109 protein-coding genes, 1 tRNA gene and 1 pseudogene are annotated in these 113,495 nt (G+C 68.2%); 71 read left to right on the top strand and 40 right to left on the bottom strand.

All coding sequences use genetic code 11. The features are described 5' to 3' along the window. The first annotated feature begins 82 nt into the window (after positions 1-82). The 5 genes from AB0I19_RS24445 to trpA all read left to right on the top strand — a co-directional run bounded on the left by AB0I19_RS24445 (position 83) and on the right by trpA (position 5,459). Complete coding sequence (locus AB0I19_RS24445) at positions 83-1,621, top strand: anthranilate synthase component I (protein ID WP_357151458.1); 1,539 nt, start codon at positions 83-85, stop codon at positions 1,619-1,621. A 122-nt stretch (positions 1,622-1,743) separates the two neighbouring features. Next, on the top strand, positions 1,744-2,421 hold the full coding sequence (locus AB0I19_RS24440; protein WP_357151567.1) for a TIGR02234 family membrane protein: 678 nt from the start codon (positions 1,744-1,746) through the stop codon (positions 2,419-2,421). Positions 2,422-2,557: 136 nt separating this feature from the next. Then, on the top strand, positions 2,558-3,379 hold the full coding sequence (trpC, locus tag AB0I19_RS24435; protein ID WP_357151456.1) for an indole-3-glycerol phosphate synthase TrpC: 822 nt from the start codon (positions 2,558-2,560) through the stop codon (positions 3,377-3,379). After that, complete coding sequence (gene trpB, locus AB0I19_RS24430; RefSeq protein WP_357151454.1) at positions 3,376-4,635, top strand: tryptophan synthase subunit beta; 1,260 nt, start codon at positions 3,376-3,378, stop codon at positions 4,633-4,635. Before trpC ends, trpB begins: the two co-directional genes overlap by 4 nt. Continuing rightward, positions 4,632-5,459, top strand: a complete 828-nt coding sequence (gene trpA, locus AB0I19_RS24425; protein WP_357151452.1) for a tryptophan synthase subunit alpha — start codon at positions 4,632-4,634, stop codon at positions 5,457-5,459. The genes trpB and trpA overlap by 4 nt, the downstream gene beginning before the upstream one ends. Before the next feature lie 494 nt (positions 5,460-5,953). On the opposite strand, the gene AB0I19_RS24420 is transcribed toward trpA, so the two are convergent. The 3 genes from AB0I19_RS24420 to AB0I19_RS24410 are packed head-to-tail and all read right to left on the bottom strand — an operon-like array spanning position 5,954 to position 7,928. Further along, complete coding sequence (locus AB0I19_RS24420; protein WP_357151450.1) at positions 5,954-7,282, bottom strand: hypothetical protein; 1,329 nt, start codon at positions 7,280-7,282, stop codon at positions 5,954-5,956. Positions 7,283-7,287: 5 nt separating this feature from the next. Next, positions 7,288-7,590 carry a WXG100 family type VII secretion target gene (locus tag AB0I19_RS24415; protein WP_357151565.1) on the bottom strand — a complete coding sequence of 101 codons (303 nt, stop codon included), beginning with the start codon at positions 7,588-7,590 and terminating at the stop codon, positions 7,288-7,290. Further along, complete coding sequence (locus AB0I19_RS24410; RefSeq protein ID WP_357151448.1) at positions 7,590-7,928, bottom strand: WXG100 family type VII secretion target; 339 nt, start codon at positions 7,926-7,928, stop codon at positions 7,590-7,592. The genes AB0I19_RS24415 and AB0I19_RS24410 overlap by 1 nt, the downstream gene beginning before the upstream one ends. Before the next feature lie 158 nt (positions 7,929-8,086). Here AB0I19_RS24410 and lgt point away from each other — a divergent pair, with 158 nt between their 5' ends. The 6 genes from lgt (at position 8,087) to AB0I19_RS24380 (ending at position 14,000) form a co-directional block, all read left to right on the top strand. Further along, positions 8,087-9,244: a prolipoprotein diacylglyceryl transferase gene (gene lgt / locus AB0I19_RS24405; RefSeq protein WP_357151446.1), complete on the top strand. Its 1,158-nt coding sequence runs from the start codon at positions 8,087-8,089 to the stop codon at positions 9,242-9,244. Positions 9,245-9,470: 226 nt separating this feature from the next. Beyond that, positions 9,471-9,992, top strand: a complete 522-nt coding sequence (locus AB0I19_RS24400; RefSeq protein ID WP_357151444.1) for an NINE protein — start codon at positions 9,471-9,473, stop codon at positions 9,990-9,992. A 159-nt stretch (positions 9,993-10,151) separates the two neighbouring features. Further along, entirely contained in the window at positions 10,152-10,910 is a 759-nt protein-coding gene (locus tag AB0I19_RS24395) for an amino acid ABC transporter substrate-binding protein (protein WP_357151442.1), read from the top strand. A 3-nt stretch (positions 10,911-10,913) separates the two neighbouring features. Continuing rightward, entirely contained in the window at positions 10,914-11,585 is a 672-nt protein-coding gene (locus AB0I19_RS24390) for an amino acid ABC transporter permease (RefSeq protein WP_067498099.1), read from the top strand. Between the two features lie 91 nt (positions 11,586-11,676). Then, positions 11,677-13,095 (top strand): pyruvate kinase, encoded by a 1,419-nt coding sequence (gene pyk, locus AB0I19_RS24385; RefSeq protein ID WP_357151440.1) that lies wholly within the window; start codon positions 11,677-11,679, stop codon positions 13,093-13,095. A gap of 23 nt (positions 13,096-13,118) precedes the next feature. Then, complete coding sequence (locus AB0I19_RS24380; RefSeq protein WP_067498093.1) at positions 13,119-14,000, top strand: acyl-CoA thioesterase II; 882 nt, start codon at positions 13,119-13,121, stop codon at positions 13,998-14,000. Positions 14,001-14,010: 10 nt separating this feature from the next. On the opposite strand, the gene AB0I19_RS24375 is transcribed toward AB0I19_RS24380, so the two are convergent. Both AB0I19_RS24375 and AB0I19_RS24370 read right to left on the bottom strand, forming a co-directional pair. Then, positions 14,011-14,415 carry a hypothetical protein gene (locus AB0I19_RS24375; protein ID WP_357151438.1) on the bottom strand — a complete coding sequence of 135 codons (405 nt, stop codon included), beginning with the start codon at positions 14,413-14,415 and terminating at the stop codon, positions 14,011-14,013. An 89-nt stretch (positions 14,416-14,504) separates the two neighbouring features. After that, on the bottom strand, positions 14,505-15,122 hold the full coding sequence (locus tag AB0I19_RS24370; RefSeq protein ID WP_067498086.1) for a protein tyrosine phosphatase: 618 nt from the start codon (positions 15,120-15,122) through the stop codon (positions 14,505-14,507). 334 nt (positions 15,123-15,456) lie between these two features. Between AB0I19_RS24370 and AB0I19_RS24365 the strand changes: the two genes are divergently transcribed. The 10 genes and pseudogenes from AB0I19_RS24365 (at position 15,457) to AB0I19_RS24320 (ending at position 26,381) form a co-directional block, all read left to right on the top strand. Continuing rightward, positions 15,457-15,543, top strand: a tRNA-Leu gene (locus AB0I19_RS24365). A 166-nt stretch (positions 15,544-15,709) separates the two neighbouring features. After that, a complete protein-coding gene (locus tag AB0I19_RS24360; protein WP_067498083.1) occupies positions 15,710-16,327 on the top strand; it encodes an ANTAR domain-containing response regulator in 618 nt (205 codons plus the stop codon). A gap of 275 nt (positions 16,328-16,602) precedes the next feature. Beyond that, complete coding sequence (locus tag AB0I19_RS24355) at positions 16,603-17,760, top strand: branched-chain amino acid ABC transporter substrate-binding protein (RefSeq protein WP_067498080.1); 1,158 nt, start codon at positions 16,603-16,605, stop codon at positions 17,758-17,760. A gap of 73 nt (positions 17,761-17,833) precedes the next feature. Then, positions 17,834-18,871 carry a branched-chain amino acid ABC transporter permease gene (locus AB0I19_RS24350; RefSeq protein ID WP_357151436.1) on the top strand — a complete coding sequence of 346 codons (1,038 nt, stop codon included), beginning with the start codon at positions 17,834-17,836 and terminating at the stop codon, positions 18,869-18,871. Further along, positions 18,868-20,277, top strand: a complete 1,410-nt coding sequence (locus AB0I19_RS24345) for a branched-chain amino acid ABC transporter permease (protein WP_357151434.1) — start codon at positions 18,868-18,870, stop codon at positions 20,275-20,277. The genes AB0I19_RS24350 and AB0I19_RS24345 overlap by 4 nt, the downstream gene beginning before the upstream one ends. A 41-nt stretch (positions 20,278-20,318) precedes the next feature. Further along, a pseudogene (locus tag AB0I19_RS24340) lies at positions 20,319-21,227 on the top strand (ABC transporter ATP-binding protein); the annotation flags it as partial. Positions 21,228-21,374: 147 nt separating this feature from the next. Continuing rightward, positions 21,375-22,070: an ABC transporter ATP-binding protein gene (locus tag AB0I19_RS24335; protein WP_245655548.1), complete on the top strand. Its 696-nt coding sequence runs from the start codon at positions 21,375-21,377 to the stop codon at positions 22,068-22,070. Between the two features lie 110 nt (positions 22,071-22,180). Next, positions 22,181-24,913, top strand: a complete 2,733-nt coding sequence (gene polA / locus AB0I19_RS24330) for a DNA polymerase I (protein WP_357151432.1) — start codon at positions 22,181-22,183, stop codon at positions 24,911-24,913. Between the two features lie 91 nt (positions 24,914-25,004). Next, positions 25,005-25,430, top strand: coding sequence for an SRPBCC domain-containing protein (locus tag AB0I19_RS24325; protein ID WP_357151430.1), 426 nt, complete (start codon positions 25,005-25,007; stop codon positions 25,428-25,430). 177 nt (positions 25,431-25,607) lie between these two features. Beyond that, entirely contained in the window at positions 25,608-26,381 is a 774-nt protein-coding gene (locus AB0I19_RS24320) for an acyl-ACP thioesterase domain-containing protein (protein WP_357151428.1), read from the top strand. Positions 26,382-26,415: 34 nt separating this feature from the next. Here the strand turns inward: AB0I19_RS24320 and AB0I19_RS24315 are convergent, their stop codons facing one another. Then, positions 26,416-26,727 carry a DUF6191 domain-containing protein gene (locus tag AB0I19_RS24315; RefSeq protein ID WP_357151426.1) on the bottom strand — a complete coding sequence of 104 codons (312 nt, stop codon included), beginning with the start codon at positions 26,725-26,727 and terminating at the stop codon, positions 26,416-26,418. A gap of 347 nt (positions 26,728-27,074) precedes the next feature. Here AB0I19_RS24315 and AB0I19_RS24310 point away from each other — a divergent pair, with 347 nt between their 5' ends. Beyond that, complete coding sequence (locus AB0I19_RS24310) at positions 27,075-27,497, top strand: 2-keto-3-deoxygluconate kinase (RefSeq protein ID WP_357151424.1); 423 nt, start codon at positions 27,075-27,077, stop codon at positions 27,495-27,497. A 73-nt stretch (positions 27,498-27,570) separates the two neighbouring features. Here the strand turns inward: AB0I19_RS24310 and trxA are convergent, their stop codons facing one another. Further along, positions 27,571-27,945, bottom strand: coding sequence for a thioredoxin (trxA, locus tag AB0I19_RS24305; RefSeq protein ID WP_067644661.1), 375 nt, complete (start codon positions 27,943-27,945; stop codon positions 27,571-27,573). Positions 27,946-27,994: 49 nt separating this feature from the next. Continuing rightward, the gene (locus AB0I19_RS24300; RefSeq protein WP_357151422.1) at positions 27,995-28,495 is read right to left on the bottom strand and encodes a 2'-5' RNA ligase family protein; all 501 of its coding nucleotides are present in this window, start codon (positions 28,493-28,495) and stop codon (positions 27,995-27,997) included. A gap of 84 nt (positions 28,496-28,579) precedes the next feature. On the opposite strand from AB0I19_RS24300, the gene AB0I19_RS24295 reads away from it, so the two are divergent. The 4 genes from AB0I19_RS24295 to AB0I19_RS24280 all read left to right on the top strand — a co-directional run bounded on the left by AB0I19_RS24295 (position 28,580) and on the right by AB0I19_RS24280 (position 32,407). After that, the gene (locus AB0I19_RS24295) at positions 28,580-29,659 is read left to right on the top strand and encodes an isocitrate/isopropylmalate dehydrogenase family protein (protein ID WP_357151420.1); all 1,080 of its coding nucleotides are present in this window, start codon (positions 28,580-28,582) and stop codon (positions 29,657-29,659) included. 192 nt (positions 29,660-29,851) lie between these two features. Then, complete coding sequence (locus tag AB0I19_RS24290) at positions 29,852-30,691, top strand: ABC transporter substrate-binding protein (protein WP_243750133.1); 840 nt, start codon at positions 29,852-29,854, stop codon at positions 30,689-30,691. 1 nt (position 30,692) lies between these two features. Beyond that, positions 30,693-31,631, top strand: coding sequence for an amino acid ABC transporter permease (locus AB0I19_RS24285; RefSeq protein ID WP_357151418.1), 939 nt, complete (start codon positions 30,693-30,695; stop codon positions 31,629-31,631). A gap of 23 nt (positions 31,632-31,654) precedes the next feature. Next, positions 31,655-32,407, top strand: a complete 753-nt coding sequence (locus AB0I19_RS24280; protein ID WP_133734253.1) for an amino acid ABC transporter ATP-binding protein — start codon at positions 31,655-31,657, stop codon at positions 32,405-32,407. A 119-nt stretch (positions 32,408-32,526) separates the two neighbouring features. Here AB0I19_RS24280 and AB0I19_RS24275 read toward each other — a convergent pair whose 3' ends face one another. Then, positions 32,527-33,174, bottom strand: a complete 648-nt coding sequence (locus AB0I19_RS24275; protein WP_357151416.1) for a MerR family transcriptional regulator — start codon at positions 33,172-33,174, stop codon at positions 32,527-32,529. Positions 33,175-33,277: 103 nt separating this feature from the next. Here AB0I19_RS24275 and AB0I19_RS24270 point away from each other — a divergent pair, with 103 nt between their 5' ends. Both AB0I19_RS24270 and AB0I19_RS24265 read left to right on the top strand, forming a co-directional pair. Further along, positions 33,278-34,225, top strand: a complete 948-nt coding sequence (locus tag AB0I19_RS24270; RefSeq protein ID WP_357151414.1) for a hypothetical protein — start codon at positions 33,278-33,280, stop codon at positions 34,223-34,225. Then, complete coding sequence (locus AB0I19_RS24265; protein WP_067644643.1) at positions 34,222-34,677, top strand: ABA4-like family protein; 456 nt, start codon at positions 34,222-34,224, stop codon at positions 34,675-34,677. Before AB0I19_RS24270 ends, AB0I19_RS24265 begins: the two co-directional genes overlap by 4 nt. A gap of 23 nt (positions 34,678-34,700) precedes the next feature. Here AB0I19_RS24265 and AB0I19_RS24260 read toward each other — a convergent pair whose 3' ends face one another. Together AB0I19_RS24260 and AB0I19_RS24255 are read right to left on the bottom strand one after the other, a co-directional pair. Further along, the gene (locus tag AB0I19_RS24260) at positions 34,701-35,330 is read right to left on the bottom strand and encodes a DUF1579 family protein (protein ID WP_357151412.1); all 630 of its coding nucleotides are present in this window, start codon (positions 35,328-35,330) and stop codon (positions 34,701-34,703) included. A gap of 6 nt (positions 35,331-35,336) precedes the next feature. Continuing rightward, positions 35,337-36,179: an oxidoreductase gene (locus AB0I19_RS24255; protein WP_357151410.1), complete on the bottom strand. Its 843-nt coding sequence runs from the start codon at positions 36,177-36,179 to the stop codon at positions 35,337-35,339. 88 nt (positions 36,180-36,267) lie between these two features. On the opposite strand from AB0I19_RS24255, the gene AB0I19_RS24250 reads away from it, so the two are divergent. Then, positions 36,268-37,185, top strand: a complete 918-nt coding sequence (locus AB0I19_RS24250) for a LysR substrate-binding domain-containing protein (protein WP_357151408.1) — start codon at positions 36,268-36,270, stop codon at positions 37,183-37,185. On the opposite strand, the gene AB0I19_RS24245 is transcribed toward AB0I19_RS24250, so the two are convergent. Together AB0I19_RS24245 and AB0I19_RS24240 are read right to left on the bottom strand one after the other, a co-directional pair. After that, positions 37,172-38,716: an acyl-CoA carboxylase subunit beta gene (locus AB0I19_RS24245; protein WP_357151406.1), complete on the bottom strand. Its 1,545-nt coding sequence runs from the start codon at positions 38,714-38,716 to the stop codon at positions 37,172-37,174. The genes AB0I19_RS24250 and AB0I19_RS24245 overlap by 14 nt on opposite strands. Positions 38,717-38,803: 87 nt before the next feature. Beyond that, positions 38,804-39,703, bottom strand: a complete 900-nt coding sequence (locus AB0I19_RS24240; RefSeq protein ID WP_357151404.1) for a LysR family transcriptional regulator — start codon at positions 39,701-39,703, stop codon at positions 38,804-38,806. A 70-nt stretch (positions 39,704-39,773) separates the two neighbouring features. Between AB0I19_RS24240 and AB0I19_RS24235 the strand changes: the two genes are divergently transcribed. From AB0I19_RS24235 to AB0I19_RS24220, 4 genes are all read left to right on the top strand, one after another. Next, the gene (locus AB0I19_RS24235) at positions 39,774-41,108 is read left to right on the top strand and encodes an FAD-binding oxidoreductase (protein ID WP_357151402.1); all 1,335 of its coding nucleotides are present in this window, start codon (positions 39,774-39,776) and stop codon (positions 41,106-41,108) included. A gap of 65 nt (positions 41,109-41,173) precedes the next feature. Then, positions 41,174-42,058, top strand: a complete 885-nt coding sequence (locus AB0I19_RS24230; RefSeq protein WP_357151400.1) for an SPFH domain-containing protein — start codon at positions 41,174-41,176, stop codon at positions 42,056-42,058. 8 nt (positions 42,059-42,066) lie between these two features. Then, complete coding sequence (locus tag AB0I19_RS24225) at positions 42,067-42,237, top strand: hypothetical protein (protein WP_357151398.1); 171 nt, start codon at positions 42,067-42,069, stop codon at positions 42,235-42,237. A 179-nt stretch (positions 42,238-42,416) separates the two neighbouring features. After that, a complete protein-coding gene (locus tag AB0I19_RS24220; RefSeq protein ID WP_225282525.1) occupies positions 42,417-42,971 on the top strand; it encodes a hypothetical protein in 555 nt (184 codons plus the stop codon). Here the strand turns inward: AB0I19_RS24220 and AB0I19_RS24215 are convergent. Beyond that, a complete protein-coding gene (locus AB0I19_RS24215; RefSeq protein WP_357151396.1) occupies positions 42,968-43,840 on the bottom strand; it encodes a class I SAM-dependent methyltransferase in 873 nt (290 codons plus the stop codon). The genes AB0I19_RS24220 and AB0I19_RS24215 overlap by 4 nt on opposite strands. Before the next feature lie 295 nt (positions 43,841-44,135). Here AB0I19_RS24215 and rpsA point away from each other — a divergent pair, with 295 nt between their 5' ends. After that, a complete protein-coding gene (gene rpsA / locus AB0I19_RS24210) occupies positions 44,136-45,611 on the top strand; it encodes a 30S ribosomal protein S1 (protein ID WP_067498011.1) in 1,476 nt (491 codons plus the stop codon). A 140-nt stretch (positions 45,612-45,751) separates the two neighbouring features. Here the strand turns inward: rpsA and AB0I19_RS24205 are convergent, their stop codons facing one another. Further along, positions 45,752-45,964, bottom strand: coding sequence for a hypothetical protein (locus AB0I19_RS24205; protein WP_357151394.1), 213 nt, complete (start codon positions 45,962-45,964; stop codon positions 45,752-45,754). 149 nt (positions 45,965-46,113) lie between these two features. Here AB0I19_RS24205 and coaE point away from each other — a divergent pair, with 149 nt between their 5' ends. After that, complete coding sequence (gene coaE, locus AB0I19_RS24200) at positions 46,114-47,319, top strand: dephospho-CoA kinase (protein WP_357151392.1); 1,206 nt, start codon at positions 46,114-46,116, stop codon at positions 47,317-47,319. Positions 47,320-47,439: 120 nt separating this feature from the next. Next, the gene (locus tag AB0I19_RS24195) at positions 47,440-47,862 is read left to right on the top strand and encodes a hypothetical protein (protein ID WP_357151390.1); all 423 of its coding nucleotides are present in this window, start codon (positions 47,440-47,442) and stop codon (positions 47,860-47,862) included. Positions 47,863-47,913: 51 nt separating this feature from the next. Here AB0I19_RS24195 and AB0I19_RS24190 read toward each other — a convergent pair whose 3' ends face one another. Then, complete coding sequence (locus AB0I19_RS24190; protein ID WP_357151388.1) at positions 47,914-48,438, bottom strand: DUF402 domain-containing protein; 525 nt, start codon at positions 48,436-48,438, stop codon at positions 47,914-47,916. 90 nt (positions 48,439-48,528) lie between these two features. On the opposite strand from AB0I19_RS24190, the gene uvrB reads away from it, so the two are divergent. After that, a complete protein-coding gene (gene uvrB, locus AB0I19_RS24185) occupies positions 48,529-50,709 on the top strand; it encodes an excinuclease ABC subunit UvrB (RefSeq protein ID WP_067497998.1) in 2,181 nt (726 codons plus the stop codon). 128 nt (positions 50,710-50,837) lie between these two features. Here the strand turns inward: uvrB and AB0I19_RS24180 are convergent, their stop codons facing one another. Beyond that, positions 50,838-51,299, bottom strand: coding sequence for a VOC family protein (locus tag AB0I19_RS24180; RefSeq protein WP_357151386.1), 462 nt, complete (start codon positions 51,297-51,299; stop codon positions 50,838-50,840). A gap of 56 nt (positions 51,300-51,355) precedes the next feature. On the opposite strand from AB0I19_RS24180, the gene AB0I19_RS24175 reads away from it, so the two are divergent. Further along, entirely contained in the window at positions 51,356-52,192 is an 837-nt protein-coding gene (locus AB0I19_RS24175) for an AraC family transcriptional regulator (RefSeq protein WP_357151384.1), read from the top strand. Between the two features lie 290 nt (positions 52,193-52,482). Further along, positions 52,483-52,935 (top strand): universal stress protein, encoded by a 453-nt coding sequence (locus AB0I19_RS24170; protein ID WP_067498187.1) that lies wholly within the window; start codon positions 52,483-52,485, stop codon positions 52,933-52,935. Between the two features lie 54 nt (positions 52,936-52,989). On the opposite strand, the gene AB0I19_RS24165 is transcribed toward AB0I19_RS24170, so the two are convergent. Beyond that, positions 52,990-53,316 (bottom strand): cupin domain-containing protein, encoded by a 327-nt coding sequence (locus AB0I19_RS24165; protein WP_357151381.1) that lies wholly within the window; start codon positions 53,314-53,316, stop codon positions 52,990-52,992. Further along, positions 53,313-54,734: an MFS transporter gene (locus tag AB0I19_RS24160; protein ID WP_357151379.1), complete on the bottom strand. Its 1,422-nt coding sequence runs from the start codon at positions 54,732-54,734 to the stop codon at positions 53,313-53,315. The genes AB0I19_RS24165 and AB0I19_RS24160 overlap by 4 nt, the downstream gene beginning before the upstream one ends. 115 nt (positions 54,735-54,849) lie before the next feature. On the opposite strand from AB0I19_RS24160, the gene AB0I19_RS24155 reads away from it, so the two are divergent. After that, complete coding sequence (locus AB0I19_RS24155) at positions 54,850-55,500, top strand: TetR/AcrR family transcriptional regulator C-terminal domain-containing protein (protein ID WP_357151377.1); 651 nt, start codon at positions 54,850-54,852, stop codon at positions 55,498-55,500. 13 nt (positions 55,501-55,513) lie between these two features. On the opposite strand, the gene AB0I19_RS24150 is transcribed toward AB0I19_RS24155, so the two are convergent. From AB0I19_RS24150 to AB0I19_RS24140, 3 genes are read right to left on the bottom strand one after another with little or no spacing between them, the layout of a single operon-like run. Then, positions 55,514-57,811: a 3'-5' exonuclease gene (locus tag AB0I19_RS24150; RefSeq protein WP_357151375.1), complete on the bottom strand. Its 2,298-nt coding sequence runs from the start codon at positions 57,809-57,811 to the stop codon at positions 55,514-55,516. A gap of 44 nt (positions 57,812-57,855) precedes the next feature. Beyond that, positions 57,856-58,194: an antibiotic biosynthesis monooxygenase gene (locus AB0I19_RS24145; RefSeq protein ID WP_357151373.1), complete on the bottom strand. Its 339-nt coding sequence runs from the start codon at positions 58,192-58,194 to the stop codon at positions 57,856-57,858. 13 nt (positions 58,195-58,207) lie between these two features. Further along, positions 58,208-59,518: a diguanylate cyclase gene (locus AB0I19_RS24140; RefSeq protein WP_357151371.1), complete on the bottom strand. Its 1,311-nt coding sequence runs from the start codon at positions 59,516-59,518 to the stop codon at positions 58,208-58,210. 132 nt (positions 59,519-59,650) lie between these two features. On the opposite strand from AB0I19_RS24140, the gene AB0I19_RS24135 reads away from it, so the two are divergent. After that, positions 59,651-60,796, top strand: coding sequence for a beta-ketoacyl synthase N-terminal-like domain-containing protein (locus AB0I19_RS24135; protein WP_357151369.1), 1,146 nt, complete (start codon positions 59,651-59,653; stop codon positions 60,794-60,796). A gap of 3 nt (positions 60,797-60,799) precedes the next feature. Here AB0I19_RS24135 and AB0I19_RS24130 read toward each other — a convergent pair whose 3' ends face one another. After that, a complete protein-coding gene (locus AB0I19_RS24130) occupies positions 60,800-62,623 on the bottom strand; it encodes a GAF domain-containing sensor histidine kinase (protein ID WP_181697703.1) in 1,824 nt (607 codons plus the stop codon). Between the two features lie 146 nt (positions 62,624-62,769). Between AB0I19_RS24130 and AB0I19_RS24125 the strand changes: the two genes are divergently transcribed. Further along, a complete protein-coding gene (locus tag AB0I19_RS24125) occupies positions 62,770-63,549 on the top strand; it encodes a sigma 54 modulation/S30EA ribosomal C-terminal domain-containing protein (RefSeq protein ID WP_067498565.1) in 780 nt (259 codons plus the stop codon). Positions 63,550-63,553: 4 nt separating this feature from the next. Here AB0I19_RS24125 and AB0I19_RS24120 read toward each other — a convergent pair whose 3' ends face one another. Next, positions 63,554-64,186, bottom strand: a complete 633-nt coding sequence (locus AB0I19_RS24120) for a response regulator transcription factor (RefSeq protein WP_067498562.1) — start codon at positions 64,184-64,186, stop codon at positions 63,554-63,556. Positions 64,187-64,615: 429 nt separating this feature from the next. Between AB0I19_RS24120 and uvrA the strand changes: the two genes are divergently transcribed. After that, positions 64,616-67,582 (top strand): excinuclease ABC subunit UvrA, encoded by a 2,967-nt coding sequence (gene uvrA, locus AB0I19_RS24115; RefSeq protein ID WP_357151366.1) that lies wholly within the window; start codon positions 64,616-64,618, stop codon positions 67,580-67,582. Positions 67,583-68,096: 514 nt separating this feature from the next. Here uvrA and AB0I19_RS24110 read toward each other — a convergent pair. Then, the gene (locus tag AB0I19_RS24110) at positions 68,097-68,438 is read right to left on the bottom strand and encodes a DUF1844 domain-containing protein (RefSeq protein ID WP_067498543.1); all 342 of its coding nucleotides are present in this window, start codon (positions 68,436-68,438) and stop codon (positions 68,097-68,099) included. A 331-nt stretch (positions 68,439-68,769) separates the two neighbouring features. On the opposite strand from AB0I19_RS24110, the gene infC reads away from it, so the two are divergent. The 4 genes from infC to AB0I19_RS24090 all read left to right on the top strand — a co-directional run bounded on the left by infC (position 68,770) and on the right by AB0I19_RS24090 (position 71,032). Further along, complete coding sequence (gene infC, locus AB0I19_RS24105; protein WP_357151364.1) at positions 68,770-69,474, top strand: translation initiation factor IF-3; 705 nt, start codon at positions 68,770-68,772, stop codon at positions 69,472-69,474. A 31-nt stretch (positions 69,475-69,505) separates the two neighbouring features. Next, positions 69,506-69,703: a 50S ribosomal protein L35 gene (rpmI, locus tag AB0I19_RS24100; RefSeq protein WP_067498539.1), complete on the top strand. Its 198-nt coding sequence runs from the start codon at positions 69,506-69,508 to the stop codon at positions 69,701-69,703. Positions 69,704-69,812: 109 nt separating this feature from the next. Continuing rightward, positions 69,813-70,199, top strand: coding sequence for a 50S ribosomal protein L20 (rplT, locus tag AB0I19_RS24095; protein WP_067498536.1), 387 nt, complete (start codon positions 69,813-69,815; stop codon positions 70,197-70,199). A gap of 35 nt (positions 70,200-70,234) precedes the next feature. Next, positions 70,235-71,032 (top strand): RNA methyltransferase, encoded by a 798-nt coding sequence (locus tag AB0I19_RS24090; protein ID WP_067644845.1) that lies wholly within the window; start codon positions 70,235-70,237, stop codon positions 71,030-71,032. A 4-nt stretch (positions 71,033-71,036) separates the two neighbouring features. Here AB0I19_RS24090 and AB0I19_RS24085 read toward each other — a convergent pair whose 3' ends face one another. Beyond that, positions 71,037-71,612: a TetR/AcrR family transcriptional regulator gene (locus AB0I19_RS24085; RefSeq protein WP_357151362.1), complete on the bottom strand. Its 576-nt coding sequence runs from the start codon at positions 71,610-71,612 to the stop codon at positions 71,037-71,039. A gap of 101 nt (positions 71,613-71,713) precedes the next feature. Between AB0I19_RS24085 and AB0I19_RS24080 the strand changes: the two genes are divergently transcribed. Then, positions 71,714-73,144, top strand: coding sequence for an MFS transporter (locus AB0I19_RS24080; RefSeq protein ID WP_357151360.1), 1,431 nt, complete (start codon positions 71,714-71,716; stop codon positions 73,142-73,144). Positions 73,145-73,204: 60 nt separating this feature from the next. Here the strand turns inward: AB0I19_RS24080 and AB0I19_RS24075 are convergent, their stop codons facing one another. Then, positions 73,205-74,134 carry a LysR family transcriptional regulator gene (locus AB0I19_RS24075; protein WP_357151358.1) on the bottom strand — a complete coding sequence of 310 codons (930 nt, stop codon included), beginning with the start codon at positions 74,132-74,134 and terminating at the stop codon, positions 73,205-73,207. Positions 74,135-74,220: 86 nt separating this feature from the next. Here AB0I19_RS24075 and AB0I19_RS24070 point away from each other — a divergent pair, with 86 nt between their 5' ends. From AB0I19_RS24070 to pheT, 3 genes are all read left to right on the top strand, one after another. Then, the gene (locus tag AB0I19_RS24070) at positions 74,221-74,772 is read left to right on the top strand and encodes a sugar O-acetyltransferase (RefSeq protein WP_357151356.1); all 552 of its coding nucleotides are present in this window, start codon (positions 74,221-74,223) and stop codon (positions 74,770-74,772) included. A 555-nt stretch (positions 74,773-75,327) separates the two neighbouring features. After that, complete coding sequence (pheS, locus tag AB0I19_RS24065) at positions 75,328-76,404, top strand: phenylalanine--tRNA ligase subunit alpha (RefSeq protein WP_067498526.1); 1,077 nt, start codon at positions 75,328-75,330, stop codon at positions 76,402-76,404. Between the two features lie 15 nt (positions 76,405-76,419). Continuing rightward, positions 76,420-78,921 carry a phenylalanine--tRNA ligase subunit beta gene (gene pheT / locus AB0I19_RS24060; RefSeq protein WP_357151353.1) on the top strand — a complete coding sequence of 834 codons (2,502 nt, stop codon included), beginning with the start codon at positions 76,420-76,422 and terminating at the stop codon, positions 78,919-78,921. 91 nt (positions 78,922-79,012) lie between these two features. Here pheT and AB0I19_RS24055 read toward each other — a convergent pair whose 3' ends face one another. Beyond that, positions 79,013-79,414 (bottom strand): MerR family transcriptional regulator, encoded by a 402-nt coding sequence (locus AB0I19_RS24055; protein ID WP_357151351.1) that lies wholly within the window; start codon positions 79,412-79,414, stop codon positions 79,013-79,015. Between the two features lie 49 nt (positions 79,415-79,463). Between AB0I19_RS24055 and AB0I19_RS24050 the strand changes: the two genes are divergently transcribed. The 9 genes from AB0I19_RS24050 (at position 79,464) to AB0I19_RS24010 (ending at position 88,996) form a co-directional block, all read left to right on the top strand. Continuing rightward, positions 79,464-80,330 (top strand): NAD(P)-binding domain-containing protein, encoded by an 867-nt coding sequence (locus AB0I19_RS24050; RefSeq protein ID WP_357151349.1) that lies wholly within the window; start codon positions 79,464-79,466, stop codon positions 80,328-80,330. A 51-nt stretch (positions 80,331-80,381) separates the two neighbouring features. Then, complete coding sequence (locus tag AB0I19_RS24045) at positions 80,382-81,755, top strand: TerD family protein (RefSeq protein WP_357151563.1); 1,374 nt, start codon at positions 80,382-80,384, stop codon at positions 81,753-81,755. Further along, positions 81,755-82,519, top strand: coding sequence for an alpha/beta hydrolase (locus AB0I19_RS24040; protein WP_357151347.1), 765 nt, complete (start codon positions 81,755-81,757; stop codon positions 82,517-82,519). The genes AB0I19_RS24045 and AB0I19_RS24040 overlap by 1 nt, the downstream gene beginning before the upstream one ends. A 23-nt stretch (positions 82,520-82,542) precedes the next feature. After that, positions 82,543-83,040, top strand: a complete 498-nt coding sequence (locus AB0I19_RS24035; protein ID WP_357151345.1) for a hypothetical protein — start codon at positions 82,543-82,545, stop codon at positions 83,038-83,040. Positions 83,041-83,087: 47 nt separating this feature from the next. Then, positions 83,088-84,113, top strand: coding sequence for a hypothetical protein (locus AB0I19_RS24030; protein ID WP_067644546.1), 1,026 nt, complete (start codon positions 83,088-83,090; stop codon positions 84,111-84,113). 449 nt (positions 84,114-84,562) lie between these two features. Continuing rightward, on the top strand, positions 84,563-87,538 hold the full coding sequence (locus tag AB0I19_RS24025) for a nitrate- and nitrite sensing domain-containing protein (protein ID WP_357151343.1): 2,976 nt from the start codon (positions 84,563-84,565) through the stop codon (positions 87,536-87,538). Between the two features lie 15 nt (positions 87,539-87,553). Beyond that, positions 87,554-87,982 carry a roadblock/LC7 domain-containing protein gene (locus AB0I19_RS24020; protein ID WP_181697719.1) on the top strand — a complete coding sequence of 143 codons (429 nt, stop codon included), beginning with the start codon at positions 87,554-87,556 and terminating at the stop codon, positions 87,980-87,982. Then, a complete protein-coding gene (locus AB0I19_RS24015) occupies positions 87,979-88,410 on the top strand; it encodes a DUF742 domain-containing protein (RefSeq protein ID WP_357151341.1) in 432 nt (143 codons plus the stop codon). The genes AB0I19_RS24020 and AB0I19_RS24015 overlap by 4 nt, the downstream gene beginning before the upstream one ends. 19 nt (positions 88,411-88,429) lie before the next feature. Beyond that, complete coding sequence (locus tag AB0I19_RS24010; RefSeq protein ID WP_357151561.1) at positions 88,430-88,996, top strand: ATP/GTP-binding protein; 567 nt, start codon at positions 88,430-88,432, stop codon at positions 88,994-88,996. Between the two features lie 73 nt (positions 88,997-89,069). On the opposite strand, the gene AB0I19_RS24005 is transcribed toward AB0I19_RS24010, so the two are convergent. The 5 genes from AB0I19_RS24005 to AB0I19_RS23985 all read right to left on the bottom strand — a co-directional run bounded on the left by AB0I19_RS24005 (position 89,070) and on the right by AB0I19_RS23985 (position 94,095). Further along, complete coding sequence (locus AB0I19_RS24005; protein ID WP_357151559.1) at positions 89,070-90,389, bottom strand: lipase family protein; 1,320 nt, start codon at positions 90,387-90,389, stop codon at positions 89,070-89,072. A 156-nt stretch (positions 90,390-90,545) separates the two neighbouring features. Then, the gene (locus AB0I19_RS24000; RefSeq protein ID WP_357151339.1) at positions 90,546-91,175 is read right to left on the bottom strand and encodes a TetR/AcrR family transcriptional regulator; all 630 of its coding nucleotides are present in this window, start codon (positions 91,173-91,175) and stop codon (positions 90,546-90,548) included. A gap of 9 nt (positions 91,176-91,184) precedes the next feature. After that, on the bottom strand, positions 91,185-91,985 hold the full coding sequence (locus AB0I19_RS23995) for an ABC transporter ATP-binding protein (protein WP_357151337.1): 801 nt from the start codon (positions 91,983-91,985) through the stop codon (positions 91,185-91,187). Beyond that, complete coding sequence (locus AB0I19_RS23990; protein WP_357151335.1) at positions 91,985-93,067, bottom strand: iron chelate uptake ABC transporter family permease subunit; 1,083 nt, start codon at positions 93,065-93,067, stop codon at positions 91,985-91,987. The genes AB0I19_RS23995 and AB0I19_RS23990 overlap by 1 nt, the downstream gene beginning before the upstream one ends. Continuing rightward, positions 93,064-94,095 carry an iron ABC transporter permease gene (locus tag AB0I19_RS23985; protein ID WP_357151333.1) on the bottom strand — a complete coding sequence of 344 codons (1,032 nt, stop codon included), beginning with the start codon at positions 94,093-94,095 and terminating at the stop codon, positions 93,064-93,066. The genes AB0I19_RS23990 and AB0I19_RS23985 overlap by 4 nt, the downstream gene beginning before the upstream one ends. 83 nt (positions 94,096-94,178) lie before the next feature. Between AB0I19_RS23985 and AB0I19_RS23980 the strand changes: the two genes are divergently transcribed. From AB0I19_RS23980 to ppc, 3 genes are read left to right on the top strand one after another with little or no spacing between them, the layout of a single operon-like run. Beyond that, entirely contained in the window at positions 94,179-95,246 is a 1,068-nt protein-coding gene (locus AB0I19_RS23980) for an ABC transporter substrate-binding protein (RefSeq protein ID WP_357151331.1), read from the top strand. Positions 95,247-95,286: 40 nt separating this feature from the next. Beyond that, positions 95,287-95,844, top strand: a complete 558-nt coding sequence (locus AB0I19_RS23975) for a sugar O-acetyltransferase (protein WP_357151329.1) — start codon at positions 95,287-95,289, stop codon at positions 95,842-95,844. A gap of 58 nt (positions 95,845-95,902) precedes the next feature. Next, positions 95,903-98,674 carry a phosphoenolpyruvate carboxylase gene (gene ppc / locus AB0I19_RS23970; RefSeq protein WP_357151327.1) on the top strand — a complete coding sequence of 924 codons (2,772 nt, stop codon included), beginning with the start codon at positions 95,903-95,905 and terminating at the stop codon, positions 98,672-98,674. Positions 98,675-98,677: 3 nt separating this feature from the next. Here the strand turns inward: ppc and AB0I19_RS23965 are convergent, their stop codons facing one another. Beyond that, a complete protein-coding gene (locus AB0I19_RS23965) occupies positions 98,678-100,177 on the bottom strand; it encodes an alpha/beta hydrolase (protein WP_357151325.1) in 1,500 nt (499 codons plus the stop codon). 227 nt (positions 100,178-100,404) lie between these two features. Here AB0I19_RS23965 and AB0I19_RS23960 point away from each other — a divergent pair, with 227 nt between their 5' ends. Both AB0I19_RS23960 and AB0I19_RS23955 read left to right on the top strand, forming a co-directional pair. Next, positions 100,405-101,589 (top strand): histidine kinase, encoded by a 1,185-nt coding sequence (locus tag AB0I19_RS23960; RefSeq protein ID WP_357151323.1) that lies wholly within the window; start codon positions 100,405-100,407, stop codon positions 101,587-101,589. Continuing rightward, positions 101,590-102,267, top strand: a complete 678-nt coding sequence (locus tag AB0I19_RS23955; RefSeq protein ID WP_357151321.1) for a response regulator transcription factor — start codon at positions 101,590-101,592, stop codon at positions 102,265-102,267. It begins immediately after the preceding gene. Positions 102,268-102,336: 69 nt separating this feature from the next. On the opposite strand, the gene AB0I19_RS23950 is transcribed toward AB0I19_RS23955, so the two are convergent. From AB0I19_RS23950 to AB0I19_RS23935, 4 genes are all read right to left on the bottom strand, one after another. After that, positions 102,337-102,504, bottom strand: coding sequence for a hypothetical protein (locus AB0I19_RS23950; protein ID WP_357151319.1), 168 nt, complete (start codon positions 102,502-102,504; stop codon positions 102,337-102,339). A 107-nt stretch (positions 102,505-102,611) separates the two neighbouring features. After that, complete coding sequence (locus AB0I19_RS23945; RefSeq protein ID WP_067644498.1) at positions 102,612-103,019, bottom strand: RidA family protein; 408 nt, start codon at positions 103,017-103,019, stop codon at positions 102,612-102,614. 4 nt (positions 103,020-103,023) lie between these two features. Beyond that, positions 103,024-103,794 carry an IclR family transcriptional regulator gene (locus tag AB0I19_RS23940; protein ID WP_357151317.1) on the bottom strand — a complete coding sequence of 257 codons (771 nt, stop codon included), beginning with the start codon at positions 103,792-103,794 and terminating at the stop codon, positions 103,024-103,026. After that, positions 103,791-104,822, bottom strand: a complete 1,032-nt coding sequence (locus AB0I19_RS23935; RefSeq protein WP_357151315.1) for a sugar kinase — start codon at positions 104,820-104,822, stop codon at positions 103,791-103,793. The genes AB0I19_RS23940 and AB0I19_RS23935 overlap by 4 nt, the downstream gene beginning before the upstream one ends. Positions 104,823-104,967: 145 nt before the next feature. Here AB0I19_RS23935 and AB0I19_RS23930 point away from each other — a divergent pair, with 145 nt between their 5' ends. From AB0I19_RS23930 to AB0I19_RS23915, 4 genes are read left to right on the top strand one after another with little or no spacing between them, the layout of a single operon-like run. Continuing rightward, the gene (locus AB0I19_RS23930) at positions 104,968-106,263 is read left to right on the top strand and encodes an amino acid deaminase (RefSeq protein WP_357151313.1); all 1,296 of its coding nucleotides are present in this window, start codon (positions 104,968-104,970) and stop codon (positions 106,261-106,263) included. Between the two features lie 9 nt (positions 106,264-106,272). Further along, positions 106,273-107,880, top strand: a complete 1,608-nt coding sequence (locus AB0I19_RS23925) for a D-aminoacylase (RefSeq protein WP_357151311.1) — start codon at positions 106,273-106,275, stop codon at positions 107,878-107,880. Beyond that, positions 107,877-108,518, top strand: a complete 642-nt coding sequence (gene eda, locus AB0I19_RS23920) for a bifunctional 4-hydroxy-2-oxoglutarate aldolase/2-dehydro-3-deoxy-phosphogluconate aldolase (RefSeq protein WP_357151309.1) — start codon at positions 107,877-107,879, stop codon at positions 108,516-108,518. Before AB0I19_RS23925 ends, eda begins: the two co-directional genes overlap by 4 nt. An 11-nt stretch (positions 108,519-108,529) precedes the next feature. Continuing rightward, positions 108,530-109,960: a gluconate:H+ symporter gene (locus AB0I19_RS23915; RefSeq protein WP_067644481.1), complete on the top strand. Its 1,431-nt coding sequence runs from the start codon at positions 108,530-108,532 to the stop codon at positions 109,958-109,960. Here AB0I19_RS23915 and AB0I19_RS23910 read toward each other — a convergent pair. After that, complete coding sequence (locus AB0I19_RS23910; protein WP_357151307.1) at positions 109,913-110,965, bottom strand: MBL fold metallo-hydrolase; 1,053 nt, start codon at positions 110,963-110,965, stop codon at positions 109,913-109,915. The genes AB0I19_RS23915 and AB0I19_RS23910 overlap by 48 nt on opposite strands. A 46-nt stretch (positions 110,966-111,011) precedes the next feature. Here AB0I19_RS23910 and AB0I19_RS23905 point away from each other — a divergent pair, with 46 nt between their 5' ends. After that, on the top strand, positions 111,012-111,434 hold the full coding sequence (locus AB0I19_RS23905) for a MerR family transcriptional regulator (protein ID WP_357151305.1): 423 nt from the start codon (positions 111,012-111,014) through the stop codon (positions 111,432-111,434). Positions 111,435-111,450: 16 nt separating this feature from the next. Here AB0I19_RS23905 and AB0I19_RS23900 read toward each other — a convergent pair whose 3' ends face one another. After that, the gene (locus AB0I19_RS23900; protein WP_357151303.1) at positions 111,451-112,017 is read right to left on the bottom strand and encodes a TetR family transcriptional regulator; all 567 of its coding nucleotides are present in this window, start codon (positions 112,015-112,017) and stop codon (positions 111,451-111,453) included. Between the two features lie 160 nt (positions 112,018-112,177). Between AB0I19_RS23900 and AB0I19_RS23895 the strand changes: the two genes are divergently transcribed. Continuing rightward, complete coding sequence (locus tag AB0I19_RS23895) at positions 112,178-113,299, top strand: FAD-dependent monooxygenase (protein ID WP_357151557.1); 1,122 nt, start codon at positions 112,178-112,180, stop codon at positions 113,297-113,299. Positions 113,300-113,495 lie beyond the last annotated feature (196 nt).

Raw genomic sequence — 113,495 nt, 5'->3', positions numbered from 1 at the left:
TTCGGCGGCCGGTCGTGACCGCCTTCGGCGGGGTGGTCGGGGCAGGATGCGGCCACGTCACGGCGCCTGGGATGATGGCCGAATGCAGGGCGCGCCGACACCGACCACCACCACCCGCGAGCAGTTCCGGTTGCTCGCCGCCGAGCACCGGGTGGTCCCGGTGACCCGAAAGGTGCTGGCCGACTCCGAGACTCCGCTCTCGGCCTACCGCAAACTGGCCGACGACCGGCCGGGCACCTTCCTGTTCGAGTCCGCCGAGAACGGGCGCTCCTGGTCGCGCTGGTCGTTCATCGGCGCGGGCAGCCCGTCGGCGCTGACGGTCGTCGACGGTGCGGCCGCCTGGCTCGGCACCGTCCCCGCCGACGCGCCCTCGGGCGGCGACCCGCTGCGCGTGCTGCACGAAACCCTCGAACTACTGCGCACCGAACGCCTGCCCGGCCTGCCCCCGCTCACCGGCGGCATGGTCGGCTATCTCGGCTACGACGCGGTCCGCCGCATCGAGCGCCTGCCCGAGCTGGCCGAGGACGATCTGCAGCTACCCGAGCTGGTCCTGATGCTGGCCACCGACCTGGCCGCCTTCGACCACCACGAGGGCGCGATCACGCTGATCGCCAACGCGGTGAACTGGAACGGCACCGACGAACACGTCGACGCCGCCTACGACGACGCCGTGGCCCGGCTCGACCGGATGACCGCCGCGCTGGCCACCCCGGCGTCGTCGACGGTGTCGGTCTTCGACCAGCCCGAACCCGACTACCTGCGCAGGCGAACCACCGAGGAATTCTGCTCGGGTGTGCGTCGGCTCATCAAGGAGATCGAGGCGGGCGAGGCGTTCCAGGTGGTGCTCTCGCAGCGCTTCGAAATGGAGTACACCGGCTCCCCGCTCGCGGTCTACCGGATGCTGCGGGCCTCGAACCCGAGCCCGTACATGTACCTGATGCACATCCCCGACGGCGACGGCGGCACCGCGTTCTCCATCGTCGGCTCCAGCCCGGAATCGCTGGTGACCGTGAAAGACGGTGTCGCAACGACACATCCGATCGCGGGCACCCGCTGGCGCGGAGCGAGCGCCGAGGACGACATCCTGCTCGAGAAGGACCTGCTCGCCGACGACAAGGAGAACGCCGAGCACCTCATGCTCGTCGACCTCGGCCGCAACGATCTGGGCCGGGTGTGCCGTCCCGGCACGGTGCGCGTCACCCAGTACCGACACGTGGAGCGCTACAGCCACGTGATGCACCTGGTGTCGACGGTGTCGGGTCAGCTGGCCGAGGGCAAGATCGCCCTCGACGCCGTGCGCGCGTGTTTCCCGGCGGGCACCCTGTCCGGTGCGCCGAAGGTGCGGGCGATGGAGTTGATCGAGGAACTCGAACCGACCAGGCGCGGGATCTACGGCGGCGTGGTCGGCTACCTCGATTTCGCCGGTGACGCCGACACCGCCATCGCCATCCGCACCGCCCTCCTCAAGGACGGCACCGCCTACGTCCAGGCGGGCGCCGGCGTGGTCGCCGACTCCGACCCCGTCGCCGAGGACACCGAGGCCCGCAACAAGGCCATGGCGGTCCTCAAGGCGATCGCGGCCGCCAAGACCCTGCGCACCTATGAGGGCGGCGCCGAGTGAGTGCGCGGGACGCCGGCACACCGAACGGCAGCGACTCGGCGCGTGACAGCGACGCGGTGAGCGATAGCGGCCCGGCGCGTGACGGCGGCTCGGTGGGCGACAGCGGCGTGAACGGCGACGGCCTGCAAGCAGGCGCGCGAGTGGCCGCACCTGCCGCCAAACCGGTGGTTCCAGTGATCTTGCTGGCCGTGGCGGCGGCCGGACTGTGGGCGTCGTCCCGGATGACATGGGTGACGGTGCAGTCGGCCGACGGCCTCACCGAACCGCGCACCGACAACCTCGACGGCGGCACCTGGTTCGGGGCGCTCACTCCGCTCGCGCTGGTGCTCGTCGCCGCGATCGCCGCCGTGTTCGCGGTGAAGGGCGTTCTGCGTCAGCTGCTCGGTGTGGTGGTCGCGGTGGTCGCCGCGGTGGCGGCCGTTCCCGGTTTCGCCCTGACCATCGGGGCGGGCAGAACGGCCGAACGGGCGGGCACGCTCGCCGAGCTGCCCGGCCGGGCGACGGTCACCGGCGCCGAAGCCCACGTCTTCCCGGCCGTGCTGTCGGTGCTGGCGGCGGCGTGCGCTCTGGCCGCGGGCGTATTGCTGACCAGGCGGGCCGAAACCACCGCCCAGTTGTCCGGCAAGTACGACAACCCCGTCTTCCGCCGGGCCGACGCCAGCGCCCAGGTGAACAAGTCCGACGGTGCCGCGCCGCTGTCGGACCGGGTGCTGTGGGATGCCCTCGACGCGGGCACCGACCCCACCGACACCGCCGACACCCCGGACGACGACGACCGCCCGGGCCGGCGCGAGCCGTGACCGGGCACGTGACCCCCGGCACCCCCGCCGCAGTGACACGCGCGGCGGCCATTTATTCTTGTCAGGCATCGGTGAGACAGCGCCCGGGGGGACTCTCGGGTGAGAAGTTCGTCTCCCCAGAAAGGATTCGAGCCAGATGACGGTACTCGACTCGATTCTCGACGGGGTTCGGGCGGATGTTGCCGCTCGCGAAGCCCTCCTCGATTTTCAGGCGATCAAAGCTGCCGCGGCCGCCGCGAAGGCACCGCTTGACGCGCGCGCCGCGCTGCACGAGGACGGGATCGGTGTCATCGCCGAGGTGAAGCGGTCCAGCCCCTCCAAGGGCGCGCTGGCCGACATTCCCGATCCGGCCGTCCTGGCCAAGGCCTACGAAGACGGTGGCGCCCGCATCATCAGCGTGCTCACCGAGCAGCGCCGCTTCGGCGGGTCGCTCGACGATCTCGACGCCGTGCGCGCCGCGGTGAACATCCCGGTGCTGCGCAAGGACTTCGTCGTCGGGCCGTACCAGATCCACGAGGCCCGCGCCCACGGCGCCGACGTGATCCTGCTGATCGTGGCCGCACTCGAACAAGACGTGCTGTCCTCGCTGATCGACCGCACCGAATCACTCGGTATGACCGCTCTGGTGGAAGTACACACCGAAGAGGAAGCCGATCGTGCCCTGGAAGCGGGCGCCTCGGTGATCGGTGTGAACGCGCGCAATCTCAAGACCCTCGAGGTCGACCGCGATGTGTTCGCCCGGATCGCGCCCGGTCTGCCCTCGGAGGTCATCCGGGTGGCCGAGTCCGGCATCCGTGGCACCGCCGACCTGCTGGCCTACGCCGGTGCGGGCGCCGACGCGGTGCTCGTCGGTGAAGGCCTGGTGACCAGCGGAAACCCGCGCGCCGCCGTCTCCGACCTGGTGACCGCCGGCGCCCACCCCTCCTGCCCGAAGCCCGCACGGCGGAGCATCCGATGAGCGCCCTGCCCCAGGCCAGCGCGGGGGTGGCCCAGCACAGCGACTACGAGCCCGACGCGGGCGGGCACTTCGGTGTCTATGGCGGACGGCACGTTCCCGAGGCGTTGATGGCCGTGATCGAGGAGGTCACCGCCGAATACGACAAGGTGCGTTCCGATCACACCTTCCTCGACGAGCTCGACCGGCTGCAGCGCGACTACACCGGTCGTCCCTCGCCGGTGTTCGAATGCACCCGGCTGGCCGAACATGCCGGTGGCGCGAGGATTTTCCTCAAGCGTGAGGACCTGAACCACACCGGTTCGCACAAGATCAACAATGTGCTCGGTCAGGCCCTGCTCGCCAAGCGGATGGGCAAGACCCGCGTCATCGCCGAGACCGGTGCCGGTCAGCACGGTGTTGCCACCGCCACCGCCTGCGCGCTGCTCGGCCTGGACTGCGTGATCTACATGGGTGCGGTCGACACGGCCCGCCAGGCGCTCAATGTGGCCCGGATGCGCCTGCTCGGCGCCGAGGTGATCTCGGTGACCAGTGGTTCGCAGACCCTCAAGGACGCCATCAACGAGGCGCTGCGCGACTGGGTCACCCACGCCGACGACACCTACTACTGCTTCGGCACCGCCGCGGGCCCGCACCCGTTCCCGCTGATGGTGCGTGATTTCCAGCGCGTGGTCGGCATGGAGGCGCGCGAGCAGATGCTCGAGCGCGCCGGTCGCCTGCCCGACGCCGTGGTGGCGTGTGTGGGTGGCGGCTCCAACGCCATCGGCATCTTCCACGCCTTCATCCCCGACGCGGGCGTGCGGCTCGTCGGTTACGAAGCGGCCGGCGACGGCGTCGAAACCGGAAGGCACGCAGCTACTTTCACCGGCGGTACGCCCGGTGCGTTCCAGGGCGCCTACTCGTACCTGCTGCAGGACGAGGACGGCCAGACCATCGAATCGCATTCGATCTCGGCCGGTCTGGACTACCCGGGTGTCGGTCCCGAGCACGCCCACCTCAAGGACATCGGCCGCGCCGAGTACGCGCCGATCACCGACACCGAGGCGATGGACGCGCTGCTGCTGCTCTCCCGTTCGGAGGGCATCATCCCGGCGATCGAGTCCGCCCATGCCGTGGCCGGTGCGCTGAAGCTCGGCAAGGAACTCGGCGAGGGCGCCATCATCCTGGTCAACCTGTCCGGTCGTGGCGACAAGGACATGGACACCGCGGGCCGCTGGTTCGGTCTGTTCGACGACAACGCCGAGGAGAACGCTCAGTGAGTCAGCAGTCGCGCCTGGCCAATACGTTCGCGGCCGCGCGCAGCGAGGGACGGGCGGCGCTCATCGGGTATCTGCCCGCGGGCTACCCCGATCTGGCCGGTTCCATCGAGGTGTGCCGGGCGATGGTCGAATCCGGTTGCGACATCGTGGAAGTCGGCGTCGCCTACTCCGACCCCGTGATGGACGGCCCGGTCATCCAGGCCGCCGCCGAGCAGGCGCTGCGCAGCGGCGTGCGCGTGCGCGACGTGTTCTCCGTCGTCGAGGCGATCACCGACGCCGGCGGTCAGGCCGTGGTGATGAGCTACTGGAACCCGGTCCTCAAGTACGGCGTCGACAACTTCGCCCGCGATCTGGCCGCTGCGGGCGGCGCGGGCATCATCACCCCCAACCTGATCCCCGACGAGGCCGACGACTGGTTCGTCGCGTCGTCCACCCACAACCTGGACCGCATCTTCCTCGTCGCCCCGTCCTCCACGGAGGAACGCTTGGTCAAGACCCTGGAAGCCTCCCGCGGTTTCATCTACGCCGCCTCCACCATGGGCGTCACCGGCGCCCGCGACGCCGTCTCCTCCGCCGCCCCCGCCCTCTGCTCCCGCATCCGCGCCCACTCCGACATCCCGATCGGCGTCGGCCTCGGCGTCCGCTCCGGCGCCCAGGCCGCCGAGATCGCCGCCTACGCCGACGGCGTCATCGTCGGCTCGGCGTTGGTATCAGCCGCCGCCCAGGGTCTGGACGCAGTACGCGCTCTGACCGCCGAACTCGCCGACGGCGTTCGCTCCCGGGTTCCCGGCCGAGTTCAAGATGCGTCGTCGGCACACCGCTGACGCGTAGGCCGAACGTCGCTGATCAACGGCATCAGCCTTTCAGGGCCGAATTGATCCGATCGGTGAGGACCGCTAGTGAGCCGGTTATCTGTGGTTCCTGGTAGCCGGTGCGGTACCGAGCCTCCAGTGGTCCCAAGCCTGTCCAAACTACGTCGAGGAGGCGTGGCCACAGTTCGCAGATGTGCCTAGGAACGTATCGCACTGCCTCCTCGTCTGCCTTTAGTCGCTGTTCGGGCCTGGGCGGCAATTCCGGCAGGATTCCTGTGTCGTCCACGATCGAAAATCTCACCCTTGAAGCCGGGTCGAGATCTCTCGGCAGAGATCGAACCAAGCCGCAAAGAAATCGATCGATTTCGTATGTCCAACCTTGCTCGGACATCAGCGGTCCGCGGAAGTTGGGAATTTCTTTCGTAACTTGTCGGATGATCTTGAATGTAGGCGCATCGATAACGAATCCCGGACTGGCGTGCAACTGACTGATGTCCTCTCTGACTTCATTCGAGATCCTCGAACGTTTCTTTGCCGTTCGCCGGCGTGAACACCGTACCGGCGGGCGGGTCCTCGATCACCAATGCCTTTTTGCTATCGTCCCAATAGGCGGTCCGGCCATTGCTGAGATATCTCTGCTCGGTCGCAATTTCGCCGTCGAGAACCTTGCGTACGTACTCCGCCAAGCTCGTAGCTGGAACGCCCGCGACGTAATGAGTACCGTCGCCTTGTTGTGCGCGCCCGTTCGCGTGTTCGGCGATCTTTGTTGCGATTTCCTTGGTGACAGGGTCGTCCCCGCCGAGTGCGCCGTCATCGGAGGTTAGCAGAATCTCCAGCCCGACGATGGTCAGCAGATCACCATTTGTCACCTCAGCCGTGGTGAAGGTGAGGGTGCTGAGTGTGGTGAGGAAGAAGTTGGCGGGATCGGCAATGGCTCTCGCGGCGTCGTCCAGGAAGTCGATCTCGACCTGAACCTTGTCGTCGCCGGGTGACTGCTGTTTGCTCGGTGTCTTCCCCTTCGTCGCTGGCTCATTGACATTCACAGTCGACCGCCCGATCGATATGGCGGCGACGGTGACAACCGCCGCGAACTGGGTGTTCATGTCCGCGCGCATTTTCGTCAGGGCCACGTTGTGGGCCTCGACCGCGTTCGCGATGTCGCGGGCGGCGGTGCGGATCTCGCGGAGGCTGTGCGCGAGTTTTCGAAGGTTTGCTGTGTGGTTCGGGATGTCCTTAGGAACCTTGTCGCCGAAGCCTTGGTCCAGTCCGTCGGCGACGGTCAGCAGTTGTCCCACGCCGTATTCGAGAGGATCCGAGTTGGCGAAGGTCTTCCACATTTTTGCGACACGGGCGAGTTTGTCGGTGTCTCCGTCGGGAACCTGGCCGCCCGTGACGAGGGTGGTCACCTTCTCCTGTAGTTCGGTCCAGTTTGTCTGAAGTCCGTTGGTGTAGGCCCCAGAGGAGGCGATGCCGATTACCGCGCCTGTGCCGTAGGGTAGCTCGGACGGGATGCCCGTGGGCTTGGACGGTGGGTCGCCTTTGTTGGGGTCGCGGTTGGCGGTGTGTTCCCCGGTCTTCCAGTTGTAGCTGGACGCGGTCAGTACATCCCCGAAGCGTTGTAGAGCCCGCGCGAAGTTTGTCGCGACCATTGTCAACGCGGCGGCACGGGAGTCGTACGCTTGTGACCAGGTCTTGACCGCGTCGTAGCCGCCGGCCATCGCGCTTGTTTCCAACAGTACGGTCTGCGGCGTTTCGTAGACAGTTTGGAATTTTGTCGACAGGTCGTAGCACGCTTTGGCTGCGCTGTCATAGGTCTGTGGCGAGATTGCAGCCAAGGAAGTCAGCCACCGCTCATTCTCAGATTGATTTCTTGTGCTGCGCTGTAGGCGTCGCGGGCTGTGACGGCGGCGTTGTGCATCTGAGTGAGTCCTTCGATTACCGTGGCAGCCCCGGTAGCCCATTCTCGGTAGGCTTCCTCTTGAGCGTCGGCAGCCGCTCCCTGCCAGTTCTGCTGGATGGCGGCGACTCGGTTGTTGATGCCGTCGAGGCTATCGGTGAGGAAGCCGATGAATCCATTGGCGCGGCTGATGAGCTGGTCCAACTCATCGATATCGAATGTGAAGTCGCGGGAATCGTCGGCCATCACATGTTCAATTGTGGTAAGTCGAGCGAACTCAGAGCGCTGGAGTTGGAGACGTCCTGGTTGACAACGGCTTTGCTGACAACGCCCAGCAGTTCGCCCATGGTCGCGAGGGCATTCAGTACGTCTGCGGCGCCCTTCTTGGTTTCAGTCCAGCCGTCGCCGAATGCGTCTGCCGCCGCACCGCTCCAATTGTCCAGGGCAGTCGATACCTCGCGGTCAAGCGTGCCGAGTCCGTTGATCAGGGACTCCGCGACCTGCTGGATATAGACACCGGCATCGGTAACCTCGGCTGGAACCATCGCGAAAACCGTTCCAGGCATGTCGTTTTCACCCGCCACGGGTCCCCCATTCTCGAGCCGACGGCGCCAGCCTAGACACGGCAGTGCGTGGCTGCAACAGGCGGCTTCAACCCAGATCGGATGGCGGGATCCGCCGTCCGAGGTCTTCGACAGGATGCCCGAGAAGGGCGGGTGTCCGGGGACCATCTGAGTTGCGGATGCGCTGTAACGTGGTGGCCGTGAACTCAGTCCTGGCCTATATTCCGAGTCCGCCGCAGGGTGTGTGGCAGCTCGGACCATTCCCGTTGCGGGCTTACGCGCTGTGCATCATCCTCGGCATCATCGTGGCCATCTGGTGGGGTGAACGCCGGTGGCAGCAGCGTGGTGGGCAGGCCGGGGCGGTGCTCGATGTGGCCATGTTCGCGGTGCCGTTCGGGCTGGTCGGCGGCCGGATCTATCACGTGGCCACCGACTGGCACAAATACTTCGGTCCGGACAAGAACCCTGTCGAGGCGCTCTACATCTGGCAGGGCGGGCTCGGCATCTGGGGTGCGGTGTTCTTCGGTGGCATCGGTGCCTGGATCGCCTGCCGCATCTACAAGATCCCGCTGCCGGCGCTCGGTGACGCCATCGCCCCGGCGGTGCTGCTCGCCCAGGCGATCGGCCGGCTCGGCAACTACTTCAACCAGGAGCTCTACGGTCGCACCACCGAGGTGCCGTGGGGTCTCGAGATCTACGCCCGCTACGACACCGAGACGGGCGCGCGCGACATGATGAACGGGGTGTCCACCGGGCAGGTGCTCGAGGTGGTCCACCCGACGTTCCTCTACGAGATGATCTGGAACGTGCTCGTCGTAGTGCTGCTCGTGCAGATCGACAAGCGGTACCGGATCGGGCACGGCCGCCTGTTCGCGCTCTACGTCGCCGGATACAGCTTCGGCCGGTTCTTCGTCGAGCTGATGCGCAGCGACGAGGCGACCCACGTGCTCGGCATCCGGGTCAACTCGTTCACCTCCGCGCTCGTCTTCCTCGGCGCCATGGCCTACTTCGCGCTGGCGACCAAGGGCCGCGAGGACCCGGCCCTGCTGCAGCCCGGCGCGGCGCCGCGCCCGTGGCCGTGGCAGCTGTCGAAGCTGCGTGCGCTCGGTGCGGCCGAGAATGCCGACGGCGGACAGGTCGACCTCGCGAAAAAGTCGGATTCCGGAGCGCGAGACAATGATTCGGCCGTGACCACCACCGAACCGGCCGCAGACGCGGCCGCCACCGGGGAAGAGTCCGCCACCGAGGCCGACGAGGCGGGCGCCACCGGGGAAGAGTCCGCCACCGAGGTCGACGAGGCAGGCGAGCCGACGAAATCGGACGCGAAGAAGGCCTGATCCCTCGCGGAACCGAACTGATCGACGGGTGTTCGTCAACACGACGAACACCCGTCGCGATATTCCCGTGAGTGCTGCGTGCTCGTGACGACGAGGCACCCGAGAAGACAACGGCCGGTGGTACCGGCCACAATGACCGTGATCGTCGCGGGCGCACCGCCGTTCGGCCGATCACCACATGGCCGGGGGCCACGACGGGTACCCGCACGAATGATGGAGGACATGAGTGACCGACCCCTACAACCCCAATCCGCAATACGGCCCTGATCTGAGCAAGCAGCCCGATTCGGGCGCGCACCAGCAGTACGGTCAGCCGGCCTACGGCCAGCAGCCGTCGGACCCGTACGCCCAGCAGCCCGGTTACGGCCAGCCGCAGTACGGCGCGCCGCAGCCGCAGTACGGTCAGCCCGCCGACCCGTACGCCCAGCAGCAGCCCGGCTACGGCCAGCCGCAGCCGTACGGCATGCCGCAGGGGTACAACCCGGCCGACCCGGAGGCCCCCTACGGCCGGGACATGTACGGGGTTCCGTTCTCGGACAAGCAGAAGCTGATGGCCGGTCTGCTCGAGATCTTCCTCGGTAGCTTCGGTGTCGGCCGCTTCTACCTCGGCTACACCGGTCTCGGCATCGCCCAGATCGCGGTGGTCTGGCTGACCTGCGGTATCGGCGCCATCTGGCCGCTGATCGACGGCATCATGATGCTCACCGGCAAGGTGCCCGACGCGCAGGGCCGCCCGCTGCGCGACTGAGCCGGCACGCGTCGCCGACGGGTGTCCTGCCTCGGCAGGGCACCCGTCGTGTTTCCCCGGTCCCATTCCGATCGCGATGAGCGATACTCTGTGTCGGTCGTGCGCGGCGCCGTAGCGTCGCTTGGCCTGCGCGTGTTCCGGCGCGCAGCGGAGAAAGGGATGTCCGTGCGCAAAGTTCTTGCCGCCGTCGTACTCGCCGTCGTCGCGGCGACGGGTCTGTCGGCCTGCTCGTCCGCGTCCGACCCGAATGTGCTGAAGGTGGGCACCGAGGGCACCTACGCGCCGTTCAGCTACCAGGAGAACGGCGAGCTCACCGGATACGACGTCGAGGTCGCCCGCGCGGTCGGCGAGAAGCTCGGCAAGCGGGTCGAATTCGTGCAGACACCGTGGGACTCGATCTTCGCCGGACTGGAATCCAAGCGTTTCGACCTGGTCGCCAATCAGGTGACGATCAACCCCGAGCGCACCGCGAAGTACTCGCTGTCGCAGCCGTACACCACCTCCGAGGGCGTGATCGTCACGCGCGCCGACAACACCGACATCACCGGCCTGGCCTCGCTCGCGGGCAAGACCACCGCGCAGTCGGCCACCAGCAACTGGAGCCAGGTCGCCAAGGACGCGGGTGCGAAGGTCGAGGCGGTCGAGGGCTTCGTGCAGGCGGTGCAGCTGCTGAAGGCGGGTCGCGTCGACGCCACCGTCAACGACACTCTCGCGGTGGGTGAGTACACCAAGAAGACCGCTGACACCGGTATCAAGATCGCCGCCAAGACCGGCGAGGTCAGCAAGCAGGCCTTCGCCGGACGCAAGGACGACGCCGCGCTGGTCGCCGATGTCGACCGCGCGCTCGCCGAGCTGGCCGCCGACGGCACCCTGGCCCGCCTGTCGGACAAGTACTTCGGCACCGACGTCAGCAAGTAGCGGATGGATCAGGCGACCTGGGAGCTGATCCGGCGCAACCTGTGGCCGATGCTCGAGGCGACGGTCACGATGACGTTGCCGCTCACCGCGATCAGCTTCGTCATCGGTCTGGCCATCGCGGTGGGTGTCGCGCTGGCCAGGATGTCGGCGCGGCGGGTGCTGTCGTGGCCCGCCCGCTTCTACATCTCGATCATTCGCGGCACCCCGCTGCTGGTTCAGCTGTTCATCGTGTTCTACGCGCTGCCACAGTTCGGCGTCGTCATCGATCCGTTCCCGGCGGCGGTGATCGCGTTCAGCCTGAATGTGGGCGGGTACGCCGCCGAGGTGGTTCGCTCCTCGATCATGAGCGTGGCCCACGGTCAGTGGGAGGCGTCCGAATCGCTGGGCATGACGTATGTGCGAACACTGTGGTACGTCGTGTTCCCGCAGGCCGCCCGGATCGCGGTTCCCCCGCTGTCCAACACCTTGATCTCGCTGGTGAAGGACACCTCACTGGCTTCGACCATCCTGGTCACCGAACTGCTGCGCACCGCCCAGCTCGCCGCCGCCCCCACCTTCGACTTCTTCGCCCTCTACGGCGTCGCTGCCCTCTACTACTGGGCCATCTGCCTGGTCCTCGGCTTCGCCCAGACCCGCCTGGAAACCCGGCTCTCGCGCCACGTCGCTGTTCGGTAGCCAGAGCTCTTTCGGTGAACACGAAGGGAACTCGGGGTGCGACGCGGCAGGCGAAAAGACTGGGCGCTCCCCGAGTACTAGGCTGAGGGGCGTGATGCGACGAACGAAGATTGTGTGCACCCTCGGGCCGGCCACTGCCTCCCAGGACCGAATTCGTGAGCTCGTCGAAAGCGGCATGGATGTAGCCCGGCTGAACTTCAGCCACGGCGAGCACGCCGACCACGCCGACAACTACAAGATGGTCCGCGCGGCCTCCGACGAGACCGGTCGCGCGGTCGGCATCCTCGCCGATCTGCAGGGCCCCAAGATCCGTCTCGGCCGCTTCACCGAGGGCAAGACCCACTGGGCGACCGGTGAGCAGGTGCGGATCACCGTGGACGACGTCGACGGCTCCCACGACCGGGTGTCGACCACCTACAAGGAACTCGCCCAGGACGCCAAGGCCGGTGACCGCCTGCTCGTCGACGACGGCAAGGTCGGGCTCACCGTCGAGGCCGTCGAGGGCAACGACGTGGTGTGCCGGGTCACCGAGGGTGGCCCGGTGAGCAACAACAAGGGCCTGTCGCTGCCCGGCATGAACGTGTCGGTGCCCGCGCTGTCCGGCAAGGACGTCGAAGACCTCGAGTTCGCGCTGAAGCTCGGCGTCGACTTCATCGCCCTGTCGTTCGTGCGCTCGCCGTCCGATATCGAACTCGTACACGAGATCATGGACCGGGTCGGGCGCCGGGTGCCGGTGATCGCCAAGCTGGAGAAGCCGGAGGCGATCGAGAACCTCGAGGCCATCGTGCTCGCCTTCGACGCGGTGATGGTCGCGCGCGGTGACCTCGGTGTCGAGTTGCCGCTCGAGCAGGTGCCGCTGGTGCAGAAGCGCGCGATCCAGATGGCGCGCGAGAACGCCAAGCCGGTCATCGTCGCTACCCAGATGCTCGAATCGATGATCGAGAACTCCCGCCCCACCCGCGCGGAGGCATCCGACGTCGCGAACGCGGTGCTCGACGGCGCCGACGCGGTGATGCTGTCGGGGGAGACCTCGGTCGGCGCCTGGCCGATCGACGCGGTGCGCACCATGGCCCGCATCGTCACCGCCGTGGAGTCCGAGACGTCGCGGGTGCCACCGCTGACCCACGTCCCGCGCACCAAGCGCGGCGTGATCTCCTACGCCGCGCGCGACATCGGTGAGCGCCTCAACGCCCGCGCCCTCGTCGCGTTCACCCAGTCCGGTGACACCGTGCGCCGCCTGGCCCGCCTGCACACCCCGCTGCCGCTGCTCGCGTTCACCCCGCTGCCGGAGGTGCGCAGTCAGCTGACGCTCACCTGGGGCACCGAAACCTTCATCGTGCCCATGGTCGACAGCACGGATGCGATGATCCACCAGGTGGATCAGGCGTTGCTGTCGCTGGATCGGTACCGCAAGGGCGACCTGGTCGTCATCGTGGCAGGCTCCCCGCCGGGTACCGTCGGTTCCACCAACCTGATCCACGTGCACCGCATCGGCGAAGAGGACCATTAGCAGTGAGTAGTTCGGTAGACGAGATGATCGACATCGGGCCCGGCGAGCCGACATCCGACCTGCGGGTGCTGCTCGACCTGCTCGACCTGGAGCAGATCAGCGAAGACGTCTACCTGGGCAACCATCCGGAGAAGGTGTGGAGCCGCACCTTCGGTGGTCAGCTCGTCTCCCAGGCGATCGTCGCCGCGGGACGTACCGCGGGTGATCGCCCGCTGCACGCGATCAACGCGCATTTCGTGCGCGGCGGCGACGTGAAGAAGCCGATCGAGTACCACGTGCAGCGGCATCGCGACGGGCGCGCGCTGGCCAACCGGACGGTGACCGCCAGCCAGGACGGCCAGGAGCTGTTCGTCATGCTGGCCGCGTTCCAGGACTGGGGCAAGGGTCTCGAGCACGCCCACGACGCGCCCGTGGTGCCCGATCCGGAGTCGTTACCCCGGATCGAGGAGCATTTCGCGGGGTTCGAGGACAAGCTCGAGATGTTCATCAACGCCCCGCACCCGATCGATATGCGCTACACCAACGATCCGGCGTGGATTCTCAAGGGCACCGGCGCCAAGCTCAACCACAACCGGGTGTGGATGCGCACCGACGGTTCCCTGCCCGACGATCCGCTGCTGCACGTGGCGGCGCTCGGCTATTCGTCGGACACCACGGTGCTCGATTCGATCATCACCACGCACGGTTTGTCGTGGGGGCTGGACCGGATTCTCGCGGCGACGGTGAATCATTCGATCTGGTTCCATCGCCCGTTCCGGTTCGACGACTGGTCGCTGTACGCCACCGAGTCGCCGGTGGCGGCGGGTTCGCGCGGACTGGCGACGGGCCGGTTCTATTCGCGCAGTGGCGAATTGCTCGCCACCACGGTGCAAGAGGGCGTCATCCGCCACTTCCCGGCGCGCTGAGGCAGATATTTCAGAGGCGCTCGACGTCGGGTTCGAACTCGACGTCGCTGCGCTGATGAGCGCGCAGCGTGAACGGCACCGTCTGGTCCGCGCCGTACACGGCGAGTGCCAGCCCGGATTCGAGGTCGGCGATGTCGTCGTCGCTGAGGTCGGTGGGTTCACCGACCAGGCTCAGCGCGATCTCGAAGGTCGCCTCGGTCTCCGGCTGGTGCCCGGGATGGCTTGCGCGCCACTGGTTTTCGAGGTCCTGGTGGACGGTGTCGGTGGCGTCGACCGGGAGGGTGAAGCGCCAGGCGAAGACGTCGCGGTCCTGGATGTGGTCGGCGAGGACGCCTCGGATATCGGCGACGATGCGGTCGAGGACGTCCGGGGTCACATACACATGGAGAGAAACATCCGAAATGCGTTTCGGCATGTCCGAGTCCTGTCGTGTGTCGAACCAGCATGGGAAACTTCCACGTCCGCGCCGAAGTGTAATCGGTGTCCGCTCTCGCGAACAGACCTTCATCTCCTGCGTTGCGCGGCGAGGAAGGCCGCGAGCGGGCGCGCACCGCCGGGCTCGATCACCAGTCCCGGTCGTTCGTCCTCGCTGAGTTTGGTCTGCTCGTGCGGTGCGAGCGCGCTCAGTAGGGGGAAGAGCACCTCGGCGATGCGGTCGCCGACCTCGACGAATGCCTCGGCGGACAGTCCGATCGGGTCGGCGATGTTCTCCCGGCCCACATAGGCGAGGTCGTTGCGGGCGCGGTGCAGTGCCGCAATGGATTTCGCGCCGGTGACCTTGGCGATGCGGTGCGCCTCGATGAGGGTGAACGTGCGCGGCGCGGCGCCGAAGGCCAGTTCGGCCACCTGGTCACGTAATGCCTCGGTCATGGTGAGCACCAGATCGGCGCGATCGACCATTTCGGGCTTGAGTTTGCGGGCCTTGAATCCGGTGGTGTCGCCACCGAGCCCGGCGATCGTCTCCGCCGCGAGCGGTTCGGCCGGAAAACCGACGAGGGCACGGGTTCCCGCGCTTTCGGCGGTGAGGCCTGGCAGTCCGTTGTGCGCCGCGAATGCCCGGGTGAGCCGTTCGGCGATCACCGAGCGGCAGACATTGGAGTTGCAGACGAACAGCACGTGCATACCGATACCGTAATCCCGGTCATTGTCGTGCAGTAGGCCAGAATTGTAACCATCACAAGCGTGCTGCTATTTATTCACCTTTCGGTTGAATTCCGTACATTCATCGCGGCGCGAAATCCGTTGTGTGTGACCGTGATACCCGTGTGATCGGGGTGGTAAACCTTCGTTCCAGATGTGTCGATCATCACTGGTTCCGGACCGTGATAATTCGATTCGGAAATAAATTCCGATCGACCGGTCATTGCCGCGAACCCGCGCGGCGGGCCGGGGGTCGACCGTGGGCTGGGCCCGGTTCGCTTCCGGGCGTGCCGGGACGCTATAGTGACCGCGGTGCGCCGGGTTGGCGGAACTGGCAGACGCGACGGTCTCAAAAACCGTTGTCCGAAAGGACGTGTGGGTTCGAGTCCCACACTCGGCACCACGGCGGAAGCGCGGCATCGGCCGCGCTCCGCGGGGGAGTATCTGTCGCGGGGCACGCGATGACCTCGCACACGTGTCACCCGCGGTTCCGGCAGCTCCACGCATTCGGAAGTGGACGCGATAGGTACTCTCGACATCGGCAGTCGGAATCCAGAGGGGTCGAACCTATGAGCACGAATGCAGCAGGCGCTGGCGCCGCGGGTGACGTGGTGGCCAAGCGCGTTGTCGTGGCCGAGGACGAGGCCCTCATCCGCATGGACCTCGTGGAAATGCTCAAAGAAGAGGGCTACGACGTCGTCGGCGAGGCCGGCGACGGTCAGCAGGCCGTCGAGCTGGCCGAGCAGCTGCGCCCCGATCTGGTGATCATGGACGTGAAGATGCCGCGCCGCGACGGCATCGATGCCGCCGCCGAGATCGCGACGAAACGTGTTGCGCCCGTGGTGATCCTGACCGCGTTCAGTCAGCGCGACCTGGTCGAGCGGGCGCGTGACGCCGGCGCGATGGCCTATCTGGTGAAGCCGTTCACCAAGTCGGATCTGGTGCCCGCGATCGAACTCGCGGCCAGCCGCTTTCACGAAATCTCCGCGCTGGAAACAGAAGTCGCGAATCTGTCCGATCGGCTCGAGACCCGCAAACTGGTCGAGCGCGCCAAGGGCGTGCTCATGCAGACCCAGGGTTTGACCGAACCCCAGGCGTTCAAATGGATTCAGCGCACGGCGATGGATCGGCGCACCACCATGAAGGCGGTGGCCGAAGTCGTGCTGGAGAACCTCACCCCGCAGTGACGCCGAACCGTAAAGCTCCGGTGTGCGCCCAGGAAACCGGAAAAACTTTACGTAAGCGAAACAATAACGTGAACTACGACGGCACAAGAAGCATCCGACATGATGCGAATGTGATGCGCGTCTAACAAACCGGCGATATGTTCTGTCCGGGTCGAACGTGGGTCGGCCCCCTCGGTGACCCCGGGGTGCACAGGACATAGAGGTGAGACGTGCTCAGTTCGACATGGCGCAGTCGTTCGACGCGAGGAGTTCTGGTAATCGGAGCTGCCGCGTCGTTGGTGTTGTCCGGATGTAGTGACAAGTCGTCCGACGGCGGCGGTGGCGGCAACACCGACCTCTCCATCCAGCCCGTCGTGCAGCTCGATACCGAGGGCAAGGCCGTCGCCCAGACCGATGCGGGCGCGGCCGCCGACCCGGCCGGTGACGGCAAGGCCAAGTGCGCGCCGACGAGCATCGCGATGGCCGGACCGCTGACCGGTGGCAACGCCGCGCTCGGCATCAACATCACCATGGGCGTCAAACTCGCCCTGGACAAGCACAACAAGGCGAACCCGGATTGCCAGGTCTCGGTCAAGGAATTCGACACCGAGGGCAAGCCGCAGAACGCCAGCCAGAAGATCCCGACCATCGTCGCCGATCCCAGCATCGTCGGCCTGATCGGCCCGACCTTCTCCGGTGAGACCAAGGCGACCGGCCAGATCCTCAGCGAGGCGGGCATGCCGACGCTGACCGCCTCGGCCACCAACCCGACGCTGACCCAGAACGGCTGGAAGACCTTCTTCCGCGGCCTGGGCAACGACAACTCGCAGGGCCCGGCCGTGGCGAACTACCTCACCAAGGAGAAGGGCTTCAAGAAGATCTGCGTCGTGCAGGACAACACCGACTACGGTGCCGGTCTCGCGCAGGCCTTCCTCACCGCGGCCGGCGGCGCCGCCGATCCCTCCTGCGCGGCCAACGTCAAGGAAGGCGACAAGGACTTCTCGGCGACGGTCTCCAAGCTGTCGGCGGCCAAGCCCGACGCCATCTTCTACGCCGGGTACTACGCCGAGGCCGCGCCGTTCGTGCAGCAGCTGCGTTCCGGTGGCGTGACCGCGACCTTCGTCTCCGCCGACGGCAGCAATGATCCCGAGTTCGTGCGCCAGGCCGGTTCGTCGTCCAAGGACGCGCTGCTGTCGTGCCCGTGCAGCCCGGCGCCGGAGAAGTTCGCCGCCGAGTACACCGCGTTCAACGGACAGGCCCCCGGCGTCTACTCCGTCGAAGGCTACGACCTGGCCACGATCCTGCTCAAGGGCATCGACTCCGGCAAGGTGACCCGCGCCGACCTGGTCGAGTACGTCCGGACCTACACCGGCACCGGTGTGGCCCGTGAGTACAAGTGGGGCGAGACCGGCGAATTGGCCAACATCCAGATCTGGATGTACGAGGTCAAGTAGTCCCATCTGAGCGTGTTGCGGTGCGCGTGGCAGCTGTTGCCACGCGCACCGCTCGCCTGACGCGAGAGTAACCATGACATCAGCCGCATCGCTCGGTGTGATCCTGCTGGCCGAGGGGTCCATCGATTTCAATGTGTCCGGGGTGATCGACCAGTTCTGGAAACTGACGGTCGACGGTCTCACCTACGGCTCGATCTACGCGCTGGTCGCCGTCGGCTATACGCTGGTCTACGGCGTGCTGCGACTGATCAACTTCGCCCACTCCGAGATCTTCATGCTCGGTATGTTCGGTACGTACGTGGGGTTGGAGCTGCTCGGCTTCGCCCCGAGCGGCAATGTGTATTCCCAGGGTGTCGTCCTGACGATCACCTATCTCGGCCTGGCGATGCTGTTCGGCATGCTGGTCTCGGGCATCGCCGCCGTCGGCCTGGAACGCGTCGCCTACCGGCCACTGCGCAGGCGAGGCGCCAAACCACTCGCCTTCCTCATCACAGCGATCGGCATGTCGTTCGTGATCCAGGAATTCGTGCACTACATCCTGCCCAAGATCAAGCCGGGTCTCGGCGGTTCCAACGCGCAGACCGGCATCCGGCTGGTCGAGCCGAAGGTGCAGTTCACCTTCCTCGGCGCGCAGGTGACCAACGTGGCGCTCGTGATCTTCGCGGCGGCGATCGTGCTCGCGATCATCACCGAGGTCGTCATCAACCGGACCAAGTTCGGCCGTGGCATCCGCGCGGTGGCCCAGGATCCCGACACCGCGACCCTGATGGGCGTCTCGCGCGAGCGGGTCATCATGCTGACCTTCCTCATCGGCGGTCTGCTGGCCGGTGCGGCCGCCATGCTGTACACGCTCTACATTCCCACCGGCATCATCTTCTCCGGCGGATTTATTCTCGGTATCAAGGCTTTCAGCGCCGCGGTCCTCGGTGGCATCGGCAACCTGCGCGGCGCACTGCTGGGCGGGTTGATCCTCGGCGTCGCCGAGCAGTACGGGCAGATCCTGTTCGGCACCGAATGGCGTGACGTGGTCGCGTTCGTGCTGCTGGTGACCGTGCTGATGTTCCGGCCCACCGGCATCCTCGGCGAGAGTCTGGGGAGGGCACGCGCATGACCGACACGACGAGAACCACAGTGGCGCAACAGGACAAGCGTGGCATCGGCGACGCGATCCGCAGCTGGTGGGACGGGCTCTCGCGGCCCGGCCAGTGGGCGGTCGGCATCCCGGTGATCGCCGTGCTCGCGCTGCTTCCGCTGTTCCCGCCGCCGTTGCTCGACACGCCTGGCGCGAGTTTCGCGGGTGTGATGGCGCAGTTCGCCATGTACGCGCTGATCGCGATCGGCCTGAACGTGGTGGTCGGCCAGGCCGGTCTGCTCGACCTCGGTTACGTCGGCTTCTACGCCGTCGGCGCCTACACCGTCGGCCTGCTGACCAGCCCGAACAGTCCGTGGAACCAGACCGATGGTGGTTGGCTCGAACCAGGCTGGGCCTGGGTGGCGTGCCTGCCGCTCGCGGTGGCGCTCACCGCGGTGGCCGGCCTGATCCTCGGCGCGCCGACCCTGCGGTTGCGCGGTGACTACCTGGCCATCGTGACGCTCGGCTTCGGTGAGATCGTGCGCCTGATGGCCGACAACCTCGGCGATCTCACCAACGGCAGCCTCGGGTTGTCCAAGATCTCCTATCCGGAAGTCGGCGAGTCGGAGACCAAACCGGGCGGATTCTTCTCCCCGGGCAACCTCGGTGACCCCGACAGCTGGAATCCGTTCACCAGGGCGAGCAACGGCGCCTGGTGGTTCTGGCTCGGCCTGGCGCTGGTCGTGGTCGTGCTGCTGGTGATCGGCAACCTCGAGCGCAGCCGGGTCGGTCGCTCCTGGGTCGCGATCCGCGAGGACGAGGACGCCGCCGAGATCATGGGCGTGCCGACGTTCAAGTTCAAGCTGTGGGCGTTCGTGATCGGTGCGTCGGTAGGCGGCCTGTCGGGCGCGATGTACGCCGGTCAGGTCACCTACGTCAACCCCAAGCAGTTCGACATCATCTTGTCGATGCTGTTCCTGTGCGCGGTGGTGCTCGGCGGATCGGGCAACAAGCTCGGCGTGATCGTCGGCGCGTTCCTCATCGCCTACCTGCCGGTTCGGCTGCAATCGGTGCAGCTGGTGTCGAACGAATCGACCGGTTATCTGCTGCTCGCGGTCGATGTCGCCGTCCTGGTCGGGCTGTGGCTGCTGTGGCGCCGGCGAGGCAACACGCTGGGGGTGTGGGCCACGCGCGCGGTGACCACCGGCGCGGTGGTCGCGGTGATCCTCGGGCTGCTGTTGCTCGGCAGTGTGCTGCTGCACCGCCAGGGCGGCGCGCAGTCCCTCGGTGACCTGAAGTACCTCTACTTCGGCATCGCGCTGGTGGTGATGATGATTCTGCGACCGCAGGGCCTGTTCCCGGTGCGGCAGAAACTGCTCACCTACGGCAGACAGGTGTACCAGGCCGTGCGCAAGCCGGCCGAACTGATCGGAGCAAGGCGATGACCGGGCCGGGCGCGGGCGACGCGCTGTACGACAACGAGGACATGGCCGCCGGGTACAAAGCGGCACCGGAGGTCGAGCCCGCGGGCGAGGTCGACGTGACCGCGGTGATGCCGGAGCTGGGCGACGCCGAGGCCGTGGCCGACGTGGTCGCACCGCACCGCGCGATCGAGACCGCCGTCGGTGAGCCGCTGTTGCGCACCGACGGGCTGACGGTGAAGTTCGGTGGTCTGACGGCTCTGGACGGGGTGAGTTTCGAGATCCGCCGCGGCGAGATCCTCGGGCTCATCGGCCCCAACGGCGCGGGCAAGACCACCTGCTTCAACGCCATCACCGGTGTGTACAAGCCGGCGGCGGGCAGCGTGCACTTCGACGGCAAACCGCTGGCCAAGACCAAGCGCAACGAGATCACCCGGCTCGGGATCGCGCGCACCTTCCAGAACGTGCGGCTGTTCGGGGAGATGACGGCACTCGAGAACGTCGTCGTCGGCACGGACGCGCGCCACACCACCTCGGTGCCCGGCGCGGTGTTCCGCACCGCCAAGCACCGGCGCGAGGAACGCGACGCCATCGAGCGCGGCATGGCCCTGCTCGAATTCGTCGGTATCGCACCGCGCGCGGTGGAGAAGGCGCGCAACCTGTCCTACGGCGACCAGCGCAGGCTCGAGATCGCGCGAGCGCTGGCCACCGAGCCGAAACTGCTGTGCCTGGACGAGCCGGCCGCCGGATTCAACCCCAGCGAGAAGTCGGCGCTGATGGACCTGATCCGCAAGATCCGCGACGACGGGTACACCGTGCTGCTCATCGAGCACGATATGCGGCTGGTGATGGGCGTGACCGACCGCATCGTGGTGCTCGAGTTCGGCCGCAAGATCGCCGACGGGCTGCCGACCCAGGTGCGTGAGGATCCGGCGGTGATCGCGGCGTATCTCGGTGTGCCCGACGCGGATACGGTGGCCGAGGTGCGAGAGGGTGCCGATGCCGCCGCGGCGGAGGGCGCGACTCCGGCGGCGGGGGCGACCGTGGCGAGTACCACGGTGCTCGAGAAGGACGAACCCGCCGAGCCCGCCGCGCAGGCACCGCTGCTCGAAGTGCGCGACATGGTGGTGCACTACGGTCGGATCGAAGCGCTGCACGGTATTTCGCTGTCGGTGGCGCCCGGTGAGCTGGTCACGTTGCTCGGCGCCAACGGCGCGGGCAAGACCACGACCATGCGGGCGCTGTCGGGCCTGCTGCCGCTCACCTCGGGCCGGATCCTGTTCGAGGGCAAGGACATCACCACGATGAAGGCCCACGACCGGGTGGTCGAGGGGCTCATCCAGGCACCCGAGGGTCGGGGGGTCTTCCCCGGCATGACGGTGCTGGAGAACCTCGATATGGGTTGCTACGGCAGGCCTTTCGACGACAAGGCGGAGTATCAGAAGACGCTCGAGTGGGTGTTCGAGCTGTTCCCCCGGCTGGCCGAGCGCCGCAAGCAGGTGGGTGGCACGCTCTCCGGTGGTGAGCAGCAGATGCTGGCCATCGGACGCGCGCTGATGGCGCGGCCCAAGTTGCTGCTGCTCGACGAGCCGTCGATGGGTCTTGCGCCGATGGTGATCCAGCAGATCTTCCGGATCATCAGTGAGATCAACCGGCAGGGCACGACCGTGCTGCTGGTCGAGCAGAACGCCCAGCAGGCGCTGACGCGCAGCGACCGGGCCTACATCCTGGAAACCGGTGAGGTGACCAAGACCGGTGCGGGCGCCGATCTGCTGACCGATCCGGCGGTGATGTCGGCGTATCTGGGCGTGGATTGATCGGGTACTGAGGAGGCCGGGCACGCTGCCACAGCGTGCCCGGCCTTTTTTCCGAGCACGCCCGCGCACCAATAGCCGGAGTGTCGGTGGGTGTCCCTACACTCATGCGGGTGAGTTCACCGACGACTGCTCAGGCATCGACTACGACCACTGCCGCGGAGGGCGAGCGGCCGACGCTGCTGCTGCTCGATGGGCATTCGATTGCCTATCGTGCGTTTTTCGCGCTACCGGCGGAGAACTTCAAGACCGTCACCGGGCAGACGACGAACGCGGTGTACGGGTTCACATCGATGCTCATCAACCTGCTGCGCGACGAACAGCCGACGCATGTCGCGGCGGCGTTCGATGTGTCGCGCAAGACGTTCCGGACCGAGGCGTACCCGGAGTACAAAGCCAATCGCAGTGCCACGCCCGACGAGTTCCGCGGCCAGGTCGAACTCACCAAAGACGTGCTGGGGGCCATGGGCATCCCGGTGATGGCGATCGACGGGTACGAGGCCGACGATGTGATCGCCACGCTCACCACCCAGGCGCAGGCGCAGGGGTACCGGGTGCTGATCGTCACGGGCGACCGGGACGCGATCCAGCTGGTCAACGACGATGTCACGGTGCTCTACCCGAAGAAGGGCGTCTCGGATCTCACGCGGTTCACGCCCGCCGAGGTGGAGACGAAGTACGGGCTCACCCCGGCGCAGTACCCCGACTACGCGGCGCTGCGCGGCGACCCGAGCGACAACCTGCCCGGCATCCCGGGGGTGGGGGAGAAGACGGCGGCCAAGTGGATCCGCGAGTACGGCGACCTCGCCACGCTCGTCGAGCGGGTCGACCAGGTGAAGGGCAAGGTGGGCGACGCGCTGCGCGCGAACCTGTCGAGTGTGGTGCTCAACCGCCAGCTCACCGAAATGGTGCGTGAGGTACCGCTGGCCTACACCCCCGACCAGCTCGTCAAGGCGCCCTGGGACCGGGAGAAGATCCATCAGCTCTTCGACGACCTGGAATTCCGGGTGCTGCGCGACCGGCTGTTCGACACCCTCGGTTCGCCCGAGCCCGAAGCCGAGTCGGGTTTCGAGATCAGCGGCGGCGCACTCGACCAGGGCGCGGTCGCGGACTGGCTGGCAGGGCATGCGAAAGCGGGTGCGCGCCACGGGCTTTCGATCGTCGGCACGGGCACGCCGGTGCACGGTGAAGCCCGGGCGCTCGCTATCGCCGCGGCCGACGGCGAGGGCGGCTACATCGACCTGACCGTGCTCACGCCCGAGGACGAGACGGCGCTGGCGGCCTGGCTCGCCGACCCGGCGGTGTCCAAGGCGCTGCACGAGGCGAAGTCGGCAGGCCACGCCCTGCGCGGGCGCGGTTTCACCCTGGCCGGGCTCACCACCGACACCGCGCTGGCCGCCTACCTGGTCCGTCCGGGCCAGCGCAGCTTCAACCTCGACGACCTGTCGCTGCGCTACCTCAAGCGCGAACTGCGCGCCGAGACCAGCGAGCAGACCCAGCTGTCGCTGCTCGACGACGAGGACAGCGTCGCCGAGGGCATCGCCCGCGAGGAGATGCTGCGCGCCCGCGCCGTCGCCGACCTGGCCGAGGCCCTGGACGAGGAACTGGCCAAGATCGAATCCACCGCCCTGCTCGAGGAGATGGAGCTGCCGCTGCTCGGCGTGCTCGGTGAGCTGGAGCAGGCGGGCATCGCCGTCGACGTCACCCAGCTCGAGAATCTGCAGCAGCAGTTCGCCGACCGCGTCAGCGAGGCCGCCAACGCCGCCTACGACGTGATCGGCAAGCAGATCAACCTCGGTTCGCCCAAGCAGCTGCAGGTGGTGCTGTTCGACGAACTCGACATGCCGAAGACCAAGCGAACCAAGACCGGTTACACCACCGACGCCGACGCGCTGGAATCGCTGTTCGAGAAGACCGGCCACGCCTTCCTCGAGCACCTGCTCGCCCACCGCGACGCGACCCGGCTCAAGGTGACCGTCGACGGCCTGCTCAAGTCGGTCGCCGACGACGGCCGCGTGCACACCACGTTCAACCAGACCATCGCCGCCACCGGTCGCCTGTCCTCGACCGAACCGAACCTGCAGAACATCCCGATCCGCACCGACACCGGCCGCATGATCCGCGACACCTTCGTGGTCGGCCCCGGCTACTCGGAGCTGATGACCGCCGACTACAGCCAGATCGAGATGCGCATCATGGCGCACCTGTCGGGCGACGCGGGCCTGATCGAGGCGTTCAATTCGGGGGAGGACCTGCACACCTTCGTCGCGTCCAAGGCGTTCGACATCCCGCTGTCGGAGGTCACGCCGGAGATGCGCCGCCGCATCAAGGCGATGTCCTACGGCCTCGCCTACGGTCTGAGTTCCTACGGCCTCAGCGCCCAGCTCAAGATCAGCACCGCCGAGGCGAAGGACCAGATGGAGGTCTACTTCGACCGCTTCGGCGGCATCCGCGACTACCTGTCGGAGGTCGTCGAGGCGGCCCGCAAGGTCGGCTACACCCAGACCCTCTTCGGTCGTCGCCGCTACCTGCCCGATCTGGACTCGAGCAACCGCCAGCGCCGCGAGGCGGCCGAGCGGATGGCGCTCAACGCGCCGATCCAGGGCACGGCCGCCGACATCATCAAGGTCGCCATGATCAACGTCCACACCGCGATCCGTGAGGCGGGGCTGCGCTCGCGCATGCTGCTGCAGATCCACGACGAACTCGTGTTCGAGGTGGCCGAGGGTGAGCGTGAGACCCTGGAAGCCCTGGCGCGCGAACAGATGTCGAACGCGATCGAGCTGTCGGTCCCGCTCACCGTCTCGGTGGGCACCGGGCGCAGCTGGGACGCCGCCGCACACTGAGTTCACCGGCCGCGACCTGGCGCGTTTGTCCAAGACAGCGCGCCGGGAGCGGTTCTAAGGTGGTGGTGATCGACCGAAGGAGTTGAGCATCATGACCGGATTCGTCGCGACCGTGCGGACCGACGTCGACGCCTCTCCACAGCGGGTGTGGGAGGTGCTGACCGACCCGGCGCAGATCCGCAAGTTCATGTTCGGTGCCGAGGTGCGCACCGATTGGCAACCGGGTAGTCCGATCACCTGGACCGGTGAGTTTCAGGGCAGGGCATACGAGGACCGCGGTGAGATCCTCACCGCCGAGCCCGGCCGGTTGCTGCGGATGACGCATTACAGCCCCCTGAGCGGACAGCCCGACATTCCCGCGAACTACCACACACTCACCTACGAGCTCAGCGGCGACGACACGACGACACACCTGTCGCTGAGCCAGGACAACAACGCCACCGAGGCGGACGCCGAGCACTCCCGGCAGATGTGGACCGCCCACGTCGACGGGATCAAGGCGGCCGCCGAAGGGTGAGCGCCCGGCATGCGGCCGACGCCGATCATGCCGCGCCGGTTCGTGGACGCATCGGCCGTGGCCGCACGACGTGAGCTGGTCGTGCCGGTGCACCAGGGACTGCCCGCGCAGTTGTGAGCACCCGCGACTCGCGAGTCGTCCCCGGACTGCGACCCCGATGTGTGACAGCATCGGCTCATGCCCGTCGACGTCATCCCCACCCCGCTGCCCGACTGCCTCGACATCACGCGGGCCTTCGCGCGGTCGTGGCCGGTCCGTCTCGGCGACACCGACGACCAGGACCGGTTGCGGCTCGACGCGGTGGCACGCTACCTCCAGGACATCGGGTTCGACCACCTGGACGCGGTCGCCGACGGCGACATTCACCAGGCCTGGATCGTGCGGCGCACCGTCATCGACGTGTACGAGCCGATCGTGTTCGGCGACCGGGTGCAGTTGCGACGCTGGGCCGACGCGCTGTCGAACCGCTGGTGCGATATGCGGATCCAGCTGAAAGGCGAGCGCGGCGGGCACATCGAAGCGGCCGCGTTCCTGATCCATATCGACCCCGTGGCCGGGCGGCCCGCCCGGATGACCGACACCTTCATGGCGCCGATGCTGGCCAGCACCACCGAGCACCGGTTGCGCTGGAAAGCCGCCCTCACCGAACTCGACGACCCCGACGTGGAGACGGTGCCGTTCCCGCTGCGCGTCACCGATGTCGACCGCCTCGGCCACGTCAACAACGCCGTGTACTGGGAAGCGCTCGAGGAAACCCTCGCCGCCCACCCGGACACCCACGAATTGCCCTACCGCGCGATCATCGAACACGTGGGCCCGGTGATGGCCCGCGACAAGGTGGTCCTGCGCACGAGCGTGCGTCCGACCGGCCTGCGAATGCAGATGGACGTCGACGGCTCGGCTCGCGCATTGGCGTCGGTGACCGCGCTGCCCGCCCGCGACGAGAGCTGACGGCGATCCGAGCTCTGACCGCCGCACGGTGGATTCAGCGCTCGCGCGCGACCAACCGCGCGGATCCGCCGCTGAGATCGATTTCGTCGCGTGGCGGCGCACCGTCGGACGGGTTCTCCCGGTGCATCAGCGTGGTCTGCCGCTGTTCGAATTCGTGATGCTTGGACCCCTGGAACATGGCGGCCAGATGCTCGAATCCGGTCGCGGCGACAGCCGGTCCGCGGCGCTTGCGGGTCCAGGGCAGCACCCGGCTGCCGGTGAGTCGGTTGACAACCACTTCCAGGAGCGTGAGCAGGATGAGCCCGATCGCCAGCCCGGGGATCGTCATCGCGAAGACCATACCCATGCGCTCACGCTACTCCGCCTCCGGCGAGTGGTCCCTGAGCTGCAGTGATGGTACTCACGAGTAGACACGTCGAGCGGGAAACAAGGTTGCGATTTCGCGACGACGGACCTATTCTCGTAATCGTGCCGAATCCCGCCGACCGCTTCGCCGCGCCGCTTGTCGCTCACCGCGACCGCGCGGTCGCTGCTGCGCAGACCGCGCCGGCAGCCACACGGCAGATTCTTCTCGTAGTAACCCGCCGTAGCGGGGTCTGATTCGGACCGGCCCCCTCGCTGCGGGCTGATTTCTCTTTTGTACTGCTGGTCCCCTCTGCCAACGAAGACATCTTCGGGAAGACCTCACCTGCAATGACACTGCTCACACTGGACCATGCCATGCTCGACGCCGCGCCCAAGGCCCTGCGCGCCGAGCTCCGTGACCTCGACCCCGCCGACTTCGCCGCCCGCTACATCCGGATCACCGGACCGGTCACCCTCGGCGAATTCACTTGTTCCGGAACGGATTTCACCGCCACGCTGGAACTCGGCGACCACCTGCGCACCGTCATCGCCGCCGGTAACCCGGTCGCCGCGATGACCTCGGCGCTCTACGACGAGGGCTACCCCCTCGAGATCCTTCGCTTCCATCAGCGCCGCACCGAGGCAGGCATCGCCACCTTCGTGCAGTGCGAGTTCAACGGCAAGCGTGGATGGGCCGCTGCCATGGGCGCCGGCGGCGCCGAGTCGACCGTGCGCGCCATGATCGCGGGCGTCAACTTGCTCGCCAACTGACAGATCGACGCGCAGGGCCCGTTCACCTCACGAAAGGTGAACGGGCCCTTGACGTTTCAGCGGAGCAGGCGGCCTATTCGGCAGGCGAGTTCTGCTGCTCGGCGATCTGCTTGCGCACCTCGTCCATGTCCAGGCCCTTGACCTGGGTCACCAGATCCTCGAGCGCGGCGGGCGGCAGCGCACCGGGCTGGGCGAACACGAGTACGCCCTCGCGGAAGGCCATGATGGTCGGGATCGACCGAATGTTGGCGGCGGCGGCGAGCCCCTGCTCGGCCTCGGTGTCGACCTTGCCGTGGACGACGTCGGTGTGCTTCTCCGACGACGCCTCGAAGGTCGGTGCGAAACTCTTGCAGGGCCCGCACCAGGAAGCCCAGAAATCGACGAGTACCACGTCGTTTCCGGTGACGACTTCGTCGAAGTTCTGCTGGGTCAGCGTCTGGGTGGCCATGACGTCCTCTCCTTGTCGGTGTCCTCGGCTGTAACGCCTCGGCGTCCCTCTATCTTCCACCGACTACCACATGCTCTTGCCGCGCGTCTCCGTCCCAACGGCGAATGCCCACCACAACGGCCGGAAATTCGTGGTCGGCGGCCACCGCGTCCACCGCCGCGCCGAGCTGTTCCGGGGTCACGCGGCGGGCGAGTGTCACGTGGGGTGTCCACGCGCCGGGCCGCGTGTTCGCGGGCATACCGGGGCACGGGCTGACCAACTCGTCGACCCGGCGGTGCAGGTCCAGCAGTTCCTCGGTGACGATCACCGCTCGCACGAGAATGGGCCTGCGTGCCCCGAAGATCAGCAGTCCGCCCAGGTGGACAGGCAACGGCGCGAACTCCAGGCCCGTCAGTGCCCGGTCGATCCTCGGCCAGATCTCGCGGGCCACCGCGACGGTGATGTGTGGTCGGTGGGTTTCCCCGCGCGGGGCGGCGAGGCCGAGACGAGCCAGCTCGGCCCATTGCCTGCGGACCTCGGCCTCGCCCGCGTCGTCCAGGAGGAGCTCCACCGACTGCACCATGATCTGCAGAAACTAGTCGCTCCGGTATGTCCGCGTGCCGGTGGCGCGGCGGCAGGGGCGAGGATGGAGCGCGTGAACACGACGAAGGCGAGCGTGCGGCTCGGAGTGATCGACGGTGACGGCATCGGACCCGAGGTGGTGGCCGCCACCCGCGTGGTGGTCGACGAGGCGGTCGGCGCGGCCGGGCTCGACCCGGTGGACTGGGTGCCGCTGCGCATCGGCCACGACGCCATCGCCGAATCCGGTCATCCGCTGCCCGAGCAGACCCTCGCGGCACTCGACGAGCTCGACGCCTGGATCCTCGGCCCGCACGACAACGCCTCCTACCCGGCCGACATGCGGGTGGCGCCCGGCGGAGCCATCCGCAAGCGCCTCGGTCTGTACGCGAATATCCGTCCCGCCGTGGCCTTCCCGGGAGTACGCGCCACGGCGGCCGATATCAACCTGGTGATCGTGCGGGAGAACAGCGAGGGCTTCTATGCCGATCGCAATATGTTCGCCGGGTCGGGGGAGTTCAAGCCGACCGAGGACGTGGCCATGGCGGTGGCCGTGATCACCCGGCAGGCGTGCGAACGGATCGCCCATCAGGCGCTGCGGCTGGCGCGGGAACGGCGCAAGCGGGTCACGGTGGTGCACAAGGCGAACGTGCTCCCGATGACCACCGGCCTCTTCCGTGACGTGTGCTACGAGATTGCCGGGCAATACCCGGACGTGCGGGTCGACGACGCGCACGTCGACGCGATGGCCGCGCACCTCGTGCGCGCGCCCGGCGAGTTCGACGTGATCGTCACCGAGAACCTCTTCGGTGACATCCTCTCGGACCTGGCGGGCGAGCTGAGCGGGTCGCTCGGCATGGCGCCCTCGCTCAACTGCTCCGACACCAAGGCGATGGCGCAGGCGGTGCACGGTGCCGCACCCGGCCTGGCCGGGCACAATCGGGCGAATCCGGTGGCATTGCAACTGTCGTCGGCAATGTTGTTGCGCTGGTTGGGAGTTCGCGACGGAAATCGTGCGCTGAATGCGGCGGCGGACCGGATCTCCGGTGCGGTCGCGGCCACGCTCGCCGCCGGAATCGCCACCGCGGATCTCGGTGGTCTCGCCTCGACCAGCGAATTCACCGAACAGGTCGCCGCCCGCGTGCACCGGAGGTGAACCCACCCCTTTCACATTCGCTGATTAATCTTCGGTTACTGTCGCACCACGCTGTGTCCGGTTCGCATACATTGCCAAACAGGCGCTGACACGTGGCCGGCGTCGACGTGAAATGTGGAGGCTCCTTTGTCTGTTCGAACTGTGCTCGGCCGCGGTGCCGTGCGGTTGCTCTGTACCGCCGCCGTGGGCGCGATGGTGTTGACCGGCTGCGCGGAAAACACCGAGGGCGATACCACCGAGGTCACCAAGGTCTCGGCCGAGAAGGTCGACGCGATCGCCGCGACGCTGCCCGACAAGGTGAAGCAAGCAGGCAAGATCGTCGTCGGCGTGAACGTGCCGTACCAGCCGAACGAGTACAAGGACGCCAGCGGCAAGATCGTCGGCTTCGACGTGGACCTGCTCGACGCGGTCGCCGCCACCCTCGGGCTGACGGTCGATTATCAGGAGTCCGCCTTCGAGAAGATCATTCCCGCGATCCAGGCGGGCACCTACGACGTGGGTATGTCCTCGATCACCGATTCGCGCGAACGCGAACAGCAGGTCGATTTCACGACCTATTTCAACGCGGGCATCCAGTGGGCCCAGCAAACCGGCAAAACCATCGATCCGAACAATGCGTGCGGTAAACGCGTCGCCGTACAGGCCACTACGGTCGAGCACACCGAAGAGATTCCCGCCAAGAGCGCGAAGTGTGTCGCCGAAGGCAAGCCGCCGATCGATATGAAGCCGTTCGACGAGCAGAGCGCCGCGACCAACGCACTCGTCCTCGGTCAGGTCGACGCGATGTCGGCCGATTCGCCGGTGACGGCGTACGCGATCAAGCAGAGCGAAGGCAAGATCGAGTCCTCGGGCCCGCTGTTCGACTCGGCGCCCTACGGCTGGGCCGTGCAGAAGGGCTCGCCGCTGGCGGTGTCGCTGCAGAAGGCGCTGCAGCACCTGATCGACAACGGCAAGTACGGCGAGATCACCACGAACTGGGGTGTCCAGGACGGTCAGATCAAGACCTCGGTCGTCAACGGCGCAGTGAGCTGACGTGACCGACAAGAAAGACACGGTGGAGGTGCCCGGACCGGGCACCGAACCCGAACCGATCAAAGCGGTCCCCCTGCGCAGGCCGGGCCGCTGGATCGCGGCGGCAATCATCCTGATCCTGGTGGGATTGTTCGTCTACGGCGCTGCCACCAACCCCGCTTACAAGTGGGACACCTACGGCAGGTACCTGTTCGACGGCCGCATCACCCAGGGCGCGATCGTCACCCTGGAACTCACCGTGCTCGCGATGGCGATCGCGGTGGGTCTGGGCACCGTGCTCGCGGTGATGCGCCTGTCGCCGAACCCGGTGCTGCGCACCACCGCGTGGGTCTACCTGTGGATCTTCCGCGGCACCCCGGTGTTCGTGCAGCTGGTGTTCTGGGGTCTCGTCCCGTCGCTGTACAAGCAGATCGACCTCGGTGTGCCGTTCGGTCCGCAGTTCTTCCACATCGACGTGCAGAACCTGCAGGCCGCGTTCCTGTTCGCGGTGATCGGCCTCGGCCTCAACGAAGCCGCGTACATGGCCGAGATCGTGCGCGCGGGCATCAACTCCGTCGGCGAGGGTCAGCGTGAGGCGTCGGTGGCGCTCGGCATGTCGTGGACGCAGACCATGCGCCGCACGGTACTGCCCCAGGCGATGCGGGTGATCATCCCGCCCACCGGCAACGAGCTGATCGGCATGCTCAAGACCACCTCACTGGTGACCGCGATCCCCTTGAGCACCGACCTGTTCGGTCGTGCCCGCGACATCTACGGCGTGAACTTCCAGCCGATCCCGCTGTTGCTCGTCTGTGCCACCTGGTACCTGGCGATCACCAGCGTGCTGATGGTCGGGCAGTACTACTTGGAACGGTATTACTCGCGCGGTGCCACCCGGCAGCTGACGGCCAAGCAGCTCGAGGAACTGGCCACGGCACAGGCGGCGGTGAAGGCGAAATGAGTGAAGCAGTGACCGCACCTCCCATGGTGCTCGCCGATCGGGTGTGCAAGAACTTCGGTGCGCTGCAGGTGCTCAAGGGCATCTCGCTCGAGGTGCACCGGGGCAAGGTGCTCACCCTCGTCGGCCCGTCGGGCTCGGGTAAGTCGACCTTCCTGCGTTGCATCAACCACCTCGAGCAGGTGAACGCGGGCAGGCTCTACGTCGATGGCGAACTCGTGGGCTACCGGGAGAAGAACGGCAAGCTCTACGAGATGCATCCGCGCGACGCCGCGGTGCAGCGCCGCGACATCGGCATGGTGTTCCAGCACTTCAACCTGTTCCCGCATCGCACGGCACTCGAGAACGTCATCGAGGCGCCCACCCAGGTGCGTGGTATCCGCAAGTCCGAGGCCATCGCCCGGGCCGAGGAACTGCTCGAGCGGGTCGGTCTGTCAGCCAAGCGCAATGCCTACCCGGCGCAGCTCTCGGGCGGTCAGCAGCAGCGGGTGGCGATCGCGCGGGCGCTCGCCATGGACCCCAAACTGATGCTGTTCGACGAGCCGACCTCGGCACTCGACCCCGAACTGGTCGGTGAGGTGCTCACGGTCATGCGTGAGCTGGCCGATTCGGGCATGACGATGCTGGTGGTGACCCACGAGATGGGCTTCGCCCGCGAAGTCGCCGACGAGCTGGTGTTCATGGACGGCGGTGTGGTGGTGGAGTCGGGACCGCCGCGCGAGTTGCTGTCCAACCCACAGCACGAACGGACGAAGTCCTTCCTCTCCCGCCTGCTCTGACCCGCCTCTCCGCGTATTTCGGCCGGACTCAGGTGGTGAGTCCTGTGCGCCGGGCGGCCGGCGGTAACTCGCCGGGGACGTTTGCCCGTCCCCGGCGAGTTACCCATGTTCGTGCGAGATCAGGCGCTGGGTGAGGAGTCCGACGTCAGCTTTTCCAGGGACACCTGGGCCTGGGCGATGCGGCGGATGGCGGCGAGCGCGGTGTCGCCCAGGACGGTCAGGACGACGACCGCGTCGACGACGGCGTCGCGTTCGCCTGCCGAAAGCGCCGTGGCGACATCGGTTTCGGCGACGATGCGCGCGCCGTCGAAATAGGCAGGCAACGCGGTCTCGCCCCACTCGGGGTAACCGAGCTGGGCGGCGCGCACGAGGACGGCGGTGAGGGCCTCGATCACCGGCTGGGCCGGTTTCATCGACCATCCCCGCCGATCCATTTCCCTGCGCACGGTCTCGTAGGCACGCTCCCACTCGGCGTCGGAGGCGGCGGGAGCGGGGGAGATGAGGCTGCCCTGCACCACCCCGAGCAGGCTGAACATCGGCAGGTCGGGGGTGTCGACGGCCCTCAGGACGTCCCCCACCGTGGCCACCGGTAGCCCACCGACCTCGATCAGCGCGCGCACCAGACGCAACCTGCGCAGATGCTCGTCGCTATAACTGGCCTGATTGGGGCCGGTGCGTTCGCCGGGCGGCAGCAGCCCTTCGCGCAGGTAGTACTTGATCGTCGCCACCGCGATGCCGCTGCGTTCGCTCAACTCCGATATCCGCACCGTCGCCTCCTTCGTTCGCCCCCTCTTGCTTAGCGCCCCGCTCATGGATAGTCTAACTATCTATAACGGATAGTGTAGCTATCTAGAAACGTGGGAGATTCGCATGTCCGTCTCAATCGCAGAGTCCTTGCCTCGCCGCCACGCCCCACTGCATCGGCCGCTGCTGTACTTCGCCGCCGTCAACGCGGTCCTGGCGGTGGTGACCGTCGTCGGGATGCTGGTCGACGACCGGGTGATCGCCGGCTCGACCGCCTGGTTCAAGCCGACCAAATTCGCACTGTCGTTCGTGCTCTACAGCATGGCGCTGGCCTGGCTGATCTCGTTGCGGCCCAAGCCCTCCCGATTCCTGTGGTGGATGGCCACGGTGATCGTGATCGCCGGAACCATCGAGCAGGTGATCATCGTCGGGCAGGTGGTGCGCGGCACCCGAAGTCACTTCAACACGACGACCGTGTTCGACACGGTGCTCTGGGTGACGATGGCCGTCACCATCGTCGTGCTGTTCCTCGCGACGATGGCCGTCGCGGTCGGTCTGTCGCGCGCCCGTATCGGCGATGCCGCCGTCACCTGGTCGATCCGGCTCGGGCTCGCGATCACCCTCGTCGGCCTGGGGCTCGGGCAGTTGATGCCCATGCAGGAATCGGGGGTGGAGGGCATCGCGGGCGCGCACACCGTCGGTGCGCCCGACGGCACACCGGGTATGCCGATCACCGGTTGGAGCACCACCAACGGTGACCTGCGCATTCCCCACTTCGTCGGCATGCACGCGTTGCAGATTCTGCCGCTGCTCGCCGCCGGGCTCGTGGTTCTCGCGCCACGGATTCCGCTGCTGCGGAACGCACGCGTGCGGCTCGGCCTGATCCTCACCGCCTCGGGTGGTTACGCCGCGGTGCTGGCCCTGGTGACCTGGCAGGCGCTGCGTGGGCAGCCGCTCGTCCACCCGGATCGGGCGACCCTTGTCGTCGCGGCGGCGATCGCCGTGGGAGTTGTTGTCGGAGTATTGGTTTCGTTCGCCAGCGCGATCGGGAACCGGAAGGTGGTCACCGCATGAGCACGCTGTTCGACCTGTCGTTCTATGTCACGGTGCCGTTCTGGGCGCTGATGATCTTCGCGCCGACGTGGCGGCGCACCCGACCGATCATCGCCTCGCCGTGGATCGTCGCGCCGTCCCTGGTGATCTGGGCGATCGTGGCGATCCCGGTCCTGGGGACCCTGTGGTCGCTGGTGACCTCGCCGTCGCTGGCCGCCATCACCGACGCCGCCGCCGACCCCGCGGTCCTGACCGCGCTGTGGGCCCAGATCCTCGCCTGGGACCTGTTCCTCGGCCGCTGGATCTACCTCGACAGCCGCGACCGCGCCATCCACCCGCTGCTCATGGGACCCCTGCTGGTCGGCACCATTCTGTTGTCGCCCATCGCGTTCCCGATCTATCTCGTGCTGCGGACAGTGGTCAGCCGGGCGCCGAACCCGCCCGCGCCGCAAGCGGATCCGGCCATCGTGTGAACGTCGTCGGCCGGTCGAGGAGGTCAGCCGAGCCTGGTCAGTACGACGCGGTCGGCCAGCCGCTCCGGTTCGCCCGGCGGGGTGAAGTAGAGCTCCATGACCGTCCGATCCGGCGACTCCAGCCTGATCACCGTGCGCATCGGGACGGACTTGCCGACATTGGCCGGTCCGGTGATACCGGGGTCGGTGAACTCGCCGGTCATCGACAGCTCCGGTGCGTTCGCGCTGCCCTTGGCGCCACGGTAGGCCATGGTCAGCGGGGTGACGCTGTCGAAGGTCGACCATTCGTAGCGATCGTCGACAGGGGAGTAGCCGAGCAGGCCGAGTCGGTAGTAGGGGCGGTCGCCGAAGGTCCCGGTGACCTCCTCGCGCAGGAAGTTGCCGCCGGTCTCGGCGACCCAGCTCCACCGCGATACCGCGTCGCGCGTGACGATCGGGTTCTCCGGCGTGCCGCCCGCGACGAACGTGGACTTCTCGGCCGTCCACTCGCCGACCAGTTGGTTCAGCCGAGCGTGCCCCGCGTCCTGGGGCGCCTGCTGGGAGGTCGTCGGCGAAACCGGGGCGGCTGCGGTGTTGTCACCGCAGGCCGATCCGAGCAGACCGGCGGTGACCAGGACCAGCGGAGCGAGAGTGCGGAACAGTCTGGTGCGCATCGTCTTTCAGTTCTCGTCGATGGTGGTGTCGCGCGAGACCTTCTCCCAGGCCAGCACGTCGTCACGGACGGCGTCGAGGTGGCCGAGCACCGCGTCGACCGAGTCGGACCCCAACGGCAGCCGCAGCGGGGTGTGCTCGGCGGCGAGGGCGGTGCGGATGGCGGCGGCGGCCTTGGCCGGGTCGCCCGGCTGGGTGCCGTCGCCGCCCTCAACCATGCGGCGGGTGGCGCCCGCGGTGTCGGCGTACACCTCGGACTCGGCGCTGAAGGCGGCCGCGCCCGGTCCGAACAGGCCCGTGCGGAAGGCGCCGGGCTCCACGATCAGCACCTTGATCCCGAACGGCGCCACTTCCTCGGCCAGTGCTTCCGACAGGCCCTCGAGGGCGAATTTCGTCGCGCTGTAGGCGGAGAACCCGGCGAAGGACAGTTGCCCGCCGATACTGCTCATCTGCACGATCGCACCGCCGCGCTGCGCGCGCATGTGTGGCAGCACCGCCCTTGTCAATGCCGCGGGACCGAACAGGTGCAGGTCGAACAGGTCGCGCAGTTCGGCATCGGTGGTCTCTTCCACCGCGCCCACATGGGTGCGGCCCGCGTTGTTGACCAGCACATCGATGCGGCCGTGGCGGGCCACGACATCGGCGATCACCGCGTCGATACGGTCGATATCGGTGACATCGAGGGCGACGGTCTCGAGCTGGTCGGGATGCGCGGCGACCAGGTCGTCGAGGGCGGCGGTGCGCCGGGCGACGGCGACGACGATGTCGCCCGCCTCGATCGCCGCCTGCGCGATGGCCCGGCCGAAACCACTGCTCGCCCCGGTGACCAACCAGATCTGCGGAACACTCATCAGAACTCCTCTACCCGTTGATGTTTCGCCTCCGATCCTGCTCGTGTCCGCGGATGCCGTCCAAGACCCGTTGTGATAACCAATGGTTATGGATGTGCACGGGCGCGATCTGCGTTACTTCGTCGCGGTCGCCGAGCAGCTCACCTTCACCGGCGCCGCCGAACGGCTGTATGTGTCTCAGCCGGCGCTGAGCAAACAGATCCGCAAGCTCGAAAAGCAGATCGGCACGGCATTGTTCGTGCGTGGATCGCGGGCGGTCACCTTGACGGCGGCGGGTGCGGCGCTGCTGCCGCACGCCCGTCAGGTGCTCGCGGCGTGGGAGCTCGGCGAAGCCGCGGTGGCGGCCGTGAAGGCCACGCAGGCGGCGGTCCTGACGATCGGGATCAGTACGAGCCCGGGTCGTGGCATCCTGCCCGCCATCCGCTCCCGGTTCGGCACCGCGTTTCCGCACGCGAAACCGGTACTGCGCCAGTTCAGTTGGGAAGATCCGTCCGCGGGGTTGGCCGACGGGTCCAGTGATGTCGCCTTCGTCTGGTTGCCGCTCGACCGCGCCCGCTATGACTGGCACGTGGTCGCGACGGAACCGCGGCTGGTCGCCTTACCGAGCACACACCGGCTCGCCGCCCGCGAGCAGATCGCCTTCGCGGATCTCCTCGCGGAACCCTTTCTGGCGCTTCCGCATTCGGCCGGAATCCTGCGCGACTACTGGCTCGCCCTCGACGCCCGTGACGGCCGCGAACCCGTCATCGGCGCCGAGGTCTCGAGCACCGAGGAAACCTACGAGGCCCTGGTCAACGGCGACGGTGTCGTGCTGCTGGCCACCGGAAACGCACCGATGGTGACCCGCGACGGCGTGGTGTGCCGACCGGTCACCGGGATCAGCCCGTGCGAACTGGCCCTGGCCTGGCGCCGCGACGACACCCGCCCCCTGGTCCGCGGCTATGTGGCGGCGTGCGGGCTGGCCCGGCGTGGGCGCCGGACCGAGCACGGTGTCACAACGGCATGAGCAGGTGTTTGCGTGGCCCTCGGATCTCGCGTTTGTCGGCGAGCAGGCGCAGGGCCTTGCGGATCTCCAGGCGGGTCCGCGACGGTTCGATCACCGCGTCGATGTAGCCGCGTTCGGCGGCGATCCACGGGGTGGCCACGGTGGTGTTGTAGAAGTCGATCATCTGCTGACGGACCTGGCCGCGCTGTTCGTCGGGGACCGCGGCCAGCTGCCGCCGCTGCGTCAACCCGACCGCCGCCTCCGCGCCCATCACCGCGATGCGGGCGGTCGGCCAGGCCAGATTCACATCGCCGCCGAGCTGCTTGCAGCCCATCACCGCGTAACCACCGCCGTAGGCCTTACGTACGACGACGGTGACGATCGGCACGGTCGCCTCGACCACCGCGTAGAAGAAGCGGCCGCCGCGCTTGATGACGCCGATCTTCTCCTCCTCGACCCCCGGCAGCACACCGGGTGTGTCGACGACGAACACCAGCGGCAACCCGAACGCGTCGCAGAGGCGGATGAAGTGGGCCGCCTTGTCCGAGCAGCGGGCATCGATCGCGCCGCTGGACACGAGCGGCTGGTTGGCGATCACGCCGACGCTTCGCCCGTCGACGCGCGCGAAACCGGTGATGAGATTGCGGGCGGCGTTGCCACCGATCTCGTGGAAGTCGCCGTCGTCGAAGATACGTAACAGCACGTCGTACATGTCGTAACCGGCGCGATCGGAATCCGGGATCAGCGAGTCGAGTTCGCGATCGGACTCGGTGACCTCGGGTTCGAGGCCGGGATTCACCACCGGCGCCTCGTCGAAACAGCTCGACGGCATGTAGCTCAAATACGCTCGCGCCCAGTCGAAGGCGGCCCGCTCGTCGGCGGCGACGTGGTGGATGTTGCCGTTCTGCGCCTGGTTGAACGCGCCGCCGAGTTCCTCGAGGGTGACCACTTCACCGGTCGTCTCCCGGATGATCTCGGGCCCCGTGACGAACATGTACGCCGACTCGGTGGCGATCAGCACATCGGTATTGATCGGCGAATACACCGCTCCCGCAGCACATTTGCCGAGCATGATCGACACCTGCGGCACCAGGCCCGACAGGCGCAGCTGGCGGCGGCTCATGGTCGCGTACCAGGCCAGCGAGGTCACCGCGTCCTGCACGCGGGCGCCGCCGGAGTCGTTGATCGCGATGAACGGGCACTGCACGTCGGCCGCGCGGTCCATGGCCATGGCCACCTTGCGCCCGAACATCTCACCGACGGACCCGCCGTACACGGTCTGGTCGTGGGCGATCACCACCACGGGGCGCCCGTCGACGGTTCCGTGCCCGGTGACCACGCCGTCGCCGTAGAGGCCGTCGCCCGGCTGCCGCACGAGGGCGCCGATTTCGACGAAGCTGCCCTTGTCCAACAGCATGTCTATCCGTTCACGCGGACTCGGTATCCCCTTGGCCGCCCGCTTGGCGACGCCGGCTTCCCCCGCAGGTTCCCGCGCCGCCACCAGATTCTGCCGCAGCTCCCGCAACTTCCCCGCGGTTGTCGACTGCCCCATATCGCGCCCTTCCTGTCGTGGTCGAGCTCTCCTTCATCAGTGTGCTGCGAGCCTAACGCCGCCGTGACGACGGCGGCGCGGGCGGCATCAGGTGCCGGTGCGCAGCGCGATGCGCAGCTGACCGAGCAGCACCTTGGCCGCCGGGGTGAGCGGACGATCGGCTCGCCAGGCCAGCGCCAGCCTGCCGCGGATCGCCGGCTCGACGATCGGGAGCACCCGAACCCCGAATCCCGCCGCTTCCTCGGCCCCGAGCGCGGGCACCACCGCCGTGCCGAGGCCGCGTGCGGCGAGCTCGAGCAGCAGCGGGGGAGCGGCTGCCTCGAACGCGATCTCCGGAACGAAACCCGCTGCTGCGCAGGAACGTTCGAAGATTCCGCGCAGGCCGGTGCCCCGGGGCAGGCAGATGAGGCGACGTTGGGTGAGCGCCCGCAAAGTGATAGTGTCGGCGGGTTCGTCGGACCCGGCGGCGACCGCGGCGACGAGCGGCGTCTCGAGCACCACGTCGGTGGCGATGCCGGGTCCGAGCTCGGCGCCGGTGAGGCCGACCAGGGCGAGGTCGAGGTCGTCGCGGTCGAGTGCGGCGAGCATGCGTTCGGAGGTGTCCTCGGTCAGGCTGATCGCGACGCCGGGGTGGTCGTCGTGGAAGCCGGCCAGCACGCCCGCGATGTCGAACTCGTCGGCCGCAGCGCCGGAGACGGCACCCAACCGCACCCGGCCGCGCAGCAATCCGCTGAACTCCTGGACGGTCTGGTCGATGCGATCGACGGCGGCGAGAGCGGCGCGGGCGTGGTCGAGAACCGCCCGGCCGACCTCGGTCGGGGTGACGGTCCGGGCGCCGCGGTCCAGGAGCCGCTGGCCGAGTTCGCGTTCGAGCTGTTTGAGCTGTGCGCTCAGACCCGGCTGACTCAGGTGCAGGCGCTGGGCCGCCCGGGTGAAGCCGCCCTCGTCGACGACGGTCACGAAGTACCGCAGCTGCCGCAGTTCCATAAGCACTGATTATAGGAGCGAGAAAAACTATCTGTTGGGCTTATTCCACCAGGGTGAGCACAGTGGAGTCATGACTGAAACCGCCACTTTCACCGGCCCCGTCTTCACCCCGGACGACGCCGGGTACCAGCAGGAGATCGCCGGATTCCAGACCGCCTACACCCACCGGCCCGCACTCGTCGCCGGTGCCGTCCACGCCGAGGATGTGCGCGCCGCCGTGGAATACGCGGCGCGGCACCGGGTTCCCCTCGCTGTGCAGGCCACCGGGCACGGCCTGTCGGTCGCCGTCGACGGCGGGGTGCTCGTCACCACCGGCCGGATGAACGCGATCACCGTCGACCCGGACAAACGAACCGCCAGGGTCGGCGCCGGTGTCCGGGCAGGCGCACTGGTCGAGGCCGCCGCCGCGCACGGGTTGGCCCCGCTGAACGGTTCGTCACCGTCGGTGGGTGTGGTCGGCTATGTTCTCGGCGGCGGTCTCGGCCTGCTCGGCCGCGAATTCGGTTACGCCGCAGATCATGTGCGCTCGATCGAACTCGTCACGGCGGACGGTCGCGTCCGCACCATCGGCCCCGCCGACGAACTGTTCGCGGCAGTCCTCGGTACCGGCGGCAACTTCGGCGTGGTGACCGCCATCGAACTCGACCTCGTGCCCGTCACCGAAATCTATGGCGGCCAGCTGATGTTCGATACCCCGCTCGTCGACACGGTGCTCGACACCTGGCGGCAGTGGAGTGCGACCGTGCCCGAGGAGATCACCTCTACTGTCGCCGTACTGACCTTTCCCGATATCCCGCCGGTCCCGCAGCCGTTGCGCGGCAGGCATGTCGCCTCCATCCGGGTGGCGACCACGTTGCCCGCCGAGGCGGCCGAGCGCCTGATCGCACCGTTGCGCGCGATCGGTGACCGCCTGCGCGACGACCTGCGCACCATGCCCTACACCGAATCCCACACGGTGCACAGCGATCCCGACTTCCCGCACGCCTACGCCGCGACCAACGCACTGCTCGCCGACCTCACCCCCGAGGCGCTGGCCGCGCTGCGGGCGCAGACCGCGCCCGGCGGACCGGTCGACGCCGTGGTCGACATCCGTCATCTCGGTGGGGCGCTGCGCCGGGGCACCGCGTCGGTCGGTCATCGCGACGCCGAGTACATCGTGCGCGTCATCACCGAAGCGGGTGTCGGCGACGCCGCTCCCGAAGCGCTGGAGACGGTGCGAAAAGCGCTGGCGCCGTGGACGCTCGGCCACAGCCTCAACTTCCTCTACGGCGCGGGCGCCGCGGCAGGCCCCGAGCAGACGGCGGTGGGCTATCCCCGTGCCGATTTCGACAGGCTGCGGGCCTTGAAGACGAAGTACGACCCGCACGGCATGTTCTGCGCCAATCGCACCATCCCCGGCGCGTAACCGCCGTTGTCGCCGCAGTCTGTATCTGCTATTGTAATGATATCACTCAGATATCGGAGGATGTCATGGAACTGCGGCCCGCCTTTCGCTTCAACGGATTTGCCGTCCTACTCGGGTGGTTGGTGTCCACCCTGCTGTTCGGCGCCCTCGCGGTGCTGTCGCTGATCTCGGTGTCCAAGCACGACGGCGGCGCACTCGCCTGGGCGGGCGCGGTGGTCGGCGTGCTCGGCGTGGTGATCGTCGCCGCGCTGGCCACCGGGCTGATCGTGGTCGACCCCAACGAGGCCAAGGTCGTCACCTTCTTCGGCCGCTACATCGGCTCGGTCAGCGAACCCGGCTTCTTCTCGGTGGTCCCGCTCAGCGACCGCAAGTCCATCTCGCTGCGGGTGCGCAACTTCGAGACCCAGAAACTGAAGGTCAACGACGCCGACGGCAATCCCGTCGAGATCGCGGCCGTGGTGGTCTACAAGGTGGTCGACAGCTTCAAGGCCGCCTTCGCGGTCGACGACTACGAGGAGTACGTCGAGACCCAGTCCGAGGCCGCGGTCCGTCACCTGGCGACCACGCACCCCTACGACGCCCACGACGACGCCCGCACCAGCCTGCGCGACGGCGCCGAGGTGGCCGAGGAACTCACCGTCGAACTGCGCGAACGCACCCTCACCGCCGGTATCGAGGTGGTCGAGGCCCGCATCACCCACCTGGCCTACGCGCCCGAGATCGCGCAGGCGATGCTGGTCCGTCAGCAGGCCGCGCAGGTGGTCGCCGCCCGCACCCAGATCGTCGAGGGCGCCGTCGGCATGGTCGCCCTTGCGCTCGACCGCCTCGCCGAACAGGGCACCGTCGAACTCGACGAGGAACGCAAGGCCAATATGGTCTCCAACCTGCTCGTCGTCCTCTGCGGCGACCGCGCGACGCAACCGGTCGTCAACGCCGGATCCCTCTACTGAGGTCGACTGTGCCCGCGCCGAAGAGAGAACCCAAAAAGGTTCTGCTGCGGCTCGACCCGGCCGTCCACGAGGCCATCGCCAAGTGGGCGGCCGACGACCTGCGCAGCATCAACTCCCAGATCGAATACGCCCTGCGCGTCGCCCTCGAGCAGGTCGGCCGAAAGCCCAAGCGCGACTGAGTCGCTCGGATCGGGCCCCTCGGACGCTCGACGTGGTGATCTGTCACGGCGCCCGACCGGCCGACCTGGGCGAACACCAGGTTTCGTCTGGAACGACGCGCCGAGCCGTGCACGGCGACAACCGAACTCGACCGCGCCGGTAAATTGATCCGGTGCCCATCTCGTTCGACATTCCTGGAATGCAACAGTTGGACGACACGACCTGGGGGAATCCGGCCACTCGTGATGTCGTCGCGCTGAACTACGTCAACGGCGCACCCGATCTGCCCGCGCGGCTCGACGATCCGAAGCGGCTGCGCAGGCGGCTGGCCGAACACCACGCGCGCACCGGCTGCCTGATCGAGGCATTCGTGGTGTGGGTCGACCAGTTGCCCGCGTTGCTGCGCGTCGAGAAGACACGGATGCCGGGTCCGCACGGTGAGCTCGTGTTCGCGGCGTCCATCGTGGTGCCCAAGGACCGCTGCTCGGCGGTGTTCCAGATCATCTGCCCGGAGACGGGGCCGCCGGGGGAGCGGGAACGGACGATCGGCCGCCGGTTCCGCCGCGACGAGATGTGCCCGCCCCACCCCTACGCGCCGGGCCTGCGCGGGAAACTGCCGTACCTGCTGTCCGACGACGTCCGCTTCGACGCCGAATTCCCGCATCACGCGCTCACCAGAGCGCGCCGCTGGGTCGCCGAAACGGTGCCGAACGTCCAGGTCGCCCCGTCGTTCGCGGCGCTGCCCGACTTCTAGGCGCCAGGCAGCCCGGTGTCGGCGGGCTTCTCGGTGACGAAGATGGCGGTGCCGGGGAAGATCTCCCCACGCAACGGCGACCACTGCCCCCATTCGCGGTCGAGCCACTCCGGCCAGTCCGGTTCAACGATGTCGAGCAGGGTCAGGCCCGCGCCGACGATCTCGCGCACCCGGTCACCGATCGTGCGATGGTGCTCGACGTAGGTCGGAACACCGTCGCCGTCGACCTCTACATAGGGCGTGCGGTCGAAATACGGAATACGGGCCACCAGGCCGGCCTCACCCGGATCGTCGGGAAAGATCCAGCGCATCGGGTGATTGACCGAGAACACCCACCGCCCGCCCGGCCTGAGCACCCGCGCCACTTCGCGCATCACCCGCGCCGAATCGGCGACGAACGGCACCCCGCCGAACGCCGAACAGGCCAGATCGAAGGATTCGTCCGCGAACGGCAACGCCTCCGCGCCCGCCTGGACCAGCGGCACCCGCGGTCCGCCCTGCTCCATCGCGGCCACACCGCGCGCGAGCATCCCCATCGACACGTCCAGCCCGACCGGATGTGCGCCCTGCCCCGCCAGCCAGCGCGAACACGGCGCCGAACCGCACCCGATCTCGAGCACCCGCTTGCCCGTCACGTCGCCCAGAAAGCGCATGTCGCCCTCGTGCAGCCCCTCCGGGCACCACACGAACTCGCCGCCGGGGGAGTCGACACCGAGGAAATCGGCATGGGTCTGGTGGTACTGGTCGGCGTCGGCGTCCCACCAGCGCCTGCTGGCGCGTTCGCTGTCGGCCGAGCCGATCCTGGTTCGGGTGGTCGCCGCGGTTCCCAGCAGCGCGTTTGCCTGCGCATGGCGTTCGTCATCGGACACGGCGCCAAGGGTATCGGCGGGATCGGGGGGTGGTTTGCCCGGCTGGAACACCCTCGCGTAGGCTGAGGCACGCGAGTGTCTTTCGAGGAACCTCTCACGAGGAACGCTGTGCGCCGGGGTTGATGCGTACAGTATCCGATGACGGAGTCGCCCGTGCTGAGTTTGATCAGCGGCAATGTCGGCGGTCCGTGCGATACTTGTTCGGTCCCTCGTCGCCTCGTCGCGGTGATCTCGCAGCGTACCGAAAGTTCCAATGTCCGCAACCGACCACAATCCGTCCGGAGCAAACCCACATATGCCCACCACCGTCACCTCGCCGCAGGTAGCCGTCAACGACATCGGCTCCGCCGAGGATTTCCTCGCCGCCATCGACGCCACGATCAAGTACTTCAACGATGGCGACATCGTCGAGGGAACCATCGTCAAGGTCGATCGTGACGAGGTCCTGCTCGACATCGGTTACAAGACCGAAGGCGTCATCCCCTCCCGTGAACTCTCCATCAAGCACGATGTCGACCCGAACGAGGTCGTTTCCGTGGGCGATGCGGTCGAGGCCCTGGTTCTCACCAAGGAGGACAAGGAAGGCCGCCTGATCCTGTCGAAGAAGCGGGCTCAGTACGAGCGCGCGTGGGGCACGATCGAGGAGCTCAAGGAGAAGGACGAGGCCGTCAAGGGCACCGTCATCGAGGTCGTCAAGGGCGGCCTGATCCTCGACATCGGTCTCCGTGGCTTCCTGCCCGCCTCGCTCGTCGAGATGCGTCGCGTCCGCGACCTCCAGCCGTACGTCGGCAAGGAGATCGAGGCCAAGATCATCGAGCTCGACAAGAACCGCAACAACGTGGTCCTGTCGCGTCGCGCCTGGCTCGAGCAGACCCAGTCCGAGGTCCGCAGCGAGTTCCTGCACCAGCTGCAGAAGGGCCAGGTCCGCAAGGGTGTGGTCTCCTCGATCGTCAACTTCGGTGCCTTCGTGGACCTGGGCGGCGTCGACGGCCTGGTGCACGTCTCCGAGCTGTCCTGGAAGCACATCGACCACCCGTCCGAGGTCGTCGAGGTCGGCAACGAGGTCACCGTCGAGGTTCTCGACGTCGATCTGGACCGCGAGCGCGTCTCCCTGTCGCTCAAGGCGACCCAGGAGGACCCGTGGCGTCAGTTCGCCCGGACCCACGCGATCGGCCAGATCGTGCCCGGCAAGGTCACCAAGCTGGTTCCCTTCGGTGCCTTCGTGCGCGTCGAAGAGGGCATCGAGGGCCTGGTGCACATCTCCGAGCTGGCCGAGCGCCACGTGGAGGTCCCGGACCAGGTCGTGGCCGTCGGCGACGACGCGATGGTCAAGGTCATCGACATCGACCTGGAGCGTCGCCGGATCTCGCTGTCGCTGAAGCAGGCGAACGAGGACTACCACGCCGAATTCGACCCGTCGAAGTACGGCATGGCCGACAGCTACGACGAAGCGGGCAACTACATCTTCCCCGAGGGCTTCGATCCCGAGACCAACGAATGGCTCGAGGGCTTCGACAAGCAGCGTGAAGAGTGGGAAGGCCGCTACGCCGAGGCCGAGCGTCGCCACAAGATGCACACCGCTCAGATGGAGAAGATGGCTGCCGACGCGGCTGCCGAAGCCGCCGCGGGCGGTCCGGCCGCGGGCAACTACTCCTCCGAGAGCGGCAACGCCACGCAGGCCACCTCCGGTCCGGCCGAGTCCACCGGCGGTTCGCTCGCCAGTGACGCGCAGCTGGCGGCTCTGCGGGAGAAGCTCAGCGGTAACGCCTGATTCAGGTAGAGCAACACAGTCGAAGGCCCCGGTCCACACGGACCGGGGCCTTCGGCCTGTTTCCGGCCCGGTCGATCACACAGGGCGTGCACGGCAACGAGCCCACCCGTTCGCAACGGGTGGGCTCGGGTGGTCGGTACTCAGTTGGCGGCGGCGGGCACCCAGTAGGTGGAACCCATGCTTGTGCGCTTGCGCATCGCGGCGAAACTGTGTCTGGCGGGCGAGATCAGAGCGGTGAACCAGGACCGGCGATATTCGGCGAGAGTCGCTGCCACGGCAGGGAATTCAACGCAGTGCACACCGCCGGGCATGCCGAGGCGGTGGCGAGCCGTCCGGTGTTGTGTGGTGCCCATGATCATCCTTCGCTCGCTGGTGATTGGCCTTCTCGCCTGCGCGAAGGTTAGTCGACACGACGCGCCCGGCCCCGGATTTGCCGCCGCCGCATATCGGCGTGTCGGGAACACCTGACCTGCTCCGGGCGCGGGGATGCGAGACTTGGCGCATGTTGCGGATCGGCCTCACCGGAGGCATGGGAGCGGGTAAGTCCACAGTGGCCAGGACCATGGTCGAACTGGGGGCGGTGGTGATCGATTCCGACGCCATCGCGCGCGAGGTGGTCGCCCCGGGCACCCCGGGTCTGGCCGCGCTGGTGGACGAGTTCGGCGAGTCGATCCTGGCCGAGGACGGCAGCCTCGACCGGCCCGCGCTGGCGGCGGTGGCCTTCGCCGACGACACCTCACGCGGCAAGCTCAACGCCATCACCCATCCGTTGGTCGGCGCCCGTACTGCCGAACTCATCGGCGCCGCACCCGCCGATGCCATTGTGGTGCAAGACATTCCGTTGCTGGTGGAGAACGGACTCGCCCCACTCATGCAGCTGGTCGTCGTGGTCGGTGCCGATGTCGAGACCCGGTTGCGCAGGCTGGTCGAGCAGCGCGGTGTCGCCGAGGCCGATGCGCTGGCCCGGATCGCCGCGCAGGCCACCGACGAGCAGCGGCACGCCGTGGCCGACGTGTGGCTCGACAACAACGGTGCACCCGGTGCGGTCGAGGAGCAGGTGCGGGCGCTGTGGGAACGGCGGCTGGTGCCCTTCGAGCGCAATCAGCGCGAGGGGGTGCGGGCGCGGGCGGAGTACCGGTTGGTGCCGCACGACCCGGAGTGGAGCGCGCAGGCCCGCCGGATCATCGCCCGGCTGCACCTGGTGTGCGGTGCTGCGGCGGTGCGCATCGACCATGTCGGTTCGACGGCGGTGAGCGGGCTGCCCGCCAAGGACCTCATCGACATCCAGGTGACTGTGGCCGACCTGGAAACCGCTGACGCACTGGCGGATTCGCTGGCAGCCGCGGGATTCCCGCGCGCGGTCGGCATCACGCACGACAACCCGAAGCCCACGCCCGAGGATCCGGCGGGCACCGACGTGGACCTGTGGGCAAAACGCTTGCACGGCAACGCGGATCCCGGCCGACCGGCGAATATTCATCTGCGCGTGCAGGACTCGCCCGGTCAGCGGCTCGCGCTCGACTTCCGCGACTGGTTGCGGGCGGAGGAGGACGTGCGGACGGAGTATCTGGAGATCAAGCGGACGGCCGAACGGGCGGCGGCGGGGAAGTCGGGCGAGGCGGCGGGCGAGGCCTATTACGCGGTGAAGGAACCGTGGTTCGACGTGGTCTACCCGAGGGTCGGTGAATGGGCTCGCGCCCGCGCGTAATCTCGGTCGGCATCTGTTAAACGTCAATGTTTCAAAAACTGTCCGCAGCGGACGGCGCGCTGGTTACATTGTGGCGAGTCACTACCGGGTGACTCGATTCACAGGGAAGTTGTAGCGCGTATGACAACACATCACCGTCTCGGCCGTGCGGGCTTCGGCATCACCGCGTTCGGCGCTGTCGCCGCCACCATCGTGCTGGCCGCCCCACAGGCCTCGGCCTGGGTGGGCAACCTCAGCGTCGCGGGCACCGATCACAAGGTCGGGTGCAGCTACAAGCTGACGGCCAGCGTCGAGGTCGACAGGCTGACCTCGGTGAAGTTCACCGACAACGGTCAGGACATCGGCACGGTCTCGCCCTCGCTGCTCTCCGGCACGGTGAGCATGACCTGGAAGCCGACCACGACGGGCCAGCACAAGCTCGAGGCGCGGCAGCTGCTGATCAGCGACTCGATCACCGTTACCGTCGGTGAGGCGGCCGCGACCGGCAGCGCAGGCTGCGGTGGTGGCCTCGGCGACCTGCTCGGCAGCGGTTCGGCGGGCTGATCGATGACGAAACCGCCCGTGACCTGTCCGGTCGCGGGCGGTTTCGTCGTTTCAGCGCCAGGTCAGGGTCATGCCGTGGGTGGCGAGCCACGCCTCTAGCGAGTACCCGTGCGCGGCGATCCCGTCGACCGCAGCGACCGCGTGTTCGATCGCCGCCTGGGCCTGGTCGGCATCGAGCAGGCCCTCGGTCTGCGCGGCGAGTAGTTCGTCGATGTCGACCAGGCGCACATCGCGGCCCGTGCGGACCAGCAGGTCGAGGTAGTGGTCCACCGAGCGCCACAGTGTGGGGGAGTCCCTGGTGAAGACGCCGACATCGACGTAGACGTCCTGCCACTGCTCGATGCCGGGGTTGTACCAGAGTTTGGACGCGCGCAGCGACAGGCTCGGCAGCAGCCACGATTCCAGATAGTGGAAGCTGGCGTGGTCGGAGTGCCGCCCCATGTAGAGGCCCCACGGCTCCTCCCGGTACACCTCGACCGGTCGTACGAAACCCTTCGGGTCGGTGTTGGTCTTGGCCGCCACGTCGAACAGCTCGATTTTGGGCGGGTGCACGTGCACGGTCGAGGCCTGGGTCATGTGCGCAGAATCTACCGGCACGCGGGCAGGTGTGCCGCTCGCTTTCACGCCGGGACGAATCTGTCGGTGGCTGCGCCTAACCTGGTGTGCATGGCATTCGCAACCGAGATCCCGGCCGAAGGGTACGAAGAGCGGGGGCACCCGCTCGCGCATTCGGAGCACCGCCCGGTCGGTGAGATCGAGCGCAAGGGTGGCCGCTTCGAGGTGGTCAGCCCGCATCAGCCGGCAGGCGATCAGCCCGCCGCCATCGCCGAGCTCGAGCGCCGCATCAACGCGGGGGAGAAGGACGTGGTGCTGCTCGGTGCCACCGGTACCGGCAAGTCGGCGACCACCGCCTGGCTGATCGAGAAGCTGCAGCGGCCCACCCTGATGCTCGCGCCGAACAAGACCCTGGCGGCCCAGCTGGCCAACGAACTGCGGGAGATGTTGCCGCACAACGCGGTCGAGTACTTCGTCTCGTACTATGACTACTACCAGCCCGAGGCCTACATCGCCCAGACCGATACCTACATCGAGAAGGACAGCTCGATCAACGACGACGTCGAGCGGCTGCGGCACTCGGCCACCTCCAGCCTGCTGTCGCGCCGCGATGTCGTGGTGGTCGCGTCGGTGTCGTGCATCTACGGTCTCGGTACGCCGCAGTCGTACCTGGACCGCTCGGTGCAGCTCGAGGTCGGCGGCGAGATCGACCGCGACGCGCTGCTGCGGCTGCTGGTCGATGTGCAGTACACCCGCAACGACATGGCGTTCACGCGCGGGTCGTTCCGGGTGCGCGGCGACACCGTCGAGATCATCCCCTCCTACGAGGAGCTCGCGGTCCGCATCGAGTTCTTCGGCGACGAGATCGAGGCGCTGTACTACCTGCACCCGCTCACCGGCGATGTGGTCCGCCAGGTCGACTCGCTGCGCATCTTCCCCGCCACCCACTACGTGGCGGGCCCGGAGCGCATGGAGAAGGCCGTCGCCGCCATCGAGGAGGAGCTGGCCGCCCGCCTGGCCGAGCTCGAGGGCCAGGGCAAACTGCTCGAGGCGCAGCGCTTGCGCATGCGCACCGAATACGACCTGGAGATGATCCGCCAGGTCGGCTTCTGTTCGGGCATCGAGAACTATTCGCGCCACATCGACGGTCGCCCCGCGGGGTCGGCGCCCGCCACCCTGCTCGACTACTTCCCCGACGACTTCCTGCTGGTCATCGACGAATCCCACGTCACCGTCCCGCAGATCGGTGGTATGTACGAGGGCGATATGTCGCGCAAGCGCAACCTCGTCGAGTTCGGGTTCCGGCTGCCCTCGGCGGTCGACAACCGGCCGCTCACCTGGGAGGAGTTCGCCGACCGGATCGGGCAGGCGGTGTACCTGTCGGCTACGCCCGGGCCGTACGAGCTCGGCCAGGTGGGCGGTGAGGTCGTGGAACAGGTCATCCGCCCGACCGGTCTCGTCGACCCGCAGGTGGTGGTGAAACCCACCAAGGGCCAGATCGACGACCTGGTGCACGAGATCCGGCAGCGCACCGAGCGCGACGAGCGCGTGCTCGTCACCACGCTCACCAAGAAGATGTCCGAGGACCTCACCGACTACCTGCTCGGGCTCGGGGTCCGGGTGCGGTACCTGCATTCGGAGATCGACACCCTGCGCCGCGTGGAACTGCTGCGCCAGCTGCGCCTCGGCGAATACGACGTGCTCGTCGGCATCAACCTGCTGCGCGAGGGCCTCGACCTGCCCGAGGTGTCGCTGGTGGCGATCCTCGACGCCGACAAGGAGGGCTTCCTCCGATCGAGCACCAGCCTCATCCAGACCATCGGCCGCGCGGCCCGCAACGTGTCGGGTGAAGTGCACATGTACGCCGACAAGATCACCGACTCGATGCGCCACGCCATCGACGAGACCGACCGCCGCCGCGCCAAGCAGATCGCCTACAACGAGGCCAACGGCATCGACCCGCAGCCCCTGCGCAAGAAGATCGCCGACATCCTCGACCAGGTGTACCTGGAGGCGGGCGACGAGGTGGCCGTCGGCGGTTCCGGCCGCAACGTCAGCCGTGGCAGGCGTGCCCAGGGCGAACCCGGCCGTGCGGTGAGCGCGGGCATCTACGCCGAACGCGACGTGAAGTCGATGCCGCGCGCCGAACTGGCCGACCTCGTCGCCTCCCTCACCGACCAGATGATGAACGCCGCCCGCGAACTGCAATTCGAGCTGGCAGGCCGCTTACGTGACGAAATCGCCGACCTGAAGAAGGAACTGCGCGGAATGGACGCTGCGGGGTTGAGCTGAGTATGTCGACCCGGCGACCACGGGTTTTCGGCCGCCTCGCGTCCGAGGTGCGAGACGGAACGCCGAAGGCGCAGTATCGCACCTCGGACGCGAGGCACACGGGGCCGGAAACCCCGCGGCGCCAGCCGCTAATCAGACACAGCCATCCAGGCGGCTACGCGTCGGTCGGCCTCCTCGCGGGAGACGTTCTCGACGCGGGTCATGACCGCCCAGCGGTGGCCGAACGGGTCGACGATCACGCCGTAGCGGTCGCCGGTGACGAAGGTCTGTACGTCCTCGACCACGCGCGCGCCGCGGGCGACGGCACGCGCGAAGGCCTCGTCGACATCCGGGCAGTAGTGCACGATCGAGGTGTGCACCCAGCCTTCGGGAGCGCGAACACTGTTGTCGGACAGTGGGATTCCGAGCTGCAGGGTGGAATCGCCGATGAGCAGCTCGGCGTGGACGGGCCTGCCCTCGGCATCGTCGGCGCGGCTGAGCACCTTCGCGCCGAAGACCTCGGAGTAGAAGTCGATGGCCGCCTCGCCGTCGGCGACGGCCAGGAAACAGGTGATGGAGTGGTACCCCTCGGGGATGGGTGCAACGTTCATGGTTTCGATCCTGCTCACCCGGCGCTCGCCGGTCTTGTAAGAACGCGACACCGGCGATGACGACCGGCGATCTCGACGACGCGAAGGGGATCCTGCTCCCGCGCGAGCAGGCCAGACACCGCTCGCTGCGGCGGCTGGAAGTCGGTCCCGCGCTGGCGGAATTCGCCGACCGGTACTGGGTGGTGCGCTGGGATCTGCGTGGCAGACCCGCGTTCCGTGCCGAGGTGCTGTCGTTTCCGTGCGTGAACGTCACCTTCGAACGCAGCAGCACCCGCACCGGCGGATTCGTGAACGGCGTGTGCACCTCCAAGTACGTGCGCGATCTCGACGGCGAGGGCGAGACATTCGGAATCCGCTTCCGCCCAGGCGGTTTCGGAGCCTTCACCGGGCGTGATGTCGGTGCCTTCCGTGACGGTTCGGCGCCTCTCACCGAGGTGCTGCCCGAAGCGGCGGGGCTGGCCGAGCGGGTACTGGCCGAACCGTCCGACGAGAACCGGGTGAGGATCGTCGAGGAATTCTTCGGCGGTCGTGGCGGTGCCGACGACCCGCAGTTCGCGCTGGTGTCGCGCATCGTGACGGCGATGGCGCGAGATCCCGAGCTCACCCGCGTGGACCAGGTCACCGAACGGTTCGCGGTGCCCATGCGCACCGTGCAGCGGTTGTTCCGCCGCTATGTGGGCGCCGGCCCGAAATGGGTGCTGTGCCGGTTCCGGTTGCAGGACGCCGCCGATCTGCTCGCCCACTCCGACCCGGATCTGGCCGAGTTGGCCACCGATCTCGGCTATTTCGATCAGGCGCATTTCAGCCGGGAATTCACCGCGCAGATCGGGATGCCGCCCCGCGAATACGCGCGCCGCGCCCGCGCGATGGACGCGGCGGCCGCAACGCTGTGAACGGGCACGGCGCCGCCGGTGTTGTGACGAAAATCCCAGGCCCGCAGCGGCGTTGATTGTGTTGTGATTTGCCACAATTTTGTCGGCTCGCCGTTCGATCGGCGCAGGTGAATGCCGACGGCACCGCCCATAATCCGGCACCGCCCGACAAAGTGACCCAACACTCCCGGTGTGATCTGTTGCGAATTGTCGATAAATCGGCGCGTTGTGGCGTTATGGTCGACGCAATTGCCGCGCCGATGCTCGATTCCCGGGTCGTTCGGCGCTGCACCGACCAAGTTGGAGGAGAGATGACCGCCTACCGGACCATTGTCGTCGGTACTGATGGCTCGGATTCGTCGTACGTCGCGGTGGAGAAGGCTGCGGCGCTCGCTGCCGACGCGGACGCGACTCTCGTGCTGGCCTGCGCCTACTTCCCGACCGATGATCGCGATGTCGCCGCCGCCGCCGATGTGCTCAAGGACGAGGCCTACCAGGTCCGTGGCTCGGCGCCGACCAACGAGATCCTGCACGTCGCCCGCGAGAAGGCGGTGGCCGCCGGTGCGAAGAACATCGTCGAGCGCGCCATCGTCGGCGAGCCGGTGGATTCCCTGCTCGAGCTGATCAAGGAGACCAAGGCCGACCTGCTCGTCGTCGGTAACCGTGGCCTCAACACCCTCACCGGCCGCCTGCTCGGCTCCGTCCCCTCGGACGTGGCCCGCAAGTCCCGCTCGGACGTCCTGATCGTCCACACGGTGCGCTGAGGTTCGACCACACGCCGAGGGCGCCGCGCCATCGCGCGGCGCCCTCGGCTGTTTTCACCGCATTACGGGCTCCTGCCTTGTGCCGTCACGCAATCCGATCGACATGATGTCGCTCGGTTCGTCGAGTTCGATCCGGTGCCAGCGGCCACGTGGCACCACGAACGCGGTGCCCGCGGTCAGTGCCACGACATACTCTTCCTCGCCGACCGTCTCGGATCGCAGGTACAACCGCATCGCGCCCGTCAAGCAGCACACCGCCTCGTCGCCGGTGGGATGCATCTCCCAGTGGTCGGCGTGCACATCGGCGTCGGTCTCGACGTGGAAGGTGGCCAGCTGCCAGCCATCTGTGCCTGCGGTCATCCGGCGTTCCGCGGCGCTCACCGCTCCCTCCGGCTCGAATCGGAGGGCGCGGTCGAACAGGTTGATCGGGGACATCGTTCTTCCTCTCGTCGTGCTGGTGCGGGAACATGTTGGCGGGCAAGTGGTTCGGTGCGTGGCGTGCGCGGAAGGGCGACGGCGGCGATCGCCGCGGCTACGGCGAACAGCAGTGCGGCGACGGCGAGGGCGAACGCATAGCCGTCGGTCAGCGCCGTCGGATCGCTGCCGGTGCCGGTCCTGCTCGCGGCGAGGGTGGCGAGCGTGGCGACACCGATGCTGCCGCCGAGCTGACGGGCACTGTTGAAAGCGCCGGAGGCCATGCCCGCCTCGCCGGGCGCGACGGCGGTGACAGCGGCCGATGCCACCGGCGCCAAGCACAGGCCGAGTCCGAAACCGCCGATCAGCGACGGACCGAGGACGTCGGCCAGAACGCTGCCGTCGGGGCTGATCAGTGCGAACCAGCCGATACCGGCCGTGGTCAGCACCGCACCGCCGATCAGGATCGGTCGTGGCGAACGGTTCGCCCCGATCCGTGTCGCGACCAGCGTGCCAGCGATGACGCACAGCGAGAACGGCAGGAAGGCCGCCCCCGCCGCGCCCGCGCCGAGCCGCAGGACCTGCTGCAGATACAGCGAGACCAGGTAGAACGCCGAGAATTGGCCTGCCGCGGCGAACAGCACGAAGAGGTTGGCGCCGAGCACCCACCGGTTGCCGAGCAGTCCGAGGCGCAGCAGCGGATTTCGCGCGCGGCGTTCGATGATCACGAACGCAGTGAGCGCGACGAGGGCCGCGACGAGCGTCGTACCGGTCGTCACCGAGAACCAGCCGTGGCGATCGGTGCGGATGACGCCGGTCACCAGCAGTCCGACTCCGGCGGTCGCGGTGAGCGCACCGAGGAGGTCGAGGTGCGCGGGCGCGCCGGACGGTCGGTCCGCGGGAACGCCTGCGGCCGTGGACAGTAGCGCCACCGCGACGATCGGGACATTGACCAGCATCACCCAGCGCCAGTCCGCGTACTCGGTGAGCAGGCCCCCGACGAGCACGCCGAGCGCACCACCCGCCGCATTGACGCCACCCCACACGCCGAGAGCGCGGACCCGCGCAGGCCCTTCAGGAAACACCGTGGTGAGGGTCGCCAGCGCGGCGGGCGCGACGGCGGCCGCCGCGATGCCCTGCGCGGCGCGCGCGGCGACCAGCTGCCAAGGTGCCTGCGCGAGCCCGCCGGCGAGAGAGGCGAGGCCGAAGGCGATCAAACCGGCGGTGAACAGCCGTCGCCGACCGTACAGGTCGCACGCCTTCCCCCCGAGCAGCAGAAATCCACCGAAGGTCAGCGCGTAGACGTGCACGACCCAGGCCAGGTCCAGGGGCGTGAAACCGAGTGCGTCGCCGATCGAGGGGAGCGCGACATTCACGACTGCCATGTCCAAGCGACCATGAACTGCGCGACGGCAACGGCGGTCAATGCGGCGCCGGGGCGCGGGGGTGACGACGGACCTGTGTCCAGGCCTGCGCCGGCTGATGGGTCAAGATGGATCTATGGCAACCTCGTCGCGCACCGGAAGACCGGCCCGAATCTCTCGCGCCGACATCGTGGCCGCCGCCCACGGTGTGATCGACACCGACGGTGTCGAGAAGCTGACGATGCGCAGGCTGGCCACCGAACTGGGCTGTACGCCGATGGCGCTCTATCACCACGTCCGCGACAAGGACGCGCTGCTGCGGCTACTTCTCGACGATTACGCCGACGAGGTCGAGTGGCCGGAGCTGCCCGATGACCCACGGCAACGAATTCTGGTGGCCGCCACGGCGATGCACGATGTGCTGGCCGCCCGGCCGTGGGTGGTCGAAGTGCTCGTCGACGGCGACCTTTTCGGCCGTTCGGCGCTGTGGTTTCCCGAGACCATCATCGACGCCGGGGTCGCGGCCGGTCTGTCGCTCGACCGGGCAGCCGAGGCCTATCGCGCCGTCTGGCACTACACCGCGGGCGAGCTGATCATCACCGCGCGTTCCGCCCGCCGGGCCGCGCTCGGGCCGACCTATCGCGCCGAGGTGTTCGCGAACCTCGACGCCGAGACGACGCCACGGCTGGCCGAAATCGGTTCTCGCTGGACCGATTTCGACACGACAACCGCCTATGGCGCCGGGCTGGCCGCGCTGGTCGACGGGCTGCTGTCCGCGCCCCGCTGACCCTAGGCCTGCTTCACGCGAGCGCGGACAACACCTCGGGTAGCTCTTCGGTATGAACCACCGAGAGCCGCTGGGTGGCACGGGTGAGCGCGACGTAGAGGTCGTTGAGGCCGCGCGGTGACTCCTTGACGATGGCCTGCGGTTCCACCAGGTACACGCGGTCGAACTCCAGGCCCTTGGCGTCGTGCACCGTGAGGACCTGCACCGATTCGCCTGCCAGCGAGGATAATTCGGGGACGAGCGCGGCGGGGGCGAGGACGGCGGCGGTGCCGGGGGCCTGCTCGGCGGCGATCAGCCGGGCCAGTTCGTCCCGCACTTCCGCAGGCGAAACGCGATGTGCGCGAGGGGGATTGCCTGTTTCGCGGACCGAGCGCGGTGCCTGGGCAGTGGGGTCGATGGCGGCGAGGACATCGGCGGCCACGGCCATGATCTCGGCGGGCGTGCGGTAGTTGACCGTGAGCTCGGTGAGCTTCCAGCGTTTGGCCACATAGGGTTCCAGCACCCGCTGCCACGACGACGCGCCCGCCGGGTCGCCGGTCTGGGCGACGTCGCCGACGACGGTGATCCAGCGATTCGGGATGCGGCGCATCACCATTCGCCACGCCATCTCCGACAATTCCTGTGCCTCGTCGACGATCACATGTCCATAGGTCCAGGTGCGGTCACCCGCGGCGCGCTCGGCGGTGGTCTGCCGGTTGCCGAACTCCTGGCGCTGGGCCAGCTGGGAGGCGTCGATCAGGTCGTAGGCCATCAGGATCTCGGGATCGAGTTCGTCCTCGATGTCCTGCGGCGCGGAACCGGTGAGGATGTCGAGCGCGTCCTGGGCCTCGGCCAGCTGCGCGCGCCACCGGCGGCGGGCCCGTTCCCGCTCCTCGGTGTCGTCCACGCCGAGCAGTTCGGCGAGTTCGTCGAGCAGCGGTGCGTCGGCGGCGGAGAACGTGCCGTCGTCGGAGCGGACGAGTTCGGCGCGGTCCTCGGGGCTCAGCGATTTGGCGGCGCGGTCGAGGCGGGCCGGGTCGGCGAGCAGATCGGCGAGGACCTCCTGGGGTGAGAGCACCGGCCACAGCGCGCTGATCGCGGCCTGCACCTGCGGGTCGGCGCGCATCTCGTCACCGATCTCGCTCAGATCGGCCGAGCTGAGCAGGCTGGTGCCGCCGGACAGATCGGCGCCCATCGTCGCGGCCAGCTGATCGGTGAGCGCGTCGATCACCGACGAGGCGAAGATCGGCCGCGCGAGATTGTGCGGACGGCGCGAGGAACGCGCCCGGCCACGCGCCCGGGTCGCGATCTTGCGATCCAGCAGCACCGGGTAGCCGTCGAAGGTGAGCCGCACCGGGTCGGCGGGCACTTCCTGCCGGTCGCGCACCGCCTGCTTGAGCACCTCGAGCATGTCGAGCGAACCCTTGATCTCACCCGCGCGCAGCGAATCCTCGCGGACCGCCTTCACCCCCGGATACAGGTCACCGATGGTGGACAGCAGCACACCGGTCTCACCGAGCGAGGGCAACACCTGCCCGATGTAGTCGAGGAAGGTGGCGTTGGGGCCGATGATGAGCACACCGCTCTTGGCCAGCTGCTGACGGAAGGTGTAGAGCAGGTAGGCGGCCCGGTGCAGCGCCACCGCCGTCTTGCCGGTGCCCGGCCCACCCTGCACCACGAGCACACTCTTGTGCTCGGAGCGGATGATCGCGTCCTGTTCGCTCTGGATCGTCTCGACGATGTCGTTCATGTGCCCGGTGCGGGCCGCGTTCAGCGCGGCGAGCAGGGCGCTCTCGCCGCCCACGCCGTCGTCGGTACCCACCGCGCCGTCGCGTTCGGCGGCGCCGAGGTCGAGATACTCGTCGTTGATCGCGGTGACCGTGCGGTTGCGCGAGCGGATGTGACGGCGGCGGACCACGTCCTCGGGATTGGCGGTGGTCGCCAGGTAGAACGGGCGCGCCAGGGGAGCGCGCCAGTCCAGGAGCAGCGGCTCGTAGTCGTTGTCCTCGTCGAGGATGCCGAGGCGGCCGATGTAGCGGGCGGCGTCCTCGGTGGCGTCCAGGTCGATGCGGCCGAAGCACAGACCGTGCTCGGCGGCATCGTATTTGGCCAGGTCCTCGCTGTAGAGCGCGGTGAACGACTCACGTTCGCTGCGGGCCTGCGGGGTGCCGCCGGCTTCCAGCAGGACCGTCTTGAGCCGGTTCTGCGCGTAGTCGCGCATGGCGTCGAGGCGGTCGTAGAGCACCGTGAGGTACTGCTGTTCCTGTTCGATCTCGCGGCCGCGCCCGCCCTGGTCGGTGGTTGCGCGGTCGTCGGCGAGGCGGTCGGGCAAAACAGGACTCCTTTGTCACCGCGTTGAGAACAGAGTTGTCGAGTCTACTTGCCCCCGGACGGCAGCGCGCCCGTCGCGGGGAAGACTTCGTCACCGGTCACCGGCGTGAAGTGCTCGACCACCGGGAAAGGCTCATAGAAGTGATGTAACAGCGCACGCCAGCGCTGATATTCCGGCGACCCGCGAAACCCCTCGGTGTGATCGCTCAGCCGCGCCCACCGCACCAGCAGCAGGTAGGTGTCGGGCCGCTCCACGCACCGCGACAACGACAGCCCACCGAAGCCGGGCATACCGGCGATGATCGGGTAGGCCTGCGCGAAGGCCGCCTCGAAGGCGTCGGCGGAACCGGGGCGGACGGGCAGCAGAGCGTGTTCGACGATCACGCCGACCAGTTTGTCAGGACGCGTGCGTGGTGTGATTGCGGCGACCGGAGGGCTTGTCGCGGTACATGGCCAGATCGGCGTCGTGCAGCACCGCCTCGGGGGTGCGGCGCTCGTGCGGGCCGAGCTCGGTGACGCCGATGGAGGCGCTGACCTCGAGACGGTGCCCGCTCGCGATGATCGGCTCGGCCATGGTGACGCGCAGCCGTTCGATCAGGCGCGGCAGATCGGTGCGCTGCGGTTGCCCGGCGAGCAGCACGAGGAACTCGTCCCCACCGAGCCTGCCGACCAAGTCCTCGGCGCGCAGCGCCCGTTGCAGCCGCTGGGCGACGATCTGCAGGACCGTGTCGCCGATGGCGTGGCCGAGAGTGTCGTTGATCGCCTTGAACCCGTCGAGATCGATGAACAACACGGTGGTGACCAAGGTGCCGCCCTCGTCGGCCAGTGCCGTCGACAACTGCGACAGGATCAGCGACCGGTTCGCCAGTCCCGTCAGCGCGTCGTGGGTGGCCTGGTACTCGAGCTGCATCTTGCTCGCCCGGTATTCGGTGACATCGGCGAACGACGACACGCCCGCCGAGTCCGGGCTGTCGGGGTTGAGCAGCCGGCAGTTGCACGACAGCCACACCTGCTGGCCGTCGGCCCGGCGCACCCCGAACACGAACCGCGTCACCGGTTCGCCGGTCGTCAGCGTGTGCGCCATCGGATGCCTGCCAACGGGCAGCGGCTGCCCCTCCCAGTCGATCATCGTGACGGGCAGCTCGTCGAAACGCGCACCGAGGACCGGCGCGGAGTCGGCGATGCCGAGGATGCGCCTGCCCGCCGGATTGATCGACTCGAGCCTGCCCCGCCGGTCGACGACCAGCACACCCTCCTCGAGCTGGGAGACCACGGTGGTGAAATACGCCTCGGCCTGCCGTGCGGAGGCCTCCGCGGCCCGCTGCGCGGTCAGATCGTGCACCACCACCTGGTAGGCCACCTCGCCCTGCCAGGCCGTGAGAACCGACACCGTCTGCACGGGCACCTTCCGCCCGTCGATGCGCAACAGGTCCATTTCGGTCGGCGGTGACGCCGCGCCCTCGGCGGTGAGCTGGGCGATCCGGTCGAGCATCGGTGGAATGGAGTCGGGATGCACGAAATGGGTGATCCGCAATCCGAGCAGGTCCTCGGCCGTGTGCGCACCGAGCAGTCGCACCATCGCCGGGTTCACGTAGACGATGACGCCCGCCTCGTGCACGCAGATGGCATCGGGTGTGTGCTCGACCAGCGAGCGGTACCGCTGGGCGAGCAGCTCGGCGTTCGCCGCGTCGGTGTCGGTTTGTCTCACTGCGATACCCCCGATCTCGGCCTGGTCTTCGGATGACGCACCGGACTATCGTGGTGACCCTCGACGAGATCCGCGAGGAGCGACGTGAGACCGGAAGGACGTCCCGGCGGCATGGCCCACCGAGTCGATTCTATGTCGATCGGTGGTATCGGTGTGGTCTCCGGCTACGGCTGGGGCCGTGAACAATTGTTTCAGGGGGTGCTGGGGGGAAAACCGGCCGCCGGTCTGTATCCGGGTTACGGGCCGGGACGTGACGAGCACGCCTGGGTCGGCCGGATTCCGGACGGCGGCGACCCGGCGCACGGTCGTGGATTGTTCGGGCGCGCCGTGGTCGCCTCGGCTGCCGAGGCGGTGGCCGACGCCCGCGCGCGTGGCTGGCGCGCCGAGGGCCGAACGGTCGGCCTGGTGCACGCCATCACCCTCGGCGACGTGGCCGACTGGCGTGATTTCTACCTGCGCGACGGCGGGCACCGACGCTCCCGCGACTACCTGCCGATGCTGCCCTCGACCCCCATCTCGGTGGTGATGCAGCGGTACGGCTTCCACGGCCCAGCCATGAACGTGTCGGCGGCGTGCAGTTCCGGCAATGTCGCCGTGCTCACGGCGCGGCAGTGGCGCGACGCGGGCCTGGTGGACGACGTGCTGTGCGTGAGCACCGACCTGTCGGCCACCCCGGAGATGCTCGAGCATTTCGTCGGGATGGGCGCGGCCGTGTCCGATGTGGACCCGTTCACCGCGTGCCGCCCGTTCCAGGAGGGCAGCCTGGGGTTCGTGATGGCGGAGGCGTCGGTGGCGGTGCTGCTCACCGACGCGGTGGATCAGCCCTACGCGCGGGTGCTCGGCGGCGCCATGAACAACGACGCCTACCACGTGGTCTCGGTCGAGCCGACGCACGAGCAGTACCTCGAATGCGTGCGGAAAGCCTTGCACGACAGTGGGGTAGCGGCGTCGGAGGTGAACTACGTGAACGCCCACGGCACCGGCACCCGCCAGTGCGACGCCGCCGAACGCGACGTGCTCACCACCGTCTTCGACGACCAACCGTCGATCATCTCGGTCAAGCCGCTCACCGGTCACTGCCAGGGTGCCGCGGCGGCCGTCGAACTGGCGTTGATCGCGCTGTCCTACGACACCGGCGTCGTCGCGTCGGCGCCGGTCGTCGCGCCCGCGCATCCGCGTTTGCTCGACGGGCCGACACCGATGCGCGGTGGTCTCACCGTGAATCTGTCGATGGGGATGGGCGGCAACAACTCCGCCCTCGTCGTCGGTCCGGCCTGAGGTTCAGTCCTCGCCCGCCTCCGGCCCGCCCGCCAGGGCGAAACCGCCGGTGGTCGGTTGGTCCTGCGGGAGTGGAACCGCCCAGCGCAGCCGCGTGCCCGGCATCTCCGAATGCTCGCCGTCGGCGTCGGCTCGCACCGCGGGCGCGATCTGGAACCGGCCGCCCGCCTCCAGGGCGCGCTGCTCGAGATTGCGCAGCCCACTGCGGATGACGTGATTAGGGATGCCCCACCCGTTGTCGCTCACGGTGATCGTGAGATCGTCGGCCACCTCGATCACGATGGCCACGGTGTCGGCTCCGGAGTGACGCACCGCGTTGCTCACCGCCTCGCGCACAACGGCTTCGGCGTGATCGGCCAGTTGCGGGTCGAGCACCGAGAGCGGGCCCGATACCTGGATGGTCGCGCGCATCGCGATGTCGGCGGTTTGGCGCCGGATCGCGAGTTCGAGCCGCTGTTGCAGCCCTTCGCTGTGGCCCGAACCGCTGGCGTGCAGGTCGAAAATGGAGGTGCGGATCTCCTGCACCACCTCCTGCAGATCCATGATGACCGTCGAAAGACGTTGCCGCACTTCGGGAACCACCGCCTTGGGCATGGTGGCCTGCACGGTGAGGCCGATCGCGAACAGGCGCTGGATCACATGGTCGTGCAGGTCGCGGGCGATGCGGTCGCGGTCGGCGACGATATCGAGCTCACGCATCCGCCGTTGCGCGTCGGCCAGGCGCACCGCAAGCGCCGCCTGATCGCAGAACGCGGCGGTGAGCTCGAGCATCTCGTCGGAATAGGGCGCGAAGCCGGGCGGGCGGATGGTCACCAGCACGCCGAGCGTGGCGTCGGGTGTGCACAGCGGAAGGACGAGAGCCGGTCCGGCACCAGGCAATTCGGCGACCGGGAAGTCGACGCCGAGGACCACCTCGGACACGTCGTCGAAGCGCAGCGGTGTGCGCCTGCTGAAGGCATCGCCGAGTACCGTGCCCGCGATCGGGATCGTCTGCCAGTCCTGGCCGGCGTCGGGGCCGGTCCACTGCGTGACGACCAATTCGCTTACCTCGCCGGGGGATTCGTCGGGCACCGGTACCGAGGCCAGAAACGCCTGGTGCGAACCGGTCAGCCCGCGGGCGTGGTCGACCACGTGGGCGAGTACACGGTCGGATTCGGTGCCCGCCAGGAATTCGGTGGCGATGTCGCGCGTCGCCTCGATCCAGGCCTGTCTGGTGCGCGCCTGCTCGTAGAGGCGCGCGTTGTCGACCGCGATGCCTGCCGCCGCGGCCAACGCGAGGACGAGCACCTCGTCCTCCTCGGTGAACGGTTGCCCGTCGGACTTCTCCGTCAGATACAGGCTGCCGAACACCTCGTCCCGGATCCGTACGGGGACACCGAGAAACGAGTGCATCGGCGGATGACCGGGCGGAAAACCCACCGACGACTCGTGCTCGGTGAGATCGTCGAGCCGCAGCGGTGCCTTCTCCGCGAACACGGCACCGAGCACACCGCGGCCCGCCGGTAATCGCCCGATCCGGTCGCGGATGTGTTCGGGCATACCCTCATCGATGAACTGCGCGACCTGCTGACCGTGCCCGCGGACCGCGAGCGCGCCGTAACGGGCATCGACCAGGTTCATCGCCGTGCGCACCATGGTGCGCAAAGTTTCGTCGAGATCGAGGCCCGCGGTGACCGTGAGCATGGCCTCGACCAGGCCGTCCATCCGGTCGCGCGAGCCGATCATCACCTCGACCCGGTCGGCCACCTCGCCGAGCAGGGCGCGCAGGCGCTGCTGAGACGCGGTGCGGCCCGCCGAATAGCGGCCGCTCCGACCGTCATTCGCCATCGCCGTATCCCGTCGCCGCCCACCTTCGTACCGAGTCAGGAGAAGTCTAGTCCTCGAGGTTGGGGACTTTCGGCCCTTCTACCGCACCGCGCACAGTGGTGGCATAGGGCAGCGGGGGGACGCCGGATCGAGAAGTGGGGCAAGAGATGTATTCGTTGTCGAGCACCCAGCACTGGACTACCGCCGCCGACCCCGAGCTCGCGGTGACCACCCGTGGCGAGGTACCGGCTCAAGACGTCACCCGCGCGGTGCGTGCCATCACCCGCGTGATGCGGCGCCATCATCTCGACAGTCCGGCCCGGGTGCGCGTCACCGCTCCGCGCGGAAACGACGAGCCGACCCTCGTGCAGGCCAACATCCGCACCAACGACACCCTCACCCGCGTGCAGGTCACCGGGCCGGGTGGGTTCGCGGTGACGTTCGCCGCCGAACGTCTGGATCGTCAGCTGGCGCGCCGCGCGGGTAAGGAAGCACGTGGCGCCTGGCCGGACCCTGCCCGGCGCCCGCTGGCCCAGGTCACCGAGACCCGCCCGATCATCCGCCGCAAGGACTGCGCGCTGATGACCGGTACCCCGCTGGAAGCCAGCACCGTCCTGGACGCGATGGATTACGACGCCTATCTGTTCACCGACGCCGATACCGGCGAGGACGCCATCGTCACCTGGGCCGACCCGCACGGTGTTCGCCTGGCCCGCCAGCACCGCACCGTCGCCGCGGGCGACTCGGCGCACCTGCCGCTCACCGCCAGCGCCATGCCGGTGCGGGTGGTGCAGGACGCGGCCCCGGTCTACGCCGAGGACGAGGCATCGGATGTGCTGTGCCGTGGCGGACTGCCGTATCTGTTCTTCACCGACAGTCACAGCGGCCGGGGCAACCTGCTCTACCGCCGCTACGACGGGGACCTGACCATCGTCGTCCCCTCCTGATTTCCTACGGCTCGCGCAGCTTGGTCGCCAGCACCGCGGCCTGGGTGCGGCGTTCGACGCCGAGTTTGGCCAGCAGGCGCGAGACGTAGTTCTTGACCGTCTTCTCGGCCAGGAACATGCGCGCCGCGATCTGACGATTGGTGAGGCCCTCACCGAGGAGTTCGAGCAGCCGCCGTTCCTGATCGGTCAGACCCGCGAGGGGACCGGTCGGTTCGGTGCTGCGGCGCAGCCGGGCGCGCAGCGCGTCGGCCGCGCGGGTGTCGAGCAAGGAGTGACCGGCGCCGACCTGCTTGATCGCGTCGGCCAGCTTCATTCCGTCGATGTTCTTCACCACATATCCGCTGGCACCGGCCAGGATGGCGTCGAGCATGGCGTGCTCGTCGGAGAACGAGGTGAGGATCAGGCAGCGCAGGTCCTCGAACTCGGCCAGCAGATTGCGGCACAGCTCGATGCCGTTGCCGTCGGGTAATCGGACATCGAGCACCGCCACATCGGGCCGGGTCTCCCTGATCCGCACCATCGCCTCGGCCACGCCACCTGCCTGACCGATCACAGTGAGTTCAGGATCACCCTCGAGCAGGTCGATCAACCCTCGCCGCACGATCTCGTGGTCGTCGACCAGAAACACCTCGAGCACGGCGGCCCCTTCATCACGTAGAACGTCCCCCCTGTTCGGTCCAACATAATCCGCTCACCCGAATCCTGTGCAGAGACAGACAATCGCCCACCCAAATCCTGTGCGCAGACAGCAAACTCGCTCACCCAAGTCCGCCACGACCGCACTCCCAGCCCCGCCCGACCCGACCTCGAGGAGGGTCCGCCGCGAAGCGGCGCAGCGGCCCGGCCGCGCGATAAGCGCTCGAAGCGCATGCGCGAAGCGCGAGTCTCGAGCGCTTATCGCGTGGCCCCCCAGGGGCCGCGCTCGAGCGCGCCAGCGCTCCAAAAACACAGCCGGCACCTCCCGGGGCGCAAGCGCTCAGCCGTTCTTGTCGGTGGGTCCACCTAGCATTGATTCCTGGGGGTTCATGTCCGGCGAGCGGATGACGATGGAGAAGGGATTCACCAGGTGGCGGAACGCCTCACTGTGCGCGGAGCTCGGGAACACAACCTGAAAGGTGTGGACCTCGATCTGCCGCGCGACAGCCTGATCGTGTTCACCGGTCTGTCCGGTTCGGGTAAGTCGAGTCTGGCGTTCGACACGATCTTCGCCGAGGGACAGCGCCGGTATGTCGAGTCGCTGTCGGCGTACGCGCGCCAGTTCCTCGGGCAGATGGACAAGCCGGATGTGGACTTCATCGAGGGCCTCTCGCCCGCGGTGTCGATCGACCAGAAGTCGACCAACCGCAACCCGCGCTCGACGGTCGGCACGATCACCGAGGTCTACGACTACCTGCGCCTGCTGTATGCCCGCGCGGGCACGCCGCACTGCCCGGTCTGTGGTGAGCTGATCGCCAAGCAGAGCCCGCAGCAGATCGTCGACCAGGTGCTCGCCATGGACGAGGGCCTGAAGTTCCAGGTCCTCGCGCCGGTGGTGCGTACCCGCAAGGGTGAGTTCGTCGATCTGTTCGACCAGCTCAAGACCCAGGGTTACTCACGTGTGCGGGTGGACGGTGTGGTGTATCCGCTCACCGATCCGCCCAAGCTCAAGAAGCAGGAGAAGCACGACGTCGAGGTCGTCGTCGACCGCCTGTCGGTGAAGGCCGCGTCCAAGCAGCGCCTCACCGACTCGATCGAGACCGCGTTGCGGCTGGCCGACGGCATCGTCGTACTCGATTTCGTCGACCGCGACGAACACGCGCACGACCGGGAGCGCCGTTTCTCCGAGCGCCTGGCCTGCCCGAACGGCCACCCGCTCGACATCGAGGATCTCGAGCCGCGCTCGTTCTCCTTCAACTCGCCCTACGGCGCCTGCCCCGACTGCACCGGTCTCGGCATCCGCAAGGAGGTCGACCCGGAACTGGTCGTCCCCGATCCGGATCTGAGCCTGGCCGAGGGTGCGATCGCGCCGTGGTCGCGCGGTCAGACGGCCGAGTACTTCAACCGTCTGCTGTCGGGTCTGGCCGAGGCCATCGGCTTCTCCATGGACACGCCGTGGCGTGAACTGCCGGCGAAGGCACGCAAGGCGGTCCTCGAGGGCAGCTCCGACCAGGTGCACGTCTCCTACACCAACCGCTACGGACGCAAACGTTCCTACTACGCCGATTTCGAAGGCGTGATGCCGTTCCTGCAGCGGCGCATGGACAACACCGAGTCCGAGCAGATGAAGGAGCACTACGACGGGTACATGCGCGATGTGCCGTGCCCGGTGTGCAACGGTGCCCGACTGCGCCCGGAGATCCTGGCCGTCACCCTGGCCGCCGACGGCAAGAACAGGTCGATCGCCGAGGTCAGCGACCTGTCGATCGGGGAGTGCGCGCACTTCCTCAACTCGTTGACGCTGGGGGAGCGCGAGACCGCGATCGCCGGTCAGGTACTCAAGGAGATCCAGGCCCGGCTCGGCTTCCTGCTCGATGTGGGCCTCGAGTACCTCACGCTCTCGCGCGCGGCGGCGACGCTGTCGGGCGGTGAGGCGCAGCGCATCCGGCTGGCCACCCAGATCGGTTCCGGCCTGGTCGGCGTGCTCTACGTGCTCGACGAGCCGTCGATCGGTCTGCATCAGCGTGACAACCGCAGGCTCATCGAAACCCTGCTGCGGCTCAAGAAGCTGGGCAACACCCTGATCGTTGTCGAACACGACGAGGACACCATCCGCGCCTCGGACTGGGTGGTCGACATCGGTCCGCTCGCGGGTGAGCACGGCGGTCGCGTGGTGCATTCGGGTCCCTACGAGGAATTGCTCACCGAGCCCGAATCCCTCACCGGCGCATATCTTTCCGGCCGCGAGCAGATCGAGCTGCCGCTGGTGCGCCGCGCGGTGGACAAGAAGCGCAAGCTCACCGTCGTCGGCGCCACCGAGCACAATCTGCAGGGCATCGATGTGGCGTTCCCGCTCGGTGTGCTCACCTCCGTCACCGGCGTCTCCGGTTCCGGCAAGTCGACGCTGGTCAACGACATCCTGGCCACCACGCTGGCGAACAAGCTCAACGGCGCGCGGCAGGTGCCCGGCAGGCACACCAGGATCAACGGCGTCGACCAGCTCGACAAGCTGGTGCAGGTCGACCAGTCACCGATCGGGCGCACCCCGCGCTCGAACCCGGCCACCTACACCGGTGTCTTCGACAAGATCCGCACCCTGTTCGCCTCGACCACCGAGGCCAAGGTGCGCGGTTACCAGCCGGGCCGGTTCTCCTTCAACGTCAAGGGCGGCCGGTGCGAGGCGTGCTCGGGTGACGGCACGCTCAAGATCGAGATGAACTTCCTGCCGGACGTGTACGTCCCGTGCGAGGTGTGCCACGGCGCCCGCTACAACCGCGAGACGCTCGAGGTGCACTACAAGGGCAAGACCATCGCCGAGGTCCTGGACATGCCGATCGACGAGGCCGCCGAGTTCTTCGAACCGGTCACCTCCATCCACCGGTACCTCAAAACCCTCGTCGAGGTCGGTCTCGGGTACGTGCGCCTCGGCCAGAGTGCCCCGACCCTGTCCGGCGGTGAGGCACAGCGCGTGAAACTGGCCGCCGAGCTGCAGAAACGCTCGACCGGTCGCACCGTGTACATCCTCGACGAGCCGACGACCGGTCTGCACTTCGAGGACATCCGCAAACTGCTCAAGGTCATCAACGGACTGGTCGACAAGGGCAACACGGTGATCGTCATCGAGCACAACCTCGATGTCATCAAGACCTCCGACTGGGTCATCGACATGGGCCCGGAAGGCGGTTCCGGCGGTGGCACGGTGGTCGCCACGGGCACGCCGGAGGAGGTGGCCCAGGTCGCCGACAGCTACACCGGCCAGTTCCTGAAGGAAGTCCTCGCGGCACCGGCTCCGAAGAAGCCCGCGGCGAAGAAGAAGGCCGCACCGGTGGCGAAGAAGGCGCCCGCCGAGACCGCGACGGCCAAGCGGCTGGCCAGAAAAGCGGCCGCATTGCGCTGACCGGCAGGTGTGTCGGGGCGGAACGGGTTACCGTTCCGCCCGGGACTTCCCGAAAACCCTACGAAGTGAAACGGCCATAGGTAACATTCGCCTCGCCGTCGCCGGAAGACCGGTCAGTAGCGGTTTGTCGATCGACATCCAGTGGTGTCACGCGCGGCGTGGGCAGCGCGGTCGCGGATGTCGTGCAGTACGAAAGGAACGTCCCCAATGGATGAAGCCACGATGGCGCTCATCGGCCAGATTCTGAATTTCCTCAGTGGCGGGTCCTCGCTGGCCTACGAGCCCACGACGCCGACGCCGACTGCCTGACCCGGCAGCCCCGAAAGGATCACCAGCAATGGATACCGGAAGCGCGGCCATCTTCACCGCCCTCGCCAATATGATCTCCTCCGGCTCGGCCGTCTCGGTCACCCCCGGTCAGCCGCCGACTCCGACCCCTACGGTCTGAGCGGCGCTCACGACGTAAAAGGATCCGCCGGCACGTAGGTGCCGGCGGATCTTTGCGTTTCGGGGCTCAGTGCACCGGGCCGGTGTACTTCTCGCCCGGGCCCGCACCCGGCGCGTCCGGCACCGACGACGCCTCACGGAAGGCGCGCTGCAACGCCTGCAGGCCCTCGCGGATCGGCCCGGCGTGCGGCCCGAGGTACTCCACCGACGAGGTGACCAGGCCGGCCAGCGCGGTGATGACCCGGCGCGCCTCGTCGAGGTCGACATTGGCGCCGGTGTTCGGGTTCTCCTCGGCAAGGCCGAGCTTCTCCGCCGCCGAACTCATCAGCATCACAGCGGCCCGGCTGATCACCTCGACCGCGGGAATGTCGGCCAGGTCGCGCACGGGAGGATCGAGCTCGTCAGTCATGGGGATCAGGCTATCGCCAGCCCCGTGCGGGCCACCGCCGCCGGGCCGATTCGGCGATAGCGGAATGCGATGCTAGACTTTCCGCTGACGACCGCCCCTGGTCGTGTCATGCACTTCCTGGGGCAGATAAGTGGAGCCCGACTCCCACCGTTGCCGGCGAGCAATCGTACTGGACAAACGGTCCCGGTCACCCGCTCGTTGTGGCGGGTTCCTCGCGTGTTGTTCGCGCGAGGGTCGACACCGTGCCCTCGGGTGTGGTGTCCGATGATCGGTCGACTCGGGCCCCGTCGCGGAGAAATACCGCAACGGGGCTTTCGCGTTGAATCAGGGGTTGCAGTTATTGCGTGCGGTCGTTAAGACGACACCGCTTGACCTAGGAGGCCCCATCAGCACTGAGACCCGCATCAACGATCGCATCCGAGTTCCCGAGGTTCGACTCATCGGACCCGGCGGCGAACAGGTTGGGATCGTGCGTGTTGAAGATGCACTTCGCGTCGCGCTCGAAGCCGATCTCGACCTGGTCGAGGTGGCACCCGATGCCCGTCCGCCGGTCTGCAAGATCATGGACTACGGCAAGTTCAAGTACGAGACCGCGCAGAAAGCGCGCGAGTCCCGCAAGAACCAGGTTCAGACCGTGATCAAGGAGCAGAAGCTCCGCCCGAAGATCGACGACCACGACTACGAGACCAAGAAGCGCAACGTCGTTCGCTTCCTCGAAGCCGGGTCGAAGGTCAAGGTCACGATCATGTTCCGCGGTCGTGAGCAGTCGCGGCCCGAACTCGGCTTCCGGCTGCTGCAGCGGCTGGCCTCCGACGTCGCCGAACTCGGCTTCGTCGAGACCTCGGCCAAGCAGGACGGCCGCAACATGACCATGGTCCTCGCCCCCCACAAGGGCGCGAAGACGCGGGTGAAGGCACAGCAGGACTCGGCCCCGCGTCCGGCCGAGCCGACCGCACCGGCACCGGCACAGCCGACCGCTCCGGCCGCCGCCGAGCAGGCCGCGCCCGCGGAGCAGGCGCAGGCCGACCCGCAGTAACACCGATTTCACCGACTAGATAGAGGAATCCATGCCGAAGAACAAGACCCACAGCGGCGCCAAGAAGCGATTCAAGGTGACCGGCCGGGGCAAGCTGCTTCGCGAGCAGGCGAACCGTCGCCACCTCCTGGAGCACAAGTCCTCCCGCCGGACTCGTCGTCTGGAAGGCACGGAGTCCGTTGCCGACGTCGACGCCCCCCGCGTGAAGCGGCTGCTCGGTCTCGCCTGATCCAAGGCAGACCGTCGCACCCCGACGACTGCGCGGCCGGGATGACCGGACGCCGACAACTACCGAATTCGGGCGCCGCCGCGCCCCCCAGATGATCAAGGACTGAAAAGTGGCACGCGTCAAAAGGGCTGTCAACGCTCAGAAGAAGCGCCGTTCCATCCTCGAGGCCTCCAAGGGCTACCGGGGCCAGCGTTCGCGCCTGTACCGCAAGGCCAAGGAACAGCAGCTCCACTCGCTGACCTACGCCTACCGCGACCGCAAGGCGCGCAAGGGTGACTTCCGCAAGCTGTGGATCGCTCGTATCAACGCCGCCGCGCGTCTGAACGACATCACCTACAACCGCTTCATCCAGGGCCTCAAGGCCGCTGGTGTCGAGGTGGACCGCAAGATCCTCGCCGAGCTCGCCGTCTCCGACGCCGAGGCCTTCGCCGGTCTCGTCGCTGTCGCCAAGGCCGCGCTGCCCGCCGACGTCAACGCCCCGGCCTCGGCTGCCTGAGCTTGACGACGCACAACGATCTGTCGGAACGACCCGTGGACGCGCTCTCCGAGCGCAACCCGCGGGTCGTTTCGGCTGTCAAGCTCCAGCGCGCCGCGCACCGTCGCAAGACCGGCCTGTTCCTGGCCGAAGGCGCCAATGCCGTCACCGCCGCGCTGGAGACCGGCCGGGTGCGTGAGCTGTTCTACTCGCTCGCCGCGGCCAAGCGCGATGTCGCGCTGATCGCCGGTGCCGACGCCGACGGTGTGCGCACCACGCTGGTGAGCGATCGCGCCGCCGAGCATCTGGGCGAAACCGTTACCGCGCCGGGCCTGGTCGCCGTGTGCGAGCAGCTCGATGTTCCCCTCGGCCAGATCCTCGACGGTGCACCCCGCATGCTCGCGGTGCCCGTGGAGATCGCCGAACCCGGCAACGCGGGCACCCTCATCCGGGTTGCCGACGCCGTCGGTGCCGACGGTGTCGTGCTCGCCGGTGACGCGGTCGACCCGCACAACGGCAAATGTGTCCGCGCCAGCGCGGGCAGCCTGTTCCACGTCCCGATCGCGCGCAGCCGCAGTATCGACGCCACCCTCGACGCGCTGTCCTCGGCCGGAATCACGCTGCTGGCGACCACCGCTCACGGTGAGGTCGACCTCGACGACGCCGACGACATCCTCACCGGGCCGGTCGCCTGGCTCTTCGGCAACGAGGCCCACGGTCTCGACCCCGCCGTCGCCGCCCGCGCCGACCATCGCATCCGCATCCCCATCCACGGCCGCGCCGAAAGCCTGAATCTGGCCGCGGCAGCGGCGATCTGCCTCTACGCCAACGCCCGCGTCCAGCACGCGAAGTAGGTCTTCACAGTTCCACGGCGCACTGCAGTTCGTCGAGGACGGCCCTCGACCAGGGGAGTTCGATGGCGTCGGGCCCTGCCACCTGCATCGCGGTCATGATGGTGAGCAACATGCCGGTGGCGAGGAAGCGGCGGGCGTGCAGGGCGTCGGCGCCCGTGCGGTCGACGATCAGCTGGTAGATGCGGCCGAAGTGTTCGCGCACGTGCTCGCCGATCTCCGGGTCGGCGCTGGCGGCGACGCCGTGCAGCAGCACGAGCGGTAGCTGACGTTCGGAGAGGAATACGTCGTAGTTCGTCCCGAGGCTGCGCAGCGCTTCGGCGGTGTCGGCGTCGGGCGCGATTTCGGCGCTGCGGAACACGTCCTCGATGCGTGCGCACACGTGCTGCAGCACCGCCACGAACAGGTGCTGTTTGCTGCCGAAGAGTCGGATCACATACGGCTGGGAGACCCCCGCGCGGCGGGCCACCTCATCGGTTTTCGTTGCGGCGTACCCGGATTCGGCGAAGGCGCCGACGGCGGCGGCGAGGACCTGGGCGCTGCGCTCGGCCGCGGTCATCCGGGTTCTCGTCGTCTCGCTCATGCATTCGCCTCCGGTCGGTACGCGGATTCCTCTTGACATGTTATCAGTGGATGCATAACCATTGGAGTCAAGTTATCAGTGGATTACAACAAGGGTGGATCATGACTCAGACACTCGATCCCGGCGATGCCGTTCTCGCCGGCGCGCCGTCACCCGGCCCGAAGGCCAAGCCGCTCGGTGCGGTCGTCGCCGCCGTCGGTATCCCGATGTTCATGGTCACGTTGGACAACCTCGTGGTGACCAACGCCCTGCCCGTGATCAAAACTGAACTGGGAGCGTCGCTTTCGGACCTGCAATGGTTCGTCAACGCCTACACGCTGTCGTTCGCGGCGCTGCTGCTCACCGCCTCGGCGCTCGGCGATCGCATCGGCCGCCGCCGGGTCTTCCTGGCGGGCATCGCCGTGTTCGTCGTCGCGTCGGCCGCGTGCGCACTGGCCACCGAGCCGTGGATGCTCATCCTCGCCAGGGCGATCCAGGGTGCCGGTGGCGCGGCCGTGATGCCGTTGTCGCTGACACTGCTCGCCGCGGCCGTGCCCGAGCGCATGCGCAGCGCCGCGATCGGCATCTGGGGCGGCTTGGCCGGGCTCGGTGTGGCTGTCGGCCCGGTGGTCGGCGGTGCGGTCGTCGAGGGGCTGAACTGGCAGTGGATCTTCTGGCTCAACGTGCCCGTCGGCCTGCTCGCGCTGCCCTTCGCCGCCCGCATGCTGAGCGAATCGCGCGGTGCCGCACGCAAACTCGACCTGCTCGGTCTCGTCCTGTCCGCCGTCGGCGTACTCGCGCTGGTGTGGGGCGTGATCCACGGCGCCGAGGACGGCTGGACCGCTCCGCAGGTGCTCACCGCCCTGGTCGGTGGTGTCGCGCTGCTGGTCGCGTTCGTCGTCTGGGAGCACCGCACCGCCGAACCGATGCTGCCGCTGCGCATGTTCGCCAACCGTGGCCTGAGCCTGAGCTACCTCGTGTCGTTCGGGTTCTCCGCCGGTGTGTTCGGTGCCATCTTCCTGCTCGCGCAGTTCTTCCAGGTGGTGCAGGGGTACTCGCCGCTCGAGTCCGGCATCCGCACGATGCCGTGGACGATGGTTCCGATGGTCGTCGCCCCGCTGGCCGGACTCGTCGTCGACCGGGTCGGCCCGCGTGTCCTCATCGCCACCGGCCAGGTCTGCCTGGCCGTGTCCCTGGCCTGGATGGCGCTGATCACGAGCACGGACGTCCCCTACATCTCCTTCGTCGCACCCTTCGTCCTCGGCGGCATCGGCATGGGCCTCACCTTCGCCCCGTCGTCCACCATCGTCATGGCCAGCGCCTCACCCGCCGACCAGGGCATGGCCTCGGGCATCAACAGCACCGTCCGCGAGGTCGGCGTCGCGATGGGCATCGCGGTCCTCGCCTCGGTCTTCGCCACCGCCGGCTCCTACACCGACCCCCAGTCCTACGTCGACGGCCTGATCCCCGCAGTCTGGGTAGGCGCCGCCCTCGTCGCCGCCGCCGCGATCATCGCCGCCTTCCTGCCCCGGCACACCCGGCCGACTACCTGACTGAGGCGGGTACCCGGGCTGACGGCGCCCGCGATAAGTCCGGCGAATCGGACTGGGCGATCAGCAGGCCGCCCAGTCCGGGACCCACACGTCGTCGGTGCTCTCCGGTTCGGAGGCTCGCAGGTAGTCACGCAGCCCGGTCAGCACCGGATGCTCGTGATCGGAGCGCGTGAGCAGTATGTGTGGGTATATCGGCGTCGGCTCGCGCAGCGGGATGCGTCGCAGGTCGTAGTTCGCGGGCCACAAGTACCGGTCGCCGCTGCCGACTAGGGTTGCGAGAGAGGCCGAGTCTGCCAGGGCATCCATGAGTGCCTCGTCGCCGAAGTGAGGACCGAGTGCGTCGATGCTCAGTCCGAAGGCCTGCGACAGCGACCGGTAGTACCGCTCCCACTCCGTCCCCGGTCTGATGCCGGGAATCCAGATGCGATGACCGGCAAGGTCGGTGGGCCTGACGTGGTTCTCGCCCGCGAACGGGTGGGCGGGTCCCACCAGCAGTTGCAATGGCACGTCCAGCAGCCGTTCGGCTCTGATGCCGACGGGTACCTGGTCGCTCGGCAGAGCACGGAAGGAAGCGTCGAGACTGCCGTCGAGCACGGCCCGGGCCGCGTGGGCGGCGTTCGCGTCGCTGAGCGTGACCGCGTCCAAGACGATACCGGGGCGGGATCGGTAGTAGCGGTAGACGACCTGGGCCGGAGCGATGCGCCGGTTGAGGACATCCACCCGCAGGGGTCGGCTGCCGGGGCGCACAGCCTGCTCTGCCTGCTCGAGTGCGACCAACACCTTCTTGGCGTAGGGGAGGAGGGCCTGCCCGTCCAGGCTCAACCGCGAACCACGGGAGGTGCGCAACAGCAGTGCGACCCCGAGGCTCTTCTCCAGACCCGCAATCCGCTTGGAGACTCCTTGCTGGCTGATCCTGAGCTCGTCGGCCGCCGCCTGGAACTGTCCGGCCTCGGCGACGGCCACAAAGGTGCGCAGCGCTTCGATGTCCATGTCACCACCCTAGGAACAACCAGCAGTTGTGTCGGGATCTGATTGGTTGTTTGATCCGGCCTTCGGCAGGTGCTGGTATCAGGGTCATGTCTACCCGCACAGCGCAGATCATGTACGTCGGAACGCCCGAGTTCACGCGTTATACGGAGAGGATCACACAGGTCACCGATGCGACCTCCCGCCTGAACGTCCTTCCGTTCGGAGACACCGCCGGTCGGGCGCAACTACTCGCGGTTGTTTTCGGCGGCCCCCTGCCGGAATCGGTGACAATTTATCCGCCCTTCTTCACCGAGTACGGGCTCGGCACGAGGTTCGGAACGAACGTCTTCGTCAACCAAGGCTGCACCTTCATAGACAACGGCGGCATCAGCATCGGCGACAACGTCATGATCGCCCCGAAGGTCAGCCTCATCACCGGTGGGCATCCACTCGCGCTGACCGAGCGACGTGAGTACGTCACCAGCGCTCCCATCGTGATCGAGGACGACGTCTGGATCGGCGCGGCCGCTGTGATCACTCAGGGCGTGACCATCGGTGCGGGCTCCGTAGTGGCCGCCGGTGCGGTCGTCACCCGTGACGTGCCTGCCCGCACCCTGGTCGCGGGCGTGCCCGCACGGGTGATCAAGAGCATCGAGTGATGCGCCTCGCCCCGGCGCCTCCGGTTTCGACTCCGCGATTAGGAGTCCGAGAACCCCATCCGCCCCTTAGTCCTGGTCGGGTGGGGTTTCGGGCTGGTGGGATTGCGTGTTTCCCTCGGGGCAGGGACCGGTCGCGCGGGGGAATGGGCGGGGCCGGGAAGGGCGGATGCCGAGGCCGCACAGAGCCAGTCCGCTGCCCGGGGCGGTGCGTCGCATGCGCCTGCCCCGGGGTGGGGTGGAGTCGCAGGTCTGTTCAGGCATCGAGTCGTCCTGTCTCGCGTCGAACACGGCGAATGTGTTTGAACGGTTGGACGGAAGTCGGGGCGATTCGGTTCCCTCGAATTTCGGTTCCGTGGTGATCTTGGTGAGAACCCTTCGAAAACCGGTCTGACCTGGACTTGTCGGTCCTGATTGCGACCCCACGCAGGCCCCCGCGGTGCCCCCCGGTAATCCGGATGAACCGAGCGAACCCCATCCCATAGGATTTATGCAGCACCGATACGGGTAGGCAATGACGCACCCGTGAACCGATCCCCAGGGGAGAGTCGAACAATCGTGGCCGACGACAACAGTGGAGTCGAGCAGGGCGCAGGCCCGTTGGGCGCCGAACTGACCGAGGAGGCACTCGCGGCAGCGGCGGCGGAGGCCGAGAAGGCGTTCGCCGCGGCGGCCGATCTGGACGCGCTCGCGGTCGCCAAGACCGACTACATCGGCGGCAAGTCGCCGATCGCGCTGGCGCAGCGTGAGCTGGGTCGTCTGCCCAAGGAAGAGAAGGCCGACGCGGGCAAGCGGGTCAATATCGCGCGCAAGCGGGTCTCCGACGCCTTCGAGGCGCGCCGCGCGGCGCTGCTGGAAGAGCGCGATCAGGCCGTGCTGGTGGCCGAGAAGATCGACGTCACCCTGCCCGCTCGTCGCCGTCCGGCCGGTGCCCGGCATCCCATCACGGTCATCTCCGAGCAGATCGCCGACGTGTTCGTCGGCATGGGCTGGGAGGTCGCCGAGGGCCCCGAGGTCGAGACCGAGCACTTCAATTTCGACGCGCTGAACTTCCTGCCCGACCACCCGGCGCGCACCATGCAGGACACCTTCCACATCGCTCCGGAGGGGTCGCGCCAGGTGCTGCGCACCCATACCTCCCCGGTGCAGGTGCGTTCGATGCTGGAACGTGAGCTGCCGATCTACGTCGTGTGCCCCGGTCGCACCTTCCGCACCGACGAACTCGACGCCACCCACACCCCGGTGTTCTCCCAGGTGGAGGGTCTGGCCATCGACAAGGGCCTGACCATGGCCCACCTGCGCGGCACGCTCGACGCCTTCGCGCGCGCCCTGTTCGGTCCCGACACCCGAACACGCATGCGCCCCAACTACTTCCCCTTCACCGAACCCTCGGCCGAGGTCGACGTGTGGTTCCCGGACAAGAAGGGCGGCGCCGGCTGGGTCGAGTGGGGCGGCTGCGGCATGGTCAACCCGAAGGTCCTCATCGCAAGCGGCATCGATCCCGAGGTGTATTCCGGATTCGCGTTCGGCATGGGCATGGAGCGAACCCTGCAGTTCCGCAACGGGATTCCCGACATGCGCGACATCGTCGAGGGTGACGTGCGGTTCACCCTGCCCTTCGGTATCCGGTCGTAGAGAGAGAGCGAAAACGTGCGAGTAGCACAGTCCTGGCTGACCGAGATCCTGCAGCGCACCACCCCCGAGTGGTCGGTGTCGGCCGAGGAACTCGACGCGGGCTTCGTCCGGGTCGGCCTCGAGGTCGAAGAGGTCGACAAGCTCACCCCGATCGGCGGTGACATCGACAAGCCGCTGGTCGTCGGCCGCGTCGCCGAGATCACCGAACTCACCGAGTTCAAGAAGCCGATCCGCTTTTGCAAGGTCGATGTCGGCAACCCGGAGTTGCAGGAAATCGTCTGTGGCGCCCGCAATTTCGCGGTCGGTGACCTCGTCGTCGTCGTGCTGCCCGGTGGTGAGCTGCCCGGTGGGTTCAAGATCTCCTCCCGCAAGACCTACGGCCACACCTCCAACGGCATGATCTGTTCGGTCGCCGAGCTGGGCATCGGCAAGGATCACGACGGCATCCTGGTGCTCGAGCCGGGTTCGGCGCAGCCCGGTGACGACGCCAACGTGCTGCTCGGCACCGACGACACGATCATCGAACTCAACATCACCCCGGACCGCGGCTACTGCTTCTCGGTGCGCGGTCTGGCCCGCGAGCTGGCCTGCGGTTTCGACCTCGAATACGCCGACCCCGCCGTGCGCACACTGCCCGACTGCGAGGCCGAGGCCTGGTCGGTGCGGCTGGAAGCCGACTCCGAGTGCACCCGCTTCGGCGCCCGGCGCGTCACCGGGGTGAACCCGAACGCGGTGAGCCCGCTGTGGTTGCAGCGCAGGCTGATGCTGGCGGGCATGCGCCCGATCTCCCCGGCCGTCGACGTCACCAACTATGTGATGCTCGAACTGGGGCAGCCGCTGCACGCCTTCGACGCCGCGAAACTCAACGGCGGCTTGGTCGTTCGCTCGGCGCACAAGGGCGAGACCCTGCGCACCCTCGACGACACCGAGCGCACCCTCGACGCCGAGGACGTGGTGATCGCCGACGATTCCGGTGTCATCTCGCTGGCCGGTGTGATGGGTGGGGCGAGCACCGAGGTCGGCGCCGACACCACCGACGTGATCCTCGAGGCCGCCACCTGGAACCCGTTGCGCGTCTACCGGACCGCGCGCAGGCACAAGCTGTCCTCGGAGGCCGCCAAGCGCTACGAGCGGGTCGTCGATCCCGAGATCAATATCGTCGCCCTCGATCGCGCCGCCACCCTGCTCGCGGAAATCACCGGTGGCACCATCGAATCCACGCTCACCGACATCCGGGTGCCGCTGGAAGCGGCGGCGCCGATCGCGATGGACATCGACCTGCCCGACCGCGTCGCGGGCGTCACCTACCCGGCGGGCACCGCCGTGCGCAGGCTGGCCCAGATCGGTGCGCACGTCGATATCGAGGTCAACGACGCGGGCAAGACCCAGCTGCTGGTGACTCCGCCGAGCTGGCGTCCCGATCTGTCCCAGCCCGCCGACCTGGTCGAAGAGGTGCTGCGGCTGGAGGGGCTCGAGCAGATCCCGTCGGTGCTGCCGTCGGCGCCCGCCGGTCGCGGTCTGACCGCGCAGCAGAAGCGTCGTCGTGCGGTGAGCCGGGCGATGGCGTTCGCCGGTGCCGTCGAAGTACCCGCGCCGGTGTTCCTGCCGGGTGGCGTGTTCGACGTGTGGGGGCTGGATGCCGACGATCCGCGCCGCAACACCACGCGCGTGCTGAACCCGCTCGACGCCGAGCGTCCGGAACTGGCGACAACGCTGCTGCCCGGTCTGCTGGAAGTGGCTGCCCGCAACATCTCTCGCGGTGCACGCGACCTCACCATCTACGGCATCGCCCAGGTGGTCCTGCCGGGTGAGCAGACCCGTGCGGTGGAGGCACTGCCGGTGGATCGTCGGCCGACCGATGAGCAGATCGCCGAGCTGAACGCCTCGCTGCCCGCCCAGCCGGTGCACGTCGCGGCCGTGCTCAGCGGTAAGCGCGATCCGCGCGGACCGTGGGGCCCGGGTCGTCCGGCCGAGGCCGCAGACGCGTTCGCGCTGGTCGACGAGGTGGCCGACGCCGCAGGTGTGGTGATCGAGCGCCGCGCCGCCGCCTACCTGCCGTGGCATCCCGGCCGCTGCGCCGAACTGCTGGTGGACGGCGTGGTCGTCGGCCACGCGGGCGAACTGCACCCCGCCGTGCTGGAACGCGCCGGTCTTCCCCCGCGCACCTGCGCGCTGGAACTCGACCTCGACGCGCTCCCGCTGGTCGAATCCCGTCCCGCTCCAACGGTTTCGGCGTTCCCCGCCGTGCTGCAGGACGTGTCGATCAGCGTCGAGAAGGCCGTCCCCGCCGCCCAGGTGGAGACCGCCCTGCGCACCGGCGGTGGTGACCTGCTCGAAGACATCGCCCTGTTCGACGTCTACGAGGGCACCCAGGCAGGGGAGGGCCGCAAGTCCCTCACCTACGCCCTGCGCTTCCGCGCCCCCGACCGCACTCTCACCGAGGACGAGGCGAGTGCGGCGCGCGATGCCGCCGTCGCCTCTGCCACGGCCGCGGTCGGCGCCGAATTGCGCGCCTGATTCCAGCGGAGACAAAGGCCGTCCGGTGTCGCCGGGCGGCCTTCTCCATGTCCGCGCCGACGGTGCGGTGCCGAGCCCGTGGGCGGCGCATTCACGCCGGTAGCGCCTCGGTTCCCGTCAACGGTGGGTAGTGTTCGCCGCCCATCTCCTCCGCCGCACTGATGTAGGTGGTGAGGGCGTCGCGCGAGCGGGTGAGCGCGGACATCTGTTCCTCGATGCGGGCGAGTCGTGACCGCATCGCCCCGATCAATTCCGGGCAGCCCGGCAGGTCCGGTACCTCGCCGTGGGCGCACGGCAGGAGGTAGGCGATGTCGGCCGAGGAGAGGCCCGCGGCGAGCAGGTGCCTGATCTGGGTCACCCGCAGGACTGCGCTCTCGTCGTAGTCGCGATAGCTGTTCGAGCGGCGGTTCGCCTCGAGCAATCCCTGGGCCTCGTAGTAGCGCAGCTGGTGCGTGTGCACGCCGGTCCGCCTGCTCAATTCGCCGATTCGCACGACATCCTCACTTGACCTTCACACCGGTATCAACGTTGACGATGGTGCCATGACCGAAACAACCACTCCCGTCACCGTTCTCGGCCTCGGCCTGATGGGCCGGGCGCTGGCCCGTGCCTTCCTCTCCGCCGGGCACCCGACCACTGTCTGGAACCGCACCCCTTCCGCCGCCGACGAGCTGGTTGCCGGCGGCGCCCGGCACGCCGACACCGTCGCCGACGCCGTGCACGCCGGCCGGGTGATCGTGGTCTGCCTGACCGACTACCAGGCCGTCTACGCGGTGCTCGAGCAGGCCGACCTGGCCGGAACCATCGTCGTCAACCTCACCTCCGGCGACTCCGCCCAGGCCAGGGCGGCGGCCCGCTGGACCGAGCAGCGTGGCGCCCGGTACCTCGACGGCGCGATCATGGCCGTTCCGCCGGTTATCGGGACCGCCGACGCCGTCCTCCTGCACAGCGGCGCGCAGGCCGACTTCGACGCGGCCGCGCCGGTACTCGCGGCACTGGGCACCGTCACCCATCTCGGCGCCGATCACGGTCTGGCCGCCCTCTACGACGGCGCCGGGCTGGCCATGATGTGGAGCGTGCTCAACGCCTGGTTGCAGGGCACCGCGATGTTGCGGACCGCCGGTGTCGACGCACGCACCTTCGCGCCGTTCGCCGCGCAGATCGCCACCGGCGTGGCGACCTGGCTGCCCGGATACGCCGAACAGGTCGACAACGGCGCCTATCCCGCCGAGGTCGCGGCCCTGTCGACCGATGCCGCGTCGATGGCGCACCTCGTCGAGGAGTGCGAAGCGCTCGGGGTGAACGCCGAGCTGCCGAAACTGTTGAAGGCGATGGCCGAAAGGGCGATCGCCGCTGGTCACGGGGCCGAGCAGTACCCGGTGCTCATCACCGAGTTCGCCAAGCCGTAGCCGGATCGGTGGTGGGCCGGTGGCGGGGCGGGATAGGTTGGCAGCGTGTCGATGATGAAAGGCGCCAATGTCGTGGTGCCCGCCGCCGAGGTCCGGGTCGAAGTGAGTTGGCAGGCGGGGCCGGGGGTGCCCGACGCGGACGCGTCCGCCCTGCTGCTCGCCGGGACGAAGGTGCGCTCCGACGACGACTTCGTGTTCTACAACCAGGCGGTGCACCCCTCCGGGGCGGTGCGCCACGTCGGGAAACGCCAGGGCGCGACGGTCGTCGACACCCTGTCGGTGCAGTTGGCGCAGGTGGAATCGCAGATCGAGAAGATCGTGCTGGCCGCCTCCGCCGACGGCGGCACCTTCGGCCAGTTCCGCGACCTCTGCATCCGGGTGCTCGACGCGGCGACCGGTGGTGAGGTCGCCCGATTCGACAGCACCGGCGCCACCACCGAGACCGCGTTCGTCCTCGGCGAGCTGTACCGCCGCCAGGGTGCGTGGAAGTTCCGCGCGGTGGGCCAGGGGTACGACACCGGACTGGCCGGGCTGGCAACGGATTTCGGCATCACAGTCGACGATGCCCCGGTCGACCAGCCCTTCACCCCGCCCCCGAGCCGGCCGACTCCCGCTTTTCAACCGCAGCAGCCGGCACCGCCACCGACCCAGCCCTACGCGCCGTCGCAGGGCCGACCACAACCGGTCCCGCCCGGGCAGGTTGCACCGCCGGGACAACCTTTCGCCGCGCCGAACCAACCGCATCCGGGCGCTCAATTCCCCTCGCCTGCAACACCATCCGGCCAAGCTCCGGTGAACCTCGCGAAAGTCTCCCTCACCAAGGAATCCCCGAGCGTCTCGCTCACCAAGCACGGCGCCACCGGCGGTGTGATGCGGGTGAATCTCAACTGGACCTCCATGGCCGCCACCGGCCGCATCTTCGGCAAACTGCGCGGCAAGAACATCGACCTCGACCTGTGCTGCTTCTTCGAATTGGTCAACGGCGCGATCGGGTCCGTCCGGGCGCTGGATCGGCGCTTCGGCGCGCTCTACGAACCGCCGTTCATCCACCTCGACCAGGACGACCGCACCGGCGCGAGCATCACCGGTGAGAACCTGTCGATCAATCTCGACTACACCCGGTTCTTCCGCCGCATCCTCGTGTTCGCCTCGATCTACGACGGGGCAAGCGATTTCCGCAACGTCCACGCCACCGTCACCCTGCACCCGGTGAACTCGGCGCCGATCGAGATGACACTCGACGGGTGCACCGACAACTCCCGCGACGCCGTGCTCGCGGTGCTCGAGAACGTGAACGGTGAACTCGTGGTGCGCCGCGAAGGTGTCTTCGTCCGGCCGCCCGCCGGGCAGCCGGGTGGCGGCGTGATGGAGATCGCGCGACTCTACAACTGGGACTTCGGTTTTCAAGCGGGACGCGGTAAGTGATGCGGCATCCGGCGACCAGGGTGCTCAACGCACTGGTCTACCACCCCGAGCGGCACCTCGCGCAGACGCCTGCCGCGCTCGGCCTGGACTACCGCGATCTGCACATGCGCACCGCCGACGGCATCGATCTGCACGGCTGGTTCGTGCGTGCCGAACGCCCGCGCGCCCACATCCTCTACGCCCACGGCAACGCCGGGACCATCGGTGACCGGGTGTCGATCATCGCGCTGCTGGTCGCCGCCGGTTTCGACGTGCTCGCCTTCGACTACCGAGGTTTCGGGCACAGCAGCGGCGCCCCCGGTGAGCACGGCACCTACCTGGACGCGCGTGCGGCGCGCACCGCCCTGCTCGCGCAGCCGGAGGTCGACCCCGCACGGATCGTCTACCTGGGCAAATCGCTCGGTGGTGGAGTGTTGCTCGAGCTGGCGGGCGAGCACCCGCCCGCGGGCATGGTCCTGATGTCGACCTTCAGCGGTATGCGTGACGCCGCCCGCTCGGTCTATCCGTTCCTGCCCGCACCGCTGGTTCCCGACGCCTACCCGAACCTGCGCCGCATTTCCGGACTGCGAGTGCCGGTGCTGATGATGCACGGCGAACACGACGAACTGCTGCCGCTGCGCCATGCCGAACGCCTGTATGCGGCCGCGAACGAGCCCAAGCAGTTGATCGTGGTTCCCGGGGCGGGCCACAACGATGTCATCGACACGCTCGGACCGCGCTGGCCACAGCTCATCGCGCAGTGGAGTGAGTTCCTCGACAGGTGAGCTCGGCTGCGTAGCCTGGCGGTATGAGCGAAACGAGCGAGATCCTCGGCCGGCTGGCCGCGCTGCCCGACGCCGAGCTGGTATCGCTGCTGCGCGCGGCGGTGGCGGGCAGGCCGGGGCTCGGCGCCGTCGCCGCCGCGCTGGCTCAGGTGGAGGCCGGTCATGCCGAGGTCGGTCCGCCTGTGATGCTCGACACCGAGGTCGAGATCGTCGACGCGGAGCCGGTGGCATCCGAGCAGGTCGGAGATGGTCATGCGGTACCGCCGGTACCGTCCGGGGGTTCCGGGCCCGCCGCGAACGCTGTGACCGGCGGATATTCCACTTCTGGAGTGCCGACATTCGACGCGGTTCGCGATAAGGTCGAGCAGCGTTTCGGCACCGCCCAGGGCATGGGTGAACTCGACCGGCAGACCCCGGCGGGCCGCAGCGCCGACGAACAATGGGAGGCGCGGGGCAAGGCCGCGCGCGAGCGTCTGGATCAGATCCGGAAGGCGATGCGGGACAACGATTCCGGCGCCTAGCCTCGCGGTCTCCCAACCGAGCGACAACCGTGATTGGGTGGACATACATGACGCAGGCGCGCCAGATCGCCGAACGACTGCTCGACGCGCAGGTCGACTACCTGCTCGGCGAGGTGACCGGCGAACGGTTCGCCGAGGTGATCGCCCGCGACGTGGCGGCCGTGCTCGCTGTCGGCGACACCATCCGCTTCGGTGATGTGGTCTCCCTGGCCGACGGCGAGGAGACGGTGGCGCGGGTCTTCGACCGCATCGGCGGTTCGCCGGTCATCGCCGACACGGTCGGGGTGTTCTCCGACGCCATCTACGACCACATCGCCACCAACACCGACTACACCCTCGGCGATGTCGTCGACCGCGAGCCGGTGGAAGCGCTGCTGGAGAAGATCTTCGGCATGCACCAGGCCCAGGAACGCATTCTGGACCGGCTCACCGAGAGCCCCCTGGTCGCGACCGTCGCGTCCCGCTTCGTCGACAAGCTGATCGGCGATTTCATGCAGGCCAATCGCGAACGCGCCGAGAAGATTCCGGGCGTGTCCTCGCTGATGTCGCTGGGCCAGTCCGCGGCCAACCGCGCCAAGAAGGTCGCCGCCGACAGCACCTTCGTCGGTGACCTCGCGGGCAAGGGCGCGCTGTTCGCGCTCAAGCGCACCAACAACGCCATCCGCGACATGCTGCGCGACGCCCCCGTGCATTCGGCGGCGATGGAATTCTGGGACCTGCACGCCGACGAACCGGTCGCGGGCCTGCGCGAATACCTCACCCAGAAAGACCTCAACGAACTGGTCCAGATCTGCTACGAAATCGCGGTCACCACCAGGGAGAAGGAATACTTCGGCCTGCTGGTCCGCGAATGCGTCGAGGTGTTCTACACCCGCTACGCCGACCACACCCTGTCCTCGATGCTCCCCGAACTCGGGCTGAACGCCGACGACATCAGCACCGAAATCCTGCGCTACGGTCCCGCCGTCATCGAAGCGGCCAAGCGCAACGGCGTCCTCGCCCAACTCCTGCGCGAACGCCTCGAACCCTTCTACTACTCCGATCAGGTCCTCGGCATTCTCGCCGGGGAATGAGTGTCGATCCGCCGCACGAAGCGGGCTGGTACCACTACCGGCACCGGGTGACGCCGAAGTTCGCGGGGATGGCTGTCGAGGATGTCGCAGCGGCGGCGTTGCGGTAATTTCGGCGAATTGCCCGAATTATCGCGGTGGACGGTTATCGTTCGTATCCGGTTCACCGCAAGTCTTCTCGGCGAAATGGCTCGGGAAATGTGGGTGGCGTCACAGCGGGGACTGTGCGGAACAAGTCGGATATCGAACGAATCCGTCACCGAATTACGGTGGGAGCGGTGAGCTTTCCGACACAGAGAGCCCCGTTCATTTCCGGCATGTTGAGATCAATGCACGAATCCCGTTCTTACGCCGTCCCGGATTGACCGCGCACCCGGGGCAGTGCAAGTTGACACCTGACTTTCGGTGGGCCGCCGCGAAATACCGCGTGTGGTGTTTCAGAGGAGCAGGTGGTGCGTTCACATTCCCGTCGGCGGGCCGCGGGTGGCGGGCTGATCCGGCCGCGCACCATTTCCGGGCAGCTCGCCCGGATTCTCGCGGTGTCGCTGGTGCTGGTGCTCGTGCTGCTCGGGGTGACGATGTCGACCCAGATCACCGCGTTCCGGCGCAGCGGGGAAACCGTGGACGCGGTCGCGGTCGCCCTGGCCGCACAGGATCTGGTGCACCAGGTGCAGCGCGAGCGCGGGCTCAGCAACGGTCTGCTCGGCGGTGACGCGCGGCTGGTGCAGGCGGTCGGGGACCAGCGTCCCGCCACCGACGCGGCGCTGCGCACCCTGAGCGCCGCGCTGACCGCCGACCCACCCGGCGCGGGGGAGGTGCGCTCGGCGCTCGGTCAGCTCGGCGGGCTGCCCGGCGTCCGGTCCCAGATCGACACCAGGACCGTGTCGCGACAGGCCGCGTTCCAGTTCTATTCCGACAGCATCGACGCGCTCAACCGGCTCGCCCTAGGCCTGGATCAGGCCCGCGACCCCGCCGTGCGCCACGGCCTGCAAGCGCTGTACGCCCTGGGTGACGCCAAGGAGTTCACCGCCCGCGAACGTGGCTTTCTCAACGGTGTGTTCGCGGCGGGGGAATTCGTGCCGGGGGAGTACGTGCAATTCCTCGACATCCGCGCGGCCCGCACCGCCGCGCTCATCCAATTCGACCGCGAGGCGACCTCGGCCCAGCGCGACCGCCTCGCCGCCGTCATGGGCGGTGAAAGTGCCACGCGTGCAGCGGAATCGGAAAACATCGCGATCGCGTCCACTTCCGGACCGCTGACCGCTCCGGTCGACCCGGCGGTGTGGTGGTCACAGATGACCGAGGTGATCGACGCACAGCGCACCGTGCAGCAGGCCGTCGGTGACGATGTGCGGGCCCGCGCCGCCGACCTGCGCCGCACCGCGGCCATCGTGCTTGCCGCTTTCGCCCTTGCCGCATTGCTGGCGATCGCCGCCGAGGTCGCGCTGGTGTTCGCGAGTGTCCGGGCCATCGTGCGACCCCTGGCCGAGCTCGCCGCCGAGGCCGACGACGTGGCTTCCACCCGATTGCCCGAAGTGATCGCCGCATGGCGCGGATCCGCCGACGCCCGCCCCGACCCACCCGCGCCCGTCCGCACCCCACCGGGCTCGAGTGCCGAGATCGGTGCTGTCGCAGGCGCTTTGGACCGCGTGCAGAGCACCGCCTTCGACCTCGCCTCCGAACAGGCGCTGGTGCGGCGCAACACCACCGAGTCGATGGCGAACCTGGCTCGGCGCAACCAGAATCTGGTGCGCAGACAGCTCGGCCTCATCAGCGAGTTCGAACGCGAGGAACTCGACCCGAAAACACTGTCCAACCTGTTCGAACTCGACCATCTCGCCACCCGCATGCGACGCAATGCCGAAAGCCTCCTGGTGCTGGTCGGCGAGGCGAGCCCCCGCCGGTGGGCCGAACCGATCGCGCTCACCGACGTCATCCGGGCCGGGCTCTCGGAGGTCGACGACTACCGGCGGGTGGTGCTGCGACGCGTCGACGAGGTCGCGATCACCGGTGCGGTGGTCAGCGAGCTCGCGCACGCTCTGGCCGAGCTCATCGAGAACGGCCTGGCGTTCTCCCCACCCGACCTCGAAGTGGAGATCTACGGGCGCAAGGTGGCGGGTGGGTACCTGCTCGCGGTCGTCGACCACGGCGTCGGCATGTCCGCCGAACAACTCGCCGAGGCCAATGCCCGCCTACGTGGCGAGCAGGACTTCATCGTCGCCTCCACCCGCTACCTCGGCCACTACGTGGTCGGCCGCCTCGCCGGCCGTCTCGGTATAGAAGTGGAACTCAACACCTCACCGGTGAGCGGCATCGTCGCCCGGCTCCTGCTGCCATCGAGCCTGATCGCCGACGAAAGTGCCTCCGGGCGTGGGGATTCCGGCGGTGCTCGAATGGGGCGACAGTCCACGGGTAGCCAGGATGGCGACGTCAACGGTTCGCCCGACGATGCGCGGCACGACCGGGGACAGATGGCGGCGAGCGGAGCCGGCCGCGTACCGGAACCCCTTCGGCGCGATGCCGGCCACAAGGCGTCCGATCGGGAGGGGGCCTGTCACCCCGACGACCGGCACTCGGAGCCGGGCCGGAACGATGCCCGTGTGCCGGTCCCCGGCGAGCAGGGTGCCCGGCGCTCGGACCCAGGCCGGAACGGTGCCCGTGTGCCGGATCTCGGTGAGCAGGGTGCCCATATTTCGACGCCGACGCCGACGCCGACGCCGACGCCGAACGGCACGCCGCTGCCGAACTTCGATCAGCATGATGGCCGACAACTACGGGTCGATCCGCTGAACGGCCACCACCCGGCTCAGCAGCCCGTCGTTTTTCCCGCCGATCCGCCCGGCGCCGACCAGGGTTCCCCTGTCGTCCCCTCGCCCTACATTCAATTCCTCACCAGCACAGCGTCTTACATCGATGAAACGCTCGGTCCGAACGGCGCGAACCGCGGGACGCCCACTCGTGCCGCGGCTCGGACCGGCAATGTCGGCACCGCGACGGCATCGACAGGTCCCCTTGCCCGAGACGCCGGCTTCGCTGCCGAGGACACATTCGACGCGCTCGGTCGAGCGTCGATCGACATGGACCGCATCCGCAACGGCTCGGCCCGTGTCGCCCCAACGCGAGGAAACGATGACGCGACCGCCCGCAGCGGTTTCAACCTGTCGCCGGAACCGCGCGGCACTCGGGGCGACGGGGCGGGCGGTGACCTCGACGTTCCTGTGCGAGCGCCGGTCGAACGTACCCGCAACGGCCTGGTGAAGCGCACCAAACGCGCCACACCTTCGGATCGTCCCCGCCGCGAACCTGCGCGTCACGACCGCCTGCCGGTCGTCGAACGTACTCCAGACCAGACCCGAAGCATGCTCGCCGCGTTCCGCACCGGTCACGAAAGCGGTAGCGGAACAAGCGAAGACCACCCGATCCGCTGACAGCAAGGAGCCACGGTGACCACCCACCTCCCGACCGCCGACCCGCACACCTTCAACTGGCTGCTGGGCAACTTCGTGCGCAACACCGACGGAGTCCGTGACACGGTCGCCGTTTCGTCCGACGGCCTGCTCATCGCCATGTCGGAGGGTCTCGACCGCACGGGCGCCGACCGGCTCGCCGCCATGGTGTCCGGACTGTCCAGCCTGGCCCGAAGTGCCTCGCGCAGTTACGACTTCGACGGCCTGAAGCTGATCCTGATCGAGATGAAACGCGGCTTCCTGCTCGTCTCGGCGCTGGGCGACGGCAGCTGCCTCGGCGTGATCGCCGACGGCGGGTGCGACGTCGGTCTCGTGGGCTACGAGATGGCCGTGCTCGCCGAACGCGCGGGCGCCCTGCTCGATCCGATGTTGATCGGCGAGCTGCGAGAGACGTTGCGCCGATGAGGGGTTCCGACCGGCCCCGCCTGCCCGACCCGCGCATGGTCCCGCTGAATCAGCCGACGAGCTGGAGCGCCGGGCAACCAGTCGCCCGGCCAGTCGACGACACCGACGACGATCGGTTCGTCCGCCCGTTCGTCGTCACCGCGGGCCGCACGGTACCGGTCCTCGACGGCCTGCGCCTCGAAACCCTGGTCGTGGCAGCACCTTCGGCCTTGTCGGCACCGTTGCGTTTCGAGGAGCACACCGTCGTGCGGTTGTGCCGGCATCCCCACTCCATCGCCGAAATCGGTGCCGCCCTGCGGGTTCCGGCCGGTATCGCCAAGGTGATCGTCAGCGACCTGGCCGCAGCCGGTCAGGTGACCGTGCGCGACGCGCCCGAGCTGACGACCGCCGCCATCGAAAGGATCACCGACCTTGTCCGCGCACTCTGAAACACGCATCGCGGCGTCGATGCCGGCATCGGTGAAGATCGTGGTCAGCGGCGGTTTCGGCGTCGGCAAGACGACCTTCATCGGCGCCATCTCCGAGATCGAGCCACTGGTCACCGAGGCCGCGATGACCGAGGTGTCGATCGGTGTCGACAACCCCGGCCGCCACGCCGAGAAGACCGCGACCACGGTCGCGCTGGACTTCGGCCGCATCACCCTCGACCGCTCGCTGATCCTGTACCTGTTCGGCACCCCCGGTCAGGACCGCTTCGTCTTCCTGTGGGACGACCTCGTCGACGGCGCTCTCGGCGCGGTGATCGTGGTCGACACCGCCCGCGTCGAAGACTGCTACCCCGTCCTCGACTACTTCGAAGACCACAACACCCCCTTCGTCGTCGTGGTCAACCGCTTCCCGGACACACCCCACTTCGACCTGTCCGAAGTCCGCGAAGCCCTCGGCCTCGACGACTGGATCCCTGTCCTGGACTGCGACGCCCGCGCCCGCGACTCCGTGCGCGACATCCTCGTGGCACTCCTCGAACAGGTCCTCCTGCACCGCGCCCTGCCCCGCCACCGGGAAGTCAGCTGAGCAAGGTCGGCGGAGCGGTGGGCACGGGCGTCGCGCGGCGCGTATGGCACGCGCCGCCACGACATCCGATGCCTCAGCGGCTGCCCAGCGGTGCTCCGAAGAAGGTGGCGAACTTGGCGGACAGGGTGTCGCCGAGGAAGGACAGGGCGCCGGGAGTGGCGGCCATGGTGCCTGCGTCGGAGGTGGTGCAGCCCCGTGCGGCGGGGATGCCGTCGAGGCGGTCGCGCAGCCAGAGCAGGGCGGCGGGTCCGCCGACGACCTCGGCGACGATGTGTTCGCTGGCGTGGTCGCGGGTGTAGGTCAGGGAGGTGTTCGGGTCCCGGCAGTAGGTGTCGACCAGGGTGTCGGTCGCGGCGAGGGGGAGGATCTCGTCCCACGCGGAATGCCACACGAACAGCGGCATATCGGGGACGGACTTGCCCATGCGTGTGTCATCGAGCATGGCCGCCACCGGCGGATCGTCGAGCGGGTTGCCGTCGGAACCGATCATGCCGGTGAGGTCGAGGAACGGCAGCAGCGCCGACTGGTACTGCACACACAGCGGCGACTTGATCGCGGTGAGTCCCTTACCGAGCGGGTTCAGCCGCTGATCGAGATAGGCGGCGAAATCGGGGTATTCGCGGGTGAGGCCCAGGACGGCGGCGAAGACCAGACCGGAGGTGAGCTGATTGTTCGCCATGGTGAGGGCGGCACCCAGATCCGCGCCGACCCCACCCTCGGCCGCGCCGACGATGTTCAGTTCGGGTGCGTAACGCGCGTGCAGCTCGGCAGCGTGCCCGGTCGCGATCGACCCGCCGGAGTACCCGTAGAGGCCGACCGGTGCGCCGGGCCCTACCTCGAGCGGCGCGAATCCGGTCGCGGCGCGAATGCCGTCGAGGGTGATCCGGCCCGCCAGCGGTCCGGCGGCATAGGCCGAGTACGGACCCTGATGGTCGGGCACGACGACCGCCCAGCCCTGCGCCAGCGCCGCCTGCGCGAACAGGAATTCGGCGGGCACCACGATCTGTCCGGCAACCGGCGCGACCGAAAGATGTTGCAGCGCATAGGACGGCGCGCAATAGCCTGCGGTCGAGTCCTCGGCCAGCTGGACCGAGAGCAGCTTTCGCGGTGAGATCGCCTGTCCGCGTGGCTTGATCAGCGTGGCCACGGCCGGGATCGCCTCGTCGCGGCTGTTGTTGGAGCGGTAGGACACCTGCCACGCGTCGACCTCGACCGGAAGCACGCCGAAGTCGGCGATGGTGACCTGCCTGGCCGCGATGATCGCGCCGGGTTCGGTCGCCGCCACCACATCGGCGGGCGGAAGGTAGAAGCCCGGGTCGAGTTCGGGTGGCAGTGGAATCACCGGGGCGGGCGGGATCGCCGTCGGCTCGGCCGCGACCGGACCGGCCGCCATCACCGTTGCCGCCGCGAGCACGCTGGTGGCCAGGGCGAGCCAGCGCGGAATCAGGGGAGATCTCATCGTGCACAGTCCTCACAGGAATTGAGACGCCTTCGTCTCAATGGCGGCTACTATGGCACGGGTGTGGTGTGGATCGCAATCAGATGCGGGTTACGCAGGCGAGGTCAGGGCATTGAGCAGGGTGGTGAAGACATCGACGAGATCGTCGACGGGCGGCCGGGGGTCGTCGAGACTCCACTGGTGCACGGCGCCGTTGACGGCGCCGATGAAGGCCGCCATCGCCATCCGCCAACCGCCCGGCGGCGTGCGCACGCCGTCGCGCGCGCCCGCGACGGTGGCGACCACCTCGCCCCACTGATCCCGGACCCGAGCCCGGTGTTCCTCGACCGAGGCGCTCACCCCGACGATCTCGACGAACGCCACCTTGGCTGCCCGGATGTCGTCGGTGATGGCGGTCGTGTAAGCCCGCAGCGCGGCTTCGATGAGGGTGCGCAGATCGTCGGTGCCGACCGCCGCCAGCGCGGCGAGCACGGCGTCCCGCGCCCTACCCTGCACCGCGTCGTACACCGCGACGAGCAGTTCCTCGCGACCGGCGAACTGCTCGTAGAACTGGCGCCGCGACAGACCCGCCGCCGCGCACACATCGGTGAGCGAACTGTTGGCGTACGACTTCTCCGCGAAGACGGTCAGCCCCGCCTCGATGAACAGCGCGCGACGCTCGACCTGCCGCTCGGCGACCGAAGTGCCGGTGTAATTGTGCCGAGTCCGCCCAGATGTCACCCCACGACCCTACGAGGTGGCGGCCTCGACGGGTCCGATCGGGACCACCAGCGGGGTGCCGGTGACCGGGTCCTCGATCACCTTCGCGCGCAGCCCGAACACCTGCGCCACCACGTCCTCGGTGAGGACTTCGGCGGGCGTGCCCGCCGCGACCACGCATCCGGCCCGCATCGCGACCAGCCGATGGGCATAGCGTGCGGCGAGATTGAGGTCGTGCAGCACCATCACCACGGTGCGGTTCGCTTCGGCGTGCAGCCGCCGGACCAGGTCGAGCACCTCGATCTGGTGGGCGAGGTCGAGGAAGGTGGTCGGTTCGTCGAGCAGCAGCAGGTCGGTGTTCTGGGCCAGCGCCATCGAGATCCAGGCGCGTTGGCGTTGCCCGCCGGACAGCTCGTCGAGCGAGCGGTCGGCGAACTCGACCATATCGGTCCAGGTCAGCGCCTCGGTGACGGCGGACTCGTCGTCCTGGGACCACTGGCGGTACCACCGCTGGTGCGGGTGCCTGCCCCGTGCGACGAGGTCGGCGACGGTGAGACCGTCCGGGGCCAGCGGTGATTGGGGCAGGATGCCGAGTACGCGCGCCACGTCCCTGGTCGACATCCGGTCGATGCGTTTGCCGTCGAGGTGCACATGACCACCGGTGGGCCGCAGGAGCCGGGCCATCGCGCGCAGGAGCGTGGATTTTCCGCACCCGTTGGGTCCGATCACCGCGGTGATCGTGCCGCCGGTGACTTCGAGATCCAGCCCGTCGACGACGGTGGTCGGCCCGTAGCCGAGGGTCAAGGCGTCGGCCTGGAGCCGAACGGTCATCACACGCCCGCTTTCCCGGCGCGATTGCGCCGCATCAACAGATAGATCAGATAGGGGGCGCCGAGCACGGCGGTGACCACTCCGACGGGCAGCTCGCCCGAGGGCAGCAGCGTGCGGGCAACCAGGTCGGCGGCGACGGTGAAGGCCGCGCCGAGTATCGCCGAGGTGAGCAGCGGTGGCTGGGCCGAGCCGGTGAGCCGCAGCGCTACCTGCGGCACCGCGAGGGCGATGAAGATGACGGCCCCCGCCGAGGCGGTCGCGACCCCGGCGAGCAGCACCGCGAGCACCAGCAGGGTCAGGCGGGCGGTATTGAGCCGGATGCCGAGGGAGCGGGCGGTGTCGTCGCCGAAGTGCAGGGCGCCGAGGAGGTGGGTGCCCGCGAGGACCACCGGCACCAGGACGGCCAGGGCGATGGCGACCGGTGTCACCTGGATCCAGCCGCTGCCGTTGAGGCTGCCGGTCAGCCAGGTCACCGCCCGCGTCGCGACATCGACTTCCCCGACACTGAGCAGCCAGAACGTCACGCTGGACAGCAGCGAACCGGCGCCGAGGCCGACGAGTACGAGTCGATAGCCTTCGATCCCGCCGCGCCAGGCCAGCACGAAAACTCCCAGCGCCGCGAGTAATCCGCCGAGCATGGCTGCCACCGGCACCCCGATCTCGGCCACCGCGCCGCTGACCTGCCCCCGGCTGCCCGACAGCGCGATCACCGCGACCGCGGCGACGCTCGCGCCCGCCGTGACACCGAGAATATCGGGACTGGACAACGGGTTTCGCGCGATGCCCTGGGTGATCGCCCCGGACAACGCGAGCGCCGCGCCGACCAGCGCACCGGTGAGAATCCGCGGCAGCCGCAGATCCCACACCACGTATGCCAGCCCGTCGTCGCCACCACCGGTGAGCACCGCGAGCACATCCAGCGGCGTGACAGGGCCACCGTCGGGCATCGTGTAGGTGCCGAGTGCGAGCGCGACACAACTGGTGACACCGAGCACCGCCACGCCGAGCAACAGGACCGCCGTGGTGCGCAACCGCAACTGCCAGGACACCGGTCCCAGCCGGACCGCCCGCACGGTACTCATACGGTCACCAGCTTCCGGCGACGGACGAGCACGATGAAGAACGGCACGCCGACGAAGGCGAGCATGATGCCCGCGGGTAATTCGCCCTTGTCCAGCACCACTCGTCCCGCGATGTCGGCGACCAGCACCAGGATCACGCCGAGCAGCCCGGCGACCGGGACCAGCCAGCGGTAGTCGGGTCCGGTGATGCCGCGCGCGAGGTGCGGAACGACGAGTCCGACGAACCCGAGCGGTCCGGCGATCGCCACCACCGCGCCGGTGAGCAGCACGATCGAGCCGATGCCGACGGTGCGGGCCAGGGTGACGCGATGACCGAGCGCGCGAGCGGTGTCCTCACCCAGGCCGAGCGCGTTGAGCGCGGAGGTATTGGCCAGGGCGAGCACGATCCCGGCGACGACGAAAGGTGTTGCCTTACCGAGCAAGTCGAGGCTGGTTCCGGCCAGCGACCCGGCCTTCCAGAAGCGGTAGATATCGGTGACGTCGGTGTCGAACAGCACCACCGCCGAGATCAGCCCCTGCAACAGATAGCTGACGGCGGCGCCTGCCAGCGCGAGAGTCACCGGGGTCGGCCCGCCTCGTCCCGTCGTCCCGATGACGAACACCGTGACGGTGGCGATCAAGGCACCCGCGAAACCGAACCACACATAGCCGAACAGGCTCGAGATGCCGCCGACCATCACCGCCGCGACGATGCCGAGCGCCGCACCCTGGGTGATGCCGAGCAGTGCCGGATCCGCGAGCGGGTTCCTGGTGTGGCCCTGGATCACCGCGCCCGCGATGCCGAGCGCGAGCCCGGCCAGGATCCCCAGCAGGGTGCGCGGCAGCCGAAGCCCGTTGACGATGGCACCGGTCTCGGTGTCGGTGGTGCCGCCGAGTGCTTGCAGAACCTCGAGGGGCGCGATGAATTTCGAGCCGACGGCCATGCTGAGCAGCACGGCCGCGAGCACCGCGACCAGCAGACCCGCGATGAGTAGCAACCGGCGAGACCGCGTGTCGGCGAACACGGCTCCGGGCGGCGATGCGGTCACTTTCCCTCTTCGTAGTTGGTAATTAGGTAAGGCTTCGCTACGTTAGCAACCCTGAGGACAACCGAACCACCCGGGAGACGTCGATGAATACCCCACTGAGCCGTCGGCTCGCCGCCGCCGCGGCAGTCGCCGCCGCCGTACTGAGTCTTTCCGCGTGCGGCCAGGAACGCGCGACCACCGGCGCCGCAGGCAGTGATTGCGACACCGCGAGCAATCTCGACGGCGGCGCCTACCCGCGCACCATCGAGAAGGGTGCGGTCAAGGACGCGGCGGGTGCGGATGTCGGCACCGTCGTCGACCCGGCGACAATCGCTACCCGCCCGGTCCGGGTCGCCGCGCTCGATCAGACATTCGTCGACGCCGCTCTGGTGCTCAACACCGAACTCGTCGCGTACACGACCTACCAGTCCATGGGGGACAAGCTGCCCGCGTTCCTCGGTGCGTCGGCGCAGACCTGCGGCGGCCGCGCGGTCAACATCGGCAACGTCCAGACCCCCGACATCGAGAAGCTCGCGGGGACCCGCCCGGACCTGATCGTGTCGGCCAAGGTCCGTCACGAGAAGCAGTACGAGCAGTTCCGTGGCATCAAGCTCGGTTCGGGCACGGTGCCGGTGGTGTTCAGCCAGACCACCGGCGCCACCTGGAAGGAGAACCTGCTGTTGCTCGCGAAGGCGGTCGACAAGGAGAACCTCGCCAAGGCCAAACTCACCGCCTACCAGGACCGGGCCGCCGCGATCGGCGCGGCGATCAAGGCGAAGAACGGCGGCACCGCGCCCACCGTCTCGCTGCTGCGTTTCATGGGCAAGGAGGACCGGCTCATGCAGCGGGTCAGCTTCATCGGCGACATCTTCGCCGACACCGGCCTGAACCAGCCCGACAAGTCCGCCGACCCGAAGAACGACTTCGCGATCACGTTGAGCCCGGAACGTCTGCTCGACGCCGACGCCGACTACGTCTTCCTCACCAGCAGCGGTGAGGACGCCGCCACCCAGCGCAAGGCGGCCGCCGAGGCCAACCCGCTGTGGAACCAGCTGCGCGGCAAGATCACCCCGGTCGACGACCTGGTCTGGCTGACATCGGTCGGTCTCACCGGCGCGCACGCGGTACTCGACGACATCGCCGCGACCTTCGGGGTCGACCCGGCTAAGTAGGCGCGGAGCTTCCTGTGCGCCCACCCCTACACTCGGCGGGGTGGGCGAACAGAAGCAGCGCATGCTGGCGGGGGACCTGTACAAGGACAACGATCCGGAACTCGTGGCCGAACGGCAACGGGCGCAACGGTTGTGCGACGAGTTCAATCGCACCGGGCCCGACGAAACCGACCGGCGGACCGAGCTCCTTGGTGATCTCCTCGGAAAACTGGGTGAGGGGTCGTGGATCATGCCGCGATTCCAGTGCGACTACGGCTATCTGATCGAGATCGGTGCCAACAGCTTCCTCAATTACGACGCGATCCTGCTCGATTGCGCGCCGATCATCATCGGGGACGACTGTTCGATCGGGCCGCGCTGTCAGCTGCTCACCGCCCTTCATCCGATGCAGGATCACGAAAAGCGCAGGCAGCGCTGGGAATCGGCGGCGCCCATCCGGATCGGGAACAACGTGTGGTTCGGCGGCGGAGTCATCGTGTGTCCCGGGGTCAGCATCGGCGACGACGTGGTGGTCGGTGCGGGCAGCGTGGTCACCCGCGACCTGCCCGACCGCGTGTTCGCGGCGGGCAATCCGGCCAGGGTGATCCGGGCGCTGTAGGTGTGATCCGCGCGTCGCCGGGTCGCGTTCGGTGGGTCGGCGGCAATACTGTCTGTTCATGGGCCAATCGCGAGTCGTGCAGGAGCAGGAAGCCACCCGGCCGTTGCGCGAGGACATCCGGTTCCTCGGCGGCATCCTCGGTGAAACCATCCGTGACCACGAAGGACCCGAGGTGTTCGACCTCATCGAGCGGGTCCGCATCGAGGCGTTCCGGGTGCGTCGCGAGGAAGTGGAGCGCAGTGCCGTCGCCGACATGCTCGACGGCACCCCCACCGGGGTGGCGCTGCCACTGATCCGGGCGTTCAGCTACTTCGTGCTGCTGGCCAATCTGGCCGAGGACATCCAGCGCGACCGCCGCCGTGCCGCACACGTCGCCGCGGGCGAGCCGCCGCAGGATTCGTCGCTGGCCGCCACCTACGCCAAACTCGACGCCGCCGACCTGGAAGGCGCGAGCGTGGCCGAACAGCTCACCGACGCCCTGGTCTCCCCGGTGATCACCGCGCACCCCACCGAGACGCGCAGGCGCACGGTCTTCGATGTGCAGGCCAAGATCACCGCCCTGATGCGGTTGCGGCGCAGGCTCGAGCCCGGCGATCCCGGTTACGACGACACCGAGCTGCGAATTCGCCGTGAAGTGCTCACCCTGTGGCGCACCGCGCTGATCCGGTTGGCACGCTTGCGGATTCAAGACGAGATCTCGGTCGGCCTGCGCTACTACGACCTGACCCTCTACGACGTGATCCCGGCGATCAACGCCGAGGTCCGTGCGGCCCTGCGTTCCCGCTGGCCCGATGTCGACCTGCTCGAGCGCCCGATCCTGCGCCCCGGCTCCTGGATCGGTGGCGACCGCGACGGAAACCCCTATGTGACAGCCGACGTCGTGCACACCGCCGCCGAGCAGGCCGCCGCCTACGCCTTCGGCCGCTACCTGGGTGAGCTGGTGGAACTGGAGAAGTCGCTGTCGCAGTCGGCGCGGCTGGTGCGGGTGAGCCCGGCGGTCACCGCGCTCGCGGAGTCCGGTTACGACGACCCGGCCGTGTTCGCCGACGAACCGTATCGCCGTGCGCTGCATGCGATCCGGGCCCGCCTCAGTGCCACCGCGCGACGCGCGCTCGACCGCCTCCCGGACAACGGTCTCGCCACAGATGCCGAGCCGTACCCCACCCCGCAGGCTGTGCTCGACGACCTGGACGCGATCGATGCCTCCCTGCGCGCCAGCGGTGACGCCCTGCTCGCCGACGACCGCCTCGCCGCCCTGCGCCACGCCGTGGAGACCTTCGGTTTTCACCTGCAGGGCCTCGACATGCGCCAGAACTCCGAGGTGCACGAACAGGTCGTCACCGAACTGCTCGCCTGGTCGGGTGCGCACCAGGACTACGCGAGCCTGAGCGAAGCCGAACGGGTCGACCTGCTGGCCACCGAATTACGCACCCGCAGGCCACTTCTCGGCCCGAACGCGCGGCTGAGCGAGCTGGCGGCCAAGGAACTCGGTGTGCTGCGAGCCGCCAAGGACGTGATCGACACCTTCGGTGCCGCCGCCGTGCCGAACTACATCATCAGCATGTGCACGTCGGTGAGCGACATGCTCGAGGCCGCCCTGCTGCTCAAGGAAGCAGGGATCCTCGATCCCGGCACGCCCGACGGTTCACCGCACAGCCCGGTCGGTATCGTCCCGCTGTTCGAGACCATCGAGGACCTCGGTGCGGGCGCGGCGACTCTCGCTGCCGCACTGGAGGTTCCGGTGTACCGTGACCTCGTCGCCGCCGCCGGGATGCGGCAGGAAGTGATGCTCGGCTACTCCGATTCCAACAAGGACGGCGGGTACCTGGCGGCGAACTGGGCGCTCTACCGCGCCGAACTGGACCTGGTCGAGGTGGCGCGCAAATCGGGAATCCGGTTGCGGCTCTTCCACGGTCGTGGCGGCACCGTCGGACGTGGTGGTGGTCGCAGCTACGACGCGATCCTCGCCCAGCCCGCCGGCGTCGTGCGCGGGTCGTTGCGGCTCACCGAACAGGGCGAGGTGATCGCCGCGAAGTATTCCGAATCCGGTGCGGCACATCGCAACCTGGAGTCACTCATCGCGGGCACCCTCGAATCCACCCTGCTCGATGTGGAGGGCCTCGGCGACGACGCCGAACCCGCCTACGAACTGCTCGACGACCTGGCGACCCGGGCCCGCGCCGCCTACGCGCACCTCGTGCACGACACCCCCGGCTTCGTCGAGTACTTCCGGCAGTCCACCCCGGTTGCCGAGGTCGGCGATCTCAATATCGGCAGCCGCCCGGCCTCGCGCAAACCGACCAATTCGGTGTCGGACCTGCGTGCGATCCCGTGGGTGATGGCGTGGAGCCAGGCCCGCGTCATGCTGCCGGGCTGGTACGGCACCGGCACCGCACTCGAGGACTGGGTCGGCGACGATCCGGCACGCCTGGCCCGGCTCACCGATCTGTACCAGCGCTGGCCTTTCCTGCGCACGGTGCTGTCGAACCTGGCGCAGGTGATGGCCAAGAGCGACCTCGACATCGCCGCCCGCTACGCCGACCTCGTCGACGACGAACACCTGCGCGACACGATCTTCGGGATGATCCGCGAGGAACACGCGCGAACCATCCGCATGTACAAGGCGGTCACCGGCCACGACGAACTCCTCAGCGACAACCCGTCGCTGGCGGAGTCGATCCACAATCGTTTCCCCTACCTGGAACCGCTCAACCAGCTCCAGGTCGACCTGCTGCGCAGGCTGCGCGGGGGCGACGATTCCGAACTGGTGAAGCGGGGCATCCTGCTCACCATGAACGGTCTCGCCACCGCCCTGCGCAACTCGGGCTAGGTCCTAGCCCGCGTGACAGGTGATGTCGTGGTCGGGCATGGTGCCGTCCACCAGGTAGCCGGTGACGGCGGCGGTCGCGCAGGGGTTGTCGCCGAGAACGTAGACCCCGTGCCCGCTCCCGTCGACGATGACCGAGCGGGAGCGCTGACCGAACTTCTCGTCGAGCAGTTGGCCGCCGCGTAGCGGGGTGACCGGGTCGCGCTGGTTCTGCACGATCAGCACATCGGCCGGGCCGGTGTTGTCGATTCGCACCGGCGGCTCGGAGGGCCCGAGCTTCCAGTAGGCGCAGGGCATCACGTTCGCGGCGGCCGCACCGTAGAGCGGGTACCGTTCCCGGTCCTCTCCAACGGCACGCCGGTAGGTCGCGATGTCCTCGGGCCATTCGACATCGTTGCAGGTCACTGCCAGAAAGACCGACCAGCCGTTGTCGTTCGGCGAAGGCGCACCCGTACCCGGCGGGCGGCCGCCCGCGGGCCCGGGACGTCCGGTTTCGAGCAGCGACTTCCAGCTCTCGGCGGCCGACGCGTACAGCGCCGGGCGATAGAGCGTGAAGAAGGTGCCGAAACGGAAGAGACTGCCGTCCATTCCGTCCACCGGGTTCGCGTCGAGTCGCTCGGCGAGGGTGAAGTACGTGTGCCGCACTTCTTCCGATGTGCGGCCCAGGCCGTATGTGTCGTGGCGGTCGGCGGCCCATTGCGCGAAGTCGGGAAACGTCTGTTCCATGCCGAGGCCGTACAGGCGCATCCCGTCGTGGTCGAGGTGGGTGTCGCCGATATTGCTGTCGAGCACGATGCGGTCGGCCTGCTGCGAGAACATCGAGGCGTACGCGGCGCCCAATGCGGTGCCGTAGGAGTAGCCGAGGAAGCTCGCCTCGTCCGCACCCAGCGCCGCCCGGATCCGGTCCAGGTCGCGGGCCATGTTCGCTGTCGAGATGTGGCGCAACCGGCCGTCGTGGTCGTTGGCCGCGCACTGCTCGGCGACCCCCTGGGCGACCGCGGCCCGCTCGGTGACCGCCGCGTCGTTCACCGCGTACGGCGCGATATTGCCGAAGTACGCCTGATCATCGGTGAACCCGCAGCTCACCGGTGCCGAATGCCCTACCCCGCGCGTATCCATACCGATCACGTCATAGCTGTCCAGCACCTCTGCGGGCAATCCGTGAGCGGCCAGGAACTTGGGCTGATCCAAGCCCGAACCACCTGGACCACCGGGGTTGAGCAACAACACGCCGCGACGCTTGTCCGGGTTCTTGCTCGCCAGCCGCGAGATCATGATCTCGATCCGCACGCCTCCGGGCTCGCTGTAGTTCAAGGGCACCGCGACGGTGGCGCACTGCAACTGGGCGGGCCCGGCTGCGGGATCTTCGACCCCGTCGGGACATGCGCCCCACCGCATCTGCGTCGCGGGGCGTTCGGTCGGCTGCGCGGCCGCGATGGGCGCCCCGACCAGCGCTCCGGTGAGACCGAGCACGGCAAGCACGCTCCAGGTCCGTTGTCGATTCATACGCTGCTACTCCCCGACGAAATGGCGCCTACCACGAGCAGGCCGTCAGCGGGCGCTCGTGTCCGGCTGGTACATGACCGAGTCTGTCGAGTCCGCGCCGCAGGCACATCGCCCCGGCGGCGGCGATCGTGTTCGACGAAAGTCGAGTCGGCTATTCGCCCCGGGTCGAGCACATCTCAGCCGCTGGGTGGGTGCTCGAGGCCGGTCGTCGTCGCGATAATGGCCGGGTGGACACCGACGGCCCGGCACGACTCGGGGTATGGCAGCAGACCTGGCGGCTGACGGCGGCCGCGGCAATCGGCGCCGCCCTCTGGTTCTCCGTCGCCGCCGTACTGCCTGCAGGCTGTACGGCCGACACATGTTCCTGGCTGGTGACCGGTGATCCGCTGATCGCACTCGGCTGCCTGGCGGTGCTGCCGTTGCGGCGCCGGTTCCCGTTCGCCATCGCCCTGGTGGTCGTGATCGCCTCGGCTGCGTCGGCGCTCGCCACCGGTGCCGCGCTGCTGGCACTGTGTTCGCTGTCCACCCGTCGCCGTCCGGTCGAGATCGCCGTGGTCGTTGCGGCGTATGTGACGGCGGCGCAGTTCGCTCAGGGTCTCTACCCGGTCGACACCCCGCCCGCCCCGGTCTGGCTGCAATTCGCACTGACGGTCTCGACCGCGGGGATCGCCGTGGCCACCGGCGTGGCCATCGATGCCCGCCGCGTCGAAGTGCGATCGCTGCGCGAACGCGCCGACAGCGCCGAACGCGAACAGGGTGCCCGGGCGGCACAGGCACGGGCCACCGAACGCAACCGGATCGCCCGCGAAATGCACGATGTGCTCGCCCACCGGATCTCGCTGGTCGCCATGCAGGCCGGCGTCCTCGATCACCGTGACGACCTTTCGGCCGAGGAGAAGCGCATGCTGATCCGCGGGATCGCCGACGGTTCCCGCCAAGCGCTGGAAGAACTCCGGGATGTCCTCGGCGTGCTCCGTGCCGACCCCGACCGCCCCGAACCACCGCAACCCACCCTGGACCGGATCCCGGAGCTGGTGGCCGACGCCCGGTCGTCGGGCCTGGACGTGACGCTCGCCGGCACGGTGACCGGCACCCCACCCGAGACCGTGGGACGGACCGGCTATCGGGTGATCCAGGAAGGGCTGACCAATGCCGCGAAGCATGCGCCGACGGCGGAGGTCCGCGTCACCGTGGACGGGGCGCCCGGCGGCGAATTGCACGTCAGCGTGCGTAATTCGGCGGGCACCACCGCCGTCGCCCGGCCACCGGCCTCGGGCTACGGTCTCCTCGGCCTCGCCGAGCGCATCACCCTCGCAGGCGGAACACTCGACCACCATCACACATCCGACAACGGGTACGTTCTCACCGCGCAACTTCCCTGGCCGGAGCACGATCACGAGAAAAGAGCATGAGTGCACAGTGATCAGGAAACGGTGCGCGTCGTCATCGTCGACGACGACCAGCTGGTGCGGATGGCGCTACGACTCGTCATCGACGGCGAGCCGGATCTGACCGTCGTCGCGGAGGCCGCCGACGGAGACACCGCGATCGAGGTGGTGCGCGAACAGCGACCCGACGTCGTGCTGATGGATGTGCGGATGCCCGGCCGCGACGGCGTCGACACCACCCGGTCCCTGCGCGCCGAACCGGCCGCGCCCGCGGTGCTCATGCTGACCACCTTCGATTCCGACGAACTGGTACTGCGTGCCCTACGCGCCGGGGCCCTGGGCTTCGTGCTCAAGGACACCCCGCCCGCGCGGATCGCCGACGCGGTGCGCACCGTCGCGGCCGGTAATCCCATGCTGTCTCCCACGGTCACGGCGCGGGTGATCGCCGCGGCGACCGGGCCGGGTTCCGCCGAAGCCCGCAGCGACTCCCGCGACGCCGCGCGGAAACGGCTGGCCGCCCTGTCGGAACGCGAACTCGACACCGCGCGAGCCATCGCGGACGGGCTCGGCAACCCGGAGATCGCCGCGAGGTTGCAGGTCACCGTCGCCACCGTCAAGGCACACACCGGCAATCTGTTCACCAAGCTCGGTCTCGCCAATCGGGTACAGATCGCACTGCTGGTTCGCGACGCGGAACAATGAGCCGGAAGACAGGTGGGGGCGGCGCCGCTGCGCGGCACCACCCCCACCTGCGACTTCGACAGGCCTAGGTCACAGGCAGACGCTGATGGTGAACGGGCCGACCGGGATGCCGGTGCAGATCGACACCGAACCGACGACAGGCGTCGCGGTGGCGGCCGAGGCGGTGCCCGCACCGGTAGCGGTGACGAACAGGGCGAGTGCGGCGACGGCGAGCGGGCGGGCGGTCTTGACGAACATAGGCTGATCCTCGGGTAGGACGGGTCGAACAGGCCCCAGGCGGGGCCCGACCCATCTCAACACGAGCCCCGCTCCGGTGTCCGTCGCATCGCGGGAAACGCAGTCGCTCAATCGGTCACGATCGCCACGGCATCGATCTCCACGAGCATCTCGGCGCGCGGCAGCCCCGTGAACACGGTGGTGCGCGACGGCAGCACCCCGTCGGTGGTGTGCTCGGTGACGAACTCGCCGTACGCCTCGTTCATGATCGCGAAGTCCTCGCGCTTGGTGAGGTACACGCGCAACATCACCACGTCGTCGAAGGTGGCGCCGGACGCGTCGATGATGGCCTTCACGTTCATCAGGGTGCGGGTGGTCTGGGCGGCCACGTCACCCTGGTGCAGGTATTCGTTGGTTTCCGGGTCGACCGGACCCTGCCCGGAGACCTGGATAAACGGTCCCTTGCGCACGCCCTGGGAGAAGGTGTGGGCGGGGGCGGGAGCGTCGGAGGTGCGGACGGCGATCTTGTCGGACATTGGTTCAGCCTTTCCTCGCGGGGACGGCTCGGCGGGGATCCCAGCCGAGTTCGGTGGAGATGGCATCGGCGCACGCACGCACCTGGGGGAGCAGTGCGAGCACCTGGTCGTGATCGAGCAGCACATCGGGCACCGAGACCGACACGGCGGCGACCACATTGCCGATGCCGTCGCGCACGGGCACACCGATGCAGTTGACGAAACTTTCGTGTTCCTCGTGGTCCTCGGCGAAGCCCTGGGCCGCGACCCTTTCCAGCTCGGCGAGATATCGCTCCGGCGTACGCAGAGTGCGCGGGGTGAACGGGTGGTAGTCCAAACGTGCTGCGACCGTGGCCCATTCGGAGCGCGGCAGCGCGGCGACGAGAACCTTGCCGACGGCCGTGCAATGCAGGGGAGCGGGCCTGCCGATGCGCGAGTACATCCGCACCGACTGTTCGGCATCGACCTTGTCGATGTAGACCGCGTCGCCGGACTCGTAGGCGGCCAGGTGCACCGTCTGGCCCGTGGTCGTGCCGAGGGCGCTCAGATGCGGCCGGGCGACCGTGCGTACATCACGGTTTTCCAGTGCGTGGCTTGCCAATTCGAACATGCGGCTACCCAGGGAGTAGCGGTGCGCGGCGTCGCGGACCACGAATCGTTCGGCCTGCATGGTCTGCAGCAGCCGCAGCACGGTCGACTTGTGCACCCCGAGCCGGCCCGCGAGTTCGTCGAGGGACTGGGAGTCCTCGCCGAGCGCGATCAGAATGGACAGGGCTCGCGACACGCTTTGACTCATGGCCCGATCGTCCCATCTGCTCGCGGTGGATAGGTGAGCCCCGTCCAGGCGTCGTCGGGAAGCGCGGCCAGTCGCCGGAGTTCTTGGGACGGTGGAAGTTTCGCCGAGTCGCCCGAGGCGGTGAGGGTGGCGGCCGCGCACAGGTGCCCGTAGCGCAGACGGGTGCGCAGGTCGGCGCCGTGCAGCAGTGCCGCGAGGTAGCCGCCGGCGAAGGCGTCACCGGCGCCGATGCGTTCGGTGACGGTGAGGTTCAGCGCGGGAACTTCCACCACGTGATCACCGTCGAAGCCGATCGCGGTGTGCTTGTCGTTCTTGACGATCAGCTGCCCGGGCTCGGGGAACAGGCCACGCAGGGCCACCGGATCACCGGTACCGAAGATCTCGGTGGCTTCGTCGGCGCCGAGGAACACGACATCGGCGCCACGCACGTGCGCGGCGAGTTCGTCGGCGGCCGCGCCGATACGCGAACCCCACACGGCCGGACGGTAATTCAGGTCGAAGCTGACCAGCGAACCGTGTCGCGGGCGGTCGAGCAGGCCGCGGGTGAGCGCGCACGCCGACTCGGACAGCGCGGGGGTGATGCCGGTGAAGTGCACGAGGTCGGCTCGTCCCAGTGGCGGTGCGTCGAGGTCGGCGGGCGAGAGTGCGCTGGCGGCCGACCCGGATCGGTAGTAGTGCATGCGGCTCTCGCCACGGGGTAGGTCGTGTGTCGCGCCCGAGCCGCCGCCGCGCTCCTTGATGTAGATGCCGGTCGGCCGCATCGGGTCGACCGCGACCGCTGCCACGTCCACCCCCGCACGGGCCAGCTCGGCCGTCAGGTAGCGCCCGAACCCGTCGTCACCGACCCGCGACAGCCATGCCGCCGATATCCCGAGCTGGGCAAGCACCGAAGCCACGTTCGCCTCGGCGCCACCGGCGCAACGCTCGAACATCCCGGAGCGTTCGAGCGGGCCGGGCTCGGCGATGAGCACTGCCAATCCCTCACCAACGGTGACCGCCCTGGGCTGCGCCTTTGTTACCTGGGTCACCTCGTCGGACCTTTCGTGGTTGCGGTCACTGCTGTCTGCATGCACAATAACGAGCAGAAACATTCAGTGCAACTCGCGTTGCATATAGTGCAATAGCTCTCGGACATGTCCGATCTTGCTGTGTACCCGCCGGGAAAGGGATGCTGTGACCATCGACAACGATGTCGTCGACGCGCTGGCCGCCGAGCTGCTCGGTCCGCACATCAAGAGCGCCCCACCCGCCGCGTGGGGCCACACGGTCCGCGAATACCTCACGGGCACACCGCAACTCACGCACTGGCAGACGCCGCTGCTCACCCTCGACCGCGCTGCCCTCGACGCCAACCGGGCGTTGATGGCCGACTGGAGCAGTGCCGGTGATGTCGCGCTCGCCCCGCACGGCAAGACCACCATGGCGCCGCAGCTGTGGCGCGAACAGTTGCGGGCAGGTGCCTGGGGAATCACCCTGGCCACCGCCTGGCAGGCACAGCTCGCTCGCTCCTTCGGTGTCGGCCGCATCCTGCTCGCCAACGCGCTGGTCGACCCGATCGGACTGGCGTGGGTGGCCGAGGAGTCGGCGCGCGACGAGAATTTCGAGTTCTACTGCTGGGCCGACAGCATCGCCACCGTCGAGCTGATGGACAAGATCCTGCGCGACACCGCGCCCGGTCCGCGGGTCCGCGTGCTCGTCGAACTGGGTGGCACGCACGGTCGTACCGGGGCGCGGACCCGTGCCGAGGCGCTCGCGGTCGCGCATGCCCTGGTCGGCAGCGAACGCCTCGTGCTGGCGGGCGTGGGCGGATACGAAGGCGCGCTGGCCCACGATCGCACCCCCGCGGCGCTGACCGCGGTTCGTGACTACCTGCGCGAACTCGCCGCCCTGCACCGCGAACTCGGCGAGCTGTACTCCGGGCCCGCTATCGTCTCGGCGGGCGGCAGTGCCTATCCCGAACTGGTCGTCGAGGAACTGGCCGGTCTCGCCTCGGATCAGCTGCCGACTGCGCCGGGATCGACCACCGTGGTGTTGCGTAGCGGGGCATACCTCGTCCACGACGACGGCTTCTACGCGGGCATCTCCCCGCTGAGCGCCCCCGCCGCCGACCCCGGCCTGCGTTCGGCGATGCACGGCTGGGCCAGGGTCGTCTCCCGTCCGGAGCCGGAACTCGCCCTGCTCGACGGCGGCAAACGCGACTTCCCCTTCGACGAGGGCCTGCCGACACCGCAACTCGTGGTCGGCGGGTCGGCACTCCCGTCGGGCGCGCAGGTGAGCGCGCTCAACGACCAGCACACCTTCCTGCGTCTGCCCGGCGCCACGTTCGCGGATCTTCCCGTGGGAAGTGTTGTCCGGCTGGGCCTTTCGCACCCCTGCACCGCCTTCGACAAATGGCGGCTGATTCCCGTGATCGACTCCGCCGAGACGGCGCACCCGCGCGTGGTCGACCTCATCCGCACCTACTTCTGACGGACGACCATGACCTCCTTGCTCTTTCGCGACATCGATATCGTCGACGGCACCGGCGGACCACGCACCCACGGCGACGTCCTCGTCCGCGACGGCCGCATCGCCGAGATCGCCGATTCGATCCACACCGACGCTCCCGCGGTCGGTGTGCGGCCGGGCTCGGTCCTCGCGCCGGGCTTCATAGATATGCACGCCCATTCCGATCTGTACCTGCTCACCCACCCCGAGCACATCCCGAAGATCACCCAGGGTGTCACCACCGAGGTGATCGGCCAGGACGGGCTGTCCTACGCGCCGATCGACGACGCCGCACTCGCGCTGGTGCGCAAGCAGATCGCGGGCTGGAACGGCAACCCCGCCGACTTCGACTTCTCCTGGCGCACCGTCGGTCAGTACCTGGACCGGCTCGACGAGGGCATCACTCCCAACGCCGCGTATCTGGTTCCGCAGGGGACGCTGCGTCTGCTCGTCGTCGGCGCCGATCAGCGTGCGGCGACCACCTCCGAGATCGACCGGATGTGCGCGCTGCTCGCGCAGGGGCTCGACGAGGGCGCGGTCGGCATGTCGAGCGGGCTCACCTACACGCCCGGAATGTATGCCGACACCGGTGAGCTCGCCGCCCTGTGCGCCGTCGTCGCCTCCTACGGCGGCTTCTACGCCCCGCACACCCGCTCCTACGGTGCGGGCGCGCTGGAGGCCTACGCCGAAATGATCGGTCTGGCGAAGGCCACCGGCTGCGCCCTGCACCTGACCCACGCCACCATGAACTTCGGTGTGAATCGCGGTCGCGCACCGGAATTGCTCGCCATGATCGCCCGTGCCCGCGCCGACGGCTGCGACATCACCCTCGACACCTACCCGTACCTGCCCGGCTCGACCACCCTGTCGGCATTGCTACCCAGCTGGGCGATGTCGGGCGGTCCCGACGCCGCGCTGGAACGGCTCGGCGACCCGGCCGCGCGCAGCCGCATCGCCGCCGATGTGGACGTGCACGGGTCCGACGGGTGTCACGGTGTCACCGTCGAGTGGGAGACCATCCAGATCAGCGGTGTCGGCAACGACGAACTCGCCGAGCACGTCGGCCGCACCGTCGCCGAGATCGCCGCCGAGCGCGGCACCGCGCCCGTCGAGGTGTTCTTCGAGCTGCTGGAGCGCGACCAGCTGGCCACCACGATCCTGCAGCACGTGGGCCACGAGGAGAACGTGCGCGCGATCATGGTCGATGCCGGGCACATGGGCGGCAGCGACGGTTTGCTGGTCGGCGCCCGCCCGCATCCGCGCGCGTGGGGCACCTTCCCGCGCTACCTGTCGCGCTATGTCCGTGAGCTCGGCGTCCTCGGTCTCGAGGACTGCGTGCATCACCTCACCGGCCGTCCCGCCGCCCGGCTGCGGCTGGCCGAGCGCGGCCTGATCCGACCCGGTTTCGCCGCCGACCTGGTGGTGTTCGATCCGGCAACGATCCACGACACGGCCACGTTCGAGCAGCCACGTCAGCAGGCGCGTGGTATCCAGCACGTGCTGGTCAACGGCGAATTCGCCGTGGAGAACGGCACCGCGACCGGAGTCCGCGCCGGTCGTGCCCTGCGCATGGACGCCACGCGAGAGGAGACCCGATGAATCCACTGCTGAGCTCGTCGTCACGGGCGATGGAGGTGATCCGGGCCGACCGGGCGCTCACCGTCGTCCGCGCACCCGCCGTCCCCGATCCCGTCGCACTGGCCGAGGCACTGGCCGGGGCGGGATTGCGTGCGGTCGAATTCACCTTCACCACCCTCGGTGTGCTCGACGCGATCGCGAAGGCGCGCAGCGCTGCCGACGCGGTGATCGGCGTCGGCACCGTCACCACCCGCGACCAGGCGGCGGCGGCCGTCGACGTCGGCGCGCAGTTCCTCGTCACCCCTGCGGTGCGTCCGGAAGTCGCCGAAGTCGCTGTGGCCAACCGGATCCCGGTCATCATGGGTGCTTTCACGCCCACCGAGGTACTGGCGGCGGTCGACCTGGGTGCGGCAGCGGTGAAGATCTTCCCCGCCCGCTCACTCGGCCCCGCCTATCTCAAAGACCTGCTCGGTCCGTTCCCGCACGTGTTCCTGATTCCGTCCGGCGGCGTCAACGCGCACAACGCGCGGGAATACCTGCAGGCGGGCGCCATCGCCGTCACCGCGGGCACCGAGGTGGTCGCACCCCTGGACGTCGCGAGCTCGCGCTGGTCCGAGATCGGCTCGCGGGCCGCACGTTTCGTTCATTCGCTGGATTGAGAGGTTTGTCCATGGGCGCCACAGTCGACTGGCTGCGCACCACCACCCCTGGGTTGCTGGTGCTGTGCGGTCTCGCGATCGCCGTACTGCTCATCGCTATTATCAAGATCAAACTGGAGCCGTTCGTCGCGCTGCTGCTCACCGGTCTGCTGCTGGCCCTGGCCGCCGGACTACCGGTCTCCCAGATCGTCGGCACTCCGCTCAAGGCGGGTGAGTCGCTGCTAGAGACCGGCTTCGGCAATATTCTCGGACACATCGCGGTGATCATCGGGCTCGGCACCGTGCTCGGTGCCATCCTCGAAAGATCCGGCGGCGCCGATGTTCTCACCGACAAGCTGCTTCGGGTGTTCGGTGAGAAGGGCGCGCCCGTCGCGATGGGCATCCTCGGCCTCATCTTCGGCATCCCGGTGTTCTTCGATATCGGCATCTTCGTCCTCGCACCCCTGATCTACGTCGCGGCCAAGCGCGGTGGACGCTCGCTGGTGCTCTACGCCATGCCCATGCTGGCCGGTCTGTCCATGACGCACGCGTTCCTGCCGCCGCATCCGGGACCGGTCGCGCTCGGCGGCCTGCTCGGCGTGAGTCTCGGCTGGCTGATCGTGATGGGCTTCGTCTGCGGCATACCGGGTTTCATCGCCTCCGGCATCCTCTGGGGGACCTACATCGGCAAGCGGGTCATCGTCTCGGTACCCGAGGAATTCGTGCCGCTCGAGCCCGACACCGACGACGAGGAGGGCGGCATCGTCGCCACCGGTGTGGTCACCAAGGCCCCGCCCTCGGTGGCGTTGATCGGCGCCATCATCGCCATCCCGCTGGTACTGATCCTCGGTGCCACCTTCGGATACCAACTGCTGGACAAGGATTCGGCCCTGCTGCAGGTGCTCACCTTCTTCGGCACGCCCGCCGTGGCGCTGCTCATCACCGTGCTCGTCGCGTTCTACCTGCTCGGTATCCGGCGTGGTTCCACCGTGCAGGAGCTCAGCGTCATCACGGCCGAATCGCTCAAGCCGGTCGGCATGGTGCTGCTGGTGGTCGGCGCGGGCGCGTTCTTCGGCAAGGTCATCTCGGCCACCGGTATCGGCACCGCCCTGGCCGACACGATGTCGGCGGCCGGCCTGCCCGTCATCGTGCTCGCCTACCTCATCAGCTGCGGCCTGCGCATCGCCCAGGGTTCGGCCACGGTCGCCATCGTCACCACCGGCGGCATCGTCGCCCCGCTGGTCGCCGAGCAGAACTACTCGCAGATGTCGATCGCCCTGATCGCCATGGCGATCGCCGCGGGCTCGATCATCCTCAGCCACGTCAACGACGGCGGTTTCTGGATCATCGCGAAGTACTTCAACATGACGGTGAAACAGACACTGCAGACGTGGACGGTGCTCGAAACCGTGTTGTCAGTGGTGAGTTTCGCGGTCGCGGCGCTGCTGTTCTCGATCGTGTAGCGGTTCGGCCGAAACCGGGCTGTCCTGCGCGGGCAGCCCGGTCGCGCTGTCTTCGGTCCAGGCGCACGCGGCCCGGTGGTCGTGGCTGGGCACGATGCGGACCGCATCGCGAACGGCGTGCAGGCGATGGATCGTCCGCCAGGCACCGGTGCGGTCGTCGTCGGCCAGCGCGCCGGGGTAGCCCGACTTCTGGCGCAGCTCGGTGGTCTGCAGGTTGTGCCAGACCGCGTCGCCCGCCAGCAGGACGGGTCCGCGTGCGGTGCGGAGCAGAATTCCGATGCTGCCAGGTGTGTGGCCGGACAGATCGACCAGCACCACCGCGCCGTCGCCGAACAGATCGTGGCTCGCGGCGAAGGTGAGGACGGGCGGGCCGTCGAGTTCGTAGCAGTCGAGCGGGCGATCCCGGACGGCTTGCCGCACGCCGCCGACGGGGGCGACCGGGCCGGTCATCGCCCACCGGTGCTCGGGTCGATGCAGCCGCAGCGGCAGGTCCGGCAGATCGAGCAGTCCGGCGACATGATCCCAGTGCAGGTGGGTCGGCAGCGCGAAGTCGATGTCACCGGCATCGATCCGGCTGCGCTGCAAAGACTCTCGGATATCGAGCACATCGCTCGGTGGGTTCACCGCGAGCCGCAGCACCGGCGGTAGTTCGGCTACCGCCCGGCGCCGCACGTCGACGCAGATGCCCGGGTCGACGAGGAACGTCGCCCGGGGGTGCCGCACGACGAAGGCCGTCATCGCGGACTCGATCCGGCGCGGAGTGAACACCCCTTCGACGACGGCGGCGGTCGGCACGCTGCGGGCGTTCTGTGCCAAGGCGACCAGTTCGACCGTTGCCGAGCCACGCGGTAATCCGTTGTCGCGCAGGGCGGAAAGGAATCGGCGATCGGGTCGGCGCGGCAGCACGGCACCGGTGATCGCCGTGGTCGCGGCGCGGCAGCATTGCCACACATCCGGCGTCGCTACTCGCTCGCCCACCGGTGCGAGGTTGTGTTCGGTTGTCATGGAGTTACGCTAAAACTTCAGGTCGACCTGAAGTAAAGAGGCGAACGTGACCAATACCGCCGGACCGCGCCGAATCGGTGATGTCGCCGTCGAACTGGGTGTCGCCGCCCATGTGCTGCGTCATTGGGAGGACGTCGGGGTGCTCGTCCCGCCCCGGGCGCCGGGCGGTCAGCGGGTCTACAGCGACGACCTGGTGGTTCGTGCGCGCCTTGTGCTGCTCTGTCAGCGAGCCGGGCTTTCGCTGGCCGAGATCAAGGACCTGTTCGCGGCTCGGTCCCGGGCGGAGCGGGTCGAACTCTTCGCGGGCAAGCAGGCCGAACTGGGTGCGCGCGTGCGCGATCTCACGCGCACCATCGATTTCCTGGCCCACGTGCTGCGCTGTACACACCCGATCGTCGATGAATGTCCGGAGTGCGTCGGGTTCAGTCGCGAGGATGCGGCGGAACGCATCGGCGCGTTGTTCGGGTAGTCGGTCGCGAGGTGCGTCAGCGCGCCTTTCGGGCGGGCGGCGAGAGTGTTCGAGTCAGCCGTTCGAGTGCCTCGCGGGGATCTTTGCCATGCTCCGCGCCGGTGAGACGGTGGATGACCGCGCCGTCCATGTAGTCGACGAGGATTCCGGCGTCGATCGGACCGATGCCCGCCTGAGCGGCGAGCTCGACCGCCTGCTCGCGTAGCCGTCCGTGCCCGCGCCGCAGCGATTCGGCGACGGTCGGCATCGCTTGGGATTCGCCGAAGAGGGCGAGGCGGGCCTGGGTGCGGACGCGGTCGGTGGTCGTCGCGTGGGTGATGAATCGGGCGAGTGCGTCGACGAGGTGGTCGACGGTCGGCGGCCCGAGCACGCGGTGCAGGGCGGTCCAGTCGGCGTGATCGCGCTGTTCGAGACGCTCGGCCACCCCGCACAGCAGCGCTTCCCTGGTACGGAAATAGTTGGACGTGGAGCCGGCGGGTAGTTCGGCGGCTTGGTCTACGGCGCGGTGGGTAAGGCCACGTGAGCCGCGCGTGCCCAATACCTCGATGGCCGCGTCGAGGATCTGTTCGCGTTTGGTTGCCACAGATCGATACTACGGGCGTAGTGATGGGCACTACATCCGTAGTGTTACTCACTACAGCTGTAGTACGGTGGCATCGCACCGGGAAGGCTTCGTGCGCGAGCCTCTCCGGTCCGCAAGTGGTACCCGGACAGGGATCGTCACTCGATACGAAGGGTTCGGAATGGCTACAGCGATAGTTGTCGGCGGCGGAATCGGGGGGACGGCGGTCGCCCTCGGGCTGATCGAACGCGGATGGTCGGTGCGGGTGCTCGAACGAGCGGCGCGGTACACCGAGGTCGGGGCGGGAATCTCGCTGTGGCCCAATGCCTTGCGGGCGCTGGACGCACTCGGTGTCGGCGAGGCGGTGCGGGCGCAGGGGTTGGACGATGTGTCGGCGGGGATTCGGGACGAGCGGGGGCGATGGTTGTCGCGGACCGATGTGGCGACCATGCGGCGTCGGTTCGGGGCGCCGGTGATGATCCATCGGGCTGCGTTGCTGGATATTCTTCGGGGTGCTCTGCCGGAAGGGGTTGTGGAGACTGGGGTTTCAGTGGAGCGGGTCGACTCGGACGGGACGGTCGTTTATTCGGCCGGGTCGGGGCGGGACATGGGCGAGGTCAGCTCTACTGCCGACCTGGTCGTCGGCGCAGACGGTATCCGCAGCGTTGTCCGGCGGGCCGTCTGTGGGGAGGTCGCGCCGCGGTATGCGGGGTACACGGTGTGGCGTGCGGTGGTCGGTATCGCCGAGCCGTTGACCGAATTCGGTGAAACATGGGGTCGGGGAGCACGTTTCGGCATGGCGCCGCTGCCCGATGGGCGCATCTACTGCTTCGCGGTCTATGACGCCGAGGAAGGTGTCGGCGGCAGTTTCGCCGATGTGCGTGCCCGCTTCGCCGGCTGGCACCATCCCATTCCGGCGCTGCTCGCGGCTGCCGATCCGAACACGGTGCTGCACAACGATATCTATGAACTTCCCGCGCTGCCGACCTTCACCGCGGGTCGTCTCGCGTTGCTCGGCGACGCCGCTCACGCTATGACGCCGAATCTCGGGCAGGGTGGGTGTCAGGCGCTCGAGGATGCGGTTGTTCTTTCGCGGTTGGCCGGTAGGACTGATGGGTTGAGGCGCTATGACTCCGAGCGGCGGCCTCGTACGCAGATGATCGCTCGGCGGTCGGGAGCGATCGGGGTTGTCGCTCAACTGTCCGCGCGGCCGTTGGTTGCTGTTCGTGATGCGGCTTTGCGGATGACTCCGGCCGGTGCTCAGTTTCGTTCGCTGGGAAAGGTTTTGGATTGGGAGCCGTGATTTCAGGTTGGGGGAGTGGTGGTTGTTTCGGGCGGTGCTGGTAGGTGTACCTGCCGCACTCGCGGCCGTGCGGAACCCTGTCGGTGTTTTGTGCACCACGGAGGTATTGGGCTGTGTTTTTGGAGCGCTGGCGCGCTCGAGCGCGGCCCCTGGGGGGCCGCGCGAACAGCGCTCGAGACTCGCGCTTCGCGCATGC

Origin of the sequence: Nocardia sp. NPDC050413 (genome assembly GCF_040655475.1) — a bacterium.
Taxonomy (GTDB): Bacteria; Actinomycetota; Actinomycetes; order Mycobacteriales; family Mycobacteriaceae; genus Nocardia; species Nocardia coubleae.
Note: the sequence above shows the minus strand (reverse complement) of the source record. Positions and strands in the feature narration are given on the sequence as shown.

Coding starts and splice junctions, on each gene's coding strand:
- AB0I19_RS24415 (WP_357151565.1), bottom strand. CDS start 7,590: ATGGCCGACGATTCCCGCGACTTCACATTCGATATCGATGAGTTGGAC.
- uvrB (WP_067497998.1), top strand. CDS start 48,529: ATGGCATTCGCAACCGAGATCCCGGCCGAAGGGTACGAAGAGCGGGGG.
- eda (WP_357151309.1), top strand. CDS start 107,877: ATGAATCCACTGCTGAGCTCGTCGTCACGGGCGATGGAGGTGATCCGG.
- AB0I19_RS23915 (WP_067644481.1), top strand. CDS start 108,530: ATGGGCGCCACAGTCGACTGGCTGCGCACCACCACCCCTGGGTTGCTG.
- AB0I19_RS24125 (WP_067498565.1), top strand. CDS start 62,770: ATGTATTCGTTGTCGAGCACCCAGCACTGGACTACCGCCGCCGACCCC.
- AB0I19_RS24110 (WP_067498543.1), bottom strand. CDS start 68,438: ATGACTGACGAGCTCGATCCTCCCGTGCGCGACCTGGCCGACATTCCC.
- AB0I19_RS24240 (WP_357151404.1), bottom strand. CDS start 39,703: ATGGAACTGCGGCAGCTGCGGTACTTCGTGACCGTCGTCGACGAGGGC.
- AB0I19_RS24380 (WP_067498093.1), top strand. CDS start 13,119: ATGATCGACATCGGGCCCGGCGAGCCGACATCCGACCTGCGGGTGCTG.
- AB0I19_RS24260 (WP_357151412.1), bottom strand. CDS start 35,330: ATGCGCACCAGACTGTTCCGCACTCTCGCTCCGCTGGTCCTGGTCACC.
- trpC (WP_357151456.1), top strand. CDS start 2,558: ATGACGGTACTCGACTCGATTCTCGACGGGGTTCGGGCGGATGTTGCC.
- AB0I19_RS24220 (WP_225282525.1), top strand. CDS start 42,417: ATGCAACAGTTGGACGACACGACCTGGGGGAATCCGGCCACTCGTGAT.
- AB0I19_RS23980 (WP_357151331.1), top strand. CDS start 94,179: ATGAATACCCCACTGAGCCGTCGGCTCGCCGCCGCCGCGGCAGTCGCC.
- AB0I19_RS24005 (WP_357151559.1), bottom strand. CDS start 90,389: ATGGCGGCCGGTCCGGTCGCGGCCGAGCCGACGGCGATCCCGCCCGCC.
- AB0I19_RS24235 (WP_357151402.1), top strand. CDS start 39,774: ATGACTGAAACCGCCACTTTCACCGGCCCCGTCTTCACCCCGGACGAC.
- AB0I19_RS24080 (WP_357151360.1), top strand. CDS start 71,714: ATGACTCAGACACTCGATCCCGGCGATGCCGTTCTCGCCGGCGCGCCG.
- AB0I19_RS24315 (WP_357151426.1), bottom strand. CDS start 26,727: ATGGGTATGGTCTTCGCGATGACGATCCCCGGGCTGGCGATCGGGCTC.
- AB0I19_RS24395 (WP_357151442.1), top strand. CDS start 10,152: ATGTCCGTGCGCAAAGTTCTTGCCGCCGTCGTACTCGCCGTCGTCGCG.
- AB0I19_RS24345 (WP_357151434.1), top strand. CDS start 18,868: ATGACCGACACGACGAGAACCACAGTGGCGCAACAGGACAAGCGTGGC.
- AB0I19_RS24175 (WP_357151384.1), top strand. CDS start 51,356: ATGACGACCGGCGATCTCGACGACGCGAAGGGGATCCTGCTCCCGCGC.
- AB0I19_RS24280 (WP_133734253.1), top strand. CDS start 31,655: ATGGTGCTCGCCGATCGGGTGTGCAAGAACTTCGGTGCGCTGCAGGTG.
- AB0I19_RS23925 (WP_357151311.1), top strand. CDS start 106,273: ATGACCTCCTTGCTCTTTCGCGACATCGATATCGTCGACGGCACCGGC.
- trpB (WP_357151454.1), top strand. CDS start 3,376: ATGAGCGCCCTGCCCCAGGCCAGCGCGGGGGTGGCCCAGCACAGCGAC.
- rpsA (WP_067498011.1), top strand. CDS start 44,136: ATGCCCACCACCGTCACCTCGCCGCAGGTAGCCGTCAACGACATCGGC.
- AB0I19_RS24050 (WP_357151349.1), top strand. CDS start 79,464: ATGACCGAAACAACCACTCCCGTCACCGTTCTCGGCCTCGGCCTGATG.
- AB0I19_RS23995 (WP_357151337.1), bottom strand. CDS start 91,985: ATGACCGTTCGGCTCCAGGCCGACGCCTTGACCCTCGGCTACGGGCCG.
- AB0I19_RS24040 (WP_357151347.1), top strand. CDS start 81,755: ATGCGGCATCCGGCGACCAGGGTGCTCAACGCACTGGTCTACCACCCC.
- lgt (WP_357151446.1), top strand. CDS start 8,087: ATGCGCTGTAACGTGGTGGCCGTGAACTCAGTCCTGGCCTATATTCCG.
- AB0I19_RS24255 (WP_357151410.1), bottom strand. CDS start 36,179: ATGAGTGTTCCGCAGATCTGGTTGGTCACCGGGGCGAGCAGTGGTTTC.
- AB0I19_RS23945 (WP_067644498.1), bottom strand. CDS start 103,019: ATGTCCGACAAGATCGCCGTCCGCACCTCCGACGCTCCCGCCCCCGCC.
- coaE (WP_357151392.1), top strand. CDS start 46,114: ATGTTGCGGATCGGCCTCACCGGAGGCATGGGAGCGGGTAAGTCCACA.
- AB0I19_RS24160 (WP_357151379.1), bottom strand. CDS start 54,734: ATGGCAGTCGTGAATGTCGCGCTCCCCTCGATCGGCGACGCACTCGGT.
- AB0I19_RS24030 (WP_067644546.1), top strand. CDS start 83,088: ATGACGCAGGCGCGCCAGATCGCCGAACGACTGCTCGACGCGCAGGTC.
- AB0I19_RS24230 (WP_357151400.1), top strand. CDS start 41,174: ATGGAACTGCGGCCCGCCTTTCGCTTCAACGGATTTGCCGTCCTACTC.
- AB0I19_RS24130 (WP_181697703.1), bottom strand. CDS start 62,623: ATGGCGAATGACGGTCGGAGCGGCCGCTATTCGGCGGGCCGCACCGCG.
- AB0I19_RS24190 (WP_357151388.1), bottom strand. CDS start 48,438: ATGACCCAGGCCTCGACCGTGCACGTGCACCCGCCCAAAATCGAGCTG.
- AB0I19_RS24135 (WP_357151369.1), top strand. CDS start 59,651: ATGTCGATCGGTGGTATCGGTGTGGTCTCCGGCTACGGCTGGGGCCGT.
- AB0I19_RS23950 (WP_357151319.1), bottom strand. CDS start 102,504: ATGTTCGTCAAGACCGCCCGCCCGCTCGCCGTCGCCGCACTCGCCCTG.
- AB0I19_RS24085 (WP_357151362.1), bottom strand. CDS start 71,612: ATGAGCGAGACGACGAGAACCCGGATGACCGCGGCCGAGCGCAGCGCC.
- AB0I19_RS24325 (WP_357151430.1), top strand. CDS start 25,005: ATGACCGGATTCGTCGCGACCGTGCGGACCGACGTCGACGCCTCTCCA.
- AB0I19_RS24335 (WP_245655548.1), top strand. CDS start 21,375: ATGGTGGTGCACTACGGTCGGATCGAAGCGCTGCACGGTATTTCGCTG.
- AB0I19_RS24370 (WP_067498086.1), bottom strand. CDS start 15,122: ATGCACGTGCTGTTCGTCTGCAACTCCAATGTCTGCCGCTCGGTGATC.
- AB0I19_RS24195 (WP_357151390.1), top strand. CDS start 47,440: ATGACAACACATCACCGTCTCGGCCGTGCGGGCTTCGGCATCACCGCG.
- AB0I19_RS24180 (WP_357151386.1), bottom strand. CDS start 51,299: ATGAACGTTGCACCCATCCCCGAGGGGTACCACTCCATCACCTGTTTC.
- AB0I19_RS24310 (WP_357151424.1), top strand. CDS start 27,075: ATGACACTGCTCACACTGGACCATGCCATGCTCGACGCCGCGCCCAAG.
- AB0I19_RS24360 (WP_067498083.1), top strand. CDS start 15,710: ATGAGCACGAATGCAGCAGGCGCTGGCGCCGCGGGTGACGTGGTGGCC.
- AB0I19_RS24045 (WP_357151563.1), top strand. CDS start 80,382: ATGATGAAAGGCGCCAATGTCGTGGTGCCCGCCGCCGAGGTCCGGGTC.
- AB0I19_RS24250 (WP_357151408.1), top strand. CDS start 36,268: ATGGATGTGCACGGGCGCGATCTGCGTTACTTCGTCGCGGTCGCCGAG.
- AB0I19_RS24390 (WP_067498099.1), top strand. CDS start 10,914: ATGGATCAGGCGACCTGGGAGCTGATCCGGCGCAACCTGTGGCCGATG.
- AB0I19_RS24320 (WP_357151428.1), top strand. CDS start 25,608: ATGCCCGTCGACGTCATCCCCACCCCGCTGCCCGACTGCCTCGACATC.
- AB0I19_RS23965 (WP_357151325.1), bottom strand. CDS start 100,177: ATGAATCGACAACGGACCTGGAGCGTGCTTGCCGTGCTCGGTCTCACC.
- AB0I19_RS24270 (WP_357151414.1), top strand. CDS start 33,278: ATGTCCGTCTCAATCGCAGAGTCCTTGCCTCGCCGCCACGCCCCACTG.
- ppc (WP_357151327.1), top strand. CDS start 95,903: ATGGGCCAATCGCGAGTCGTGCAGGAGCAGGAAGCCACCCGGCCGTTG.
- AB0I19_RS23940 (WP_357151317.1), bottom strand. CDS start 103,794: ATGAGTCAAAGCGTGTCGCGAGCCCTGTCCATTCTGATCGCGCTCGGC.
- AB0I19_RS24010 (WP_357151561.1), top strand. CDS start 88,430: ATGCCGGCATCGGTGAAGATCGTGGTCAGCGGCGGTTTCGGCGTCGGC.
- AB0I19_RS24035 (WP_357151345.1), top strand. CDS start 82,543: ATGAGCGAAACGAGCGAGATCCTCGGCCGGCTGGCCGCGCTGCCCGAC.
- AB0I19_RS24015 (WP_357151341.1), top strand. CDS start 87,979: ATGAGGGGTTCCGACCGGCCCCGCCTGCCCGACCCGCGCATGGTCCCG.
- AB0I19_RS24155 (WP_357151377.1), top strand. CDS start 54,850: ATGGCAACCTCGTCGCGCACCGGAAGACCGGCCCGAATCTCTCGCGCC.
- AB0I19_RS24375 (WP_357151438.1), bottom strand. CDS start 14,415: ATGCCGAAACGCATTTCGGATGTTTCTCTCCATGTGTATGTGACCCCG.
- rpmI (WP_067498539.1), top strand. CDS start 69,506: ATGCCGAAGAACAAGACCCACAGCGGCGCCAAGAAGCGATTCAAGGTG.
- AB0I19_RS24265 (WP_067644643.1), top strand. CDS start 34,222: ATGAGCACGCTGTTCGACCTGTCGTTCTATGTCACGGTGCCGTTCTGG.
- AB0I19_RS24070 (WP_357151356.1), top strand. CDS start 74,221: ATGTCTACCCGCACAGCGCAGATCATGTACGTCGGAACGCCCGAGTTC.
- AB0I19_RS24170 (WP_067498187.1), top strand. CDS start 52,483: ATGACCGCCTACCGGACCATTGTCGTCGGTACTGATGGCTCGGATTCG.
- AB0I19_RS24350 (WP_357151436.1), top strand. CDS start 17,834: ATGACATCAGCCGCATCGCTCGGTGTGATCCTGCTGGCCGAGGGGTCC.
- AB0I19_RS24290 (WP_243750133.1), top strand. CDS start 29,852: ATGGTGTTGACCGGCTGCGCGGAAAACACCGAGGGCGATACCACCGAG.
- AB0I19_RS24445 (WP_357151458.1), top strand. CDS start 83: ATGCAGGGCGCGCCGACACCGACCACCACCACCCGCGAGCAGTTCCGG.
- AB0I19_RS24245 (WP_357151406.1), bottom strand. CDS start 38,716: ATGGGGCAGTCGACAACCGCGGGGAAGTTGCGGGAGCTGCGGCAGAAT.
- AB0I19_RS23910 (WP_357151307.1), bottom strand. CDS start 110,965: ATGACAACCGAACACAACCTCGCACCGGTGGGCGAGCGAGTAGCGACG.
- trxA (WP_067644661.1), bottom strand. CDS start 27,945: ATGGCCACCCAGACGCTGACCCAGCAGAACTTCGACGAAGTCGTCACC.
- AB0I19_RS23990 (WP_357151335.1), bottom strand. CDS start 93,067: ATGAGTACCGTGCGGGCGGTCCGGCTGGGACCGGTGTCCTGGCAGTTG.
- AB0I19_RS24075 (WP_357151358.1), bottom strand. CDS start 74,134: ATGGACATCGAAGCGCTGCGCACCTTTGTGGCCGTCGCCGAGGCCGGA.
- AB0I19_RS24205 (WP_357151394.1), bottom strand. CDS start 45,964: ATGGGCACCACACAACACCGGACGGCTCGCCACCGCCTCGGCATGCCC.
- AB0I19_RS23895 (WP_357151557.1), top strand. CDS start 112,178: ATGGCTACAGCGATAGTTGTCGGCGGCGGAATCGGGGGGACGGCGGTC.